Below are 95,753 nucleotides of genomic sequence, written 5' to 3'. Positions count from 1 at the left end.
TGAGAAAAATCCTCGGGCAGTTGACCCAAGATGAACACCTGGGTTAAAAATCCGGACGGGTGATGCGTTAGGACATTAGGTGTTCACGTTCGCCCGGAATAGGTGTTCATCTTCGCCGGAATACGCATTCCCCTCTGTATTGGCAGGAGATGTTCAATAATTTTGAATTGTGCTTTCGTGATTTCCATAGGCGCACATTCTATCAAAATTAGTGTGAACAGGCCCTAATTCAACAGTGATGCCGTGTTTTTCGGCCACCATAACAAGTGCCGCCGCTCCAATTTGTCCAAAGTCTTGATAGTTATTCGTCAGGGTATCAACCAACGAATAATGCAGCATGGTAGAAAACCATAACGGCAATAAATCCTCTCTGCCATCGATTGTCTCGCCTACCACCCTGCGCAAAGGTGCCAGATCGAGCAAGGTTTCATTTACATCAAAAATAATAACCTTTGGTTTGACCATGGAATCCTCCGCATAAGTCGTGATTGAAATCGTTAGCACAAGCCAAACGATTGGCCAGACGAAGCAAAACGCAAAACAGCGTTGTTTTTGTTTCATAGTTACTCCAAGATTGTCCGCAGAATTAGCTTATACCTCATCATGTCGGTAGCTGTATCGCATACGACTACAGGGCACTAAATACGATTGACTGAAACTATACAGGACTTATAATAAAAACCATCTCTTTTTTCTTACCCAAAGTCTTAAACTATGCATCTTGATCGATTATCCAGCTTACTGGCTCATTTTGAGGTAAGGGCTCAACGTATGCCGACATACAAAGACAGCAACCTGTTTATTTTTGGCAATGCAGAAAAGAACCAATTGCACAAGTTAATTCTCTATGTTGACGCCGCTCCGGTGAGCAGTGAGTCAACAGCAGCGCTGGTATATGCCAGAGTAGATATGGGCGGCACACAAAATCCACTGTTACAGATCATGCCAAAAACGGTTGAGATCGAACTCAATAAAGACGACCCGGTAAAAACTGTTGCGAACCTCATTGCATTAGAGGCGTCAATGAGCCGATGTGGCGGCCAATTTGCTTTGGATCGTCTATGCGATCTATTGGTCGTTAATATCCTGCGCAACCGCCTCGAAAGCAATCAAACCGAGCCGGGTATTTTCGCGGGCCTGGCGCACCCGAAGCTCAGGCATGTTGTCGTTGCCATACATGATGACCCCGGCAGACCCTGGAAAGTCGATGATTTTGTGGAACTTGCGGGTATGTCGCGCTCGCAATTTATGGCGACATTTCAAAGAACGCTAGGCAAATCACCGATGGCGTATTTAAAACTATGGCGTATGACAGCGGCAAGAAACTCATTGCTAAAAGGCGGCCGGGTCAAAGAGGTAGCCAGACGCTTTGGCTACGGCAGTGGCGATGCATTTTGTCGTGCCTTTGTTGCAACCTATGGTAGGCCGCCCACGCAGTTAGTTTGACAGCTTCGACGGCTCCATCGAAGCAGGTCGATGGGAGTGATCTCCCGGACCAGCAGGGACGCCTGCAACAGACCAGCAGGGACGCCTGCAACATAGCAACTTAAGTGATTAAAAATTAGCTGGCTCTATAAAAACCCAGAACTGAAATGCACACACTAAGTTGCTAAGTTGCAGGCGTCCCATTTGACCCGTGGGGGTGCCTGTCCCGCCAGGGGGTGCCCGGAACTACCGCCGGAAGACTGCCGGCTGGGTGCCTGCGGAAGGCAGTCCTCCCGGAAGGCACCGGCGCGGCCCGCGCCGGGTGGCACTCCCCCCCCACCTCATCTTCGAAACCAAAAAGCCACCCAATCTCCCTCTATGATTTCAGTCACCAGCACCCAAGCCTTCAACGTCCGGCACCGCCCCCAGGTTCTCATTCGACAGAAAATGACCTACTATCGCAGTTCGAGCACAATCGAGAGGCGACATTGCCGATGGCGACAGATTCCGTCAGCGAGGGTGCCGGCGATTCTCCCCACACCTTCCACAACGAATACAACGTGCTGTCCCAGGCCCGGGATGCCATGTGCGATTTTATGTATACCCACCACCTATCGGTGGCCAACCCCGAGGCGGTGCGGTTTCGCCACTCCGGCCTGCAACTGACCGAACTCAATGTCAGCCAGATACAGTACGGCACCTCTGTCACCGTCGACCTTGAGCCCATGGAGGAATACTACTCCATCAGTCTGCCCATCGCCGGCACCCAGTCCCTGACCCACGGCGATTGCACCACCCATTCCGACCGGTATCGCGGCATCGTTATCTGCCCCAACCAGGCGGTGCAGCTCACCATGAGCGGCAACTGCCGCAAGCGACTGGTGCGTATCTGTCGCTCAGCACTGGAACACCAGCTACACAAACTGCTCGGCACCGCCGTGACGGACCCGGTCATTTTCGAACCCGCGATGGATGCGCAACAAGGCCAAATGGCATCCTGGTGGCGAATGGTCAAAAACCTCGAGCGCGAACAGAAACACAGCGTCTCCCTGTTTGTCGACGGCCCCATCCTCGCTCACGTGGAGGAGATGCTGGTGGCCGGTCTGCTCTACGGCCAGCGCCACAACTACACCGAAGAGCTGGCCAAGGTGACCACCATCACCGTGCCCATCTACGTGCGCCGGGCCCAGAGCTATATCCGCGAGCACGCCCGGCACAACCTCACAATCGAGAGTATCGTCGCCGCGGCGGGCATTCCCAAACGCCGGCTCTATGAAGGGTTTAAACGCTGTTGCGGGATCGCGCCGATGCAATATCTGCGCGAGGTCAGAATGACCGGGGTGCGGGGCGAGCTACTCGGCAGCCGCTGTGATGACGATATCACCACCGTGGCACTGCGCTGGGGCTTCAGCCATCTGGGGCGTTTCACCCGCGAGTACAAAAAACGTTTCGGCGAGCTGCCCTCGGCAACCAGGGCGCGGTGCCGGTGAGCGGCGCCTGGGCGCGATGCTGTCAGGCGTCGTCGGTGCCGATCGAGGAGCGGTGGGAAGCGGCCACACAGGCCGCCTGATCGTAAATACCGGACAACAGACTCAGTACCCGCGCCACCTGATTCATATTCTCTTCGCTATTTGAAATCGACTGGGTAAGAGACACCAGCAGTTCCCGGCGGAATTCCGCATATCTGTCGGTGGCGGCGACCCCCTGGCGGGTGGCCTGGTAGGTGGCGCCCCGTTTGTGATCGTTGCTGCCGAGCTTTTCGATCAACTCCGCCTTGACCAGCTTCCTGACGCTGTATTGCAGATTGGACAAATCGTTTCGATTCATCAGACGGGCAATTTCAGAAATGCTCTTTGCCCGCTCGTGCATACGTACGACGTTGAGCACGGCATAGTCCATACCGTTGCAGGGGTGAACCGAGGTGTGGCAGCAGGCGGCGCAGTCGTCCATCCAGCGCGAGAAAGCGGCAAAATTTCGAAACAGTGCAAATTCGATTTCCGTCAAACAGATTTCGTGATCATTGGTGGACAGATGCCAGTGTTTGTCCAGGCCCAAATTTGATTGTCCGTCGATGTTTTTATCCTTGTCTTGCACCTGTGAGCGACCTCGCTGATTGGGGTTGCCGTATTCTAACCCGCCCACAGCCATCACAGTACCGCCATACCGGCAGAGTGCGAAAAAATACCGTAGCTATTTACAACCATTATTTTAACGGTTAAATTAACGGCAAAATATATAATATATCCTGAATATAGCCAAGCACCGGGATCCCCGGACGCGGTTAAGGAAGGGAGTATAAAAATGCCCAAAAATAGCCCCATATTTAACGATAACCCATTGAAACTAGGGATTTTTTCGGCCAACTGCTCAAGCGGTATGGCGGTCACCAAAGCGCCTGAACGCTGGCGCAACTCCTGGCAAAACAATTTGGAACTTGCACAGATGTGCGATCAGGCGGGCCTTGAATTCCTGCTGCCCATCGCCCGTTGGATCGGTTATGGCGGCGATACGGACTTCCACGGTGGCGTGCTCGAAACCGTAACCTGGGCCGGGGGATTGCTGGCCCAGACGGAAAATATCCAGGTATTTGCCACCGTCCACACGGCGTTCAATCACCCGGTCGTCACCGCCAAGCAGCTCGCCACTATCGATCATATCGGCAACGGCAGAGTCGGGTTGAACGTGGTTGCCGGCTGGAATAAACCGGAGTACGACGCCTTTGGTATTGAGCTGCCCGCCGCCCACCCGGAGCGCTATGCGCGCGCGCAGGAGTGGTACGACGTGGTTCAGAAGCTCTGGTGTGAAAAACCGGCGTTCGATTGGCAGGGCCGCTATTTTCAGCTCAAAGGTGTTTACAGCAATCCCCATCCAGTGCAGGCGCGGGTGCCTATCCTGAACGCCGCCGCCTCCAAAGAGGGGCGCGCGTTTGCCATGCGCAATGCGGATTTCCTGTTTACCCCGGTGTTTGATTTCGAGCAGGCGCGCGCGACTGTGACCGAAATCGAGCAGCTCGCAGCCGCCGTCCAACGCCAGGTCGGTGTCTTTACATTTTGCCAGGTGGTGTGCCGGCCCACACAGCGGGAGGCGCAGGAGTACCTGCACTACTATGCCGACGAGCACGCCGATTGGGAGGCGGTCGACTACCTGATGAAACTTCAGGGCATGCATGCACAGTCGTTTACACCCGAGGCGCTGGCGAATTTCCGCGATCGGTTTGCCGCCGGTCACGGCGCTTTTCCGCTGGTGGGCACGCCGGATCATGTGGCCGACCAGTTGGCGCAACTCAGTGCCACCGGCATCGCCGGAACGACTCTGTCATTTGTCGATTACGTCAAAGAATTTCCCTATTTCCGGGACGAAGTCATACCCAGGTTGGAGAAGAAAGGACTGAGAAAACCCAGTGCTTCAACCAGGAAACATTTTCACCTCGATGGCACTTAGGTCTCGATCAGGGGGGCGCCTAGCCTGCAGCCCTTCGGGACCTTCGCCAGCAGGGATGCTGGCGTAGAGCTTACATGGATGTATACACAGCGTGTCCCGAAGGGCTGCAGGCTAGGCGCCCCCCTGATCGAGACCGGGTCAGCTAAGGACGCCAAAACCCGCTTTAGGTGAAAATCTTTATTGGTCGAAGCGCTAGTTGAGAGCGAACCGCACGCAAGCATAACTGAAGTATCCGAGGGGCTACACCATGAATAAAAAAAACTTGATCCCTGTCTGCACACTAATCTCAATGGGCGTCGTTGCCCCGGTGTCCAGTGCTAGCAATCTGATCGAAGAAGTTGTCGTTACCGCACAAAAGCGCGAGCAAAACCTACAGGAGGTCGGTATTGCCATCACCGCGTTCAGCGGCGATCAACTCGAGGCCATGGGGGTGGAGCAAAGCATCGATATTGCGGCGTTCTCCCCCGGCGTGCATATTTCGGGAAACCTGGCGGGCCAGAACACGCAGTTCTCTATTCGCGGTGTTACGCAAAACGACTTTAACGATATTATCGAGGCGCCGAACGCGGCTTACCTGGATGAAGGTTACCTGGCCGTCGCCCAGGCCCAGACCTTTGCCGTGTTCGATATCGAACGGGTGGAGATACTCAAAGGGCCGCAGGGAACGCTATTCGGCCGTAACGCCACCGGCGGCCTGGTGCACTACATCTCCAAAAAACCCAGCTTTGAACGCAGCGAAGGTTATGTCGATATCACTTACGGTCAGTTTGACACCGATGCCGATGCCGGCCAGTACACCCTGGAAGCCGCTGCCGGTGGTCCGCTGACCGACACGCTGGCGGCGCGGGCGGCGCTGCGTTACAACCGCCAGGACGGTTATCTCAACAATCTGTATCCGCAATTCGATCCCGCTCCCGGCTCGCCCGGTGCGGGTTCTCCCGGTGCCGGTGCCGGCGCGGATATGGGCGATGACGATACCCTGGCCGGACGCGTCACGTTTTTGCTGCGGCCCAATGAGGATATGGATGTAACCTTCTCCGGCAACTATGCCAGCAGCGAGGTGGCCACCGGTCCTTACCAGTCAAAGTCGACCATTGCTGTTTTTGACGGCGATCCCAATGCCGGTGGTGAGCTGATCAATGTGATCGACACGCCCGCCAACGAAACCCGCTCCAGTATTATTCAGGGCACTGATCTCGACGGCGGTGTCGATATTATCGACGGCGACGGACCGGTGGGCGGCACCCCGTTTACACCGCTGACCCGACCGGTGCCGGGTGGCGACCTGTTCGGGTATATCGATCCGGACGGCGATGATTTCAATACCAGCAGCGATTTTGCTTTTGACGACCAGGGCTTTGTCGATACCTGGGGTGTCAACGCCCGTCTCGAATGGGCGTTGAGTAACGATGTGGTCTTCACCGCGATTACCGATTTCAAAGACTACGAGAAGTTACTGTTTATCGATGTCGATGCAGCGCCGGGCAACCAACTGGCCAACTATGCCGGTGTCGACGCCACCAGTTTTACCCAGGAGTTGCGCTGGAGCGGTGAGTCCGGCAACAGCCGTTGGGTGGGCGGTTTCTTTTACCTGAATATCGACAACGAATCGGATAATGGACTGAAGGCGCCGGACAACAGTATTGTTTTCAACGCCTTTGGGGCGCCGTTTGATATCGGTGTGGTCTCCAGTCTCGAAACCGACTCCTATTCGCTGTTCGGGCAGCTGGAATATGACCTGACCGAGTCGCTGTCGGCGACCTTCGGCTTGCGGGTGATCCGCGAGGAAAAAGACTTTCAGACCGAAATCGGTTTCCTGATTTCCAACGGTAACTTTACGGTTAACGAGGGCGACTTTTTGCCCGATGTGCCCTTGCCGGGCGCGCCGTTTACAGCCGACCTGGATTCCTCCGATACCTTGTGGACCGGTAAGGTTCAACTCGATTGGCAGGCCGGTGAGGATCTGCTGATCTACGCCGGCATCAACCGCGGCGTCAAAGCCGGCAGTTTCAACGCGCCCCTGCTGGGGGCTTTTCTCGGTGCCGGGGGCAACCCGGCGTTGCCCTATGACGAGGAGATACTGCTTTCTTATGAAGCGGGGTTTAAAGCCACGTTTCGCGACGGCAGAACCCGCCTGAACGGCACCGCTTTTTATTACGATTACTCCGACTACCAGGCCTTCCTGTTTGTCGGGGTAGGCGGTGTGGTGATCAATGCCGACGCCGATAACTATGGTATCGAACTGGATCTGCAAACGTCGCTGGGGCAGGGGCTCGATGCCATTTTCAGCCTCGCCTGGTTCGATGCCACCGTCAAAGATGTGCCCCTGCGCGCCGGCTCGCCGCTGCCGCCGCGCGATGTCGACCCCACCTATGCGCCGGAGTTGCAGGCCAATGCCATTTTGCGCTACGAGTGGCCGGCGCTCGGGGGCATGATGCACGTGCGCGGCGACGCCAGCTACTCCGATGAATTCTTCTATAACCTGCGCAATTTCGATGCCGATAAGTTCGACAGCTATGTCATGGTGAACGCGGGGGTCGGTTGGACCAGCAGTGATGAAAAATGGCAGTTGGATTTCAAACTCGAAAACCTTACCGATGAGCGCGCCGGGGTGCAGGGTTTTGACCTGGCGACGCTGTGCGGTTGCAATGAGGTGGCCTACCGCGCGCCGCGCTGGTACGGCTTCAGCGTGAAGCGCGAGTTTTAGGTGCGATTATAAATGCAACGTTTAAGCGCACTCTTTAGCGCAACTTTCACTGCAATTCTATATCGCAACTCTATATTGCACCCTGTCAAGCGGCGGGCCGGCTCCCGCCGCCATTCTCCGATGGTTGACATTCTGTTATGACGACAACACGCCGCTCCTTTATAAAATCCTCCGGCCTGGCGCTCTCCTACACGCTCGGTGCGCAGACGCTGCTGTTGAGCCCGGCGGCGGCCCGCGCGAAAAAACTGCCGCTGCGGCGCCTCGATGCCGCCCATGCGGCATCCCTGGAAACCCTGGCCGAGGCCCTGGTGCCCGGCGCCAGAGAGGCCGGCATCAGCCACTATATCGACAGCCAGCTCCAGCGCGAGCCGGAGGACAGTTTGTTGATGATTCGCTACCTGGGCGTTGCGGATCACCATACTTTTTATGTGGACGGTCTGAAGAGTATCGAGCGCCAGGCCAAGTCCCGCTACCGCAAAAGTCTTGCGGCATTGAAGTCGCAGCAAACCGACGAATTGATCGGCGCCCTGGCCGCGGGCGAGGTTGAGAACTGGTCGGGTCCGCCGGCCGGCCTGTTTTACTTTGTGGTGCGGGCCGATGCCGCCGATGTCGTTTACGGTACACCGGCGGGTTTCGAGCGTCTTGATATTCCTTACATGCCGCATATTGCGCCCTCGCGTCCCTGGTGAGCGATGGTGTGCAACAGCCAGAAGAAATCACTATGAATGCCAAGGTTACCAGTCGTGAAAAAGTCGACCTGTTGATTGTCGGGTCGGGAGCTGCTGCCAGCGTCTTTGCCGCCAAGGCGGCGCAGGCGGGAAAGCAGGTCTTGATGCTCGAAGCCGGTCCGGCGCGCGGGCTGCAGGACCTGGTCAGCTCGCAACTGTGGGCGCGGCGGCTGAAGTGGGGCGGCGCGCCGGTGGAGGAAGAGGGCAATTTAACCCTCGGCCATAACTTCAACAGCGGTTGGGGTACCGGCGGCAGCAGCATGCATCACTACGGCGTCTGGCCGCGGTTGCACCCGGGCGACTTTCGCCTTCGCACGGACCACGGCAAGGGACTCGACTGGCCGTTGCAGTACCGGGAGCTGCGGCCCTACTACGACCGCATTCAGGAAGAAGTCGGTCTCAGTGGCGATGCCGCGGCGGAGAAGTGGCGTCCGCCGGGCAGTGAGTACCCGCTGCCGGCGCTGCCGGTCTTTCCCCAGGGCCAGGCTATCGCCGCCGGTTTCAAAGCGCTCGGCAAGCATACCGCGCCCATCCCCCTGGCGATCAACAGTCGTCCCTATAAAAACCGTCGCGCCTGTATCTACGACGGCTGGTGCGATGCCGGCTGTCCGATCGGCGCGCTGGCCAATGCCCAGGCGCTGTATCTGCCCCAGGCCCGGGCCGCCGGCGGGCGGATTCTGCACCGGGCCACGGTCACTCGCGTGTTAGCCAATAAAAAAGGCAACAAGGTTATCGGTGTCGAGTACCGTGACGCTGAGGACCGCCAGCAGGTGCAACTGGCGGACGTGGTGGTACTGGCGGCCTTTGCCGTGCAAAACCCCAGACTGCTGCTGGCATCGGCAAACCCCGCCCATCCTCAGGGGCTGGCCAATAGCAGTGGCCTGGTGGGGCGTTATATGATGACTCACCCGGCCACCTCGATTTACGGGTTGTTCAAACAGGAGACGCAACCGCATCTGGGCCCCACCGGCGGCCAACTGATCAGCCAGGACGGCTACGATAACAAGGCGGCGATCAAGAATGCTTTCGGCAGTTACCAGTGGCTGATTGCCAATGCGTTGAAGCCCAACGACCTGCTCGGCATCGTCAATACCCGGCCGGATATCTTCGGGCGCGCACTGGAGGCGTTTATGCAGCGCGCCAGCCGGTCTATCGGCACCATGGTGTTTGTCGGTGAAGACCTGCCGCTGGCGCAAAACCGCATCACCCTGAGCCAGCACAAAGATCAATACGGCGTACCGCTGGCGCGCGCCGTGCACAATATCCAGGCGCCGACCGCGGCGCTATGCGAGCATGCGGTGGCCGAGGGCACTGCCGTTTTCAAAGCGGCAGGCGCCGAACAGGTGTGGCAGGGACCGCGCTTCGGTATGCATATCATGGGGGGGACGGTGATGGGTACCAGCGCCGATAATTCGGTGACCAATCGCTACGGGCAGTGCCACGATATCGACAATCTGTTTATCGCCGGTCCGGGTCTGTTTCCCTCCAGCGGTGCGGTAAATCCGACGTTTACCCTGCACGCACTGGGTTTGCTGGCGGTAGAGTTTATGCTGCGGGAATGGGGCAGCATTGCGTAGTCGAGAACCTTTGTCGGATACGTTTACCTGAGCGCCATTTGCTGAGCCACGTTGCGCAGGTGACTCAAAAACAATTGCGCCGCCGGGGAGGGCTGGGTGTGGGCGCGCATGGTGACGCCGATCGGGCGGTAGGTCTCCTCCAGGTCGATCGGCAATACGTCGAGCATCCCGTGTTTTTTCTCGTAATAGATCTGGTGCTCCGACAGCAGTGCCACCCGGTCGCTCTCCAGCAGCAGGCCGCGGATGGTGGACAGCGAGCTGCTCTCCACATAGTGTTCGGGCGACTTGACGCCGTTTTTGTTGAGCAGTTCCTCAAACAGGGCCCGCGAGGGTGTTTGCCGGGGCGGCAGCACCCAGGTCAGGTGCTCCAGTTCCGGCAGTGGGATATTGCGCCACTTGAACAGGGGGTGGTCCTTGCGCGCGATAATCGCCAACCGATCTTCGAACAGGTTTTCCATAATCAGTTCGGGCGTGCTCACTTTCTCGCGCAGAGCACCGACGATAAAGTCCAGATCGCCGCTGCGCAGCGATGCCTCCAACAGGTTGTAGGGGCCCTCGCGGGTGGAGATATCCAGCTCCCGGTTATCTTTCAGCATGTTGTTGATGGCCCGGGGGGTCAACAGCGTGCGGGTGTAGGGCAGGGTGCCGATCACCACGCTGCCGCGGGTTATCCCGTTGAGGTTGGCGATATCCTCAATGGCGTAGCGAATCTGGGCGAAGGCGAGTTTGACGTGGCGTGCCAGGATCGAGCAAAAGCGGGTACTGGTCATGCCGTTGGGCTGGCGCTCGAACAGCGGCAGCTCCAGCAGGTCTTCGAGTTGTTTGACGGTGTTGTAGATGGCGGTGCGGGTGATATTGAGCTGTTTGGCCGCCGCACTGGTGTCTTTGGTCTCGTAGAGCGCGATCAGGGCGGCCAGCCGTTTGTAGCTGATTTCCATGGAGAAGATGGAGATATTGTGCCCCTCCCGCCGCGACGGGCAAAAGCTGCGATGGGCGCGCCCGGCGGCGGCGAATTCAGCCTCGGCCAGTCGTACCCGCCGGGTCAGGGCCTCGCCGTAAACGGTGGGGATCATGCCCAGTGACGATCTGTCGAATAGTGACACGCCGAGTTTTTGTTCGAGATCGTTAATGGCCTTGGTGATGGCTGTCTGTGAGCGGTTGAGGTGGTTGGCGGCCCGGGTGGCGTTGTTGTACTGGCTGACATAAAGCGCTGCTTTGAGGTGGCGCAAACTGAGATCGACCACGCCGATATCCACAATACCCATGTTCTTCCCCTGCCCAATGTTGGTTTTGGTTATGAAATAAATAAATGCTTTAAACGCCGTTCAATATTTATTCATGATAAAGGGCCTTTTTAGCGATCTAAGACCTTGTTTTTGTGGATACTTTCTGGTGCGGCTAATATTAAAGGGTATTACTTTTAGAGTGCAACGTAATTTTGAATCATATATTTTCATACATAATTCAGAAAATCCCATGCAGGCGGGTATTGGCGGGGACGTTAGAATAAATGAAACAGCTTTTGACGACGGGCGGGCAGATAGATGAGCGGTAAAGACGAAGCGCCTGAATATGGCGACATTCCTGGCACCTATGTGTTCGACGGCCGGCATTCGCGCCGGGGCTACCACCTCAATATGTTCTGCATGTCCCTTAACCGGCAGGAAAACAGAGAGGTTTTTCGCGCCGACGAGGCCGCTTACCTGAAGCGCTATCCCCTGACTTCGGCCCAGCGCCAGGCGGTGCTCGAGCGTGACTGGCTCGGTATGCTGCGCCTTGGCGGCAATATTTATTACACCTTTAAGTTGGCTATCTTTGATGGTCTGTCCATGCAGAACGTGGGCGGCCAGATGTCGGGTATCACTGAAGCGGAGTTTAAAAATATGATGATTGCCGGCGGTCGCCCCTATAAAGAGGACCAACAGGTTAGTGCAGCCGGAGGTTGTGCCGATGGCTAAAATAACAGCCGGTGTCGGCACCTCCCATGTGCCGGCCATAGGCGCGGCGGTGGATCACGGCAAGACCGCCGAACCTTACTGGGAGCCTTTGTTCTCGGGTTATGAAAAAGCGCGCCAGTGGCTGGCTGAGGCCAAACCCGATGTCGCTATCATTGTCTTCAACGACCATGCATCGGCGTTCTCCCTGGAGGTGATTCCCACATTCGCCCTGGGTGTAGGGGCACAGTTCCAGCCCGCCGACGAGGGCTATGGCCCGCGCCGGGTGCCGCCGGTCGAAGGGCATCCGGAGCTGGCTTGGCACCTGGCGGAGTCGCTGATTCTCGACGAGTTCGATATGACCATCGTCAATGAGATGCCGGTCGACCACGGTTTGACGGTGCCGTTGTCCATTATGTGTGGCCAGCCCGAGCGCTGGCCTTTTAAAGTGATTCCGCTGTGTGTCAACGTTATCCAGTACCCGCCTCCCACCGGCAGCCGCTGTTATCAGTTGGGTAAGGCGATCGCCGCCGCTGTTGAGTCTTTTGCCGAGGATTTGAATGTGGTGGTGTTTGGCACCGGCGGTATGTCCCACCAGCTTCAGGGCGAGCGGGCGGGCCTTATCAACGAAGAATTCGACCGGGATTTTCTCGACGGCCTGACCGCCGATCCCGATGCGTTAGCGCAGATTCCCCATGTCGACTATATCCGGCGGGCGGGTTCCGAGGGCGTTGAATTGGTTATGTGGATGGTGATGCGCGGTGCGCTCAATGCCGATGCCAAAGAGGTTTATCGCCACTATCATGTCCCCGCGTCCAATACGGCGGCCGGGCTCATCGTCCTCGAGAACGGTTGAAAGCCTCGTTATGCCGGATGTCGCACTCTTTGGTCTGGGTGAAGCGGGGGCGCTGATTGGTGCCGACCTGGTGGCGGCCGGTGTTGGGGTGCGCGCCTATGATCCTGCCGCTGTACCTACACCACCCGGCGTCGAGCGGATGGCTGAAGCTCGCCAGGCGGTGGCGGGGGCCGGCGTGATATTGGCACTGACGGCGGGTGCCGATGCACCGGCGGCGTTGCAGCAAGCGCTCGCCGATATTGCGCCGGGAACTCTCTACGCAGATTTTTCCACGAATGCGGCTGCGACCAAAGCTGAAATGGGTCGCACCGCGGCCGCGCGGCAACTCGATTTTGTCGATGTGGCGTTGATGGCCGTGGTACCCGGCAAGGGCCTCAGAACACCGACGCTGGCCTCGGGACCCGGCGCGCGGCGCTGGGCGCATCTGTTTATGCCGTTGGGCATGCCGGTGCAAATTGTCAGTGCGGTACCGGGCGAAGCCGCGACCCGCAAGCTGTTGCGCAGTGTCATGATGAAAGGTTTGGCTGCCGTAGTTATCGAAGCCATGCGCGCCGGTGAGGCGGCCGGCTGTGCCGACTGGCTGTGGGAGAATTTAAGCGCTGAAGTCACCGCTGCCGACGAGCTGTTGTTGAGTCGACTGGTGGCGGGCACGGCGCCCCATGCCGCTCGCCGATTGCACGAGATGCAGTGCGTGAGTGCGCTGTTGGAGGAGCTGGGCGTAGCGCCGGTGATGACCGATGCCACTGTGGAAAGTCTGCGGCAGGTTCCCGGGCAGGGTTTGCCGGCAATACCTGGAGCCGGTTAGACCGTCGGTGCGCGGTTTTCCGAGCTGGCGAATTACCCGTTTAGAAAAGCCCGGTAAACAGTCGGTCGAATACCCTTTTAAAGGTTTCTGCTCAGAATGATGTTCGCTTCAGGCGCCTACTTTTGGTGGTGGGTACTTAAGGGGATTTGCACAATTTATCGACCCTCACGCTATCTTTACCGATCTTGATTACTATCTTTACCGATCTTGATTAAAAGTACCGAGGTTAGGTCTGCCTGTGGAAGGGGCTTTCAGAAACTCTCGACAGCAGGGATGCTGTCGGGAAGCCCCCATGGATGGGTCCACGGCGTGTTTCTGAAAGCCCCTTCCACAGGCAGACCGGTCAATTGGCACGTTTTCGCTTAAATGTCACCACCAAAAAGTAGGCGCCTGAAGCGAATGCCATTCCGGTCTGCTCAGAATGGCACATGCTTTGGTGCCTCCATTCGCTGCGGGCATCTACCCTTGTTATTCTGTGCAGACCCAACAGAGGCAGCTTAAATAACATCAACAGGTTATAGCAAAGGTGTAATGCAGATGTTGAAAATTTGCCTGGCCGGTGAAGGGGCTTTTGCCAACAAGCACCTCGATGCGATTGCGCGTATCCCGGATATCGAAGTGACCACCCTGGCCGGCGGCGCAGCGGCCGCTACCGAGACCCTGGCGCAGGCGCGCGGCATTCCCCACTGGACGCTGGACCTGGATGAGGCGCTGGCCCGTCCGGATGTGGCCGCTGTGATTCTGGCGACCCCGACACCACTGCATGCGCAGCAGGCGTTACAGGTGTTGCGTGCCGGCAAACACGTGTTGGTGGAAATCCCGATGGCGGATAATCTGGCCGATGCCCGGGCGCTGGTGGATATGCAGCGGCAGACGGGACTGGTGGCGATGGTCAACCATACCCGCCGATTTAATCCGGGTCATCAATGGCTGCACCGCCGTATTCAGGCGGGAGAACTGACGCTGCAGCAGTTGGATGTGCAAACGTTCTTTTTTCGCCGCACCAATACCAATGCGCTCGGCCAGCCCCGGGACTGGACCGACCACTTGCTCTGGCACCACGCCTGCCATACGGTGGACTTGTTCCAGTACCAGGTGGGCGCGCCGGCTGCGCAAGTCTACGCGTTGCAGGGACCGCTGCATCCGCAGTTGGGTATTGCCATGGATATGGCGGTGGGGTTGAAAGCGCCTTGCGGGGCCATCTGTAACCTGTCGCTGTCGTTCAACAACGACGGCCCGTTCGGCACCACCTTTCGCTATATCTGCGACGGCGGCACCTATGTCGCTCGTTACGATGACCTGCATGATGGCTATGGTGAACCCGTCGACTTATCCGCGCCGTCGGTATCGACCGACGGTATTGAACTCTGCGATCGCGAATTTGCCGCCGCGATTGCCGCCGGGCGCGAGCCTAATGCCAGCGTCGCCCAGGCACTGCCGGCCATGGAGACGCTGGACCGGTTGCAGCGGGCGCTGGCATAACCCCCCGTCAGAGATCTTTGATCCGAATCCGGGTTTTATTCGACGTGCGACAGGCGCCGTGCAGAAAGCAGGTCTGCTCCGCCATATCGACGATATGGCGGGCGGTGTCGGCGGACTCGGGTGTTTCCAGATAGGTGTGGGTATCCACCGGTAGGGTTTTGCCGGCTACCGGATCAAACAGCGTGTCCTGGATAACGCTATAGCTGTCCACCTGTTTTTTGGCGATATCGGCATAGCGGCCGATCTGTGTCATAAAGCAGAACGCCAGCCCGGCCGACAGGTACGTCAGTCCGGTGGGCGCCCGGCCGCTGCTGCCGGCTTGGGGTGGATCGTCTGCCAGGAATTGAAAGACGCTGCCGATGGGTTTGAAGATCTGTACGCGGATTTGCTTGAGTCCGTCACTGCGCAAGTGCAGGTCGCTGCGAATGTGCAGCTCCCGTTTCTGCTGGTCTTTGAGGGCGGCGCCGGCACCGTGGTTGGCTTCGAAAACCGAATCCGTGGAACTCAGTTTGGCAATCAGCGGCTCCGGAAACATATCCGCCTGCGGTTGGTCGGACTCGTCGAACAGGGCGGCGGGCGGTTCCGGCACCGGCGCCGGGCTGTCGACCACCTTGCCGGTGGGTATCTGCTCGCCGTTGAGGGTGATGCTGAAGGTGTCCACCAGTTTATCGCGCATCAGCGCATCCACCGGTGAGAGCACCAGGGCGTCGCGCACCAGGTCCGGCAGGCCGGCGCGGCCGTCGCTCACCTCGGCATCGATTGTCAGGCCGACAGGCAGTGCGCCGGCGATCATGGTGCCGCGCAGGGCCGAACCTTCCATGGTGTATTTATTGTCTTGAATGATGTGCAGGTCGGTCAGCTCGCACTCCTGCCGCGCCGCTTCGCGGCGCAGCGCCGATGCCGTGTACGCCGCCATACCGGCGGAAAAAAAAGCCAGCGGCGGCGGTGCCAGATCGGTGCCGTTGAGATAGGGTCCTTCATCGCAAACCATACGCCAGACGGTGCCGCTCGGGCCGTAGGCGCACAGGGCTTCTTTCTGCATGCCCGGCAGCGCCCTGGCCGCCACGCGAATACCGGCTCGACCGGCCGTTGCCGGCGCCACCAGCGGGTGCTGCGGATGCTCGACGGGGAATACCAGCGGTGTGTCTCGCTGCTCGATCGGCGTTGCTTTGTGCTCTGTGGTTGAAGTCATGTCCGGGCCATTGTCTCGTTGCGGGTTAATGGGTGGGCGGTTTGCTTGCCGCTTTATCGAATAAGCGTACTAAAAAATCCAGGGTTCGGTTATAAGCTGTTGCAGCGCTGGCGGCGTGAAAACTGTTGCGCGCTGCATTGGCAAACGCGTGCCCGGCTTCGTGATAGAGATAAAACGATTGGCAGGGATTGGCGTTGCGTATTTTTTGCAGCACAGTTGCCGGCACCAGCGCATCCTGTTCGCCGAAATGAAATTGTACCGGGTGTTTGGGTTTTTTGTGTAAATGTTCGTGTATGCGGGTGCCGTAGTAACTGACGGCACCACTAATATCGAGATCGCAGGCTGCCAGGTATGCGTAAGTTCCGCCCCAGCAGAAACCAATAACCGCCGCCGGACGATCGTGAACGCTGCGAGCGGCAGCTTCAATGTCCATCAAAATGTGATCCAGTCGACATTGCTCGGCAATTTCTCTGCCGCGCGCGGGTTGTTCGTAAGGGATAACGGTGTTGGGTGCGACGCGGTCGAATAACGCAGGTACAATAACGCGATAACCTTGGCTGGCATACTCGTGTGCAAGTTTTTTCATGGACTCGGTGATGCCGAAAATTTCATGCAGTAAGATCAGGCCGGCGGCGGCCGGACCTTCGGGTTGCGCTAGATAGCCTTGTAGTTGGTGTCCGTCTCGCGCTTCGATAGTAGCGGTGCAGGGGTTGCTCATGCGCTTTCTCATCGCCGCCTGCCCTGGCGTTTTCGGGTGGGTTAAATAACTGCTTCCTTTAATTCTTGGTCAGTTTATGTCTATACATTATATCGACAAGGGAAGTTTGAAGTCCCGCGTCGTCATTAAAATTCATGGGCATAGAAAAACATATCATTGTATAAAAGCATTCGCTCCACATAAGTTTAACACCCGCCGGCAACAATGTTTCGCCGCGGGTTTCTGCTTGTGTGGAAAAGTTGGTATGGAAAAGAAGTTTTTTTTCTTCTACTATCTCCTATTACCAACAGGTTTTTGGGAACGACGTTGCCAACACACGCAAGACCTGTTGCAGCCTGATAACAGTTTCAAGACAGTTTCTCTAATTTAGTAACAAAAGATCATAAGCACAACTCTTACAGTATGACGCCGAAGGCGATGGGGGAAAGTGTTAAAGTGAGCTATTCAATGAAGTCTGAAAAACAATGAAGTCCGACAGCCAGAGTAGCTCCTCCAGTGATATTGAGAAACTGATCGACAATGCAGATTTCTCGCCCATGCAACTGGTTGTACTCGTGTTATGTTGCGGTTTGAATATTCTCGATGGTATCGACGTGCTGGCCATGTCATACACAGCTTCCTCGGTCGCTGAAGAGTGGGGCCTGCAACCCCATCAATTGGGAGCGGTGTTCAGCTCCGCCTTGATCGGCATGATGCTCGGCGCCATGTTTATCGCCCCGCTGGCGGACAAATACGGCCGCCGCCCGATAGTGCTCGGCAGTGTGGCGCTGATCAGTGTCGGTATGCTGGTCACCGGGTTTGTTACCTCGGTATGGCAGTTGGTGATCCTGCGCGGTATTACCGGCCTGGGTATCGGGGCCATGCTTGCCAGTCTCACCGCGCTGGTGTCGGAGTTTATGCCGCACCGGCGACGCAATTTTTGTCTGGGAATTCTCCAGGCGTCCTATCCTCTCGGTGCTGTTATCGGCAGTTTCTTTGCCGTCGGTATGATCCCCGAGTACGGCTGGCGCTCGGTTTTTATCGCTGCGGGTTTGATGGGCTTTGTGGCCCTGGCGGTGTGTCTGGTGCTGTTGCCGGAGTCGATGCAGATACTGGCGAAAAACAGAAACGGTGACGGCCTGGTGCGTATCAATCGCCTGCTCGCCAAGATGAAAGTAGCGCCCATTGCAAAGCTGGCGGAGGCCGGCGGCGACAAGAGCGGCAAGTCCGACATTGGCGTCGGCAGTTTGCTGGCCTCTGAACAGCGCCGCATGACAATAAATCTCTGGATGGCGTTTATGCTGTCTTTCAGCACACTTTACTTCCTGATCAGCTGGATTCCGAAGCTCCTGTCCGACGCCGGCCTGCCGCTCGATAAGAGTATTTACACCGGTGCGGCGTTGAACCTGGGCGGTGCCCTGGGGATAGTGGCGCTCGGTTTTATCTCGACTTATTGGAAGATCACCAAATTGATTATGGTGTTTTTACTGGGCGGCGCCGGCTTTATGGTGCTGTTTGCCTCCCTCAATCTATCCATGCCCTTTTTGCTGACGCTGACCGCACTTATCGGTTTCTCGGTGTTTGGCGGTTTTGTCAGCCTCTATTCGGTAGCCGCACGTATCTACCCGCCGCAGGCCCGCACCACAGGTGTCGGCTGGGCCATCGGTATGGGTCGCATGGGTGCGATTATCGGCCCCTATGCGGCCGGTGTTATGATCGGTATGGGCTTTACCACCAGTACTAATTTTCTGGTGTTTGCCGTTCCCCTGGTTGCCGCCGCGTTTTTTACCATCAATATTAAAAGTCCCAAGTTGTTAAGCCAGCCGGTCCCCAACCGCTAGCTTGGCAGCTTTCATTAAACCGAAAATAGACAGTCAGTCAGTAAATTAACCTCTACTTAGGGATAAATGACATGAACCATTTAACAACCGAAAGTCCAAGGCTAAAGTTCAAGCTGTGTGCTCTGGCTTTGGTGATAGGCGCCTCTTCAGTCGCCGACGCTCAGTCAGTGCGGGCAGGCGGTGATACCCTGATCCTGGAAGAGATTGTGATCACCGCGCGCAAGCGTGCGGAGAATCTGCAGGATGTACCCGTTTCCGTACTGGCCTTCCAGGGCAGTGAGCTGAGGGAAGCCGGTATTATCGATATGCAGGCGCTGTCATTGTCGACGCCGAACTTTCACTATGCCCAGGCCACCGGTGCGTCGGATATCCTGACCGTGCGCGGTCTCGGCACCAGCGGCTCTGGCCCGCATTTCGAGCCGGCGGTGGGTCATGTCATCAACGGCCAGTTTATTTCGCGCAGCCGGCTGGGGCGTTCCGCCTTTTTGGATATTAACCAGGTAGAGGTGCTGAAAGGTCCCCAGGGCGCCATTATCGGTAAGAATACCTCGCTTGGTGCCATCAATATCGTGTCCAACAAACCCACGGATGATTTTACCGCGGGTATCACGGCCACCTATGAGTTTGAAGCGCGCGAAGGCTATTTGATGGAGGGCTTTGTGTCCGGGCCTCTGAGCGACACCGTGCGGGCGCGACTGGCGTTAAGCTACCGCGATCAGGAGAAGCTGGTTGAAAACGGCCCAGACGCTCCAGAGCCCTACGAAGAGGATCTGGCCGGCCGTTTTACTATCGACTGGGCGCCGAGCGATGAATTCGATGCCGAGTTTTTTACCCAGTTTGCGGAATTTGAGCGCAATGGTGTCGATCGCGAGTTGAGTTTTTGTAATAACCCTGAGGCCGTTCTGGCGGCGCTTGGGGATGATTGTAAGCTCAACGGTAAAACGACCTCGGAAGGTTTTCCGGCGGGTTTTAATCCCAACACCGGTCACGGTAACAACGATGCCGGTACACCGTTCGAGCTGTCGGCTAATGTATCCGGTCTGACGCTCGAGTACGATTTTGGCAACTTTACGTTGACCTCACTGACCGGCTACCAGAGTTCCGATATCTTCAACACTATCGATACCGATCTGAGTGCTCGTGAGACCCAGGTTATTTCGAACCAGGAGGAGTTTGAGCAAATATCCCAGGAAATTCGCTTGACCTCCAACGATGACGGCGCCCTGAACTGGATTGTCGGTGTCTTCTACCTCGATAACGAGATGGATTTCGAGCAGTTGTCTGATTTCTCTGCGTTTTTTGGTCAAAGTCTGCGCCGCCAGCAGCTCGGTGAGGTGGATACCACCAATCTGTCGTTTTTCGGGCAGTTTGATTACGATATAACCGACGCGTTTACGGTTACCCTCGGTGCGCGCTATACCGACGAAGAGCGGGACGGTTTTGCATTGCAGACCAACTATTCCGAGGCCTATACCTTTGACAACCGGGGTGACGCCTGTAACACCGGTGGTCCCGGAGCAGGTTTCAGGATTTGTAACGAGGCCGAAGATACCTTTAGCTCCGACGGTGTTTCTTACAACCTGTCAGGGCAGTATCGTTTGAGCGACAACAGTATGCTGTATGCGACTGTTGCGACTGGCTTTAAGTCCGGCGCCTTTAACCTGTTGTCCAACCAGCCCCAGAATGTGCTGGATGATACCTTCGTCTTCGACGACGAAGAGTCGCTTAACCTGGAAGTCGGCGGCAAGCACACCCTGGCCAACGGCGCCTTCCGGTTTAACTGGGCGCTGTTTGAAACCACGGTAGACGACTTGCAGATCTCCCAGAACGTACCGGAAATTATTGCCCAGGTAATCAACAATGCCGGTGAGGCTTCTGTTACCGGTATTGAGTTCGACGGCGGCTGGGCGGTTAGCGACGCCCTTACCCTCACTTATGCCGGCGCCTGGATCGAAGCCGAATATGAGGATTTCGAGGGTGCCGGTTGTTATACCGGACAGACAGTTGATGAGGGTTGTGAAGCAGAACCTACTCCGACTGGCGGTACTCAGAACCTACAGGATTTGTCCGGCGAAAGAACCACCCGCGCGCCTGAGCTACAATTCACTCTAGGTGCCGATTATGTTTTCTTTGATGTCTTCCCGGACTTCGATCTATCGCTGAACACCAAGGTCATTTACACGGACGATTACCAGGTCAATGTCGACAATGATCCGGAAGGCGCCCAGGAATCAACCACCAAGATAGATGCCGCCATTACCCTGGCGCGCTCTGATAACCGCTGGTGGGTATCCCTGGTCGGGCGCAACCTCACCGACGAAGAGACCATCTCTTTTGCCGCTGGCACCAGCGCGGTCAACGGGCCTCTGGGCGGCGGCGGTCGTTTCGCCGTGCTCGACGAAACCCGGGCTGTCTCTTTGAAGGCTCAATATAACTTCTGATGTAAAAAGCCGGGTATAACAGCTTGACCTGAAGCTGTTATACCCCGGCAAAGGTGTACGACTTGCAGACAGCCATACCCTATATGCAGATTCGTGGCGGCAGTTCGAAAGGTGTCTACTTTCACCGCGGGGATTTGCCACAGGATATGGGTTTGCGAGAACAGGTATTATTGGCGGCCATGGCGGGAGTCGATGCCCGTGACCCACGCCAGATCGACGGCCTCGGCGGTGCCCATCCACTGACCAGTAAAGTGGCGGTGGTCGGCCCCTCGCTGCGGGACGATGCGGATATTGATTATCTGTTTGTCCAGGTCGTGGTCGGCGAAGGGCGTGTGGATATCACGCCCAACTGCGGTAATATTCTGGCCGGGGTCGGTCCCTATGCGCTCGAGCGGGGCCTGGTAGCGGCTGCCGATACCGAGACCCTGGTGCGGGTGCATATGGAGAACACCGGCAAGCTCTGCGAGTTGACCATGCAGACGCCGCAGGGTCGCGTCACCTATGCCGGTGATGCCCGCATTGATGGTGTGCCGGGAACCGCGGCGCCGATTATCTGTAATTTTCTCGATGTAGCGGGGTCCGTATGCGGCGCCCTGCTGCCGACAGGCAATGTCCTCGACACTATCGATTCTATAGCCGTTACCTGTATCGACAATGGTATGCCGGTGGTGGTGGTGCGGGCCGAGTCGCTCGGCGTAACCGGTTATGAAACCGTAGAGACCCTCAACGGCGACGACCCTTTCAAGCAACGACTGGAATCTCTCCGCCTGCAGGCAGGCGCCATGATGGGCCTGGGCGATGTCAGCCGGCAGGTGATTCCGAAAGTAACCCTGATTGCCGCACCACAGTGCGGCGGCGATGTCTGCACCCGCAGTTTTATTCCCCACGTGTGTCATTCTGCCATTGGCGTGCTGGGCGCGGTATCGGTGGGTACCGCCTGTGTCTTGCCGGGCTCGGTTGCGCAGGATATGTTGCAGAACCGGGCCCGCAATGGTGGGCGTCTTTCGCTTGAACACCCATCGGGTGAATGCTCGGTGGAGCTGACACTGGACGGGCCGCCCGATGCGCCGCAGGTCGGCAAAGCCGGCGTTTTGCGCACCGCCCGTTTGATCAGCCGGGGAGAGGTTTTTATTCCCGAATAAAAGCGTGAGTGATTTGGCCGGCGGCGATGGCCGGTGCAGATCGTGATCCGCAGCATTAGCCGTTGGATAGCCAGATGACATTTTTGCCTTTTCATTCGGCACCGAAAAAGCCGGACTTCATACTGCCGCCAAACGCTTGCGACAGCCACTGTCATGTCTTCGGGCCTGCACGGTTTTTCCCCTATGCTCCCGAGCGCAAGTACACGCCGCACGATGCCCCCAAGGAAACGCTGTTTGCGTTGCATCGGCATCTTGGGTTTAGCCGCAGCGTACTGGTACAGGCAAGCTGCCACGGCACCGATAACAGCGCCATGATCGATATGCTCAAACACGGTGGCGGGCGCTACCGCGGGGTTGCGGTGGTGGGCGAACAAGTGCGCGCCGAGGCGCTGGCCGCCATGCACGGGATGGGGGTGCGGGGCATTCGGTTTAATTTTGTCAAACGTCTTGTGGATGTTAAGCCCCGCGAGAGTTATCTCCGTATCGCCCAGTTAGCGGCAGCGCTCGGTTGGCATATTGTGGTTTATTTCGAGGCGAGTGAACTGGCTGACCTGGAAGCGCTGCTGCGCGACCTGCCCACCCCGGTGATTATCGATCATATGGGGCGGCCCAATGTCAGTCGCGGTATTGACCAGCCCGACTTTCAACGCCTGTGCCGGTTGCTCGACAGCCGGCCCGACACCTGGGTAAAAGTGGGTTGCATGGAACGCCTGACCCTTGAGGGGCCTCCCTATACGGACGTCGTGCCTTTTGCCAGACACCTGGTGGAGCAGTTTCCGCAACAGGTCCTATGGGGCACCGACTGGCCTCACCCGAATATGAAGTCCCATATGCCCGACGACGGCGCCCTGGTGGACAATATACCGCTGATCGCACCGACCCCGGCATTGCAGCAGCGCCTGCTGGTGGACAATCCGGCGGCGCTCTATGACTTTGAAGACTGACTTAACACTCTGAAAACTAACCCAATAAAAGGACTTAGCGACCGAAGTGAGAGGTAACCATGAAGACGGTAGCGGTGCGCCATATCGAGCGTGCGGATAAACAAGTAGTCGAGGCTTTGGGGCGCCTTGGGGTTTCCACCACCCATGAGGCCCTGGGGCGAAGCGGTCTGTTGCAGCCCCAGATACGGCCTATTTATCCTCACGCCCGGGTTGCCGGCAGCGCCGTTACCGTGCTGACCCAGCCGGGTGACAACTGGATGCTGCATGTGGCCATCGAACTGTGCCAGCCGGGTGACCTGTTACTGGTGGGATGTACCACCGCCAATACCGACGGTATGTTCGGCGATCTGCTGGCGACTTCCGCCCAGGCGCGCGGGGTGGTGGGGCTGGTGACCGACGCCGGAGTGCGCGACGTCCACACACTGCAGGAGATGGAATTTCCCGTATGGTCGCGGGCCATTTCTGCGCGCGGTACCGTCAAAAATACGCTCGGTGCGGTCAATGTGCCGCTGATTTGCGCCGGCCAGTGGGTAACACCGGGCGATGTGGTGGTGGCGGATGACGACGGCGTGGTGATAGTGCCGCGCCGCCGTGCACCCGAGGTGTTGCAGGCGGGAACCGAACGGGAGGCGCGCGAGGCGGAAAAACGCGAGCAGTTTGCCAACGGTGTGCTGGGGCTCGATCTCTATGCCATGCGGCCCAAACTGGAACAGGCCGGTCTGGTTTACCTCGACAGTCTCGACGATTTGGACTAGGGGGTACAGCCATGATTATCGATTGTCACGGACACTACACGACCGCTCCCGATGCCCTGGGCGCCTATCGAGAGTGCCAGAAACATGCGTTGGAGAAAGACCCTGAGCATATCGGTGAAAAGGGTGTCTTGCAGATTTCCGACGATGAGATTCGCCACAGCCTGGAGCAGCAGCAACTGAAGCTGCAACGCGAGCGCGGTACCGACTTGACCCTGTTTTCGCCGCGGGCCAGTTGGATGGGGCATCATATCGGCAATGCCCACACCAGTCGCCACTGGACCGAGCACTGCAACGACCTGATTTACCGGGTGACCCGGCTTTATCCGGAAAACTTTATCGGCGTTTGCCAGTTGCCACAGTCACCGGGGGTGGCGTTGCAGTCCAGTGTTGCCGAACTCGATCGCTGTGTGAATCAACTGGGCTTTGTCGGTTGCAATCTCAATCTCGATCCTTCCGGTGGCCACTGGACCTCACCGCCGCTCGGGGATCGCTACTGGTATCCCATCTATGAAAAAATGGCGGAACTCGATGTGCCTGCCATGATTCATGTCAGCGGTAGCTGTAATCCCGCCTTCCACAGTACCGGCTCCTATTATCTCAGCGCCGATACGACGGCTTTTATGCAGTTGATGACCTCTACGGTGACCCGGGATTTTCCCACCATCAAGTTTATTATTCCCCACGGCGGCGGTGCTGTGCCGTTTCACTGGGGGCGCTTCCGCGGCCTGGCCGACATGTTGAAACTGCCGCCGCTCGATGAGTTGTTGATGAACAACGTGTATTTCGACACCTGCGTCTATCATCAGCCCGGCATTGATTTACTGCTGGATGTCATTCCCATAAAAAATATTTTGTTCGCTTCGGAAATGGTGGGGGCGGTGCGCGGTATCGACTCGCAAACCGGCCACTACTTTGATGATACGCGGCGCTATATCGACAACAGCGGTTTATCGGACAGCGACAAGGTTCGTATCTTCGAGGGCAATGCCCGCCAGGTGTTCAGCCGTCTGCCAAAATAGTGAGTTAAATTATGAAAACGAAGGTTGCCATTATAGGTTCGGGTCCGGCCGGTTTACTGCTGGGCCAGCTTTTGCACAATCAGGGAATTGATAACGTTATTGTTGAAAACCAGAGCCGGGAACATGTCTTGGGCCGCATTCGGGCCGGTGTATTGGAGCAGTCCACGGTCGACACTCTGCGTCAGGCCAAGCTGGGCCCGCGCATGGATCAGGAGGGTCTGGTCCACCACGGCTTTGAAATCTGCTTCGACAACCAGTCGCGGCGCATTCCCTTCAGCGAGTTGACCGGCGGCAAGATTATGATGGTATACGGTCAGACGGAGGTGACCAAAGACTTGATGGAGGCCAGGGACGCGGCCGGCGCCGCCACCTTTTACCAGGCCGAGCAGGTGCAGCCTCACGATTTTTATAGTGATAACCCCCGAGTGACCTTCATCCATGATGGTGAGCGGGTAGCGCTGGAATGTGATTACATCGCCGGCTGCGATGGCTTTCACGGCGTGTGCCGTCAGTCGGTACCCAAGGAGGCGGTTACCGTTTACGAACACGCCTATCCGTTTGGCTGGCTGGGGTTGTTGGCGGATACGCCGCCGCTGTCGAAAGAGGTGATCTACAATCACCATAAAGACGGTTTCGTGTTGTGCAGTATGCGCTCGCACACCCGCAGCCGTTACTATATCCAGGTGCCGATCGACGAGGATATCAAACAGTGGTCTGCCGACCGCTTTTGGGAGCGGCTTAAAGTCATGTTGCCCGATGACAAAGCCGAGCGGCTGGTTACAGGACCGCCACTGGAAATGAGTATCGCGCCGTTGCGCAGCTTTGTGGCCGAGCCTATGCGCTTTGGCCGTTTGTTCCTGGCCGGTGATGCGGCGCATATCGTGCCGCCCACCGGCGCCAAGGGCCTGAACCTGGCCGCCGGCGATGCCCGGGCGCTGTTTGAAGGGCTGGCGGCGTTCTATGACAAAGGCACGACCGAGCTATTGGACAATTATTCCCAATCCAGCCTGCAACGGGTTTGGCAGGCGGAACGGTTTTCCTGGTGGATGACGACGTTGTTCCACCGCCTGAGTGACAGCGCTTTTGAATTGAAGGCAAAGCTGGCGGAGATTGATTACCTGACCAGTTCCCGGGCGGGCATGACAACAGTTGCGGAAAACTTTGTGGGGTTGGATTAAGAACCGCTGCCGGTGATGCCCGGCGCACCCAGCCGGGCTGCGTATGTCGTCGCGGAAAAATGCCGCACTGCAATGCCGACCCGACTCGCTAGCTCGTGGTAGCCTGCTAGGGCTGATACCAGCGCCAGTGTTCCCATTGAGGTTGGATGACACTGATCGTACCGGCGGCGTCCCGTTGCTGGATATAAAAAACCCAAGCCGACCCCTGCGGCACACCGATAATCTGGATGCGGCCGCCGCCGGCCAGATTCCAGTGATTTGACTGCGCCAGAATATACCTCAACGGTTCAATGCCGCCGATCCGACTGTTGTGTATCGTTGCGGCCGCCTCATCTCTCAAGTAGGACGCCGCGCGGCTGACGCCGATATCAGTGTTATGCGGGAGCAAGTGCCGGGAAAAGTAATTGTATTCACTGGCCCCGTAGGGCTGTAAATGTGCCATCGAGTACTGATTATTGCCCCAATCCACAATCAGTACTGTGCAGCCGGATTCCTGTGTCGTGATCCAAAAGTCTGTGCCGCCGCTGGTGTCGAACCGCTGCAGGGCCTGTTGTGGGGTTGGCGTGCCCCTGGCGCGAGACGGTGTGGCAATAACTTTGACCCGGATCGGATCGAAGTTCATGGTGCCGTTGGTATTGCGGCAGAAAGCCTCACTACCTATCCGAATACCGTTGCACGCGTGGTATCCAAAACACGCCTGCTCGATGCGGCTCCGATGGCCGCCGGGGTCATCCACAGCGGTTGTAACCTCGGTGAGTACACGTAGAGGACTTGCATGCAGATCGGCCAGCTTTTGGCGCGAATTCACCTGATCCGTGACGCTCATCGTATTATTCTCCTTCTTTTACGCGTCTAGCAAAAGCAGATCCCCTGTCGTGCGAAATTCAATACTGCTAATCGTGAAACAGCTTACGGATCATCAATATTCTCTCATTGAAATTGAAATGACTAATAGGCGTTAAAGTGAAAATTTTTAATGTTAGCGACACAGATGAAAAATGCTGCTCGTCAGTAGTTAAATACTGTAAGGCAGTAAGCTGTACCACTTGATCAAATGTATATTAGGTACCGTATTGCGGGGTAGGGCTTTACGCGCATTATTGTCAAAAATTCCTTACCCTATCGCATAGCTTGGAGAATCGATGAAGAACTACCAGTGGTTGAACAAATGGAAAAGTCATAGAGCGGCGTAAGCTCACCCTTTGAACTATCTTGCCTGATTTCGATAAATATCAACGACTTATTCCTTGGTGTTGTATTCACTTCCTGACGGCATTTACCCCGGCGCCCAATCCAATACTCGTATGCGCAGAGATTTTTGAATATTTTTACAACACTTGTCAAACGCATCACGACGGAAAAGGCGCTCAAATTACAATTGATTACAAATGATCACAATTCCGGGATGCAATAAAGATTAGATTAATTGCTGCCGGTGATAAAGCTTAACAGGGCACTACATTCACCTTTAAAAACCAAGGGCTTGTATATGCCGAAGGCTGTATCGATTTAGTTTGACCGCCAGGTGACAACCTTGATATAAGAAAAAGGGTCCTCCGTGTGTAAAGCCGCAAAGAATATGGAATGGGTCAGGGTGGCGGATAGATCAAGGTGATTTAAATTCGGGCTGTAAATTTAGCGCTTCTCAATTGAATCAGGTTCTACAGACAGTGGTGACACGGCCGACCAGCCTCTTTCCTCATACAGTTTCCCAACTGCCGGATTGCTGCAGCACGATCTATCATTCGCGTTGTTAAGACCCGGCAGTTGGGAAGACTACACCGGGGAGAACTGACCCGTGATGATAGGCACTGGACACCACCGGCGCGGCGGCCTGGTGCCGGTGGCAGTCGATAGCCCGCGACTTGCTGCAAAAAGCCGTTTTGGTGACACAAACAGGATATAAGACCGATATATTATTTACCTGACCATCGCCAGTTGCGATGCCTGGAAAGATCAAGAGGGAGTGTGAAGTGTTACAACGACAAGTTTTTACCTTGTGGATTGCTCTTTTTGCCGGCATGGGTGTTATCAAAACGGAGGCTGAATCTGTGAATGAAAGACTGGAGCAGGGCTTATACCAGGAAGAAACGCTGGGTGATTTGAACAGTGCTATCAACATTTACTCCGGTATTGTCGACGACGCGGCAGCCGATCGCTTTGACATTGCGCGGGCGCTTTATCACCTGGGAGTATGTTATACCAAGCTCGGAAATCAACAGCAGGCATCTGCAACCTTCGACAAAATACTGGGTGAATTTGCCGACCAGCCGCAGTGGGTTGCCAAGACCCGTGAGCTGTTGGAAGCCCAGGAATATTTGAGTCTGCAACTGCTCCCCGCGCCATGGCGAGATGCGGAGGTGGCGCGTTTTATAATAAAAACCCCAGCGGGTGTCGATGCAGGTCTGCTGGACTATGTCACCAGCAGAACCCAGGTTAAGGGTAAGTCGCTGTGGCGGCTGGAGAGCTATATGTCAATTGCGATTGACAGCCTGCAGCAATTCAGCGCTGTGGAAACACTACAAGACAGTGGTCGTCCGTTGCACACGCGCCTGAATAATTCGGTGCTGGGCAAGTTCGAGGTGGAGTACGGAGACCGGGCATTGCGTCTGACTACGGATACCAAGGGTGTTCGATCATCGGTTGAAATCCCTTTCCAGGGACCGTTGTACGATAATGAGCAGGTGCCCGGTCTGCTGCGACGTCTACCCTTGGCGAAGTCTTATCAGGTGCAGTTTCCTGTGTTTGTGGCTTCGACGGGCCAGGTTGGCGAGTTGGTGCTGGCAGTTACCGGTGTCAAGTCGGTGCAAGTAGCCGCTGGTGATTTCAATTGTTACGAGATCGATATCACTATTTATGTCGACGGCCGTAGAGTCCAAATGCAACAGGCGTGGGTTAGCACGGATCAGTCCCGGCAATTAGTAAAGTATCAAGCCGGCCATATGTCTCTGGAGCTCTCTCAGGTAAGCGAAGCTGTTACAGGTAAACCGGTGACCTACCAAAATAACTCGGTAAACCTGTCACTCTCGATGCCGGACGGATGGCGTGCTTTTGACCTTACCTCGGCCTTAGCTTCGCAACACGATCTGTTTATACAGTTGTTGCCGCCCGAATTGAGTTCAACAGGGGTATTGATCGCGAAAGCCTATGGTGGAGAAAAGCCGTCCGAAATGTCAGTTGACCAGGTTGTCGACGGTGATCTGCAAAGTTTGAAAAACTTTTTTAAGAACTATCGCATGCGTCCCGACAGTCGAACCAATCTCAATCTCTCGGGGTTGCCGGCGCAGAGTTATGTGGCGGATTACCTTCATCAGGATCGGGAAATGGTGGAATACAGAACCTATATAGTCGATAAGCGGGCCGTATATTGGTTTGTGTTTCGAACCGAAAAAGATGTTTTTGAAGCGGACTACGAGCAGCTTCGTACCCTGGTGGCGAGCTTCAGCACTCTATAGTCGATGGTTTTGAAAAAGGGCGCCATCTCCCAGCGCGCCAGCTATCCCAGATCTGTCGCTTTTGCGCTGGTAGCCGGAGTGCTGATCCCAAGCGCCTGCGTTATTTGGTTTATGACCGAGGCGGTGCGTAATGAGCACTTGGCTGTGCAACAGAGGCTGATGCATGTTTATCGGGAACAGCTTGATAAAGTAAAAAAACAAATGTTGTTACGATGGCGAACGCGAGTTGCTCTGGTCACTGAGATTGCAGCTCAGCACTCTGCGGCGCAGGCCTTTGCCGAAGTGGTAAACCGGGACCTTGCCAGTAGTGTTGTCTTCTGCTGCGCTGCAGAGCGGCGAGGCTATCCCGCTGCGCAATTTTCCGTCACTGGTGCACCTCTCTTGTCCAAGGCCTGGCGGACCGCCCGGCGCCTTGAGCACCAGAAACTGAATTTCAGTGGCGCTGTCGTCGTCTATGGACAGATTGCTGAGCGCGCCGCCGATCTTAGTGAGGTGGCACAGGCCTTAAAGGCGCAGGCGCGGTGCCTGTTCAAAGCGGGCCGGACCGGCGCAGCTCTGGACATATTGACCGTCGCTTTGGCTGAAGAACGTTTTCGCAACACAAAAGACTGGCGCGGGCGCTTGATTCAACCCGGCGCACTGTTGTACGCCTTGCAGATTATGGCGCAGAGTCCATACCCCGGCAATGTGGCTGCCATGGAGGCTATAACACAGCAGTTGACCGAGCTGCTTAGCGACTACGTGGAATTGAGCTTTCCCGCCCAACAGCGTGCTTTTCTGATGCGTCAGCTGCAAACGCTGTTATCCGATACTGAGTTGTCTGCTGGCGACGAGCGTTTTCCAACTCTGACTGCTGAAGAGTTGGCTCTGGCCTACCTGGAATCCCACCCTTTGCCTCAGTCGTCTGGTGTCGAGGCTCAACTTCGTGAAACGGCAATACCTGATACCTGGGCGTTGACCTTTCACGATCAGAATTTGACGCTGCTTTTTACCCGGGCACATATCGCCGGCGATATCGAGCGCTGGGGGTTGGACCATATGCTGCCAGAAGGTACTGAAGTCAGACTGTTTCCCGCCCTGAGCGACCAAGATGCTACACCACTGCTCACTCTATCGACAGGTGAATATTTGGCAGGCTGGCAGTTGAGCCTGACGTTGAAAGATGCTTCCTGGCTCAGTGCAGCGGCTGAGAGCAGGATAGTAGCCTACCTGTGGGCCGGCATCTTAATTATTGCGGCCATCATATTACTGGCAGTGCTGACCGCTCGTTACGTGGGTCGTCAGTTGACGCTAAACCGGCTCGAGAATGACCTTGTCGCCAATGTCTCCCATGAATTGAAAACACCTTTGTCGTCAATACGTGTATTGGCGGAGACGCTGTTGAACAGTGCGAACCTGAGCGAGCGAAAGACTCGGGAGTACCTGCAAATCATTGCTAAAGAGAACCTGCGCCTCAGTCGCTTGATTGACAATTTCCTGGATTTGTCCCGTTTTGAGACACAACAACAGGCGGTCACCTTTGCCCGTGTCAGCATCGGCAGCGTGATTGACAGCGCACTGGAGGTTATGGGTGAGATGTTCAACACGGCAAAGTTTGCTCTGGAGGTAGAGGTCTACCCCGATCTGCCGACCATTCGCGGTGATGCGGACTTACTGGTAACGGTTTTGGTCAATCTGTTGGATAACGCATATAAATACTCCGGCGACAGCAAGAAAATTGCAATCCGAGCTTATCAACGACGACGGGTGATCTGTATCGAAGTACAGGATTTCGGTATTGGTATGACCTCGCGACAGTTGCCGAAGATATTTCACCGTTTCTATCGAGCCGACAGTCGACTGACACGCAGCGTGGACGGTTGCGGTCTGGGTTTGAATGTCGTTGAGCATATTGTCAAAGCACACAACGGCAGTATTACAGTCACCAGTCGCCCCGCTCGGGGCAGTATCTTTAAAGTCAGCCTTCCCATATAAAAAGGAGAGTAGTGTATGAGGGGTAGCACAGTACTGATAGTCGAGGACGATTCGGCGTTACTGCGCGGTTTAAAAGACAATTTTGCAGCAAAAGACTACGATGTTCACACCGCTATGGAGGGTGAGGCGGGTTTGCGGTTGGCATTTACCCTCAAGCCCGACCTGATCATACTGGATATTATGTTGCCGATGCGCAATGGCTTTGACATATGTCGCCGGGTCCGCGAAGCCGGTTTGGATATGCCTATCATCATGCTGACAGCCAAAGGGTGTGAAGGCGATGTGATTAGAGGGCTTAACCTCGGTGCCGATGACTATGTGACGAAACCGTTTAGTGTGAGAGAGCTGCTGGCGCGGGCCAATGCTTTCCTGCGCCGGCACCGCAAACCGGCAGCTGATATTGTACGGTTCGACGATTTCGAATTTAACTTGACATCCCGTAAGCTGACTCAGGGCGATCAGTACATTCCTTTGACGCCAAAGGAACACGGGTTGCTGGAGTTGTTTGTACGACGGCCTGGTCGCTCGCTCACGCGAGATACTATTTTGACGGTAGTTTGGCACAATAAGCTGTTAATCACACCACGCAGTGTCGATCGTTGTGTGAATACATTGCGGCAGAAGATAGAGCCTGACTCCCGTTTGCCCAGGTATATAAAATCCGTTCGGGATGTGGGGTATCGGTTTGATATGCCTGTGGAGGAGCGATCGGTGTAGCCTGGTTTGGATCAATGTATTTTCACCACCGCACTGCCTTATCTTTTAGCCGTTGCCGGCAATCGCAATGTGGTGCGCTACCGCTTCAAAGTTCTTGAGGGCCGTTAAAGGAGGTAGCTTTTTGATGGTGGCTCACCTGTCATCGCAATGTTACCTATGTTACCGCAATAGATGAGAACATTTCAAAATAGTCGGGAAATGTCTTCGCTGTGCAGCCAGGGTCCAATATAGTCACTGCTTGCGGGCCCAGCGCCACCAAAGAAAAACACATGGCCATACGGTGGTCATTGTAGGTTTCTATCCGGGCGTGGTGCCACTTCTCAGGGGGCGTAATCTCAATATAGTCTTCTCCCGCCAGCACGGTTGCCCCCACCTTGGTCAACTCTGTCGCCATGGCTGTTATCCGGTCTGATTCCTTGACCCTCCAGTTGTATATATTTCTAATGCGGGTTTTTCCCTCCGCAAACAGCGCCACCACAGCGAGGGTCATGGCGGCGTCGGGAATATGGTTGAGGTCCAGGTCGACACCGTGCAGCGACCCCCGCTCCACCTCCACAAACGATTCCCCGATCTTTACCTTGGCCCCCATATCTTCCAAGGCTATGGCAAACTGCACATCACCTTGCATCGAACTCCTGCCGATACCGTGAACTTTCACCGCACCGCCTTTTATCGCCGCGGCTGCCAGAAAGTAGGAAGCGGAAGAGGCGTCGCCCTCAATCCAATAGTGACCCGGTGCGGTGTACGTCTGTGGCGCATCGATATGAAACTGTTTATAGTCTCTGTGAGTGCATTCGATACCAAAGCGCTTCAGCATTGCGAGTGTAATATCGATATAGGGTTTCGAAACCAGTGTCGACTGTATAGTGATAGTGACATCGCGCTCGGCCAGAGGGGCGGCCATCAACAGTGCTGTCAGGTATTGACTGGACAACGAGCAGTCTATCCGCGTCTCGCCACCTTTGAGCCCCTGCGAGGTGATGCGGACAGGCAGATACCCTGCCGTCTCGGTATAAGCTATATCGGCCCCCAAAGGTCGCAAAGCGTCAACCAGATCGCCGATTGGCCGCTCCCGCATTCTCGCATCACCATCGAGCAGAAATTCTCCGTAGCCGGCCGCTAAAACGCTGCATAGTGGTCGCACTGCCGTGCCGGCATTGCCGAGATAGAGTGCTGTCGATGAGCCGGTCCTGAAAGGGCCGGCGAGCCCGGTGACGGTGCATTGGCTGCGGTCTGATGAAAAATTGATCGAAACGCCCAGTTGGGTCAGAGCGCTTAGCATATGTTCGACGTCTTCTGCAGCGAGCAGGTTGGAGAGGGTAGTTTCACCTGCCGACAGGGCGGCCATCAGCAATGCCCGATTGGAAATGCTTTTGGAGCCTGCGAGTTTGACTTCTCCGCGAACGCTCTTTATGGGTTCTATCGTTAATTCATTCATCTATGCAAACTGACTATATATAAAAATCGACTTTGAGAATGTAGCGGCAGAAATAACCGGGCCGCCTGGCGAGGGGGAATACTACCATCTTTGTGCCGCCGGGTGGATAAGGGCCGAGTCCCAACATCGGGTCCGGCGCTCCGGGGTTGTATCGGGCCAACAGTGTGAAAGTCGGCCCGGTCTCAACCTTGCACCGGTACATCTGTAACATTTATGGCGTTTCATTGACTTCCTGGTTGACGAAAAGCCTTAAGTCGGATGAAACCTTCAATCGCAAACCGTGCCGGTACAAGCTTGGTTGTCGCTGGCAACGATACCAAGGTTTTTTGTTTCTGTTATAGTGCAGGCGTTGCTCTTGAGCAAGATTCCGGTTACGGCCCATGCCTCCGGCGTCTTGCTCAAAAACAACGCCCTGGCTCTTCTGCCGCCCGCTTGTGGAGTTGCTCAGCCACTGTGAACCTGTCATATCCGGAAAGGACGATTTGTTGTAACAATGGGTAGCTTCCAGTTTCTCGTCAACTATGTGTTTCCGAGTATTGTTTTTGTGATTATGCTTGGCATGGGGCTCGCCCTGCGGCCGGCGGATTTTCGACTGCTAGCCGCAAAACCCAAAAGTATGTTGATAGGCCTGACCGGCCAGATGTTGTTGTTGCCGTTAACGGCTATTGTCGTTATCCATTTGCTGAATCCCTCGCCCGAAATAGCGGTGGGTTTAATGTTACTGGCGGCGAGCCCCGGCGGGGTCGCATCAAATGCAATATCCTTCGTTATCCGGGCAGATATCGCGTTGTCGGTATCTTTGACTGCGGTGTCCAGTATTTTCGTGGCTTTTACGTTACCGTTTTGGGGGGCCTATGCAATAGAGACCTTTATGGAAGGCGGTGGTCAGTTAGCGTTGTCCATAGAGAAAACCATGGTGCGTTTGATGTCGCTGACGATCCTGCCGGTGTCCATCGGTATGTCAATAAGGCGACTGGCTCCGGGAGCCGCTTATGCGATTGCGGAGAAATTTCGGATTATATCCATATTGTTGATTGTCTTTTTGGCGTCCAGCTCGGCCTATTACAACAGGGAGTATCTGTCCAACCCGGGTATGATCGCCCATCTGGCCTGGTATTGTTTTATCTTGTTGGCAGCAGCCATGTTTCTCGCCTATTTTTTGGTAAGAGCGACTCGACTTCCCGCCGCCCAGGCAACCACTATACTAGTCGAAGTCGGCATACAAAATGTCGCCATAACACTACTGTTCTCTATGACCATCCTGCAAGACCCGGCCATTGCCCGGTTGCCGGTGGTTTACAGTATGTTGATGATCTGTATGCCCTGGCTATTCATCTATTACCTTAATAGAAGTCGAGGCAAAGCCGCCCGGGTGTAGTTTGTCAGCTTTTTTTGATTTCCCAACCAAACGGGGCGATGGTGCTGTAAGTGTGCACAAACAAGGTGCCGCACTCTTTACACGCCCATTCCTCGTCGGGTTTCGGGCCGTAGTTCTGCTGTCCCGGTTTATCTTCCGGGGACCGCTTCTCCAGGTACAGGTGCGGCCTGGTTTTGGTGCTCTGGCGGTTTAACAACTGACATTCTCTGCAGGGGCGCATAAACTTGCCTTACTGGTTGCAGTTATAACGCCTCGTTTATATAACAAATAAACGAACCTTGCCAGTAGTGTTTATAGCGAAAATGAGATGCGGTAGTGCTATCCGGCGCAGACCTGCACTACCGGCACCCGCGCCGGCGCCCTGTCACTCCCAGTGGATATCGAGGCGAATCGGGGCACCGCCGCTGCTGAGACGGCGGATAGCGTCCAGTATCGGAGTCAGACCGGGCGGTGCCTTGCCCTCGTTGTTACAGCTGCCGCTGAGCAGCCAGGTGGTCTGATTGTCCCCGACCCGGCAGACGACGTTTTCCACCAGCGCGCCGCTACGGCTGCTGAGCGCTACGGTCCCATTGTCGACGGTGGCTGAGAGCTTCAGGGTCTGGTTGGATGTGGTGGCTGTAGAATCGGGGGCGGGCGGGGAGACCGCCAGGCTCGGGGTCGGCAACCCGTCTCCGCCCTGTGCTGTTTCGCTCTCCTGCACGGTCACCGGGTGGGTAAATCGGTAGCCAAAACCGTGGATGGTTTCAATCATCCGCTTGTGGCGCTCGGTATCCCCCAGAATTTGGCGCGCCTCTTTGATGCAACTGGTGACCGATTCTTCGGTGACGTATTGTCGCGACCACACTTGCTCCAGGAGTTCTTTACGGCTGACATTGCGATGGCGGTGAAGCAACAGATAGCTCAACACCTTGAAGACTTTGCGCCGGATTTTAATAGGTCTGCCGCAGTGGCAGAGTTCGTAGCGATGGGTATTCAGGACCCAGGTCGAAAACTCGAAGATCATGGAAGCGCCTCCTTTGCCCCCGGAAAATCGTCCATTATTTATCTGGCTGGTAGTGACTTGTTTACAAACGCTTTCAAAGCGCCAGTCTAATCGACCGGCCATTGGGTCTATGTAAGAAACTGCCGCCTGCGTTTGTGAAAAAGTACCGGTTGTGGCTGATGATACTGCTTTAGATTGAAGCCTGCTTAGTGTCGCTTAAGGCGCTTGTTTTTGGCGGTGTTTTAGCGAAAGGCGCTGTCAGGAAAATCTGTTGAGAAAGATAGACAGGCGGCATTATTCCACTTGCGGTGGCACGGTGCGGGGACGTAACTTCAGTTGCGTCCCCCTAGAATGGTGCCACTTCCCTCTTTGATGGCATCATTGAAACTCGCAGGCGCTAAATAAATTTTAGGGTATTGCAGTAAACAGGTACAGGTGCCCTCGTTGACGGGGAGTGGCCCTCCTCGAAGGGGACAGGTAGAACCTGTCCCCGCACCGTGCCACCGGAGGGTCGACTTTCAACGGCATCATGCCATCGGATTACCGATCCTGGACGACACTGCGCCACCATCCCCTGCCTATTTATTTACCTAACTGTTTTTGCAACCACTGCGACATATCTGTTATCTGCGCCGGGCAGACGGCGTGTTCCATGGGGTAGTTTTTATAGTCGGTCGTGTAGCCCATCCCCAGCAACAGGTCATGCGCCCGGCGACCCAGTGTCTCCGGCACCACAGGGTCGTAAACGCCGTGGTAAATATGAATCGGCAACCGGTGGTTGGCCTCGCTCGGATTGATAGACTGGTGGGTGGCGAAATAAGTCGATAGTGCCATCAGGCCGGCCAGTGGCCTGGAGCAGCTCAACGCGGCCTGATAGGCCACGGCCCCGCCCTGGGAAAAGCCCGCCACCACGATTCGATTGCTGGGGATACCGCGTTCGATTTCTCTTTCGATCAGCGCCGTCACCGCCGCCGCCGAGCGCAAAATCTGCGCTTCGTCAATTTTGCGGTCGATGGTCATTTCCAAAATGTCATACCAGGCCGGCATAACCGCACCGCCGTTGATGGTGACCGGTATTGAAGGTGCATGAGGGAACACGAAGCGCACCGGCAGCGTTGCCGGCAACTTCAACTCCGGCACTATGGGTTCGAAATCGTGGCCGTTGGCGCCGAGGCCGTGCAGCCAGATCACAGCGGCGGTTGCGGGAGTGGCGGGTTCTATTTCTACGCAAGGCAAGTAAGTCATGGGTATCGGGTTCTCGGGATTTGCCCGACAATATATCTCAACCTGCTATAGTCTCGCCACCGCCACCGCCACCGCCACCGCCACCGCCACCGCCACCGCCACCGCCACCGCCACCGCTTGCAGTTGCCCACTGCCGCTTCGATCAAACTGTTGTCGATTTGCGACAGCGGCGGCACAGAAGTCGGTGGTGGCACTGTTCAGGCACTGTTCACTTTCAGAAACCTACACTGCAAACCGTGCAAAGTTGGACCACACCATTACCTGATTTTTAAGGATTTTTTAATATGAAAGTTAAACATATAGCGCTCGCGGTTTTCGGTGTATCTCTGTGGCAATCGGCTGCTCTGGCGGATACGCCGGCGGGGCAGGTTTATCTGGGCGGCGGCTGGGGGCAATCGGAGCTGGCCGACGCCAACAATGTTGATGCCGATGTCGGCAAACTCTACGGGGGTATTCAACTGTCGGACTACCTCGCGTTGGAGACCGAGTGGATTCACCTGGATGATTTCGAGTTTGACGGCTTCGCCACCCGCGATAATGTGGAGAGCGACACCATCAATCTGTCCGCCGTATTTTCCCACTCGCTGAGCGAGCGGTTCTCGCTGCTGGCCAAAGGCGGGATGCACTACACGGAGATCGATGTGCTTAACGAGGACCTGGAAAACAGCGGTTTCAGTCTCGGTCTCGGTGCCCAGTATGATTTCAGTTCCGGTTTTGGTGTGCGTGCCGAATACCAGAAACTCTACAACGCCACCAATCTGAACGATGACTTCGAGTTGTATAGTCTCGGCGTGCGCTTCAATTTCTAACCGGCTGATTGACGGGGGAATGCCGTGCGGCACCATTGACGGAGGCCGACAGCGCCCGGGCGACGGATGCCTGTGGTGACGGCGTAAAACGGAGAAAAGAACGACGCTCGCTGTGTACTTCTGACGGCTGTGCGGGATACTATGGCAGCGGTATCGACTGCGGGCGGCTGCGGCGCGCCGTGTCGCTGGAATGGCCGTTAGCGTCGTTGCTGGAATGGCTGTTGCCATCGTCGTGACCCGGTTGATAAAGTGGGGCGGGTTCGCCGGAGCACGGCGGTAAGTCTACCGGCGACTGCGGCCAAATCCGCAACTGCAATCAACACGCCCGCAACAGCAATTACAGTGAGGCAGGACCCCCATGGCCAAAGGCACCCACGACTACGTGGACGATCCCCGCAACGCCGCTGTATTGATCAATATCAATGGCGAACTCCTGCCCCGGGAACGGGCTGTGGTGTCGGTATTCGACAGCGGCTTTGTGCTCGGCGATGGTGTCTGGGAAGGGTTGCGGGTGCACCGCGGCAAGATTGCATTTCTGGACAGGCACCTCAAACGCCTGCTGGAGGGCGCCAAGGCCATCGACCTGGACCTGGGTATCGATCGGGATACCCTGGTGGCGCGTCTTTACGATACCCTGGCCGCAAACGGCATGGACGACGGTGTGCATATGCGACTGATGGTGACCCGCGGGATCAAGTCCACCCCCTACCAGGACCCGCGGGTAACCGTGACGCCGGCGACCATCGTGATTATCGCCGAATACAAAACGCCGCAGCCCGATACTTTGCACAAAGGTATCCGCCTGTTTACCGTGCATGTGCGCCGCGGCTATCCCGATGTGCAGGACCCGAAGCTCAACAGCCATTCCAAACTCAATTGTATTACCGCCTGTATCCAGGCCACCAAGGCCGGTGCCGACGAGGCGCTGATGCTCGATCCTCACGGCTTTGTGGCCACCTGCAACTCGACCCATTTCTTTATCGTGCGCGACGGCGCGGTATGGACCAGCAGCGGCGACTACTGCCTCGGCGGTATAACCCGCGACAACGTGTTGGCGCTGTGCCGGGACCATGGCATTGCCTGCGCCGAGAAAAATTTCAGCCTTACGGAAGTCTACGGTGCCGATGAGGCTTTTGTGACCGGCACCTTTGCCGGTATCGCGCCGGTGACTGAAGTGGACGGGCGGGTAATCGGCACCGGTACCCGCGGGCCTCTGGTCGAACGCCTGCAGCAACTTTATCTGGCGCTGCTGGAGCGGGAGGCGCCGGCGTGACCGGTGTGTGTATCGCCATGTGGTCGGGGCCGCGCAATATCTCCACCGCCATGCTGCGGGCCTGGGAGAATCGCGCCGATACCCAGGTCTGGGACGAACCACTGTACGGCTATTTTCTGGCGCGCACGGGCTTGCGACATCCGCTGCGCGAGGCCATTATGGCGACCTGGGGTACCGACTGGCGCCCCCTGGTATCGCGTTGCGCGACGGCTGCTACCGGTTATGCGATCCACTATCAGAAACATATGACCCACCACCTGCTGCCGGAGGTGGACACCGCCTGGATGAAATCGGTGCGCCACGCATTTTTGATTCGCAACCCGGCCGAGGTGATCGCGTCTTATGTGCGCAAGCGCGACAATCCGACGCTGGAAGACCTGGGGTTTGCGCAACAGACACGTATCTTCGAACAGGTCTTTGAGCTTACCGGGCGGGAACCGGTGGTGCTGGAGGGCAGCGATGTGTTGAAAAACCCCGCGGTTATGCTGGAGAAACTGTGTGCCCGGTTGGACGTACCCTTCGATAAGGCTATGCTGGCCTGGCCGCCGGGACCGCGACCGAGTGATGGGCCCTGGGCGCCGCACTGGTACCAGGCGGTGTGGGCATCGACGGGTTTCGAACCCTACGCGCCGCGACAACCGGTGTTGGACGACCGGCAGCGGCGCCTGGCCGACAGTGCCGAACCCTACTACCGGGTCTTGGCTGCGCGGCGATTGACGCTTTGATGGCGGGTCCGGTCGCAGCCTGCCCGGGGCCTGTTTGTTTTATTTCTGTCTGTTTGATTGCTATTCCCCCGGGTCTATCTGCCCGGTTCTTTGGTCAGTGTTAAAACCCGGGAGGTTATCGTGAAGTCTATACGCCTTTTCGGCCTGGCGGCGGCCATAGCGGCGGCCATAGCGACGGGTCCGGCGCAGGCGGCGCTGTGCGGCGACGATCGCGCCGATCCGGCGCTGCATCTGGGTTACGGGATTTACCAGACCGCCGCTGTCGAACGCGGCGGCGTGGAGCGGGAAGACAGCCTGTTTACCGATATCGATCTGGCGACCGGGCGCTGGGGTTTCGCGCACCGCTACCGGGCCTATGAATTCGAGGAAACCCAGGCACCGGGAAGTGGTGCCGACCAGCTGCAGACCAACGGCGATGTGCACCAGTTGTCGGTGCGGCGCCAGTGGCGACAAGAGCGCGGGGATGCCGGATGGCTGGCGGGGGTGGCGCCGCTGCTCTCCGTGTCGTCGAATCTGTTGAAAAACCCCGATGCCATCGGCAGCGATGCCTGGCAGGTGCACGGTTATGCCGAATACCGCCGTCGCCTCGACCGCAACTGGCAGTGGCTGCTCGGTGCCTGTGCCGACGATCGCTTTGATCACTATCGCATCTATCCGCTTGCCGGCCTGATCTGGCAGCCCAATGCGGACTGGGAGTTGCGCTTGGCATTTCCCGACAGCCGCATTCAATTTACCCCGGCGCCGCGCTGGCAGCTCTATCTCTCCGCCGCGCCCAATGGCGCTGCCTGGCAGGTCTACAATGAAGAACTCGATCAGTTGTCGCGCCTGCGCTACCGGAGCTGGCGCCTGCGATTCGGGGCGCTGTGGCAGGTGGGTCGCCAGTGGCAGGTGGGTGCGGAGTGGGGCGCCGATACTGAGCGCAAGTTTGACTTCCGCCGCACCGCCGGCGACCGCCAGAGCACGGCGGCGGACACGGCGCGTTATGGCGCGCTCAGGGTTACCTGGCGCTGGTAGTATCGGTGTCCGATTCCAGGCCGTCGAACCAGGCAGCCAGTTCGCCGGTTACCGGCTTGTCGTGCTCGGCCAGAAAACTCAACAGACGCCGCGCGTTGGCGGACACCACCCGTGCCTCGGGAAAGCCGATGGCCTGCGCCTTGTCGATACAGGCGCCCACCTCACCCACCTGGTAGGCCACATGGGCGTCGCTGCCGAAGACCACTTTCCAGTCGAGGCGATCGACGATTTCCAGTAAATGGATGCAACGCGCCTCGCTGCCGCTGCGCGAGTGTAGAAAGGAGCTGTTATTGATTTCCAACAGCACGTTGTGATCCCTGGCGGCGCGCACGACTTCCTCGAAATTGATCGGATAGTTGGGGTTGCCGGGGTGGCCGATAATCTGACAGAGCCCGGTGCCCATTGCCTTGATCACGGCGCGGGTGTGGGTTTTTTCGTCGACAGGCGTGAACACCGGTTCGTGGAAGCTGGCGATGGCAAAGTCCAGAAACGGGTCGAGGTTGGGTGGGATATCCACCTCGCCGTCCGGCTCGAGAATATTGGCCTCGATACCGCGCAGCATCGCCACATTGTCCACCACCCGGGGAATCACTTTCATATTGCCGAAGTGCCAGTAGTGGGGCCCGTCGGGCATGCTCGGGGCGTGATCGGTGATACTGAAAAGCTGCAGCCCTTTTTGTTTGGCCACCGTAAAATAGTCGTGCACGGTGCTGTAGGCGTGGGTACTGGCAACAGTGTGGGAGTGGGTATCGGTGAGAATTTTCATAAAAGCTGTACACCTCTTTCGTACGCAGATGGCACTTTCCTAAGCGAGGGCGTGCCAATTTACCGGTCTGCCTCCGGAGCGGGCTTTCAGAAACACGTTGTAAACCCTTCCCTGGGAACTTCACGACAGCATCCCTGCTGTCGAGAGTTTCTGAAAGCCCGCTCCGGAGGCAGACCTACCCACAGCATCCTGAATAAAGAGCAATATGACTGGAGCAGCGGTCAGTAAATTGGTGCACATTCTCTTAAATACCATGAGAAGGATACAGGGATTTTCACGCCGCCCGTATCGCGTCACGCGATTGCCGGGAACCAGTGCCTTGCGCAGGCGTCAGAATACCACAAGCCGGCGCCCGTGCCCGCTCCGGGGCAAGGGCTGTGGGTTTTCGGAGGTGCTCTATGAACGACAGATGCCTGATTAGCCGGCGCCGCTTGCTGAGCTCGGTGTCGGTGCTGTGTGCCGGCGGCGTGATGGGTGCCGGTGCGGCGCCCGCCGTTCTCACCCCCGCTGTTCATACCAAAGTGATTCCCGCCAGCGGTGAAACCCTGCCGGTGATCGGTATGGGGACCTGGATTACGTTCAACGTCGGCAACGACCCGCAAGCCCGGGCTCAGCGGACGCAGGTATTACAGACGTTTTTTCAGGCCGGCGGCGGTATGGTGGATTCCTCGCCCATGTACGGTCATGCCGAAGAGGTGATGGGCCACTGCCTCGGGCGCCTCGGGCCCCAGCCGGGCTTGTTTACGGCAACCAAGGTCTGGAGCACGCTCGGGTCTCGCGGCAACGACCAGATTGCCGACTCACATCGACTCTGGGGCGTCGAGCGTTTCGATTTATTGCAGGTGCACAACCTGGTCGCCTGGCGCGAACACCTGAAAACCCTGTTCGCCATGAAAGAACGCGATGAGCTGCGGTATGTGGGTGTGACGACCTCCCATGGGCGCCGCCACGGGGATTTGGAGAAACTGCTCAAGTCCCAGCCGCTCGACTTCGTTCAACTGACCTACAATGTGCTCGATCGCGAGGTCGAGCAGCGCCTGTTACCGCTGGCGCGCGAGCGGGGGGTGGCGGTGATTGTCAATCGGCCGTTTCAGGGCGGCGCGCTGTTCGAACGCTTCGGCCATCGGCCGCTGCCGGCCTGGGCGGCGGATATAGGTTGTGACAACTGGGCGCAGTTTTTTCTAAAATTTACCGTTTCCCACCCCGCGGTCACCTGTGCAATCCCCGCCACCAGCCAGGTGCCCCATATGGTGGAAAACATGGGCGCGCTGCGGGGGCCGTTGCCCGATGCCGCCATGCGAGTGCGCATGGTCAACTACCTGCAGTCGCTGTAGCGCTGCGGACTATCCTGTCTTACTAATCGAGTGTTTAGCTATGAGTCAATCAGTATTAATTACCGGCGCCAACCGGGGTATAGGTCTGGCGCTGGCGCATGTGTATCAAGCGCGCGGCTGGACGGTGATCGCCACCTGTCGCAGCGCCAGTCCCGAACTGGACCAGCTCGGGGCGCAGGTGATAGCCGATATCGATGTGGCCGAGCCGGCTGCGGTGGCGCGCCTGCAGGAGGCCCTCGACGGCCGGCACCTGGATGTGCTGATTAACAATGCGGGTATTTTGAGCGGCGAAAGTCTCGACAGCATGGATTACGCCGCCATTGAGCGCCAGTTTCAAATCAATGCCCTGGCACCGCTGCGGGTGGTCGAAACGCTGCTGCCAAATCTACAGGCCGGATCGAAAGTGGCACTGGTGACCAGCCGCATGGGCTCCATCGCCGATAACGGCTCCGGCGGTTACTACGGCTACCGGATGTCGAAGGCGGCGCTGAATGCCGCCGGTGTCTCCCTGGCCCGCGATCTTCAACCCCGCGGTATCGCCGTGGCGCTGTTGCACCCCGGTATGGTCAAAACCGCAATGACCGGTGGGCACGGTGATGTGACGCCGCAACAGGCCGCCGAGGGATTGGTGCACCGCATCGACGAACTCAATGTCGACAACAGCGGCACCTTCTGGCACGCCAAAGGCGAGGTATTGCCCTGGTAAATGCCGTCGCGCCTCACTTGTTGATGATCTGTTGGGCCTCGGCGGCCCAGTCCAGCCAGGCCCGCTCCCCGAGAATGCCCCGGCGCAGGGTGATATAGGGGTATTTCATGGCCTCCTGCTCGGCTTTGTCAAAGCTGAGCAAGGTCTGCTCGATGGCTTCGAGTTCCTGTAGCCTGCGCCGGTGGGTGTCGATATGGCGCTCCAGCTCGGCGAGCAGGTTGTCGCGGTCGCTGAGGTGGCCGCCGTACAGTTTCACCAACAGTGGATCGTTTATTTTGTTCGGCGCTACCGGCGCGGCGATCCACTGGCGCAGCTCCTCGACCCCGGCCGGGGTGATCGAATACACCTTTTTGTCGGGCTTGTCGGCCTGGGCCTCCAGCGTGTACTCGATATAGCCGTCGATGGCGAGTTGTTTGAGCTGCTGGTAGACCTGCTGGTGTTTGGCGTTCCAGAAATAGCCCAGGCGTTGTCTGAAGTGGCGCATCAGGTCGTAACCGCTGCCGGGCTCCGTCTCCAGCATTACCAGAATCGCGTGCTTTAGTGACATCTTTGACCCCGTATTTCCCGGTTCGGCATTATACGGTCTATGCAAATTGTTGCATATAGGATCTGAATGCTATTTAATATGCAACAATTTGCATATTCATATTAGAGTGGGAATAAACCCGCTCAATTAAGAGAGGCCGGCACCGATGATTCGAATGGGAACCCGCTTCCGCCAGAAAAAGGCGGACAGTCACTACGATGCGATTGTTATCGGCTCCGGTATTGGCGGCCTGTGTAATGCCGCCCTGTTGTCGAAACTGGGCAAAAAAGTCTGTGTGCTCGAGCAGCACTACACCGCCGGGGGCTACACCCATGTCTATGAGCGCAACGGCTACGAGTGGGATGTAGGGGTTCACTATATCGGCGAGGTGCACAAACCCTGGTCGGTGATTCGCCGCATTTTCGATACCATTACCGACGCCCAGTTAAAGTGGGCGCCCATGGACCCCCTCTACGACGAAGTGGTCATCGGGAAGGAGACCTACCCCTATTACGCCGGGCGCGAAGAGTTCAAGCGGGAGATGAAACGGCGCTTCCCGGCCGAGGCCGCCGCCATAGACACCTATGTGGAGATGTTGGCAAAAGTCAGCTCTATGGTGCCGCGGTTTTTTGCCGGGCAGGCGATGCCGCGCTTTATCGGGCGCCTCTATAACCGGCTGCGGCGTTATTTTATGCCCGCCTATTTCTTCAAGACCACCTACGAAGTCCTGTCGGAACTGACGGACAACCGGGAGCTGATCGGTGTGCTCACGGCGCAGTGGGGTGACTACGGACTGCCGCCGAAAAAGTCTGCCTTTATGATGCACGGCATGGTGGCGAAACACTACATCACCGGTGGCAACTATCCCGTCGGTGGTGCCGGGCGTATTGCCGAGACCATTATTCCCGTTATCCAGCGCAGTGGCGGTGAGGTTTTTACCTACGCCTCGGTGGAGGAGATACTGGTACGCGATAACCGAGCCTATGGGGTGCGGTTAAAAAAAGGGGAAGTGATCACCGCCGATGCCGTGGTCAGTGGTGTCGGTTTGTTTCCCACCGTGGAGAGACTGTTGCCGCCGGGGCTGGCAAAAAAGCACGGTTACGACCGCCAACTCAGGCAGTTGCAGGTCTCCGCCGCGCATTTATGCCTGTATGCGGGTTTTAAAGGTTCCGCTGAAGCTCTGGGACTGCCGAAGAAGAATTTCTGGGTTTACCCCGGCTATGACCACGACCAGAATCTTGTCGAGTTTAACGATGATATCGATACGGATATGCCGCTGGTGTATATCTCATTCCCGTCCGCCAAAGACCCCACCTGGGACGAGCGCTATCCGGACAAGGCCACCGTCGAAGTGGTGGCGCTGGCGAAGCCAGAGTGGTTCGAAAAGTGGCTGGGCAGCACCTGGAACAAACGCGGCGACGACTACGAAGCGCTGAAACAAAAACTCATCGATCGTCTTCTTGCGGCCCTGTACCGGCAGATGCCGCAACTGGAGGATGCTCTGGATTACTGCGAGCTGTCGACGCCCCTGTCCACCCAGTGGTTTCAGTGGAACCAGGCGGGTGAGATTTACGGGATCGAACACACGGTAAAACGCTTTCGGCAGGACTGGCTGCACCCGGTGACACCGATTAAGAATCTTTACCTTACCGGTTCGGATGTGTTGACCGCCGGGGTTGGGGGGGCCTTGATGGGCGGGGTTATGACCACGGCCGCCATGATGGGCTGGAGGGGTTACAAGGTCATGAAATTATTACGGCAGGCGGGCGTCGAAACGCAGGCGCCGGCTGATTTGTCGGTGGCACCCAATTAGCCGAAGTCGCATCAGTGCCCGACAGGCCTGCTATTCAGTACGGACTGACGGTCTGAAGAGGCGACCGGTACATAGTAACTTCCGAATAGACTACAAGCTCGGCGCGACCAGGCGTTTGCACTTCGGTCGTTCCCAGCACCGGCGTAGGGCCAGCTAATTTACCGCACTGTCTGTGCCGGTCAGGTAAACCATTACCATTTGGTGTACCTCATCGACAAATCTTTCTTCCTCCAACAGATCCGGCTCGTAGAGCACGGCGTCGTGGATGACTCCTTCAATGACTTTGTAGGTCAGCCTGGTGGCCAAAGGTATATTGATATCATCGCGCAGTTCGCTTTTGCGCTCTGTCAGTAAGCTTTCCACCAGAGCATGCACGGCGTTTTGCGACTTGTCATTTTCTTTTATCTTGAATTCGGACAGATCGCCACTCAAGATTTTGTGCAGCGGCGGGTCCAGTCGATGGGCTTCGATGGAGGCGTTGATAAACGCTTTGACGATGACCTCCAGCGGGCGGTCTTTGACCGACTCGTAAGCCGCTTTCATTGATTGCCTCAAGTCCTTGAAGTGATCGCGCTTTATTTCCGCAATCAATGATTCCTTTGAGGGAAAGTATTGATAGAGGGAGCCGATACTGACACCGGCTTTCTCCGCCACCTTATTTGTCGTCAAACCCTCACAGCCCTGCTCTCTCAAAATGTGAGCAGCGGCCTCTTTCAACACCCCGACAGTAAACTTTGCACGATCCTGAAGTGGCTGTTTTTTAAGGTCGTAATGGATTTTTGGCACTTGAATATACCTCCCTCCAAATGCGAGTACCCGAAATTTCTGCGGGCCATACAATAACACAGGTCATTTGTTAAGAGGTATCGTAAAGGTGATTAAGCAAAGCAGAGGTGCATTGACGCACTGCCTGCCCTACCTGATTCCGCTGTTTGGGGTTATGGGGGTGGACGCAGTCAGGGCGGCGGGGGAAAAGCCGCCAAGTGACAGTTTTATTATCTTCGGTCCGGGCTCGACGCCGGAATATATGGGGAGTGACGACTACAACATTATCCCTATGCTGATTTCCAGTTTTAGTATCGCCGAGGTTGATGTCGAGATCGAGGGTTTAACGGCTCGCATGGCTTTTTTGGACCGCGGCGGCTGGCGTTTTGGCACTGCCCTCAATATCGATATGGGCAGGGAAGACGATGTTGACAACGCCGTGGTTGCCGCCATGGAGGAAATTGATACTGCACTAAATGTGGGCGCTTTTTTGGCTTATGGGCAGGAAGACCTTTTCCTTGCTGACGATAGCATTGAATTTAGCGTCGAAGCTTATGGCGATGGCAGCGATGTTCACGACGGGGCGTTTACCACCCTGGGCCTGAGTTATACCCTGCCGCTCTATATTCCCTGGCGATTTGAATTTGAACTCGAGACCACCTACGCCAGCACTCAGTATATGGACACTTATTTTGGCGTCGGCCAGGCGGATTCTTTCGCCAGCGGTCTGGTTCCGTATGCGGCGGAAAGCTCATTTCGGGATATTACCTTTTCGACCAATATCGGACTTTTTTTCAATCCGACATGGGGGGTTTTTACGCGCCTCAGTGCCAGTCGCCTGCTCGGCGATGCCGCCGACAGTCCGATTACCGATATTGGCGATGACGATCAGTATTTTATCGGCCTGGGTCTTTACTATCGATTTTGAGGGCAATATGTTGAAGTTTACCTTATCGCTTTTGTTGAGTTTGTTTTCATTGTCTTTGCACGCGAACGCTATCATCGATCTTAACGAAGGGCTGACCCTGGCCCAGATAGAAAATGGGGGACAGTTAAATACTCTGGCGGTTGTCGAAGACGAAGGGAGGGCAATCAAAGGTATTAATCTCAGTGAAGTGACAGATGTGGCGGGCGATATAGTGTCTACTTATCAACGTCTGGGTTACGAGAAAATAGCCGATATTGTTCTGGCCAACAGAGCCTCATTGACCAATCGCTATCCATACTCGCAACTTCTCAGTCCGGCAGGCACCGGACGCCACCATATTGCGCTCGGTTTAAATTATCCCGAACACGCCGATGAGGTGGAGGCGGATCGCCGGCCCTTTTTATTCTTGAAAACTACTCGAGCCACGCGGGAGCAGAGTATCACCACTGGCGACACTATTCTTTTAGACTATGAGATAGAAGTTTGTGCCCGGCCGTTGCAGGATATTGACGCGGATGACAGACCGGCGTCTTTGGTTTTTGGTTTCTTTATTTGCGGTGATTTTACTGACAGAGCGGCACTGATGCGCGGTATCGACTTGGATAATATGCAAAGCGGCAGAGGTTTCAGCGTTGCCAAAAGTCGTGAGGGCTTCTTCCCGACGGGTCCGTACCTGGTTATCCCAAAAGACAGGGAGGCGTTCTTGACCACAACTTCGTTTTCGCTCTATCGTGGCAATGCGTTGAAGCAGGCATCGTCCACCGCCAATATGATATGGTCACTGGACACTATTGTGGATGAGATATTTACCGCCCAGCGATCAAAACGGCCAACCCATTCGAGCAAATCGAAACAGTGGCTTAACGACGATAAAATTACAACGGATATGGTTGTATTAACCGGAACCCCCGATGGGGTAATTATGCGGCCGCCGTCGTTCGGATTTAAATTTGCAAGTGGTATCGGCTACCTGTTTAAAGGAGGGATTTTCGATATGTCGCTTCGTGATTATGTGGTTCGTAGTTATATCAAAGACCTGTTTAGTCAGGGAATTTTCTTGCAAGGTGGTGAGCGTGTTGTCGCCGCTGGGGATTTTATGGGGCGGATTGATATGCAGGTGGTAGTTGAATGATTAAGAATAAAAACAAGACCAGATGTAAGGTCTCATGACTGGTATTTAAACCCAGGGTTGACCGGTAAATACAGGGCGACCCCACCCCCGCAAGCCTATAATCCCCCCTTTTCTGGCACCCGGCCATTCGCGCCGATCCGGCCAAGCATTGCTTTCATCAGAAAAAATCGTTTAATCTAGCAAACCCAGATCGAAAAATACGAAGTTCCCATTTGAGGGCAGCCATGGCCAGCTCCATTAATTACAAGCACTTACATTACTTCTGGACGGTAGCCCACGAGGGCAGTATCGCCCGCGCCAGCGAAAAGTTGCATATCACACCCCAGACCATCAGCGGCCAGCTGTCGCTGTTGGAGCGGAGCCTGGACAGCGATTTGTTCCGCCGCAACGGCAGGCAGCTGGAGTTGACCGAAACCGGACGCCTGGTATTGCGCTATGCCGACGATATCTTTGCCCTCGGCACCGAATTGCGCGACGTGCTGCGCGGGGCGCCGGCGGAGGGCCCGATCGACTTTATCGTCGGTGCCACCAGCGTGCTGCCAAAAACCATTGTCTATAAAATACTCGAGCCCTCCCTGAAACTCTCCGAGGATATCGTTCTGACCAGCCGCGAGGGTCCGATCGAGACGATTCTGGCGGAACTGGCGATCCACAAGGTGGATTTGGTGCTCAGCGACGCCCCGCTGACCACCGCCTTTCGGGTCAAGGCCTACAATCACTTTCTGGGCGAATGCGGACTGTCCTTTTTTGCCATGCCGCGCCTGGCGCGACGCTTGAAGGGCCCGTTTCCCCAGTGTCTCGACGGTGCCCCCATGCTCCTGCCCACCGAGCAACACGGGGTGCGCCGCTCCTTCGATCAATGGCTGGCGGACAGGGAAATCTACCCCAAAATTCGCGCGCAATTTGACGACAGCGCCCTGGTCAAGTCCTTTGGTCACGCCGGGGAAGGAGCGTTTTTTATGCCGTCGATTATCGAGAAAGAGGTGTGTGAGAATTTCGGGGTCAGGGTGATCGGCAGTACCGAGGATATCAAACAGGGCTTTTACGCCATCTCTGCCGAGCGCCGGGTCAGGCATCCCGCTGTGGCTGCTATTTGCGACTACGCCAGGGGGGAGATGTTTTCTTAGTGCCCCCTGTAACTACTGTCTGGTAGCGCTCGCTTTAGGCGCATGAAGCGAGCGTCGTTGCCAGCAGCTTTGTCAACGGCCGTTTTAATATTTCGTTAAAACCTGATCGAAAACCAACTATATTCGACTTTTTTTGATAATGCGACTGCCGTATAACTAGATGCTCGTTATCTCCAGATAGTGGCGGAAGTAATTTTGACAAAAGTATTGCGGCAGAGGGTACAGCACGATGCAGCCGTTGGTGGCTGCGCTACTGGCACTGGTTCTGGCCAACTCTTCTTTGTCAGGTTTTTACTCCAGTTTTCTTGAAACGCCCGGGATTCTATGCCTGGGCGATTTTTCTACTGAGAAGCCGCTGTTGTTGTGGATAAATGATAGGCTGATGGCCAGCGGCGTAGCGATGGGCGCCGGTTTTAGCGGCCAGTAGAATCGATAGTTTGGCCGTCGCCTCTGTTTATCGTGTCCTCTCCTCCGGTTTTCCACTCGTCGCCGATAATCGGGTCCTCCCCTCCGGTTTTCCATTCATCGCCGATAATCGGATCTTCTGCTTCAGGACTATCCTGCTCCCACGAATACGCCTTGCGCTCCGGCAGGGGATCCCAGCGCCGAAACAGGATGGCGCTCAACACCCCGCCCACTGCACCGAAAAAGTGATATTCATAGGAGATGCCCGGTTCCTGTGGGAAGATGGTCAGCAACATGGTGCCGTACATGAAAAACGCGACCATCAGCAGTGCCGAGGAGCGCTTGTCGCGCCGCAAAATACCGATCGTAAAGAGAAAGAAGAACATCCCGTGAGTGAGGCCACTGGCACCGTAGTGGTAACTCTCACGGCCCCACAGCCAGACGCCCAGCCCCGACACCACCCAGACAATCGCCAGCGTCCACCAGCGGGACTTCGGATAACCGTAGTGCAGGATACTGCCCAGCAACAGCAGTGGCAGGGTATTGGAGGCGATATGCTGCCAGGAGCCGTGAATCAGCGGACCCGCCACAATACCCACCAGGCCGGTGGGGCTGAGGGGATAGACGCCGAGCCGGTGAAAGCTGGTGTCGAGCAGATATTCCAGGATTTCCAGCCACCACAGCAGCGCGGCGAAAACGCTGGCGACCAGGATACTGGTGCGAATACGCGATTCGGTTTGCATGATTAGGTGATATGGGGGCGGCGCGCCTTTTTATAAAGTACGCTGAGCGGTTTTATAAAATAAGTTGCGCCGTTTTATAAGAGCATGAGTTGTGCCGCTTTACAAAGGCGTGCTCAGTTCGCCAGCGCCTCCAGGTGGGCGGCGACGCTGCGGGTCAGGGCGTCGATATGATAACCCCCCTCCAGCAGGGACACGATGCGACCCCCGGCGTAGCGTTGGGCCTGGTCGCGGATAAACCGGGTCACCCAGCTAAAGTCGTCGTCTTCCAGGTGCAGGCCGCCGAACGGGTCCTGGCGATGGGCGTCGAAACCGGCGGAGATAAAAATCATCTCCGGTCGATGACGTTGCAACGCCGCCGACCAGTCGCGCTCCACGGCGGTCCGGAAGGCGCTGCTGTCGGTCCCCGCCGGCAGCGGTGTCAGACAGATATTGGGCCGCCGCACCCGGTCGTGGCGACCGGGATAGAAGGGGTATTGGAAACTGGAGCACACCAGCACCTCCGGGCGGTGTTGGAAGATTTCCACAGTGCCGTTGCCGTGGTGGACGTCGAAGTCGAGGATAGCGACGCGACCGAAACCCTGGGCGATAGCGTAGTCGGCGGCCAGGGCGATACTGTTGAACAGACAAAAGCCCATGGCGGCAATGGACTCGGCGTGGTGCCCGGGCGGGCGCACGGCGCAGAAAGCATTGTCGACGGTGCCATCGACGACCCTGTCGGTAGCTTCCAGGGCTGCACCGGCAGCGTGCAGAGAGGCGGCCACGCTGAATGGGTTGATCAGTGTGTCGCCATCCACTGCTACCAGTCCCTCGGTGGGGGTGAGCGCGAGCAGCGCCTCTACATGATGCTTCGGGTGTACGGTGGCCAGGTGGGCGCTGTTGAGTTTGGGGGCGGCGGCGGTGCGCAGTTGCGAATCCCAGTCCCGTTCCCGCACCATGGCGTTAATGGCCGCCAGGCGTCGGGGCGACTCCGGGTGGTGGGAGCCCATGGCGTGCAGTTCGCAGGTGGGGTGGGTGAGAAAAAGTGTAGTCACCGCCGTTTCTCCCGTTAACGTCGCTGGTGCTGACCCGCGTGTCGTCAACGTTAACTTATTTGTTATTAGCCTGGCTGCCGTTCCTTGCGCGGGGCACTATTCAGGGTGCGGCACCATCCGCAGGTAAGGTTTGATCGTCTTCCAGCCGCCGGGAAATTTCGCTTTGGCGTCCTCGTCAGACACCGCCGGCACGATAATACAGTCGTCACCCCGCTGCCAGTTCACCGGCGTGGCCACCTGGTGTTGTGCCGTCAGTTGGATGGAGTCCAGCACCCGCAACACTTCGTCGAAGTTGCGACCGGTGCTCATGGGATAGGTCAGCATCAGCTTGATCTTCTTGTCCGGGCCGATAATAAACACCGTGCGCACAGTGGCATTGGTGGCCGCGGTGCGCCCCTCCGAAGAGCCACTTTCGTCGGCGGGTAACATATTATATAGCTTGGAAACGGTCAGTTCGGTATCGCCGATCATCGGATAGTTGACGGCATGGCCTTGGGTTTCCTCAATGTCCCTGGCCCAATTGTGGTGATTGTCGACCGGGTCGACGCTGAGACCGATGATCTTGGTGTTACGCTTGGAAAATTCATCCGCTAGGCCCGCCATATAGCCCAGTTCGGTGGTGCAGACCGGTGTGAAGTCTTTGGGGTGGGAGAAGAGTATGGCGTAGCTATCGCCGATCCAGTCGTGAAAATTAATGGGGCCGGCGGTGGTTTCTGCGGTGAAGTCCGGTGCGGTGTCGTTGATTCTGAGCGAGGTGGTCATAGGGGGCTCCTTGGGCTTTGGTATTGTGGTGTCGATGCTGGGGTTTCTGTGCTGGGGCTGCAATTCCCGAGTTTCGGTCCCCGGGTTTTAGTCTTGTAATTTCGGGCCTGTAACTCCAATTCAGTCTTTCTAATCCAGTTGCTTTAACTCAGTGACTGCAATCCTGGAGGCCGCGCGGACAATGCCTTGCCTGGCGACCATTATAGGCCGATATGGCAACTGTTTAGAATGCGCCGCCGGATAAAAATTCCCGCCGTTAGACTCTATTCAGCCGGGGTTCAGTTTGACCACTTAACAATAGGGGCTATGACTGCCGGTAGCACGGTGAGTCAACAGCTTATCCCGATAGGAGATATGGTTATGCAACTCAATACCCTGGTGGCTATAGCGCTCGCTGTTTTCAGCTTGTCTGCGTTTGCCGGAAGTGCCGACAGCCTCGATCCGAAGTATCAGTTTGACGGGTTGGAGAGAGTGGAGCGTTTTCAAAACTGGTCCATAGACGGGTGGTACCCGGTCGACAAACAATCGCTGATTGTGCGCACCTCACCGTCGACTGCCTATCTCTTGATACTAGACAGGAAACTTCACGATTTGCGCTTCTCCAACGGTATCGCCATCTCCTCCACCGGCAACACGGTACACGAGCGGTTCGATACCGTGCGCACCCGCGGGCGGCATACTATTTCAATCCCCGTCCATATCGCCAAGATCTATAAACTGAAAGGTAAAGCAGAGCGAAAACTGGTCCGGGCCCAGATTCGCGGCGCCGGTTAGCCAGGGCGGCACCTGACAACCCTGCTGACACGAGCTGGCAGTAGGGTTGTGTACACTTGGCGGACATCCACTGCCAAGAGGAATTCAATGTGTCAGACGACATACCCACCATCATGTCCCATGTCTCTGTGGGCACCAATCAGTTTGAAAAGGCTATTGAGTTTTACGATAAAGTGCTGGCCACCCTCGGGGCCAAGCGGGTTCTCGAGGAGCTAAAGTTTAAGGCGGTGGCCTACGGCAAGCAGTTTCCCGAGTTCTGGGTGCAGGCTCCCTATGATGGCGGAGCTGCCACGGTTGGCAACGGCACCCATTTTGCCTTTCTCGCCATGTCTAAAGATCAGGTGCATGCCTTTTACGATGCCGCGACTGCCGCCGGTGCCACCGATGACGGTGCGCCGGGTCCGAGGCCTCACTATGGCGAGGCTTATTACGGATGCTTTGTGCGCGATCCCGACGGCAATAAGATTGAAGCCATGTATTGGGATATGGCGCTGGCCTGAAGTGTGGGACCAAGGCGCGGGACAAAAGTATAAGACTGAGGTTCGAAATAGAGGTTCGGAATAAAGGTTCGGGACGCCGCCGCGGGATAAAACTGCGGCAAAAGTTACGGGAATAAAAAAGGCGCTGCCGGGCGGCAGCGCAACGCGTAAGGGAAGGTGGTGTGATGACCTTCCCATGGAGAGGGTTGATCAGAGGGTGGCTATCCTTCGATCTCCCCGGATTCCGAACGCTGCTTTTTATGACCGCCGCGGCGGTGGCCGAATTGGCGCATATAGGCTTTGAGGTCTTGCAACTGGTCTTCATCCAGTATCGTTTCGAGGTTGGCCCGGTGTGTATCCCGCAGGGCCCGCATGGCGTCGCGGCGTTCCTGGCGCGATGCAAAATCCTGCTCGCGCAGTGACTCGCGGGCTTCGCGCATTTGCTGGAAGTAGGCCTCAAGCTCCGCGATTGTTGACTCGTCCAACTGCCACTGCTCATAGAGCGGGCTGAGGTCGGGTTTCGGGGGCGGCACATCGGCCCAGGCCATGGCGGTGCTCAATACAGCCAGGAGTGGAATAACTGCCAGTTGTTTCAAGCGTAGTGAGATGGGCATGGTTGAAATCTCCGTCGGTGATTGGTTGACGAGTGTTATTGTGCTGATCCAATGGGCAACAAATAGGCAATAAATGTGCAAGAAATAAGAAACAGCCGGCGACATCTTTTCCAGTGTCACCATCTCCGGCGGCACTGTGTGGGGACGTAACTTCAGTTGCGTCCCCCTAGAATGGTGCCACTCCCCTCCCCCAGTGCACCTGTTTAGCAAACTGCGCTCTCCCTCAATCCTCAACCAGCGCCTCATACTTATAACCAACCCCATAAACAGAATGGATCAACTCCCGCTCCGGCACTCGCTCGGCGATTTTTTTGCGCAGTTTCTTGATATGACTGTCTACGGTGCGGTCGGAGACGATACGGTGGTCGGTGTACATGGTGTCCATCAACTGGCTGCGGGAAAAGATGCGTCCGGGTTGATCGGCGAGCATTTTCAGCAGTTTGAATTCCACCGCGGTCAGGTCCAGTTGCCGGCCTTTGATGGTGGCCCGATAGCCGGCTTCATCGAGGCTCAGGTCATCGGCCGGCGCTGTGCCCGGCTGCAGGCGCCGCAGCACTGTTTTCACACGGGCGACGACTTCCCGCGGTGAGAAGGGCTTGCAGATATAGTCGTCTGCGCCCAGTTCCAGCCCCAGCAGGCGATCGATCTCCTCCACCCGGGCGGTGACCATAATGATGGGGGTATCGCGCCGGCGGCGGATGCTTTTGCACAACTCCAGCCCGTCTTTGCCCGGCAGCATGATATCCAGCAGTATCAGTGCGGGGGTGTGTTGCGCCAGCCAGTCCTCCACCTGGTCGCCGCGGTCCAGGTGGGTGGTCTCGAAGCCTGCGTTGTGCAGATAGTCGCCTAGCAGCGCCGCGATTTTTGGCTCGTCTTCGACAATCAGGATAGGGTGGTGCATGAGTTTGTTTCTCCTGCGTTGTGCTTTTAGGTGGCCCTTTGTAAAACCGGGTCTGCGCTCTGTGGCACCTCCCTAAGCGTATTTGCGCCAGTTCATTGATCGCCGTTCCAGTTGCATCGACCTTGGTTAAGCGTACTGAAGGTAGGTCCGGCTCTGGCTGAAGCCTTCAGAAACTCTCGACAGCAGGGATGCTGTCGTGACCAACAGTAGGCGCTTTAGGCGAGCCCTCAGGGACGAGTTTACGGCGTGTTTCTGAAGGCTTCAGCCAGAGCCGGACCGGTCAATTCGCACCTTTTCGCTTCAGGGGGTGTCTTGGTTTCCAGTTAACAGCCCGGCAGTAAGCCGCCATCGACCCGATCCGCATCAGCGCGGCAATACAATCTCCCAGCCGAGGCCGCCGAGTTCGGCGCTGAATGCCTGCAGCGTGCCGCCGTGGCCCTCGACGACGGCGGCGGCAATGGCCAGCCCCAATCCCGAGCCGCCGGCGGCGCGGCTGCGGGCGCTGTCGACACGGAACAGACGCTCGGTAAGGCGTTCGAGGTCCGCTTCGTCAACACCGGGAGCGGAGTCCTGCCAAATGACGGTAACCGCTTTATCCGTCGCTTTTATCTCCACCCGCAGTTTGCCCGGCGCATCGGTGTAGCGCAGACTGTTCTGCAGCAGATTGTGCCAGAGCTGCGCCAGGCGCTGGGGGTCGGCGCTCACCACGGCCTCGGTCGCCGGGTTAAAATCCAGTGCCAGGCCGGCCTGCTCCAGTGCCTGGGCATGGGCGGTAAAAATATCGTCCAGACTGGCGCTGAGATCGAGCGGCTGCTTGCGATATTCCAGGGCGCCCAAATCGGACAATGACAGTTCATACAAGTCGTCTACCAGGCGGGTCAACTGGCGAATTTCACTGGCCAGGGAGTGGATACTGTCGAGCGACAGCGGCCGCACACGATCGAGCAGGGCCTCGATTTCGCCCCGCAATACCGTCAACGGCGTGCGCAACTCGTGGGCGATATCGGCGATCCACTGGCGCCTGGATTTTTGATTGGCGGCCAGGCTGAGCGCCAGGCTGTTGAAATCCTTCGCCAATTGCGCCAGTTCATGTCGCCCTGTCACCTGGATGCGATGGTCGAAGTGTCCCCGGGTGAGCTGGCGGGTACCGGCGGCCAGGTGCTTGATGGGCCGGGTCAACCAGGCGGCGATACCGATAGCGAGCAGCCCCGACATCAGCACCATACCGGCGGCGATAATGGCAAAATTGCGATTTTGCTGGGCGGCAAACACCTGTTCCACCGATTGCGCCAGCTCGCGCCTGGGCACTATGGCCAGGTAGCCGATAACCTGGCCGTCCTGGCTGATGGGCTTGAAGTTAGGTTCCCCGCGGCCCCGGCGGCCGGCAATCAACCTCTTGTCGGCATCGAGCAGGGCCAGGCGCGGATCGAAACTCAGTGGCGGCAACGCGCGCCGGTCGGCGGATTTATCCTCACGCTCGGTTCGGCCCCGGCGGTTGAACAGAAAACGGTGCATCAGCTGGCGCCACTGGCGCGGGTTTTCGGCCAGCCACTGCCAGTCCCCGTGTTCCCGGTGACCGTCTTCCAGCGCCTGGATCAACGGCGTCAGCCGCTCGCGCTCGGCGCGGTTGAGATAGTCGAGAAAGCCGCGATCAAAACTCCAACTGACCACCGCGTAGGTCAGCAGCGCCAGCAGCGCGTTGGCCGACAGCAGAATCAGGAAAAGGCGGGTTTTGATACTGTGCAATCTGCGGGCTCGCTGTTGGGAGTCTAGGCCGGGCGTGGGTGCCAGGCGTAACTTTTGGCCACAGTTGCCGGCCGTAGTCGCCACACTCGATTGCCACTACCTTAAGCAAATATGTGCTAATTGACCGGTCTGGCTGTGGCTGAAGCCTTCAGAAACACGGACTAGGCGTCCCCTCGATAAACCCGTCCCTGGGGACTCGCCTAAAGCGCCTACTGTTGGTCCCGACAGCATCCCTGCTGTCGAGAGTTTCTGAAGGCTTCAGCCACAGCCAGACCTACTCTCAGTACGCTTTATCGAGGTCCATGCAACCGGGTGGCGATGGTGTAAATATAACGCAACTCGGTCACCGGATACCGCAATCGAGGTTATTTCCTCAGTATTTGCACACTTGGCCTAACGCAAAAGCCCTCCCCAGAAACCTGGAGAGGGCTGTGACCTGTTGTGTCAGGCGTTAGAAGCGTCTAGAAATTCAACGTCGCGCGCACATAGTACTCCCGCCCGGCCAGTGAGAACGGAAACGTGGTCCAGCCGTACCGGAAACCCAGTTGCGGGAAAACTCCGCCTTCCTCGCCCCACTCATCGGGGAACTCGTCAAACAGGTTGAGTATGCCGCCGGAGAGCCGAAAGCGGTCGGTGATATCCCACACGCCGGTCAGGTCCACCAGCGACTTGGCACCCCAGGTATGCGGTTCGCTGCCGAAGGCGGAGGTGCTGACCTCCCCGTAGTAGCTGAGGCGGCTGGTTACCGCCCAGTCTCCCCCATCGTAATTGGCCGCCAGGGTGGCGCGCTGTTGCGGCTGGCCATCGGTCAACAGCAGTTCGAGACTGTCGTTGAAGACGACCTCGTCGGGGACCACGCTGGATGAGGTATTGATATCAGTTACCTTGGTATTGTTCAGGTGGAGAGTGGCTTCCAGCACCAGGTTGTTGCCGCTGGGCAGTGCGAAATCCCACTGATTGACCCAGTCCATGCCCGTGGTTTCGGTGTTGATGGCATTGGTGAAGACGGTAACGCCGGCTACCCCGTCCAGTTGCGCGTCACCGGTGACGGCATCGTGGGCGGCAAAAAAGGCGGCGATATCGGCATTGACCCCAGCGGTGATATTGCCCGAGTAGACAATGCGGTCGTCGATATCGATTTGGTAGATATCCAGGGTGCTGGTCCAGCGGTCGCCGTTATAGACCAGGCCGATGCTCAGGCTTTCCGAGGTCTCTTCTTTGAGCGCGCCGAAGCCGAGTTCGGCGGCCAGTTCACTGTCGGGTCGCAGTGCCACCAGGTCCGAGAGCACGCCGTTTTCCAGCGAAATGGAGCGCTGGGTGAAAAATTGCTGTTGCACCCCGGGAGCGCGAAAACCGGTGGAAAAAGCACCGCGCACCGCCAACTGCGGCGTCAGCTCGTAACGGGCGGAAATCTTGCCGTTGGTGGAGTCCCCGAAGTCGGAATAATCCTCATAGCGCAGCGCCAGTCCGAGATCGAGCTTTTCCGTCATCGCCAATTCGGTATCGGCGTACAGTGACACATTGTCGCGGTTGGTGTCGATTTCCATCTCCGGCCGGTAGCCCTGGAATCCCTGCATGCCGGGTGCGGTGATGGCACAGCCCGGATCGGTGGGATCGTTGGTGTCGGTGGTGGAGTTTTCCCCGCACCAGGTGTCGCCGCGATCGTAGGAGACGGGATCGCCGGCCTCCATTTGATAGCCGTCTTCGCGGTACTCAAAGCCCAGGGCCAGGGTGGCGCTTTCGGCAAAGGCGACGTCGAGCGTGCGCACAACATCGGCATTAAAGGTGAGCTGGTCGAAAACGAGGGCGCCGTCGTAGGCGGAGGTTGGGCTGTCCGGCCCGTAACTGGCATTGAGCGATTCCAGATTGCGGAACTCGAAGCGGTTTTCGCCCCAGGCGAGACTGAAATCCATATCCCAGTCGCCGACCGTGGTGCGGTAGCCGGCGGTCACCGAGGTATCTTCAGACTCGGTGCCCAGGGCGGGTGTCACGCCGTTGGGAAACAGTGCCGACCAGACGCGGTTGTCATTGGGGCCGCGGAAAAAGCCCAGCGACTCGCCCTCTTTTTGGGTATAGCCCGCAAAGGCGTAGATTTCTCCCGCCTCACCGACCTTGAAATTGCCGTTGACCCACAGTGAGTCGCTCTCCACCTCGGCTTCACCGACCAGCAACAGCTGATCGACCACTGGGCTGGCGCCGAGCCAATCGGTGGCGGCCGCGCGGTTGAGCGAGTCCTGGTCGACAAACTCGTAGGTGATATTCAAAGACCCGGCATCGCCCAGGTCAAAACCGTAGTGAACGCCCGCTTTCAAGGTGTCCCCGTCGCCCTCAGAGGTGGTCCGGTACTGGGACCAGGCATTGCCGCCGGGACTCTCCTTCAACACCAGGTTGATAACCCCGGCAATGGCGTCCGAACCGTACTGGGCGGCGGCCCCGTCACGCAGGATTTCCACCCGCTCGATGGCGCTCAGGGGAATGGAGCTGAGATCGGTGCCGGCCGAGCCGCGGCCGACATTCTCCTGCACGGCCACCAGTGCCTGCTGGTGGCGGCGCTTGCCGTTGACCAGCACCAGCACCTGGTCCGGGCCCAGGCTCCTCAGGGTCGCCGGGCGCATCAGGTCCTGGCCGTCGGAGGTGGTGGTGTTGTTCATGTTGAACGACGGTGCCAGCTTGCGCAGCATATCGGCGGTGTCGACGGCGCCCGAGTTGAGAATGGCCTCCTGCGGCAACACATCAACCGGGACCGGGCTTTCGGTCGCCGTGCGGCCCGGGGTGCGGGTGCCGACGGTGATAATCTCCTCGATCAGCGCATCATCGTCCTGAGCGAACACGCCCTGTGGCGCGAGGGTGCTCAGGGCCAGGGCCAACGGGGTTAATGGAAAGCGGATTAATGAAAAGGGGGTTAGCGAAAACAGCGTCTTTTTCATGGTGTTCCCTTCTATCTCTCGTCGTGTCGTAACTTGGTCTTGTGTACGACTGGGTCTTGTAGTGGCTTTAACAGACTGCGCGGCCGCCGGGCAGGGCGCGGCCGCTTTGCTCAGTCGCGCGTTGTACGGTCGCGCTTGGTTCAGACGTAGTAACGGGGCGGGAGACGAAATCCGCTATAGCGGGGGTATTGAAAGTGGGTTATTCCCAGTCGAGTTGCTGCAGCAGCCACCGGTCGTCCTCTTTCAACCAGCGGCCGGTGGCAGTGATAAAGCGGCCCTCATCGGGTATCAGGCCGTCGCTACTGGTGAGCAGGGCGCTGGCGCGGGTGGTGGCGCGGTCGGTGTAGACCGGGTCCAGGATCACTTCAAGGCTCGGCACCTTGACGCTGACCGCCTGCTGGCGCAGGCGGTAAAACAGCAGCAGGCGTTTGGCTTCCTGCCGTGTCATCTTGCGGTTGGCGGCGAAGTCCGGGTGCAGTTGCCGTTCCAGATCACCGGCGTCAAACGCTTCGATGCTCGCTGTAAGTTCGGCCACCGCGGCCCGGATTTGCTGCTCGTCACTGCCGCGCTCGCAGGCGCTGAGCAGCAGCATTGCCAGCAGTGCCAGGAGCCGACACTTCACCAGGCGCCGCCTCATGCCAGGGCCTTACACTGGCGATAACGGTGGCAACTGGTGGTATGGTCGTTGACCATACCGGTGGCCTGCATAAAGGCGTAGCAGATAGTGCTGCCGACAAAATTAAAGCCCAGTTTTTTCAGCTGCTTGCTCATAGCATCGGAAACCTCGGTGCTGGAGGGGATATCCGCCAGGGTTTTCCAGCGGTTTTGTACCGGCTTGCCGTCGACGAATTCCCAGAGGAAATCGCTGAAACTGCCCCGAGTTGCCAGTATATCGAGATAGGCGCGGGCATTCTGCACCGCGCTCATCACTTTTAGCCGGTTGCGGACGATATCGGGGTTTTGGAGCAGTCGTTCAATTTTTTTGTCACTGTAGCGGGCCATACGTTCGGCGTTGAAGTTGTCATAGGCCCGGCGATAGCCCTCGCGTTTGCGCAAAATAGTGATCCAGGAGAGGCCGGCCTGGGCCCCCTCGAGCAGTAAGAATTCAAACAGCGTCTGGTCGTCGCGGGTGGGCACGCCCCACTCGTCATCGTGATAGGCCTGGTAGAGCGGGTCGTCGGCGCACCACTCGCAGCGCGTTACAGGTTTATTCGTCATTGCAGTCCTTCATCAGGTTCAGATAGTGGTTGAGACTCTTGTGGTCGTTGAGCGTGAAATGCTGCCCGGTGTCGATCAAGGATAAAATGCGGTCCAGGCGAAAGGTGCGGTATCCCTGCCGCAACTGGCACCAGGCCAGCACTGTCCAGGTCAGCCCCCAGAAAAACAGGCCCAGCGGTTCTATCGCGCGCTGGGACTGCTCGCCGTCGATACGCTGGTAGCCGATGGACAAGACCTGTCGCTGGCGAATCGCCGCGCGAATCTCCTCGCTGAACGCGAGGTGTTCCGGGTCGATATGAAAGTCCGGCACCACCAGCGGCAGCTCATCGTCGCTGTGGCGCAGGTGGTCGGGCACCACCGCCAGGATTTTGTGCATGGCGGAAGTCGCCGCGGCGGCCAGTTGCCGGTCGCTCCAGGCCTGCACCATGCGGGCGCCGAGCAGTAGCGACTCCACCTCGTGGCCCTCGAACATCAGCGGCGGCAGGTCGAAGTGCCGCTGTAAGCGGTAACCCACCCCCGCCTCGCCCTCGACCGGCACGCCGGACAGACTAAGCGCCTGAATATCGCGGTAGATGGTCCGCTCCGAGACTTCCAGGCAGCCGGCTAATTGCTGAGCGGTAATCACGGTACGGCGATTGCGCAACAGGTTAAGGATTTGAAAGAGGCGGTCGGCTCTGCGCATGATTAGACGAATTAGAAGGGGCTTGAGGTTAGACGCCGCAGCCTGTCAACTCTAGGCATAAAGAGCGGGGCTGTCCAGCATAGCCCCGTCTCCGGTGTGGCCGGTGGCAGCTGCGGCGGATGTCACCTATGCCGCCGAGGCGGCCCCGGCGGGGATGCCGGCACTGCAGGAGGCCAGTTCGACTTCGCACTTGCGATTTATTACGGTGCTCTCATCCAGCAGGTTCATATAAGTCTGGCAGGCCGGGTTTTCCATAAAGGCACTGTCGGCTATCTGCGTCGCCGCGCCGTCGCGCCAGTACACCACGTCGACCCAGACACTCGGGTTGTCCAACTGGCGGCCCAGCGAGCGGTACTGGAAGCCCTCCTGTTGTTCCAGAAATTTCTGCACGGCTGCGCTCGCGGCGATAAAATCCTCAACGCGAGAGCCTGGCCGTAAATGAAAGGTATAGATACTGACAATGGCTTTGCTCATGGTTTTTTTATTCCTTTTTGGGGATGGTACGCCGTTATGGCGCAGATGGGGGTGGCGTTTTTCAACGGCTATTGAGATCATAAGCGATGCCTGCTGACAGCGTGGTGTCAGTAGCCTTATGGTCGCGTCGAGTCTCAGTACCGCGAGAGTTGGGTTAGGGTCAGGCCACAGTCGAATCAATAACCGCAACCAGATTACTACAACCAGGGCACCAGGGAGCCGCAGTATGTTGATCCTCTATCCGGATATCAAACCCTACAAAACGCAACGAGTTAAGGTAGATGACATCCACGAAATCTATGTGGAAGAGTCGGGCAATCCGGAGGGGATTCCGGTGCTGTTCGTCCACGGCGGACCGGGTGCCGGCTGCAGTCGCCAGGACCGGTGTTTTTTTGATCCGCAGCGCTACCACATTATCCTGTTCGACCAGCGCGGCTCCGGCAAGTCCACTCCCCATGCCGAACTCAAGGGCAATACCACAGCCAATCTGGTCAGCGATATTGAGCAGATCCGCGAACACCTGGCCATCGACAAATGGATTTTGTTTGGCGGCTCCTGGGGTTCCACGCTCAGCCTGGTCTACGCCGAGACCTATCCCGAGCGGGTGCTGGGGCTGATTCTGCGCGGCGTGTTTTTGTGCCGCGAGCGGGATATCACCTGGTTTTACCAGGACGGTGCCAGCCGCATCTTTCCCGATTACTGGGAGGATTTTGTGTATCCGATTCCGGCGGTCGAGCGCGAGGACCTGTTGGGGGCTTATTACAAGCGCTTGACCGGTACCAATGAGCTGGCGAAGATGGCAGCCGCCAAGGCCTGGTCCCTGTGGGAGGGGCACTGCGCTACCCTGCGGCCCAGCCACGATGTCGTGGAGTCGTTCTCCGATCCGCATATGGCCATGGCGCTGGCGCGCATTGAAGCCCATTACTTTGTCAACAGCGGCTTTCTGCAGCCCGATCAGATTATGGGCAACGTGGCGAGTCTTGAGGGTATACCCGGCATTATCGTTCACGGGCGCTACGATATGGTTTGTTCGCTGGACAATGCGTTCGAGCTGCACCGCCGCTGGCACGACTCCGAATTGCATATTATCCGCGATGCCGGCCATGCCTCGCGGGAGCCGGGTATTGTGGATGCCCTGATTCGGGCCACCCGCGATATGGCCAAGCGTTTCGAGGGTGACTATCCCACCGGCGCCGGGGCCTAGGTCGGCGCGGCAGGCGTGAAAGGATTGATCCAGCGGGTTTCCAGCGCCCGGGTCGAGGTGGCGGGCGATTGTGTCGGTGCCATTGAGCGCGGTTTGCTGTTGTTCCTGGGGGTGGAGCAAGGTGACGGCGAAGCGGTTGCCGACAAGTTGGCCGACAAGGTGCTGGCCTACCGGGTGTTTAGCGATGCGGCCGGCAAGATGAACCTGAGTGTCAGCGATATCGGCGGCGGCGTGCTGGTGGTGTCGCAGTTTACCCTGGTGGCCGATACCCGCAAGGGACTGCGCCCGAGTTTTACCGCCGCCGGTGCGCCCGCCGATGCCGAACGCCTGTACGGGTATTTTGTCGAGCGGCTGCGCGCGCGCCATGCAACCGTGGCCACGGGGGTGTTTGCCGCGGATATGCAGGTCTCGCTGACCAACGACGGGCCGGTGACGTTTATGCTGTCGGCTTAGCGGTGGGCTGGCGGGCGCCGGCAGTGGGTACGGATAACCAGGCGGGGGCTGGTATCGACCCGGAAACTGTGTATGATTCAGTCGTCCGGGATGGCACTGCCTCAAGCAAAAGTGTGCTAATTGACCGGTTTACCGCTGGGTGAGGCTTTCAGAAACACGGACTAGGCGTCCCCTCGATAAACCCGTCCCTGGGGACTTCCCGGCAGCATCCCTGCTGCCGAGAGTTTCTGAAAGCCTCACCCAGCGGCAAACCTACCTCCGATATTCTTAATCAAGATCGATAGGGATGGTGTGGGGGCCGATAAACTGCGCATATACGCTTAAGGTAGTGCCATCTCAGTTGCCCGGGGTTGCCGGTACCCCGGTTACAATAATGTTCATATCGATTAAAACGGGGGAATTCAATGGAGCCGCTCTCTGCCACATTCTGGGTGTTTGGTGTGATCCTGCTGGCTGCAAGCTGGGTCTTATTGTTGATTGAATCTTTCAAGGAAGATTATGCCTGGGGGCTGAGTACGCTGTTTCTGCCGCCCCTGTCTTATCTCTACGCACTTTTCGTCTGGGAAAAAACCAGGGAGGCCATACTGCTGGCGGTGGTCGGTTGGGTGCTGGTGTTTTTGTCTTTGGGTTGAGTCTGGTAGGCAAGGCGTTGCCTGCCTGTGGCATTGGGTTTGCCGGCACTGTCATCGTGTTGATAGTAGGTATCAAAGTCCGGGCAGGTTTTTGAAAAAGTCTTTTTAGGCTCTGAGCCCTTTTGAATGGTATGTGTTCAGCTATTTTAGTTCCACTCGATCTATTCTGCAGCCCTCGCTCCCATCTGCAGTGAGTACCGATACGGTGTTTTGAGTTACCTTGGCAGATAAGAGTACGCTTAACAAAGCGTTAAAAGTATCGGGGTTGTCAGATTTGTTAATATACCCGGAATCGGCGCTGCCACCGCAAAGGGTTAGTGTTCCACTTGAATCCTTGATTTCGACGATAATGTTTCGACTGGATGGAAAGGGGCTGTTAACCACGATACTTTTTACTGTCCCTGAAGCCGGCTGGTTATAATAGTTAGCCCCATGAGCTACAGATGAAAATACCACAGATAAAAGCAATATTGGCAATATACTGATCGTCATCACTACACCCTACTGTTAAGTTTGTTCCAACATGCTCCCTCTGGTTGAATCAAATTGAGCGTCGATTTGATGTAATCATCCAGCAGAGTGTACACCGGAGGTCGTTCTATAATGTAAGAGATTTAGTTCGTAAAGTTAATTGCTTTCTAGCGCGTAATAACACCGATGCGAAACTATTTTTAGGGGCCGCTACAGCCGAGTCAATTATTCCTCAACCAGAACATCTGTGCAACTTTATCCCCGGGACGCTAAGTTTCCACCCGTTGCCAGGCTACCATTCAACGGTTAGGGTGGGTCGTTAAATCGCAGACAATGGCTCTTTGCCAGAGGTAAAAGAATTTGAACATAAATCCGAGAGATGTAGTGGCCGCATGGGTGGAGGCGTTTAACCGCGCTGATGCCGACAGCCTCGCCAACTATTACAGCGAAGATGCTGCTAATCACCAGGTAGCAGAAGGCAAGGTAAAAGGTCGTGATGCAATCCGCCGGAAGTTTCGACAGGAGTTTGCAGCGGCGGAAATGACCTGTATTGTAGAAAACATTTTCGAAGACGGTGAATGGGCGATACTTGAATGGAAAGACCCTCTGGGTTTACGCGGCTGCGGTTTTTTTCATATCAAAGAGGGGAAAATATGCTTTCAAAGAGGTTATTGGGACAAATTAACTTTCCTTAGGCAGCATGGTCTGCCAATTCCTGAGTAGTAGTTACAATCTCAGCCGGCAGCAACCTCGCTGGATTCAAAGCGGAGAAGGGGTCGTAGTGCTTGGAAATTGATCAGCCAGTAGAATCGTAGACCAGGTCTCCCGGCAGTTTGCTTCTCGAGTAGAACTGGCCAAAATGTAAGCACTACGACCCCTACAGAACGACCCCTACAGAATCCTTACAGATGAGAAAACTATGAGAAAAATACTATTATTTACCCTGCTAACAGCTTTTTCCTGCTTAGCAATGGCCCAGCCTGAAATAAAAGGAAACCCCGAGGACTTGCGTCAGTTTTTGCACCCTGGCGATAAAATAGTGAGTCTCTATGCCGAGGCTGAAGAAAAAGCCTACTCTGATAAAGCGGTTATCAGCCTGGTTGTGACTACGGAAGATAAACTGCTCTCCGATTCGCTGGCGCAAAACAGCAGGCTTCGACAACGTATCACCGAGCAGTTGGTTGCCGCTGGAATCGATAGGGAAAATATAAAAAGCTCCAAATTTTCCACATCGCCACAATATGGCTGGTTTGGCAGAAAACCCAACAGCTATAAAGTTGTCAATCGCATGGCGGTGAGTATTTTCGAAGAGACCCAGTTGCAGGAAATAGCCGCAGTTGCAGACAGCAACAAGGAAGTGGAACTTTCCGATACTACATTTGAGCACACTAAAAAAGAGGAACTTGAACATCTTGTAGAGGAGCAGGCTCTTGCCAAAGTGAATAAACAGAGGGCGTTTTACGAGAAAAACCTGGGGATCCGGTTGACGCCCATCGGGCTCAGAAAGGCCAATATCGGTCATGGTGGTACGCATGGTGCCGTAATGCTGGAGGAAGTCGTGGTCACTGCCAGCAGAAAATCCGGCGCTTACCAAGGTGGGTCAAGGGGTGCCGATGCTTATGAGCCGCCGTTGCGGCAGGAACCCTCTTTTGACGAGGTTCAATATAAAGCAGGTATCTATGTAGATTTTAAAATTGACGGCAATGGCAAGTAGTCGCCACGCGACTCTGCGCACCCTATCAATCCACACCGCGAGGCTTATGATGGTTGCCCGGTTTTAAAAAAGAAATTATAAGTTCGCCGATCCGGAAAATACCGCTGGTATGGATTGCCGCTATATTATTGAGGGGGAAGCGCCTATATTGTATGTTCTGCGCATGAGCATGCGTGGAATGTGGCAATTTTCTTGCGGCGCATAAAACAACGAATTCCAGCATGCCAAAGTCATCACTTTAGGTGAAGCCGCAGGTCTTAGTGCTTGTATCTATGCGTTGCATGCAATATTGGTGGGCAGGGTAGCGTCAAGAAATGATTAGTGGCAGCCATTTACGTTTTAGTGGGTTTTAATCAGGCCAAGCGGAGTCGCTGCGGAAAGTTGTGGGTCAGGTTTTTGCTCTCACTGAACCTTTGTTGCGCCGGCACCGTGAAAATTTGGAGGAGATATGAATCATTCAAAAGCAGTTTCGATAAAACCTGTTTTTTTGTCTCGCTTAGAAACATTAGAACATTTGGTCACTGCGGGAGAGAGACACTTTGGCAGTGAACCCGAGAAGATGCTCGAGCTTCGGCTGGCGCCCGATATGCTTCCCTTTGGCACCCAGGTGGCCTATACCTGCGATCAACCGCACAACTTTGCACGCTGGTGCGAAGGTAAGGAAGTTGAACATATTGGTCCCGATGTGCAGAGCCTCTCTCAGGCCAGGGAGATTATTGCCGGCGTCAAAGCCAGTTTAAATGGTGCAGACGTGGCGGACTCCAAGTTTGAGGAAATGATGACACTGGAGCTTGGCGATACGATGTATTTAGAACTTTCTGGCACTGAATATTTAGAGGAGTTTCTCATCCCCAATTTCTACTTCCACTTGGTAACTGCCTATAGCATCTTGCGAATGAGTGGCGTGCCGGTCGGGAAACATGATTACATGATGCATCTGGTGCCTCGGGTAAAGCAGCGTGAGAAATAAATTCCCATAAAGCTTTGCAGACAGTGTCGTACCGATAGCAGACAGTGTACTTTTAGCACCTCTTCCGGTGGCACGGTGCGGGGACGTAACTTCAGTTGCGTCCCCTTAGAATGGTGCCACTCCCCTTCCTTTAACACACCTGTTCGGTGTGCTGCGGTGGCAGTTTGGAGCCAGAGTAAAAACACTACCCCAACCCCTACCACCGGAGGATAAGCGAGCAGCCATCACTCCGCCGAGTTCGACTCCGATATCTGATCCTCCTGCCGCGTAACCATCCGACCGAGTATCACACCTATCTCAAACAACAGCCACATGGGCAGCGCCAGCAGCGATTGTGAAATCACATCAGGCGGTGTGAGCAGCATACCCAGGACAAAACAACTGACCACGATATAGGGCCGTTTCCGGGCCAGCCGGTCGGCAGTGGTAACACCCGCCGAAATCAACAGCACCGTGGCCACCGGTATTTCAAACGCCAGCCCAAAGGCAAAAAACAGCTTCAGCACAAAATCCAGGTAGCGGCCGATATCGGTCATCACGGTGACACCGTCCGGGCTCATGCTGGTAAAGAACTCAAATATCAACGGGAAGACGACAAAATAGGCGAATGCCATGCCGGTATAAAACAACACCACACTGGATATCAGCAACGGCATCGCCAGGCGCTTTTCCTTGCGGTAGAGCGCCGGTGCCACGAACGCCCATAGCTGGTACAGCAAAAACGGAATCGAAATAAAAATCGAGGCGAACAGGGTCAGTTTAAACGGCGTTAAAAACGGCGAGGCGACCTCGGTGGCAATCATGCTGGCGCCTTCGGGCAAAAACTTCTGCAGCGGCGCCGATACAAAAGTGTAGATATCGTTGGAAAAGCTGAACAATGCCGCAAACACCACCAGCACACACAGCAGGCTGCGCAACAGGCGGTTGCGCAACTCGATCAGGTGTTGCACCAGGGGTTGTTCGGTGTCGTTGCTGTCCGCGTCCGGATCGAGAGTGGCCATGGGGGTCAGGTCTTCTCCGCCGTCGGGCCGGGCTCTGTGGGTGCCGCCGCATTCCGGTCTGTAACTGCCGCCTGAGTGCCGGTGTTGTGGTCTGTGGTGTTGCCGGTGGTCTTGTTGGTGTTGGGATCGGTGGCGCTGCCGGTGTTGTGGCCAGCGCTGTGATCGATGCCGCCGGTCCCGTGATCATCCCTATGGTCGGTACCATGGTCGGCATCGCGATCGGCGGTGGCTGGCCCGTTGTCGCTGGCGGCAGGGTTTGGGTCGGGATTCGGCTTGCGGTTTGCCGTCTGCGCAGGCGTGTCACTGGTGTCCGGCAAAACGTCCTCGTTCAAGGTGCGGTCAATCTCGGTGCGCGCTGCCTCCAGGCTGCGCATTACCTCTTCATTGTGAAGCTGGCGGCGAATCTCATCGGCGCCCAGGTGCTCCTCCAGTTCCGCACGGGTTTCCCGCAGGCTGCGCCGCAGGCGCCCCACCCAGAGGCTGATGGTGCGAATAGTTTCCGGGAGCCGCTCGGGGCCGATCACCAGCAACCCGATAATGGCGACGACCATCAGTTCAAAAAAGCCAATGTCAAACACGCCGGTATCCGCGTCCCGTTACTTCTTGGAGTCTACTTTTTCGGCTTCGCCTTCGATGATTTTCTCGTCCTGGGCGGCCTGGTTCTGGTCTTCAACCTTTTTGTCGGGGTCGTCACTCACCGCCTTTTTGAAACCTTTTATGGCATTACCCAGGTCGCCGCCGAGGTTGCGCAGTCGCTTGGTGCCGAACAGCAACAGCACAATCACCAAAATAATCAACAGTTGCCAGATACTGATTCCACCAATACCCATTAGCCATTCTCCTCACATTACACTTAACTTTTGCGGGCCGCTTTTTCTTCCAACCCCGACATCTCGAAGCGCCGGGCGAGTTCCCGCAAGACTGAATCGGCACTTTCGCCTAAATGGGAAAGCATTACCAGTGAATGAAACCACAAATCTGCAGTCTCGTAGATTAAATCCTCGGTGTTGCCGGATTGTTGCGCATCCTTGGCCGCCAGCACCGTCTCGATACACTCCTCGCCGACTTTCTCGAGGATTTTGTTGAGGCCCTTTTGATGCAGACCCGCCACATAGGAGCTGCCGGCGTCGGCGGCGGCCTTGCGGTCCTCCAGAATACGGGTCAATTGCGACAGTACATCGATGGTGGTGGCGGTCATAGCGGGCTCACTTAGCGATAGAGGGTGTCCGGGTCTTGCAGGACCGGGTCCACAGTGTGCCAGGCGCCGTCTTTCAGCACCCGAAAGAAACAGGACTGCCGCCCGGTATGGCAGGCGATACCGCCGGCCTGCTCGACCTGCAGTACGATGACATCGGCATCGCAGTCGAGGCGAATCTCCTGCACCTGCTGGACATTGCCCGAGGTCTCGCCCTTGCGCCACAGGCGCGCGCGGGAGCGGGACCAGTATATGGCGCGGCCCTCGCGGACAGTGAGATCGAGCGCCTCCCGGTTCATCCAGGCCATCATCAGGATGCGGCCGCTGGCGGCGTCCTGGGCGATGGCTGGCACCAGGCCGTCGGCGGTCCACTTGACCTGGTCTAAAAATGTTTGCACGGTTTACCGGTCCTCACGCTATCTTTACCAATACCAATACCAATACCAATACCAATACCAATACCAATACCATTACCGAACTCGATTAAAATTTCGGTGGTAGGTCTACCGCTGGGTGGGGCTTTCAGAAACTCTCGACAGCAGGGATGCTGTCGGGAAGCTCCCATGGATGGGTTCATCAGGGGGACGCCCAGTCCGTGTTTCTGAAAACCCCACCCAGCGGTAGATCGATCAATTGCCACATTTTCCTATTAAGGAGGTGCTCCCCTGAAACAGGCCCTAGTTTACCGCATTAGCCAGGCGCATGCGCCCACTCCCGCCAGCACCCAGGTGCCCAGCGGCAACGCTGCCAGGTGCGGGCCCCACTGCGGCCAGGCCAGCAGGGCGGCGCCGGTGAATGCCGCCACCGCCAGCAGGCGCCGGCCGCGGCTGTCGGGCGCCGGGGGCGCTGTGCGAGGCAGGTGGTGATTCACCGCCGCGCCCGGTGGCGGAATTTGCGCCTGCTCCAGCGCCTGGAACACCAGGTGCGGTACTTCGGGGAATTTTTCCAGCCACTCCGGGCCGTGGCGCTTCAGTTGCTGCCACAGGGCGGCCGGGCGAAAGCGGTCTTCGAGCCATTGTTCCATATAGGGGTGGGCGGTGGTCCACAGGTCCAGGTCCGGGTATAACTGGCGTCCGAGCCCTTCGATATTGAGCAGTGTTTTCTGTAACAGTACCAGTTGCGGCTGCACTTCCATATTGAAGCGCCGCGCCGTCTGGAACAGGTTGATCAGCACCTGGCCAAAGGAAATCTCTTTCAGCGGCTTTTCGAAAATCGGCTCGCAGACACTGCGAATGGCCGCCTCGAAATCGTTGACGGGTGTTTCCGGCGGCACCCAGCCGCTCTGTACATGCAGTTCAGCCACCTGGCGGTAATCGCGGCGGAACATGGCCAGCAGGTTGCGCGCCAGGTAGTACTGATCGGCGTTGGTCAGCGAGCCGACTATGGCCATATCGACGGCGATATACTGGGGCCGTTCGGGGTGCCGGGTAGAGACAAAAATATTGCCCGGGTGCATATCGGCGTGGAAAAAATTGTGCTTGAACACCTGGGTAAAAAAGATCTCCACACCCCGTTCCGCCAGCAGTTTCATATCGGTGTGCTGGCGCTCGAGCGCGTCGATATGGGTGATGGGGATGCCGTAGATGCGCTCCATCACCAGTACCCCGCGGCGGGTGTAATCCCAATAGATTTCCGGCACGTAGAGCAGCGGTGACTTGGCGAAGTTGCGCCGCAGTTGCGAGGCGTTGGCGGCCTCGCGGTGCAGATCGAGTTCATCGAAAATCGTGCGCCGGTAGTCCTCCACCACTTCCACCGGGCGCAGGCGCCGGCCCTCGCTGCTGTAGCGGGCCACCAGGCGTGCCAGCAGCAGTAGCAGCTTTACGTCCTGGTCGATCACATGCTCGATTTCCGGGCGGATCACCTTGACCACTACCGCGCGGCCGTCGTGCAGCGTGGCGGCGTGGACCTGGGCCACCGAAGCCGACGCCAGCGGCGCGTGCTCGAAGTCGGCGAACAGGTTGTCGACGCGGTCGCCGAGTGCGGTTTCCACCAGTTCGCGAAACCTGTCGCTGGAAAACGGCGGCACGTTATCCTGCAGGTGATCGAGTTCGGCAATGATATCCGGCGCGATCAGGTCGGGGCGGGTCGACAGCAGTTGACCGAATTTCACGAAGATCGGGCCGAGGTCCTCGCAGGCTTTGCGCAGGCGTTGGCCGCGACTCAGGTCGGGCTGCGGAAAACAGCGGAAGACGAGCAGTTTCATGCGCACCCACCAGGGCAACTGGTGGCGCGGCAGCAACTGGTCGAGCCGGTAACGAATGGCGACGCGAAGAATCCGGATAAGACGAAACAGGGTTGCCACGCCGTCAGGTGTCCCTGTGCTCGAGAGCAGGGGGGGGCGGCGCCGGCGGCTGCAACCGTTCGACCCGTTGCTTGAGTTCGGCGACTTTCGCGCCCAGGCGATCGGCGCTGAGCCGGATAGCGTCGACGTCGTTGCAAAAGCCGTCGACCTCCACCTGTCCCGGCAGGCTGCGCAGTTCCTCGGTCAGGTATTCGACCAGCAGTCGTTGTGCCGTCGAGCGCCTGCCGCCGAGCCAGCGCAGCGAGGTGCGAATCAGGTTACCGGCCTGGTGCCCTGCCACATCGCCGAGCAGGCGGCTGAGGGGCTCCTCCCAGTCGATATCCAATTGCTTGAGAATCCGTTGCAGATCGGCCGGCAGCGCAGTGCTGCCCTCTATCTCCACGCCACTGCCGGCGAGGCTGCCGGCGTCGCCGGCGGCCAGGGACAGCAGCGCCGGCAGCGAGCCGTGCAGGCGGGTGGTAACGGTTTCTTCGCAATGGCCCAGCAGGCGCAACCCCTCGGGCCCGGGTGCAATAAAGCACCTGAGCCTGGGGGCGCTGGACTCGATCTCGAGTATTTGCCCCTGCAGTCGGCCGAGGGCGCCGCGGGTGCCGGGGTCGTAACGCAGGGCGGTATTGATGGCGGCCTCCAGGGTGGCCAGGGCCGCAGTGTGCAGAGTCGGGTCGGGCATCAGGGTTTGATTCCCCGGTGCAGGGCCACCACGCCGCCGGTCATGTTGTAGTACTCGCAGCGATCGAAGCCGGCGTCGATCATCATGGTTTTCAGGGTTTCCTGGTCCGGGTGCATGCGGATCGATTCCGCCAGGTAGCGATAGCTGTCGGCGTCGTCGGCCACCAGCTTGCCCATCAGCGGCAATACCCGGAACGAGTAGGCGTCGTAGGCCTTTTCGAGCAGGCGGTTACCAGGCTTGGAAAACTCCAGTACCAGCAGGCGTCCGCCGGGTTTCAGGACCCGCAACATGGAGGCCAGCGCCTGATCCTTGTCGGTGACATTGCGCAGGCCGAAGGCGATAGAGATGCAGTCGAATGTATTGTCGGGGAAGGGCAGCTGCTGGGCGTCGGCCTGGGCCACCTGCAGGTTGCCGGCAACGCCGCGATCCAGCAGGCGATCGCGGCCGACCCTGAGCATGGATTCGTTGATATCGGCCAGTACCACCTGTCCCTGCGGGCCTACCAACCGGGAGAACCGGTAGCTCAGATCACCGGTGCCGCCGGCGATATCGAGTACGGTATGGCCGCTGCGCACGGCCGACAATTCCAGGGCAAAACGTTTCCAGAGCCGATGGATGCCCGCCGACATCAGGTCGTTCATCAAATCGTATTTGGCGGCTACCGAATGAAACACGTCGGCGACCCTTTCTGCTTTGTCCGCAACCTTGACCTGCTGGTAACCAAAGTGAGTGGTGTGGGAGTCGTCTTGAGCCATGGGGGTTACCGCTGTCGGGAGTCGGGCTGAAATCGGGCCGGAGCAAGCGCCGGCCGGCGTCGTGCTATTGTACCTGTCTCGGCGGCGAAGAGAAAAGTCGCACCTGTATTGGCGCTGTGCCAGGCTGGGGAGCGCTAGCTGAAAAAGTGTAAACAGACCCGAATGGCACTTAGTTAAGGAAAACTGTGCTAATTGACCCGGTCTACCTCTGGAGGGTGCTTTCAGAAACACGTCGTGAACCCATCCCTGGGGACTTCCCGACAGCATCCCTGCTGTCGAGAGTTTCTGAAAGCACCCTCCAGAGGTAGACCTACCCTCAGTATTCTTAAGTGAGACCGATACGACTGGGGCAGAGATCGGTCAATTAGCACATATCTGCTTAAGGAAGTGCCATCCTAAACAGCCCCTAGCTTTTGCCCGGCTCGATCAGATTGACCACCTGGGTGTGGGGGTCCCTGGCGGCGCCCGCTTGCTCCAGCGCCTGCAGGTAATCGGCCCAGAGTGACGCCTGGTTCCGGCACAGGTGGTGGAGGTACTCCCAACTGTAGATACCGGAATCGTGGCCGTCGTCAAAGATGATACGCACCGCATAGTTACCCGAGGTTTCCAGGCCCTCGATGCCGACGTCTTTCTTCCCCACTTGCAGCACTTCCTGGCCGGGGCCGTGTCCCTTCACCTCTGCCGACGGCGAGTGTACCCGCAAGAACTCGCAGGATAGTTGGTATACCGCCGCGCCAAACTGCAGTTCCAGTTGCTTCGATCGTTTATGTAACTGGATTCTATCGGGTATCGTTGTCATGGCCGGGACCTGCTGTTTAGTCGCTCAATCCTGCCGTCAGAGAATAAAACGGCTCAAGTCTTCGTTTTGAGCCAGTTCGCCCAGATGCTGGTCGACATACTCGGCGGTTACCGTCAGCTCCCGCTGGTTGTCGCCGGCCTCGAAGGAGACCTCTTCCAGCAGCCGTTCCAACACGGTGTGCAGGCGCCTGGCGCCGATATTCTCGGTGCTTTCATTGACCTGCCAGGCGGTTTCGGCAATCCGGCGGATGCCGTCGGGGGTGAAACTGATCGTCACGCCCTCGGTGGCCAGCAGTGCCTGCTGCTGTTCGGTCAGCGAGGCATCCGGTTCGGTCAGGATGCGCTCGAAGTCCTCCGGCGTCAGCGCCTCGAGTTCCACCCGAATCGGCAGGCGACCCTGCAGCTCCGGAATCAGGTCGCTGGGTTTGGCCAGGTGGAAAGCGCCGGAGGCGACAAACAGGATATGGTCGGTTTTGATCATGCCGTGTTTGGTACTGATGGTGCAGCCCTCGATCAGCGGCAGCAGGTCGCGCTGTACCCCTTCGCGGGAGACATCGGCGCCGCCGGTCTCGCTGCGTTTGGCCACCTTGTCGATCTCATCGAGAAAGACGATGCCGTTCTGCTCCGCCGCTTCGATGGCCTTGGACTTGATCTCCTCTTCATTGATCAGCTTTGCCGCCTCTTCATCGCAGGCTTGTTTGTAGGCCTGGCGCACGGTCAATTTGCTTTTCTTGGTGCGCCCGCTCGACAGCGACGAGAACATGTTCTGCAACTGACTGGTCATGTCCTCCATGCCCGGGGGTGCCATGATTTCCACGCCCACCGGCGTGGCGGCGACTTCGATCTCGATTTCCTTGTCGTCCAACTCGCCTTCGCGCAGCTTTTTGCGGAACACCTGGCGGGTGGCGGACTCGCCCGGCTGGTCTTCGCCGCGGGCCGGGGGCAGCAGTGCATCCAGAATACGTTCTTCGGCAGCGTCTTCGGCCCGGGGTTCGACTTTTTGCAGTTCCTGTTCGCGCAGCAGTTTAATGGAGCGATCCACCAGGTCGCGCACGATCGACTCCACATCGCGGCCGACGTAGCCCACCTCGGTAAACTTGGTGGCCTCCACTTTGATAAACGGGGCGTTGGCAAGTCGCGCCAGGCGGCGGGCGATTTCGGTTTTGCCCACCCCGGTGGGGCCGATCATCAGGATGTTTTTCGGGGTGATTTCATTGCGCAGTTCTTCGCCGAGCTGTAAGCGGCGCCAGCGGTTGCGCAGGGCGATGGCGACGGCGCGCTTGGCGTCCTGTTGGCCGATGATGTGCTTATCCAGTTCGTGAACGATTTCACGGGGTGTCATGTTGGACATACGCTGCAAGTCCTGAATGTTGCTGTGTTCGTTATTCATTTCACCGGACTAAACCTAGCGGCAGGCAGCGGCGCGGGGGCCGCCGCCTGCTAGGTGTAATCCAGTGTCTCGATGGTGAAGTTGTGGTTGGTGTAGACGCAGATATCGCCGGCGATGGTGAGCCCTTTTTCAACGATATCCCCGGCGTCCAACTCGGTGTTTTCCAGCAGTGCGCGGGCGGCTGACTGGGCAAACGGGCCGCCGGAGCCGATCGCGATCAGGTCGTCCTCCGGCTGAATCACATCGCCGTTGCCGGTTACCACCAGCGAGGCCTCGCGGTTGGCCACCGCCAGCAACGCCTCCAGGCGCCTGAGGGCGCGGTCGGTGCGCCAGTCTTTTGCCAGCTCCACCGCAGCGCGGGTGAGCTGGCCGCCGTGGGCCTCGAGCTTGGCCTCGAAGCGCTCGAACAGGGTGAAGGCGTCGGCGGTGCCGCCGGCGAAGCCGGCAATCACCTGATCTTTATAGAGGCGGCGCACTTTGCGGGCATTGCCCTTCATAATGGTGTTGCCCATGGACACCTGGCCATCGCCGCCGATAACGACCCTGCCGTTACGGCGCACGGAGAGAATGGTGGTACCGCGATACTGTTGCACTGGTGATCCTTATATCGGGACATTAGGGCCCGGCCTGAGGGCCGGGTTGGCGGGCGCTGAGCGCCGGGGCGGACGTCGGCCACTGGATATTCTAGGTGGGGTTGGCGGGTGAGAATTTCAAGTTAACTGGTGGTAAAGGCCCCCGGGCCCGGCTGTCGGCCGGCGTCCAATTCGCGTCGTTAGCCGTCTGTCTTTCGCGTCCGGGTCAGAGGCTTATAGTCGTTGGAAATCAAGATACCGCGGGCCTGGTCGAGGGTGGCTTTGGACAGAAACGGTCCGACCATGACCCGATAGGCCGGTTTGCCCCGCACCTGCGTGGCCTCGATGCTGGCTTCGAGGTTCAACAGTATCAACTCGGCGCGCGTGCGATCGGCGCGGGAGTGGGAATCGAACGAGGCCACCTGGATGATAAATTCCGACTTGAAATCAGGCCGCTCCGAGACCGGCGGCAGGGGCTTGGCGTCGACCTTGACTTCACTTTCCTTAAGCAACTGGTAAAAATCGAAGCGCGGTTTTGGCGTTGTCGCCGCATCCCCGGGCGCGCCGGCTACGGAGGGCTGGGTCGGGTCGGCGGTCGGCGCCAGTCCTGACAGATAGGTCAGAAACATAATGAACGCCCCCAGCACGGCGCCGGTAAACAACCAGACCCAGGCCGGTACCGTGGATCGGGCTGCCCGGGACCGGCGCTTGGTTTTCGGGCGTGGCTTTTTGGCGAAGTCTCGGGTCATTATCGGGTCGTGTTAAGGCCGTTTTCAAAGTGTCGGGGGCCGCTGTAGTCGCGGCGGCCGCCGGCGCAGTTGCAGCGCATTGTAATCAATCGACGCCACTAGGTCATGTCCTGGGGATCGACATCGACCGCCCAGCGTACCCGCCGGCTCAGGGGGTTGGCTTCCAGTTGCCGGCACAGCCGCTGCAGCAGTCGGTGCAGGTCCCGGCGCGCCGCGGCGTTGACGTGCAATTGGTAGCGAAAGCGGCCGTTGCGCTTTTCCATCAGCGCCGGCAGCGGGCCCAGGTAGTGCAGTTGTGGGCTCGCCGGTTGCAACTGCTGCGCCAGGCGGCGCGCCTCGGTGAGAAAGTCGATGGCGTTTTCCGGCCGCTTGGATTCCGCCCGCAGCAATGCCAGGTAGCGGTAAGGGGGCATACCGCTCAACTGGCGCTGTGCCAGCAGTTGCCGGGCAAACGCCTGGTAACCGCGAGTGACCAACAGTTGCATCAAAGGGTGATCGCAGTGGTGGCTCTGGATCACGACCCGCCCCGGCCGCTCGGCGCGCCCGGCGCGCCCGGCCACCTGGATCAGCAACTGCCCCATGCGCTCGGGGCCGCGCAGATCGGTGCTCAGCAGGCCGCTGTCGGCGTCGACAATGGCTACCAGCGTGACCCTGGGCAGGTGGTGGCCCTTGGCCAGCATCTGGGTGCCCACCAGAATACAGGGGTCGCCGCGCTGCACATCCTCCAGCACCTTGGCCAGGGCGTTTTTACGGCGCGTGGAGTCGCGATCGATGCGGTGGATCGGGGTAGTGGCGAAACACTGTTGCAAAAACAGCTCGCTGCGTTCGGTGCCCAGGCCCACCTGCTGCAGTTGGCGGCTGAAACACTGGGGGCACTGCTGGATCAGCGGGCGCTGGTGATCGCAGTGGTGACAGTGCAGGTGGGGCGGGTATTGATGCACTGTCAGGCGCGCGTCGCAATGGTTGCAGCCGGCGACCCAGCCGCAGTCGTGACAGATCAGCGTCGGCGCAAAACCGCGCCGGTTGATAAATACCAGCACCTGCTCCCGGCGCGCCAGGGTGGCCTCGATTTCCGCCAGCATTGCCGGGCTGAAACCCTCCTGCAGCGGCAGGCGCCGGATATCCAACAGCGCGATCTGCGGGGCGCGAGCGCTGCCGGCGCGGCGGGTCAGGCGCAGGTGCTGGAAACGCTGGTGCATGGCGTTGTGGAGCGTCTCCAGGGCCGGGGTGGCGGAGCCGAGAATCAGCGGGATGTCCTGCCGGCTGGCCCGCACGCTGGCCAGGTCGCGGGCGGAGTAGCGCACGCCGTCCTGTTGTTTGAACGACGGATCGTGTTCCTCGTCGACGATAATAATGCCGGCTTCGGGCAGTGGCGTAAAAATGGCGGAGCGGGTGCCGATGACGATCCGCGCCCGCCCGCTGGCGGTGTCGCACCAGGCCTGCAGCCGTTCTCGATCCGTCAGGCCCGAATGCAACACGGCAATAGCGACGGCAAAGCGCCGCTCGAAGCGCCCGATGGTCTGCGGGGTAAGGCCGATTTCGGGCACCAGCACCAGTGCCTGCCGGCCCAGCGACAACACCGCCTGGATCGCCTGCAGGTAGATTTCGGTTTTGCCGCTGCCGGTGGCGCCCTCCAACAAATAGGTATTGAAAGCTTGATAGCGGAGCTGGTCCAGGGCCGCCTGCTGTTCGGGATTGAGCGCCAGCGGCGCTTCGCGCAGCGGATCGTCTGCCCGGGCGGGCGGGGTCGGCGGACGGGTCTGTTCGCTGACCAGGCCCTTGTCGGCCAGTGCCTTAACCGCGTTGCGGGACAATTCCAGTGCCTCCAACTCGGCGCGGCCGAGCTGGCCGCGGGCCAGTAATGCCCGAAACAGCGCCGCCTGCTTTGGCGCGCGCTTAAACGCCGTCTCCGGCAGACCCCGGGCCTCGGCAGTCAGCCCCCAGACGGTCTCACCGCCGGGGTCCGCGGCTTCGCCCTTGCGCAACAGGGCGGGCAGGGCAGTACTCACCACTTCGCCGAGCGGGTGCTGGTAGTAGTCCGACACCCACCGGCACAGTTGCAGCAAATCCGGCGGCAGCACCGGGGTATCGTCCACCAACGCCAGGGCCTGGCGCAGTTGGCCGGGTTCCAGGTCGGTATGGGTGCCGGTTTCCAACAGCACGCCCACCACCTCTTGCCGGCCAAACGGCACCCGGACCCGAATGCCGGGCTGCAACGCCGCTGCTGCCGGCGGCGACTGCGGCGGCAGATAGTCGAAAGTCCGTCGCAGTGGGCTGGGGATGGCGACGCGAAGGTAAACCGGTACTGACACTAGGCGAAATTTTCCTGTTCCGGGTCATCACCAGCGCGCATAATGTCATGCCGATAAAGCCTTGCGTTAGCGGGCTTTTCTGGTAGTATGCCCCGTCTATTTTTTAGCCGTTTACATTAACTGTTGTGCGGTGCCCGGCACGAGATCGGGTGGCGGCACATAATACATGAGTAAGGCAGAGATCATGAAGTCAGATATCCACCCCAAGTACGGCGATATGACCGCCACCTGCAGTTGCGGGAACGTCATTAAGACCCGCTCCACGCTGATCAAGGACATCCATATCGATGTATGCTCGGCCTGCCATCCGTTTTATACCGGCAAGCAAAAAGTGCTCGATACCGGTGGCCGTATTGACCGCTTCAAGAAGCGTTTTGGCAACAGGGTCAAAAAGTAACGCCGGCGAACCCGCTCGAATCATGCAAAAAGCGCCTGAAGGTCACACTTACGGCGCTTTTTTTGGTTATGGCGACAGCAGCGCCCGAAAATACAATAAACGATAACTAGAATTAGTGAATTAAGTAGCAGGAATACCCCAAAAGATATCCAACAACTCAATTGATGGTCAGTTCCATGTCGGACAGTTTGAAGAAAGCAGCACTGGATTATCACGCCCTTCCCACGCCGGGGAAGATGAGTACAGAATTGACAACGCCCGCCGAAACCCAGGAGGACCTGTCCCTGGCCTACAGCCCGGGGGTGGCCGAGCCGGTGCGGGAGATTGCCAGGGATGCCGAGAATGCCTACCGCTATACCGGCAAGGGTAATCTGGTCGCTGTCATTACCGACGGCAGCGCCGTGTTGGGGTTGGGCAACCTGGGGCCCCTGGCTTCGAAGCCGGTGATGGAGGGCAAAAGCCTGCTGTTCAAGCGTTTTGCCGGTATCGACTCGGTCGACGTGGAAGTCAACACCGACAGTGCACAGGCGTTTATCGACACCGTTGCCAGCATTGCCGACACCTATGGCGGTATCAATTTGGAGGATATCAAGGCGCCGGAGTGTTTCGAAATCGAGGCGGCGTTGATCGAGAAGTGCCGGATACCGGTGTTCCATGATGATCAGCACGGCACCGCCATTGTCACGGTGGCGGGGATGCTCAATGCACTGGAGGTGCAGGGTAAAACCATCGCCACCGCGAAGATTGTCTGCCTCGGCGCCGGTGCTGCCGCCCACGCCTGCTGCACCCTGCTGATCAAAGCCGGTGCCGCCCGCGAAAATATCGTCATGCTCGACAGCAAAGGGGTCATTCACAGTGGTCGCACGGGCCTGAGTCCGCAAAAACAGGCGTTTGCCATCGATACCGATGTCCGCACCCTGGACGATGCCATTGCCGGTGCGGATGCCTTTTTAGGCGTGTCCGGGCCCAATCTGCTGGCGGCCCGGCAGTTGTCGCGCATGGCGGCCAGGCCGGTGGTGTTTGCCTGCTCCAACCCCGATCCGGAAATCGACCCGGCGCTGGCACACGAAACCCGCGACGATGTGATCGTTGCGACCGGTCGCTCCGACTATCCCAATCAGGTCAACAATGTGCTGTGTTTTCCGTTTTTGTTTCGCGGTGCACTGGATGTGCGGGCGGTGCAAATCAACGATGCCATGAAGCTGGCGGCAGTGGCGGCGCTGAAGGACCTGGCAAAACAGCCGGTACCGGCCGAGGTGCGGGCGGCCTATGGCGGTGTGGAAATAGGTTTCGGGCCCGGTTACATCATCCCCAAACCGACCGATCCGCGCCTGTTGGCGGCGGTGGCCGGCGCCGTGGCAAAAGCCGCTGTCGACTCCGGCGTGGCGCATCTGCCCTACCCAAAACACTACCCGCTGCAAAGTGTTTAGGCGGGTAGTGCCGGCTGGCGACTTAAAATAACTCCTCGGGCGGCGCCTGGGCGGCGTCGGGGTCGCTGATAGCGTTGGGATCGAAGTCGGCCAGCACCGGCAGGTTGTCGGTGCGGAAGAACTCAAAGATGGTATCGGTACTGCCGGGTTGGGCCCGGTTGCCGGTTTTCGGGTCGATACTGATGGCGACCAGCCCGTAGGGTTGGCGCCTGACGGTTTCCGGTACGCCCTCCAGCGCCGTGCGCATAAAGTCGATCCAGATCGGCAGGGCGGCGGAGCCGCCGTATTCCCTTTGGCCCAGTGGCAGATTTTGATCGAAGCCGAGCCAGGTGGTGGTAACCAGGTGACCGTTGTAGCCGGAAAACCAGGCGTCCTTGGGGCCATTGGTGGTCCCGGTCTTGCCGGCCAGGTCGTTGCGGCCCAGCGCCATGGCCTTTATGCCGGTGCCTTTGCGCACCACGTCTTTCAACATGGAGTCGATCAGGAACGCCACCTGGTCGTCGAGCATTTTCGGTGCGCGGGGCAGCTCCATCGGTGGTGGTAGCAGCTCCTCTATTTCTTCGCCGATGTCCGGTTCGCCGGTGTCCGACGCCAGGGCGGCCGTCTCCGGGGCGGGTAGCTCGTCGGTTACCGGCAGTTGTGCGCCGCTTGCTGGGTCGGTCTCCAGTGCTGTCGGATCGGTCTCGGCCGCGGTCAGTTCGGTTTCCGGGTCCGCCTCCGCTTCGCTGTCACAGTCCCGGCAGACGGTGGGCGGGACGGCCTGGTAGACCACCTGCTCTTCGGCATTGGTGATATGGTCGATCAGATAAGGGTCTACCAGGTAGCCGCCATTGGCGAATACTGCATAGCCTCTGGCGATTTCCAGCGGCGTCATTGCGTAGCTGCCCAGAGCCAGCGACAAGTCGCGCGGAAACTTTGATTTTTCGAAGCCGTAGCGATCCATTCCATCGATGGCCCGGGAGATACCTATGCCGCGCAGCACGCGAATGGAAACCAGGTTGCGGGATCGGTACAGCGCCTGGCGCAGGCGGGTCGGTCCGAAGAACTTGCCGCTGTCGTCTCTCGGGCGCCAGGCCCCCTCCAGGCTGGCGTCGTCCAGAACGATAGGCGCATCATTAATAATGGACGCTGTGCTAAAACCGTTTTCCAGGGCGGCGGTGTAAATAAACGGTTTGAAACTGGAGCCCGGTTGCCGGGCCGCCTGGGTGATGCGATTGAAATGGCTCTGGTTGAAGTCGAAACCGCCCACCAGGGATTTGATTGCGCCGTTTTCCGGATTGAGGGCCACCAGCGCCGCCTGTGCTTCCGGCACCTGGGTCAGGTGCCACAACTCATCGCGCTGCACCACTCTGACGACGTCGCCGAGGTTCACCACATCCTGCGCCTGTTTGGGCTTGGGGCCGCGCCGGTCTTCCGACAGGTAGCGGCGCGCGCTGGCCAGTCCCTGTTCCCAACCGACACTGATCAGTTGGCCGTCGGCAAGCACCGCAGTAAAGGACTGTTCATCGACGCGGGTGACCGCGGCCGGTGCGAGATTGGCGTAGCGGGGAATGGTGCTGAGCGTCTGCTGCCAGTTCTCCAGGTCCAGTGACGGTTGCGGCGACTGGTCCGGCGTCGCTGCGGCGTCAGCGGTTGTGGCGGGGTCCGCCTCGCCGGTGCCAGCGGCCGCGTCCGGCGCCGGTGCGGCGTCGCTGTAGACCGGCTCCAGAGTCATCTCCGGTCCGCGGTAGCCGTGGCGCTGGTCGTAGGTCATCAGGCCTTTGACGACGGCTTGCTGGGCGCTGCCCTGCATGCGACTGTCGATGGTGGTGTAGACCTGGTAGCCATCGGTATAGGCTGCTTCGCCGAAAAGTTCGACCGCTTTTTTGCGGGCCATTTCCGCCACATAAGGCGCGCTCAATTCGAGACTCAAACCGTGGTAGCTGGCTGTGACGGGTTCGGCGCTGTAAATTTGATAAGTGGCCTCGTCGATATAATCCAACTCCAGCATGCGCTCGAGAATATAGTTGCGTCTGACCAGGGCGCGGGTCGGATTGACGATCGGGTTGTATTTGGACGGCGCTTTTTGCAGCCCCGCGGTCATTGCCAACTGCGCCAGGTTGAGTTCATCGATGTCCTTGCCGTAATAAACTCTCGCCGCCGCTCTGATACCGTAGGCGCGATTGCCCAAAAAAATCTGGTTGACGTAAAGCTCTAAAATTTCCGCTTTGCTCAACTCGCGTTCGATTTGCAGAGCCAATAATATTTCATTGAATTTGCGGGCGAAGGTGCGCTCGAAAGTGAGGAAAAAGTTCCTTGCCACCTGCATGGTTATCGTACTTCCACCCGATTGTTTGCGACCTGTTAGCAATAATTGTGACACTGCTCGCAAAAGTCCCTTAATAGATACGCCATGATGCGAGTAGAATTGATCGTCCTCGATGGCCAACAGTGCCTGGATGTATTGTGGTGGGATTTCTTCGTAACTGATCGGCGTGCGACGCTTCTCACCAAATTCACCAATCAGTTTCTGGTCACTCGAGTAGACGCGTAGTGGTGTTAAGTATTTAAAGTCCCGCAACGCTTCAACCGCTGGTAGTTTAGGGCTGAGGTACAGGTACATACCCCCCAAGACCACCAGAGAGCCGCTAAAACCGGCCAGTAGCAGCCACAAGGTGGCGATTATATAGGGCTTTTTGACAGTCATTTTTTCTATGTGAATTAATGGCTTAGCGGGCCTGAAGAGGGTGAAGCGACATTATAAAGCCTTTTTGAGGGTTTACATACGCACGCGGTTGTTGCAGGCTTAACTTAAAGTGCTATAACATAAAAACGACCTAAGTTACGGATATTGATAGAAAAATGGGCATTTTTGGCTTTCTAGAACAAAAGGCAAAACCGGTATTGGGGCTAGATATTAGCTCAACTTCGGTTAAATTGCTGGAACTGAGTCGCCAAGGCGACAACTATAAGGTGGAAAGCTACTCAGTCAGGGCCCTGCCCCCGAATGTGGTTGTCGAAAAAAACATTAACGATCTCGAGGCGGTAGCGGACGTTGTGCGGGTGGTCGCGCAGCAGGCGAAAAGCAAGGTCAAGCAGGCGGCGGTGGCGGTGGCCGGCTCCGCGGTGATCACCAAACAGATCGAAATGCCCGCCGGGCTCAGCGACGATGCCATGGAGACCCAAATCTCGCTGGAAGCCGACCAGTATATTCCCTATCCCCTGGAAGAAGTCGCTATCGATTTTGAAGTGCAGGGCGAATCCGATCGCAACCCCGATCAAGTCGATGTCCTGTTGGCGGCCTGTCGTCGGGAAAATGTCGATCTGCGTGTCAATGTGCTCGAACTTGCCGGCCTGCAGCCGAAAGTCGTGGATGTTGAGGCCTATACTATGGAGCGGGCCTTCTCGCTGGTGGCAGAGCAACTCGAGGATCAGGAAGATCAGGTGGTGGCGGTAGTCGATATCGGCGCCACCATGACGACCCTCAGCGTGCTGGTCGATGGCAAGACCGTATATACCCGCGAGCAGTTGTTTGGCGGCAAGCAATTGACCGAAGAAATACAGCGCCGCTACGGATTATCGACCGAGGAGGCCGGGCTGGCGAAAAAGCAAGGTGGCCTGCCTGACGACTATGACCTGGAGGTACTGGAGCCTTTCAAAGACGCCGTCGTCCAACAGGTGACCCGTTCGCTGCAGTTTTTCTTCTCCTCCAGCCAGTACAACGATGTCGACCATATCGTGTTGGCCGGCGGTGTTGCCGCCATGGAGGGACTGGTTGAGTTGATCGAGGAAAAACTCGGTACTCAAACCAGCGTCGCCAACCCCTTTGCCAATATGGCGGTATCGCCGAAAGTGAATGCCGTTGCCCTGGCCAATGATGCGCCGGCTTTGATGATAGCAACGGGGTTAGCGATGAGGAGCTTTGACTGATGGCAAAGATCAACTTATTGCCCTGGCGCGACGAATTTCGCCAGGAAAAAAAGAAAGAGTTCACGACCGTATTTTTGGGTGTCTGTGTTTTCTCCGCCCTGGTCGCCTATCTGTGGATCAACACGGTGGAGAATTCGATCGAGAGCCAAAACAATCGCAACACTATGCTGGAGCAGGAAATCGCCGCGCTGGAAGAGCAGGTCAAGGAAATTCAGGAACTGAAGCGGCGCAAAGCGGAGCTGATCGATCGCATGCGCGTGATTCAGGACCTGCAGGGTACCCGACCGGTAATCGTGCGCTACTTCGACGAACTGGTGCGCTCGGTGCCCGACGGTGTGTTTATCACCCTGTTGAGTCGCAAAGGCAACGTGATCAGCATTGAAGGGGTCAGTGAATCCAACAACCGAGTATCGACACTGATGCGCAATCTCAACTCCTCTGACTGGTTCTCGGCGCCGAACCTGAATTCCGTTACTCTGGCGCCCGAGTTTGGTGAGCAATCCATGCAATTTAAATTGACGGTCAACACGGCGGTGCCGGGCGGCGAGACTGAGGCCGAGTCTGTGGCGGGAGGTAACTGATGGCCGCTGCGGACATTATTCAACAACTGCAGGACTTTGATCTCAGCGAGATAGACTGGGATCGCGTCGGTATCTGGCCGACGCCGATAAAGGTGATCGCCTGCCTGCTTGCGTCAACCGCTATCATAGTGGCGGGCTACTTTTTCTTTGTCAAAGACTTGAACTTACAACTGGAAAGCGCCAGGGCCAAGGAGCAGAACCTGCGCAGCTCCTTTGAAACCAAGGCGTTTGAAGCCTCCAACCTCGAGTCTTACCGCGCGCAGATGGTGGAAATGGAAGCCTCTTTCGGCGCCCTGGTGGCGCAGTTGCCGAGTGATACCGAGGTGCCCGGGCTGTTGGAGGATATCGATGAGAAGGGCAATGAGAGCGGGCTCAATATCCTGACTATTGATCTGCAGGCTGAAAATGTGCGCGAGTTTTACGTCGAGCTGCCAATCAAAATCGAGGTGGAGGGCGGCTATCACGACTTGGGTGCGTTCGTCAGCGGCATTGCCGGTATGCCGCGTATCGTCACCCTGCACGACTACGATATTTCCCAGGCCAGTGAGGGCAATATACTGGCTATGAACATACTAGCTAAAACATACCGCTATAAGGGACAGGAAGAATAAGCATGTGGTACAGAGTTGTGAGTCAGTTTTTGCTGGTACTGGGGGTGGTGTCCCTGAGTGCCTGCAGCGGCATGGGCGAACACGGTGATCTCAAAGACTATATTGCCGAGACCAAGCGGCGCCCGCAGGGCCAGATTGATCCGCTGCCGACGTTTCGCCCTTATCAGTCGTTTTCCTACAGCGCGGCGGCCATGCGCAGCCCGTTTGAGCAGCCCGTGGAAGACGGCGCGCCGACCTTCGTCGGCAATCCCAGTAACGTCAAGCCGGATTTTTCCCGGGAAAAAGAGTTTCTGGAGAACTTCAATTTTGCCTCTCTCTCCATGGTCGGCACGCTGGAGCAGGCGGGCACGCTCTGGGCGTTGATCAACGACGGCGAGGGGGCGATCCACCGTGTTACGCAGGGCAACTTCATGGGTAAGAATCACGGCAAGATAATAGAGGCGACCAGAACCCGCCTCGAGATTGTGGAAATCGTTCCCGACGGACTGGATGGGTGGGTTGAAAGGCCTCGCGTTTTAAAATTAGTAGAAAAGGAATAGCGAACTATGTCAGCTTTGTTTAGATCAGCAAGAGCTGTGTTAGGCCTGATAGGGTGGGGCTGTGTGTGCGCATTGGTGCCGTCATCCCTGTGGGCGGCTAACCTCGAAGATATCAGTTTTGCCGAACTGCCGGGAGAGCGCTTCGAAGTGCGCATGGAGTTCTCGGAAGCGCCGGCAACACCGGCCGGTTACACCATCGAACAGCCCGCGCGTATCGTGTTGGATTTTCCCAACGTCGAAAACCTGCTGAAAGAGAAAAAGTACCCGTTGTCATTTGGCAATGCAAAAAGTGCGGTGGTATTGAGCGGCGGTGGACGCACGCGTCTGATTCTGAATCTCGGAGAACTGACCCAGTACCAGACCCGATCGGAGGGCAATGCGTTTTTTGTCGAGGTCGGCACCACCCAGATTGCCGATTATGTGCAGGGTTCCCAAAGCGTCGCGCCCTCGGTTACCAGCACCACAACCGGCACCAGCACCGTGCGCGATCGCGGCGCCCTGTCGATTTCCAATATTGATTTCAGGCGCGGTGAGGACGGTGAGGGTAAGGTTATCGTTACTCTCAGCGATCCCAGTGTCAATGTGGATGTCGAGGACCTGGCGAGCGGCATCGAGCTTTCGTTTATCAACACGCTGTTGCCGGAGGAGCTGCGCCGGCGCCTGGATGTCACCGATTTTGCCACACCCGTGACGTTTGTCAGCTCGGACTATGACGGCAGCAGCACCGTGATCAAAATCACGCCGACCGGTGATTATGACTACCTCGCCTACCAGGCGGATAACCAGTATGTGATCAGCGTGAAGCCGCTGTCCGACGAAGAGCTGGAAGAGAAGCGCTCGAAATTCGCCTTCGTCGGCGAAAAGCTGTCACTGAACTTTCAGGATATTGAAGTCAGGTCGGTGTTGCAGCTGATCGCCGACTTTACCGAGTTGAACCTGGTGGCCAGCGATACCGTTTCCGGTCGTATCACTCTGCGTCTCGACAACGTGCCCTGGGATCAGGCGCTGGATTTGGTATTGAAGACCAAGGGACTCGACAAGCGCCAGGTGGGTAACGTGTTGATGGTGGCACCGGCCGTTGAAATTGCCGAGCGCGAGCGCCAGGAGTTGGAAACCAAAAAACAACTGGAGGAACTTGCCCCGCTGCGTACAGAGTACATTCGTATCCGCTACGCCAATGCCCGCGAGCTGTTTAAACTGTTCACCCAACAGGAGGGTGGTTTTGGCGGCGGTGCTGATTCCGGTACCTCCACGGGCAGTATTCTGTCTGAGCGCGGCCAGGCGATTGTCGACGAGCGCACGAACTCCATTATCCTCACCGATACGGAAGAGAAGATTCTGGAGTTTGTCGAGCTGGTTGAAAAAATCGATGTGCCGATTCGCCAGGTAGAGATAGAGGCGCGGATCGTTATCGCCACCACGAACTTTCGCGAGGAACTGGGGATAAGGTTATTCGGTGACGGTATCTCCGTGCAAAACGGCAACCTGTTTGAGTTTACCGGTAGCCTGGCCGGGTTGTCGGAGCTGGGCCCGGCGGGACTGTTTACCGATAACGATGGTGACGGTATTGCCGATCAGGAACGGAACTTGGACAACTCCACTATTATCGATTTGGGTACCCTGCAAAATCCGGCCGGTGCGTTTACCTGGAATCTGCGAACCGACGACACCCTGATCGGTATGGAGCTTTCCGCGCTGGAGGATACCGGCAATGCGGAGATCGTGTCGCAGCCCAAGGTTATAACCGGCGATAAGCAACAGGCGACGATTGAATCCGGTACCGAGATCCCGTTCCAGGAGGCATCCGCCAGTGGTGCCACCTCCACCTCGTTCAAAGAGGCGGTGTTGAAGCTGGATGTCACGCCGCAGATTACCCCGGACAACCGCATTATCATGGATTTGCAGATCAATCAGGATGCCGTGGGTGAAATCGACCTGGCCAGTGGTATCCCCACTATCAACGTCACCGAAATAGCGACTCAGGTGCTGGTGGGTAACGGCCAGACTGTAGTACTTGGCGGTATCTACCGGACTGAGGAGTTCCTCGGCGAAACCAAAGTGCCGGTGCTGGGCGATATTCCCTATATCGGCCGCATTTTTCGCCGCGATATCAATACGCACGAAAAGCGCGAGCTGTTGATTTTTATTACCCCGCGCATACTCGTGGAGTCGAGGGCCAACTAGGCCGCAGCGCGGGCCAACCGGTTTTTAATTGGCAGTGCCCGCAGTCGTGATTCCATGAAGACCGGTAACAATATCATTCTCGTCGGCCCCATGGGGGCCGGCAAGTCCACCATCGGCCGGGTGCTGGCCGCCCAGCTCAACCTGCCTTTCGAGGATAGTGACCGCGTTATCGAGACGCGCACCGGCGCCGATATCCCCTGGATTTTTGATGTCGAGGGGGAGCAGGGCTTTCGCCAGCGGGAGTCAGCCGTGCTGCGGGAACTGGTGCAGGCCCAGGGGCTGGTGCTGGCCACCGGCGGCGGCATTGTCATGCGGGAGGAAAACCGCCGCTGTCTCAACAGCGGCGGCCAGGTGGTTTACCTGACCGCCTCCATTGAGCAACTGCTCGAGCGCACCTATAAAGACCGCAAGCGGCCGCTGCTTCAGGTCGACGACCCGAAACAGAAAATCATCGAACTGATCGAACTGCGCGACCCCCTGTACCGCGAGGTGGCCGACTATATTGTCAACACCGACAAGCGCAGCCCCAAGTCCGTTGCCCACGAAATTGCCGGTTTGGTGGGCTGATGGCCGGCGCTGATGTGGTACAGTCTCACTCCCTTTTTCCATAAATGTGAAATGGTCAGTGGGGCTTTCCAGTACTTCGACTAATAAAGATTTTCACCCAAAACGGGTTTTGGTGTCCTAGCCGGCTCGAGACCTCAGTGCAGCCGACGTGAAAAAATTTTCTGGTCAAAGCACTGGTAGGGCTTTCCAGCAGGACTTTCCAGCAGGACTTTTCAGTAGGGCTTTGAAGCATGCAAACCTTATCCGTTGAACTCGGCGATCGCAGCTACCCCATCTATATCGGCACCGGCCTGTTGGACAACCGGGAGCTATTCCTGCCCCATATTCACGGCCGCCAGGTGTGTGTGGTGACCAACGCGACCCTGGCGCCGCTCTACCTGGCGCCGCTGCTGGAGACACTGGCACCCCTGCAGGCCGACAGCGTGGTACTGCCCGATGGCGAGCAGTTTAAAAACTGGGAGACGCTCAACACCATTTTTGATGGTTTGCTGCAGGCGCGCCACAACCGCACCACAACCCTGATTGCGCTGGGCGGTGGCGTGGTCGGCGATATGACGGGTTTTGCCGCGGCCTGTTACCAGCGCGGTGTCAACTTCATCCAGGTGCCCACCACGCTCCTGTCCCAGGTGGATTCGTCGGTGGGCGGCAAGACCGGTATCAACCACCCGCTCGGTAAAAACATGGTGGGCGCGTTTTACCAGCCCCGCAGCGTGATTATCGATATCGCCACCCTCACCAGCCTGCCGGATCGGGAATTGAGTGCCGGCCTGGCGGAGGTCATCAAGTACGGTCTGATTGCCGACCCGGCGTTTCTCGGCTGGCTCGAAACGAATATGGCGCTCCTGCTGGCACGGGATGTGGCGGCGCTGGCGTGGGCTATCGAGCGCTCCTGCCAGATCAAGGCCGAGGTGGTCGCGCGCGATGAGAAAGAGGGTGGTCTGCGCGCCATTCTCAACCTCGGCCACACGTTCGGTCACGCTATCGAGACGGCGTTGGGTTACGGTGTCTGGCTGCACGGCGAGGCCGTGGCGGCGGGGATGTGTATGGCCGCCGAACTCTCGAGGCGCCGGGGCTGGTTGAGCGGGGCGGATGTCGAGCGGGTGCGGGTATTGCTCGAGCGCGCCGGTTTGCCGACCCGGTCGCCGCCGGGCCTGTCGGTGCAGCGCTACCTGGCTTTGATGGCCGTGGACAAGAAAGTCCTGGACGGCCGGCTGCGGTTGGTGTTGCTCGAAGCGCTGGGCCGGGCCTGCGTGACTGACGATATCTGCGGGGAAACCCTGCGGGCGACCCTGGCCGACTGCGGTGCCGAGGCTTGATTCAGTCCGGTAAACGGAATAGCCTGGACGGGATGTAGCGCTGGACAGGATGGTAAGCTATGGCGGTTGAGACAGAGCTGAAGCCGGCCAGGGGATCGGGGTCTGGATTGACACCGACTCCGCCCCAGACACCAACAGGCCCCGGCGGCATGGTCGACTGGCTGGCCGCGCTCGGCCTGACGCAGGACCCCTTCGCTGCGGATAATCCGCCTTTTTTCGACGCTGCCGGGCGCGGGCAGTTGCTGGAGCAATTGCTGCATCACTGCCAGTTCAGCGCCAGCGCGCTGGTGGTACTGGGGGAGGCCGGCGCGGGTAAATCCACGTTGTTGCGCGAACTCTTGAACCACCTCGGTTCCAACGATGCCGTCTGTTGTGTCGATGTACCGGCGATTTATGACGCGGAGCAGGTGCTGGCCGATGTCGTGGGCGACTTTGGCCTGGTGGTGCCGGAGGACGCCGGTCGCGGACAGTTATTGTCCGAGATTCGCCACTTCGGCCAGACCGGTGAAGAGGGGGCGCTGGCCCTGTTGGTGGTCGACAATGCCCACCACCTGGACGATCAGCTGCTGGCGGCCCTGCTCAGTTTGCTGCAGGGGCAGGACGACGCGGTGCGGCCTCTGCACCTGGTGTTGTTCGGCGACCCGTCGCTGGCGTTGCGACTCGATGCCTTCGGCATCGTGGATGTCTTGATTCACGATATGGTGGTGGCGCCATTCGAGCGCGACGAGGTGGCGCAATACCTGGATTTTTGCCTGGCGCAGGCGGGCTATGACGGTGAACCCCTGTTCACCGATGTCGATATCGACCATTTGTGGCAGGCCTCCAAGGGGCTGCCCGGGCAGCTCAATCCGCTGGCGCGCCGGCACCTGATTGAAGCGGTTACCCCGGCGCCGGCAGCGCGGCGCCGGCCGCTGTTGCCGCTCGGCCACGCGCTGGTGGTAACGGCACTGGGGGCGGTGTTGTTGATGGCGCTGTTTTACGGTGAGGGTGAACCCCCGGCGCCGGTTGCCGGGGCACCGCAGGCGCCGGCCGCTGAAGTTGCCGAAGCCGCCGACATCGCGGCGGTCAAGCCGCCTGCCGCGCAACCACCCGCCACTGCCGAACCGCCGCAGATGCGCCCGGCGACGCCACCGTCCCCCGCCGGGACGACCGCGTCCAGGTCGCGGGACAGGGTGGCTGACCTGGAACCGGTGGTGCCGGACCGGGAGTTGAGACGCCTGCCGGCCCCGGCCGCCGGTACTCCCGGCAATGCCGCCGCCGACACCCCGCCGCCGCGACAGCCCCCGGCGGCGGCCGGCCCCGACTGGTCGGCGGACGAGACACAGTTGCTGGCGCAGGCGGCCAGTGCTTACACCCTGCAGGTACTGGCCGCCGGGTCGGCCGACAGCGTGCGTGAGTTCGTAGCGCGTCAGGCCGATGCCGCCGCCCTGCAGGTGTTTACCACTCGCCGTGCCGGCAGAGACTGGTATGTGGTGGTGCACGGCAGCTTTCCCGATGCCGCCAGTGCACGCCGGGCCATTGCGGCACTGCCACAGGCGTTACGGGAGGCCGGCCCCTGGCCCAGGTCTATGGCCAGCGTCCAGACTGAAATAAAGGAGTATCGCAGGAATTGATGCCAGTTCGCCGACGTTCGTATAATTACAGCTGAAACTAACGGCGTTTAGCGTCGGTTTGACCTTGCCAAACTGGGTATGAGCAGTTAATATCCTGCGCCCATTTGCCAAGAAGCCCCTGTCCAGGGGCTTTTTTGTCTAGGGCGTGATTTTTCACGGGCAGTAATGAATTTACCTTAGTGAGAGGCAGCAGCCTATGTCCACTGGCCTGTATCGATTAGACGAGTTTAAAGACAATTGCGGGTTTGGCCTGATTGCCCATTTGCGGGGCGAAGCCAGCCACCGGCTGTTGAAAACCGCGATCGAGTCCCTCACTTGCATGACCCACCGCGGCGGTATCGCCGCCGACGGCAAAACCGGCGACGGTTGCGGGCTGCTGCTGCAAAAACCCGATGCCTTTATGCGCGCTGTGGCGCGAGAAGCCTGTGGTGTCGAGTTGGGTGATGTCTACGGTGTCGGCTCAGTGATGTTCGACCGCGACAGCAGCGCCGCCGACAATGCCGAGGCCCTGCTCAACCGGCAGCTTGCCGCCCAGGGGCTGACGGTGGCGGGCTGGCGCGAAGTGCCGATCGACCCCGATTGTCTCGGGCCCATTGCCCGCGAAACCCTGCCCCTGTTCAAACATGTCTTTATCACCGGCGCCGGGCTGACGGAGCAACAGCTCAGCATCAAGCTGTTCGTCGCCCGGCGCAAAACCGAAATTCAACTGGCGGGTGATACCAGTTTTTATATTTCCAGTCTCAGCACCCGGGTATTGTCCTATAAAGGACTGATGATGCCGGTCGATCTGCCCAAATTTTTCACCGATTTGGCCGATCCGCGCCTGCAGACGGCCATCTGCGTGTTTCACCAGCGCTTCTCCACCAACACCATGCCGCGCTGGCCGCTGGCGCAGCCGTTTCGAATGCTGGCCCACAACGGCGAGATCAATACGGTGATGGGCAACCGCAACTGGTCGGTGGCGCGCACTCCCAAGTTTCAATCCGAGTTGCTGCCGCAGGTGGAGGAAATTACGCCGCTGGTCAATCGCACCGGCTCCGATTCCTCCAGCCTCGACAATATGCTCGAGCTGCTGTTGACCGGCGGCATGGAGTTACACCGGGCGGTGCGTATGCTGGTGCCGCCGGCCTGGCAGAATGTCGAACATATGGACCCCGACCTGCGCGCGTTTTACGAGTACAACTCCATGCATATCGAGCCCTGGGACGGCCCCGCCGGGCTGGTGATCACCGACGGCCGCTACGCGGTGTGCACCCTCGACCGCAACGGCCTGCGCCCCTCGCGCTGGGTGATCACCAAAGACGATGTCATCACCGTTGCCTCTGAAATCGGCGTCTACGCCTACCGGCCCGAGGACGTGGTGGCCAAGGGCCGGCTCGGGCCGGGGCAGATTCTGTCGGTGGATACCGAGACCGGCCAGCTCTACCACACCAAAGACGTGGACCAGATGCTCAAGCAGGGACAGCCCTACAAGCGCTGGCTGCGCAACAAGGCGATCCGCATTGAGGCCACCCTCAGTCGCGGCGCGGCGGAAAACAGCCTCAGCCACGAAGAGATACAGGTCTACATGAAAATGTTCCAGGTCTCGCTCGAAGAGCGCGACCAGGTGCTGCGTCCCCTCGCAGAGGGCGGGCAGGAGGCCACCGGCTCCATGGGCGACGACACGCCGATGGCGGTGCTGTCGCAGCAGCAACGCTCGGTATTTGACTATTTTCGACAACAGTTTGCCCAGGTCACCAACCCGCCGATCGATCCGTTGCGCGAGGCTATCGTGATGTCGCTGGAGACCTGTATCGGGCGCGAGCTGTCCGTTTACACCGAAACCGAGGCCCACGCCGATCGGGTAATACTGTCGTCGCCGGTGTTGTCGCCGGCCAAATTCCGGGCCCTGACGACACTGGACAAACCCGGTTACGACGTGGCGCCGTTTGACCTGCACTACCACCCCGGACAGCGGGATTTGCAGGCCGCTATCATCGACCTGTGTGACCGGGTGGTGGCCGCGGTCAGGGCCGGTAAAGTCATAGTGGTGTTGAGCGATGTGGTGCTGGAGCCAGACCAGCTGCCGATTCAGGCGCTGCTGGCCACCGGCGCCGTGCACCACCGCCTGACCCGCGAGGGGCTGCGCTGCGATGCCAATATCGTGGTGGAGACAGCCACCGCCCGCGATCCGCACCAGATCGCCGCCCTGATCGGCTACGGCTGCACCGCGGTCTACCCCTATCTCAGCTATCAGGTGATCAACGATCTTATCGGTACCGGCGAACTGCTCAGCGAGGTGGACGAGGCCTATCGCAACTACCGCCGGGGCATCAACAAAGGCCTGATGAAAATTCTCTCGAAGATGGGGATTTCCACCATCGCCTCCTATCGCGGGGCGCAGTTGTTCGA

The 95,753-nt window shown here is 57.7% G+C and carries 92 protein-coding genes (1 of these 92 cut by a window edge); 53 read left to right on the top strand and 39 right to left on the bottom strand.

Translation table 11 applies throughout. The features are described 5' to 3' along the window. Positions 1-153 precede the first annotated feature (153 nt). Positions 154-561, bottom strand: a complete 408-nt coding sequence (locus FKG94_RS29015; RefSeq protein WP_218943580.1) for an HAD family hydrolase — start codon at positions 559-561, stop codon at positions 154-156. 210 nt (positions 562-771) lie between these two features. Between FKG94_RS29015 and FKG94_RS18780 the strand changes: the two genes are divergently transcribed. Continuing rightward, positions 772-1,446 carry an AraC family transcriptional regulator gene (locus FKG94_RS18780; RefSeq protein ID WP_179957712.1) on the top strand — a complete coding sequence of 225 codons (675 nt, stop codon included), beginning with the start codon at positions 772-774 and terminating at the stop codon, positions 1,444-1,446. Between the two features lie 473 nt (positions 1,447-1,919). Continuing rightward, the gene (locus FKG94_RS18775) at positions 1,920-2,915 is read left to right on the top strand and encodes an AraC family transcriptional regulator (protein WP_142928460.1); all 996 of its coding nucleotides are present in this window, start codon (positions 1,920-1,922) and stop codon (positions 2,913-2,915) included. A gap of 22 nt (positions 2,916-2,937) precedes the next feature. On the opposite strand, the gene FKG94_RS18770 is transcribed toward FKG94_RS18775, so the two are convergent. Continuing rightward, positions 2,938-3,567, bottom strand: a complete 630-nt coding sequence (locus FKG94_RS18770; RefSeq protein WP_179957711.1) for a winged helix DNA-binding protein — start codon at positions 3,565-3,567, stop codon at positions 2,938-2,940. Between the two features lie 159 nt (positions 3,568-3,726). On the opposite strand from FKG94_RS18770, the gene FKG94_RS18765 reads away from it, so the two are divergent. From FKG94_RS18765 to FKG94_RS18750, 4 genes are all read left to right on the top strand, one after another. Further along, complete coding sequence (locus FKG94_RS18765) at positions 3,727-4,866, top strand: LLM class flavin-dependent oxidoreductase (RefSeq protein ID WP_179957710.1); 1,140 nt, start codon at positions 3,727-3,729, stop codon at positions 4,864-4,866. Positions 4,867-5,113: 247 nt separating this feature from the next. Then, positions 5,114-7,573, top strand: coding sequence for a TonB-dependent receptor (locus FKG94_RS18760; protein WP_142928457.1), 2,460 nt, complete (start codon positions 5,114-5,116; stop codon positions 7,571-7,573). Between the two features lie 137 nt (positions 7,574-7,710). After that, on the top strand, positions 7,711-8,262 hold the full coding sequence (locus FKG94_RS18755; protein ID WP_142928456.1) for a gluconate 2-dehydrogenase subunit 3 family protein: 552 nt from the start codon (positions 7,711-7,713) through the stop codon (positions 8,260-8,262). Between the two features lie 32 nt (positions 8,263-8,294). Next, a complete protein-coding gene (locus tag FKG94_RS18750; protein WP_142928455.1) occupies positions 8,295-9,878 on the top strand; it encodes a GMC family oxidoreductase N-terminal domain-containing protein in 1,584 nt (527 codons plus the stop codon). A 23-nt stretch (positions 9,879-9,901) separates the two neighbouring features. Here FKG94_RS18750 and FKG94_RS18745 read toward each other — a convergent pair whose 3' ends face one another. Then, a complete protein-coding gene (locus FKG94_RS18745; protein WP_142928454.1) occupies positions 9,902-11,143 on the bottom strand; it encodes a LysR family transcriptional regulator in 1,242 nt (413 codons plus the stop codon). A 279-nt stretch (positions 11,144-11,422) separates the two neighbouring features. Here FKG94_RS18745 and ligA point away from each other — a divergent pair, with 279 nt between their 5' ends. From ligA to FKG94_RS18725, 4 genes are all read left to right on the top strand, one after another. Further along, entirely contained in the window at positions 11,423-11,836 is a 414-nt protein-coding gene (gene ligA / locus FKG94_RS18740; RefSeq protein ID WP_142928453.1) for a protocatechuate 4,5-dioxygenase subunit alpha, read from the top strand. Then, positions 11,829-12,668 (top strand): class III extradiol dioxygenase subunit beta, encoded by an 840-nt coding sequence (locus FKG94_RS18735; protein WP_142928452.1) that lies wholly within the window; start codon positions 11,829-11,831, stop codon positions 12,666-12,668. The genes ligA and FKG94_RS18735 overlap by 8 nt, the downstream gene beginning before the upstream one ends. 10 nt (positions 12,669-12,678) lie before the next feature. Next, positions 12,679-13,473: an NAD(P)-dependent oxidoreductase gene (locus tag FKG94_RS18730; protein ID WP_142928451.1), complete on the top strand. Its 795-nt coding sequence runs from the start codon at positions 12,679-12,681 to the stop codon at positions 13,471-13,473. 537 nt (positions 13,474-14,010) lie between these two features. Then, positions 14,011-14,955: a Gfo/Idh/MocA family oxidoreductase gene (locus FKG94_RS18725; protein WP_246125250.1), complete on the top strand. Its 945-nt coding sequence runs from the start codon at positions 14,011-14,013 to the stop codon at positions 14,953-14,955. 7 nt (positions 14,956-14,962) lie between these two features. Here the strand turns inward: FKG94_RS18725 and FKG94_RS18720 are convergent, their stop codons facing one another. Next, entirely contained in the window at positions 14,963-16,147 is a 1,185-nt protein-coding gene (locus FKG94_RS18720; RefSeq protein ID WP_142928450.1) for an OsmC family protein, read from the bottom strand. 25 nt (positions 16,148-16,172) lie between these two features. Beyond that, positions 16,173-16,865, bottom strand: coding sequence for a dienelactone hydrolase family protein (locus FKG94_RS18715; RefSeq protein WP_179957709.1), 693 nt, complete (start codon positions 16,863-16,865; stop codon positions 16,173-16,175). A gap of 464 nt (positions 16,866-17,329) precedes the next feature. Here FKG94_RS18715 and FKG94_RS18710 point away from each other — a divergent pair, with 464 nt between their 5' ends. The 7 genes from FKG94_RS18710 (at position 17,330) to pobA (ending at position 26,164) form a co-directional block, all read left to right on the top strand. Continuing rightward, a complete protein-coding gene (locus tag FKG94_RS18710) occupies positions 17,330-18,685 on the top strand; it encodes an MFS transporter (RefSeq protein WP_142928448.1) in 1,356 nt (451 codons plus the stop codon). Between the two features lie 71 nt (positions 18,686-18,756). Continuing rightward, the gene (locus FKG94_RS18705; protein WP_142928447.1) at positions 18,757-21,126 is read left to right on the top strand and encodes a TonB-dependent receptor; all 2,370 of its coding nucleotides are present in this window, start codon (positions 18,757-18,759) and stop codon (positions 21,124-21,126) included. Between the two features lie 62 nt (positions 21,127-21,188). Next, entirely contained in the window at positions 21,189-22,268 is a 1,080-nt protein-coding gene (locus FKG94_RS18700; RefSeq protein ID WP_246125247.1) for a 4-oxalomesaconate tautomerase, read from the top strand. Positions 22,269-22,342: 74 nt separating this feature from the next. Further along, the gene (locus tag FKG94_RS18695) at positions 22,343-23,212 is read left to right on the top strand and encodes an amidohydrolase family protein (protein ID WP_142928446.1); all 870 of its coding nucleotides are present in this window, start codon (positions 22,343-22,345) and stop codon (positions 23,210-23,212) included. Between the two features lie 59 nt (positions 23,213-23,271). Continuing rightward, positions 23,272-23,967: a 4-carboxy-4-hydroxy-2-oxoadipate aldolase/oxaloacetate decarboxylase gene (locus FKG94_RS18690; protein WP_142928445.1), complete on the top strand. Its 696-nt coding sequence runs from the start codon at positions 23,272-23,274 to the stop codon at positions 23,965-23,967. Between the two features lie 11 nt (positions 23,968-23,978). Next, a complete protein-coding gene (locus FKG94_RS18685; RefSeq protein ID WP_142928444.1) occupies positions 23,979-24,986 on the top strand; it encodes an amidohydrolase family protein in 1,008 nt (335 codons plus the stop codon). An 11-nt stretch (positions 24,987-24,997) separates the two neighbouring features. Next, a complete protein-coding gene (gene pobA / locus FKG94_RS18680) occupies positions 24,998-26,164 on the top strand; it encodes a 4-hydroxybenzoate 3-monooxygenase (protein WP_142928443.1) in 1,167 nt (388 codons plus the stop codon). A 106-nt stretch (positions 26,165-26,270) separates the two neighbouring features. Here pobA and FKG94_RS18675 read toward each other — a convergent pair whose 3' ends face one another. Then, entirely contained in the window at positions 26,271-26,990 is a 720-nt protein-coding gene (locus FKG94_RS18675; protein ID WP_142928442.1) for a hypothetical protein, read from the bottom strand. Positions 26,991-28,215: 1,225 nt separating this feature from the next. On the opposite strand from FKG94_RS18675, the gene FKG94_RS18670 reads away from it, so the two are divergent. The 3 genes from FKG94_RS18670 to FKG94_RS18660 are packed head-to-tail and all read left to right on the top strand — an operon-like array spanning position 28,216 to position 32,310. Then, the gene (locus FKG94_RS18670) at positions 28,216-29,619 is read left to right on the top strand and encodes a tetratricopeptide repeat protein (RefSeq protein ID WP_142928441.1); all 1,404 of its coding nucleotides are present in this window, start codon (positions 28,216-28,218) and stop codon (positions 29,617-29,619) included. Between the two features lie 3 nt (positions 29,620-29,622). Next, a complete protein-coding gene (locus tag FKG94_RS18665; RefSeq protein WP_142928440.1) occupies positions 29,623-31,593 on the top strand; it encodes a sensor histidine kinase in 1,971 nt (656 codons plus the stop codon). A gap of 15 nt (positions 31,594-31,608) precedes the next feature. After that, on the top strand, positions 31,609-32,310 hold the full coding sequence (locus FKG94_RS18660; protein ID WP_142928439.1) for a response regulator transcription factor: 702 nt from the start codon (positions 31,609-31,611) through the stop codon (positions 32,308-32,310). A 154-nt stretch (positions 32,311-32,464) separates the two neighbouring features. On the opposite strand, the gene aroA is transcribed toward FKG94_RS18660, so the two are convergent. Then, positions 32,465-33,748 (bottom strand): 3-phosphoshikimate 1-carboxyvinyltransferase, encoded by a 1,284-nt coding sequence (gene aroA, locus FKG94_RS18655; protein ID WP_142928438.1) that lies wholly within the window; start codon positions 33,746-33,748, stop codon positions 32,465-32,467. Positions 33,749-34,241: 493 nt separating this feature from the next. Here aroA and FKG94_RS18650 point away from each other — a divergent pair, with 493 nt between their 5' ends. After that, on the top strand, positions 34,242-35,126 hold the full coding sequence (locus FKG94_RS18650; RefSeq protein WP_142928437.1) for a bile acid:sodium symporter family protein: 885 nt from the start codon (positions 34,242-34,244) through the stop codon (positions 35,124-35,126). Between the two features lie 4 nt (positions 35,127-35,130). Here the strand turns inward: FKG94_RS18650 and FKG94_RS18645 are convergent, their stop codons facing one another. From FKG94_RS18645 to FKG94_RS18635, 3 genes are all read right to left on the bottom strand, one after another. Continuing rightward, positions 35,131-35,346 (bottom strand): hypothetical protein, encoded by a 216-nt coding sequence (locus FKG94_RS18645; RefSeq protein ID WP_142928436.1) that lies wholly within the window; start codon positions 35,344-35,346, stop codon positions 35,131-35,133. 144 nt (positions 35,347-35,490) lie between these two features. Continuing rightward, a complete protein-coding gene (locus FKG94_RS18640; RefSeq protein WP_179957708.1) occupies positions 35,491-36,129 on the bottom strand; it encodes a winged helix-turn-helix domain-containing protein in 639 nt (212 codons plus the stop codon). Positions 36,130-36,690: 561 nt separating this feature from the next. Continuing rightward, positions 36,691-37,353: an alpha/beta hydrolase gene (locus FKG94_RS18635; RefSeq protein WP_142928434.1), complete on the bottom strand. Its 663-nt coding sequence runs from the start codon at positions 37,351-37,353 to the stop codon at positions 36,691-36,693. Here FKG94_RS18635 and FKG94_RS18630 point away from each other — a divergent pair. From FKG94_RS18630 to FKG94_RS18605, 6 genes are all read left to right on the top strand, one after another. Next, positions 37,352-37,618: a hypothetical protein gene (locus FKG94_RS18630; RefSeq protein WP_142928433.1), complete on the top strand. Its 267-nt coding sequence runs from the start codon at positions 37,352-37,354 to the stop codon at positions 37,616-37,618. The genes FKG94_RS18635 and FKG94_RS18630 overlap by 2 nt on opposite strands. Before the next feature lie 19 nt (positions 37,619-37,637). Further along, positions 37,638-38,162: a porin family protein gene (locus FKG94_RS18625; RefSeq protein WP_142928432.1), complete on the top strand. Its 525-nt coding sequence runs from the start codon at positions 37,638-37,640 to the stop codon at positions 38,160-38,162. A 35-nt stretch (positions 38,163-38,197) separates the two neighbouring features. Then, positions 38,198-38,398, top strand: coding sequence for a hypothetical protein (locus FKG94_RS18620; RefSeq protein ID WP_142928431.1), 201 nt, complete (start codon positions 38,198-38,200; stop codon positions 38,396-38,398). A 122-nt stretch (positions 38,399-38,520) separates the two neighbouring features. Continuing rightward, entirely contained in the window at positions 38,521-39,435 is a 915-nt protein-coding gene (locus tag FKG94_RS18615) for an aminotransferase class IV (RefSeq protein WP_142928430.1), read from the top strand. Further along, on the top strand, positions 39,432-40,160 hold the full coding sequence (locus FKG94_RS18610; RefSeq protein WP_218943579.1) for a sulfotransferase-like domain-containing protein: 729 nt from the start codon (positions 39,432-39,434) through the stop codon (positions 40,158-40,160). Before FKG94_RS18615 ends, FKG94_RS18610 begins: the two co-directional genes overlap by 4 nt. A gap of 120 nt (positions 40,161-40,280) precedes the next feature. After that, positions 40,281-41,174 (top strand): TonB-dependent receptor, encoded by an 894-nt coding sequence (locus FKG94_RS18605; RefSeq protein WP_142928429.1) that lies wholly within the window; start codon positions 40,281-40,283, stop codon positions 41,172-41,174. Here FKG94_RS18605 and FKG94_RS18600 read toward each other — a convergent pair. Further along, positions 41,158-41,940: a phosphatase gene (locus FKG94_RS18600; protein ID WP_142928428.1), complete on the bottom strand. Its 783-nt coding sequence runs from the start codon at positions 41,938-41,940 to the stop codon at positions 41,158-41,160. The two genes, FKG94_RS18605 and FKG94_RS18600, sit on opposite strands and share 17 nt — an antisense overlap. A 398-nt stretch (positions 41,941-42,338) precedes the next feature. Here FKG94_RS18600 and FKG94_RS18595 point away from each other — a divergent pair, with 398 nt between their 5' ends. After that, complete coding sequence (locus FKG94_RS18595) at positions 42,339-43,274, top strand: aldo/keto reductase (protein WP_142928427.1); 936 nt, start codon at positions 42,339-42,341, stop codon at positions 43,272-43,274. A gap of 40 nt (positions 43,275-43,314) precedes the next feature. Next, positions 43,315-43,980 (top strand): SDR family oxidoreductase, encoded by a 666-nt coding sequence (locus FKG94_RS18590; protein WP_142928426.1) that lies wholly within the window; start codon positions 43,315-43,317, stop codon positions 43,978-43,980. 13 nt (positions 43,981-43,993) lie between these two features. Here the strand turns inward: FKG94_RS18590 and FKG94_RS18585 are convergent, their stop codons facing one another. Continuing rightward, complete coding sequence (locus FKG94_RS18585) at positions 43,994-44,527, bottom strand: PadR family transcriptional regulator (RefSeq protein WP_142928425.1); 534 nt, start codon at positions 44,525-44,527, stop codon at positions 43,994-43,996. A gap of 145 nt (positions 44,528-44,672) precedes the next feature. Between FKG94_RS18585 and FKG94_RS18580 the strand changes: the two genes are divergently transcribed. Continuing rightward, positions 44,673-46,319: a phytoene desaturase family protein gene (locus FKG94_RS18580; RefSeq protein ID WP_142928424.1), complete on the top strand. Its 1,647-nt coding sequence runs from the start codon at positions 44,673-44,675 to the stop codon at positions 46,317-46,319. A gap of 153 nt (positions 46,320-46,472) precedes the next feature. On the opposite strand, the gene FKG94_RS18575 is transcribed toward FKG94_RS18580, so the two are convergent. Next, on the bottom strand, positions 46,473-47,039 hold the full coding sequence (locus FKG94_RS18575) for a TetR/AcrR family transcriptional regulator (protein WP_281284263.1): 567 nt from the start codon (positions 47,037-47,039) through the stop codon (positions 46,473-46,475). Positions 47,040-47,193: 154 nt separating this feature from the next. Between FKG94_RS18575 and FKG94_RS18570 the strand changes: the two genes are divergently transcribed. The 4 genes from FKG94_RS18570 (at position 47,194) to FKG94_RS18555 (ending at position 50,698) form a co-directional block, all read left to right on the top strand. Further along, positions 47,194-48,012 (top strand): MipA/OmpV family protein, encoded by an 819-nt coding sequence (locus FKG94_RS18570; RefSeq protein WP_142928422.1) that lies wholly within the window; start codon positions 47,194-47,196, stop codon positions 48,010-48,012. After that, a complete protein-coding gene (locus FKG94_RS18565; protein ID WP_179957706.1) occupies positions 47,966-49,144 on the top strand; it encodes a fumarylacetoacetate hydrolase family protein in 1,179 nt (392 codons plus the stop codon). The genes FKG94_RS18570 and FKG94_RS18565 overlap by 47 nt, the downstream gene beginning before the upstream one ends. Before the next feature lie 224 nt (positions 49,145-49,368). After that, positions 49,369-50,271, top strand: a complete 903-nt coding sequence (gene nhaR, locus FKG94_RS18560) for a transcriptional activator NhaR (RefSeq protein ID WP_142928420.1) — start codon at positions 49,369-49,371, stop codon at positions 50,269-50,271. Between the two features lie 229 nt (positions 50,272-50,500). Continuing rightward, positions 50,501-50,698: a Na+/H+ antiporter NhaA gene (locus FKG94_RS18555; protein ID WP_142928419.1), complete on the top strand. Its 198-nt coding sequence runs from the start codon at positions 50,501-50,503 to the stop codon at positions 50,696-50,698. Here the strand turns inward: FKG94_RS18555 and FKG94_RS18550 are convergent. The 3 genes from FKG94_RS18550 to FKG94_RS18540 all read right to left on the bottom strand — a co-directional run bounded on the left by FKG94_RS18550 (position 50,685) and on the right by FKG94_RS18540 (position 53,212). Further along, complete coding sequence (locus FKG94_RS18550; RefSeq protein WP_142928418.1) at positions 50,685-51,419, bottom strand: rhomboid family intramembrane serine protease; 735 nt, start codon at positions 51,417-51,419, stop codon at positions 50,685-50,687. The two genes, FKG94_RS18555 and FKG94_RS18550, sit on opposite strands and share 14 nt — an antisense overlap. A 113-nt stretch (positions 51,420-51,532) precedes the next feature. Continuing rightward, on the bottom strand, positions 51,533-52,450 hold the full coding sequence (locus FKG94_RS18545) for a histone deacetylase family protein (protein ID WP_246125243.1): 918 nt from the start codon (positions 52,448-52,450) through the stop codon (positions 51,533-51,535). A gap of 96 nt (positions 52,451-52,546) precedes the next feature. Continuing rightward, positions 52,547-53,212, bottom strand: a complete 666-nt coding sequence (locus tag FKG94_RS18540; protein WP_142928417.1) for a peroxiredoxin — start codon at positions 53,210-53,212, stop codon at positions 52,547-52,549. A gap of 360 nt (positions 53,213-53,572) precedes the next feature. Between FKG94_RS18540 and FKG94_RS18535 the strand changes: the two genes are divergently transcribed. Together FKG94_RS18535 and FKG94_RS18530 are read left to right on the top strand one after the other, a co-directional pair. After that, the gene (locus FKG94_RS18535) at positions 53,573-53,986 is read left to right on the top strand and encodes a DUF6491 family protein (RefSeq protein ID WP_142928416.1); all 414 of its coding nucleotides are present in this window, start codon (positions 53,573-53,575) and stop codon (positions 53,984-53,986) included. Positions 53,987-54,075: 89 nt separating this feature from the next. Then, the gene (locus FKG94_RS18530) at positions 54,076-54,486 is read left to right on the top strand and encodes a VOC family protein (protein ID WP_142928415.1); all 411 of its coding nucleotides are present in this window, start codon (positions 54,076-54,078) and stop codon (positions 54,484-54,486) included. Between the two features lie 200 nt (positions 54,487-54,686). Here the strand turns inward: FKG94_RS18530 and FKG94_RS18525 are convergent, their stop codons facing one another. From FKG94_RS18525 to FKG94_RS18490, 8 genes are all read right to left on the bottom strand, one after another. Continuing rightward, on the bottom strand, positions 54,687-55,079 hold the full coding sequence (locus FKG94_RS18525) for a hypothetical protein (protein ID WP_142928414.1): 393 nt from the start codon (positions 55,077-55,079) through the stop codon (positions 54,687-54,689). A 223-nt stretch (positions 55,080-55,302) separates the two neighbouring features. Continuing rightward, positions 55,303-55,980, bottom strand: coding sequence for a response regulator (locus tag FKG94_RS18520; protein ID WP_142928413.1), 678 nt, complete (start codon positions 55,978-55,980; stop codon positions 55,303-55,305). A 363-nt stretch (positions 55,981-56,343) separates the two neighbouring features. Beyond that, positions 56,344-57,726: an ATP-binding protein gene (locus tag FKG94_RS18515; protein WP_142928412.1), complete on the bottom strand. Its 1,383-nt coding sequence runs from the start codon at positions 57,724-57,726 to the stop codon at positions 56,344-56,346. Positions 57,727-58,187: 461 nt separating this feature from the next. Continuing rightward, positions 58,188-60,653, bottom strand: coding sequence for a TonB-dependent receptor plug domain-containing protein (locus FKG94_RS18510; RefSeq protein WP_142928411.1), 2,466 nt, complete (start codon positions 60,651-60,653; stop codon positions 58,188-58,190). A gap of 199 nt (positions 60,654-60,852) precedes the next feature. Continuing rightward, complete coding sequence (locus FKG94_RS18505; RefSeq protein ID WP_142928410.1) at positions 60,853-61,275, bottom strand: hypothetical protein; 423 nt, start codon at positions 61,273-61,275, stop codon at positions 60,853-60,855. Positions 61,276-61,286: 11 nt separating this feature from the next. Then, entirely contained in the window at positions 61,287-61,871 is a 585-nt protein-coding gene (locus FKG94_RS18500) for a DNA-3-methyladenine glycosylase I (RefSeq protein WP_142928409.1), read from the bottom strand. Beyond that, entirely contained in the window at positions 61,861-62,553 is a 693-nt protein-coding gene (locus FKG94_RS18495) for a helix-turn-helix transcriptional regulator (RefSeq protein ID WP_142928408.1), read from the bottom strand. The genes FKG94_RS18500 and FKG94_RS18495 overlap by 11 nt, the downstream gene beginning before the upstream one ends. Positions 62,554-62,679: 126 nt before the next feature. After that, on the bottom strand, positions 62,680-63,027 hold the full coding sequence (locus FKG94_RS18490; protein WP_142928407.1) for an antibiotic biosynthesis monooxygenase family protein: 348 nt from the start codon (positions 63,025-63,027) through the stop codon (positions 62,680-62,682). Between the two features lie 226 nt (positions 63,028-63,253). Here FKG94_RS18490 and pip point away from each other — a divergent pair, with 226 nt between their 5' ends. The 3 genes from pip to FKG94_RS18475 all read left to right on the top strand — a co-directional run bounded on the left by pip (position 63,254) and on the right by FKG94_RS18475 (position 65,316). Further along, positions 63,254-64,231: a prolyl aminopeptidase gene (gene pip / locus FKG94_RS18485; RefSeq protein ID WP_142928406.1), complete on the top strand. Its 978-nt coding sequence runs from the start codon at positions 63,254-63,256 to the stop codon at positions 64,229-64,231. 15 nt (positions 64,232-64,246) lie between these two features. Continuing rightward, positions 64,247-64,684, top strand: a complete 438-nt coding sequence (dtd, locus tag FKG94_RS18480) for a D-aminoacyl-tRNA deacylase (RefSeq protein WP_142928405.1) — start codon at positions 64,247-64,249, stop codon at positions 64,682-64,684. Between the two features lie 404 nt (positions 64,685-65,088). Beyond that, a complete protein-coding gene (locus FKG94_RS18475; RefSeq protein WP_142928404.1) occupies positions 65,089-65,316 on the top strand; it encodes a hypothetical protein in 228 nt (75 codons plus the stop codon). Between the two features lie 141 nt (positions 65,317-65,457). On the opposite strand, the gene FKG94_RS18470 is transcribed toward FKG94_RS18475, so the two are convergent. After that, positions 65,458-65,808, bottom strand: a complete 351-nt coding sequence (locus tag FKG94_RS18470) for a hypothetical protein (protein WP_142928403.1) — start codon at positions 65,806-65,808, stop codon at positions 65,458-65,460. 339 nt (positions 65,809-66,147) lie between these two features. On the opposite strand from FKG94_RS18470, the gene FKG94_RS18465 reads away from it, so the two are divergent. The 3 genes from FKG94_RS18465 (at position 66,148) to FKG94_RS18455 (ending at position 68,471) form a co-directional block, all read left to right on the top strand. Beyond that, positions 66,148-66,510 (top strand): nuclear transport factor 2 family protein, encoded by a 363-nt coding sequence (locus FKG94_RS18465; RefSeq protein WP_246125241.1) that lies wholly within the window; start codon positions 66,148-66,150, stop codon positions 66,508-66,510. 196 nt (positions 66,511-66,706) lie between these two features. Then, a complete protein-coding gene (locus tag FKG94_RS18460; protein ID WP_142928402.1) occupies positions 66,707-67,501 on the top strand; it encodes an SIMPL domain-containing protein in 795 nt (264 codons plus the stop codon). A 448-nt stretch (positions 67,502-67,949) separates the two neighbouring features. Beyond that, positions 67,950-68,471 carry a DUF1993 domain-containing protein gene (locus tag FKG94_RS18455; protein ID WP_142928401.1) on the top strand — a complete coding sequence of 174 codons (522 nt, stop codon included), beginning with the start codon at positions 67,950-67,952 and terminating at the stop codon, positions 68,469-68,471. A gap of 224 nt (positions 68,472-68,695) precedes the next feature. Here FKG94_RS18455 and tatC read toward each other — a convergent pair whose 3' ends face one another. The 13 genes from tatC to FKG94_RS18390 form a co-directional block, all read right to left on the bottom strand. Further along, positions 68,696-69,472, bottom strand: a complete 777-nt coding sequence (tatC, locus tag FKG94_RS18450; RefSeq protein WP_142928400.1) for a twin-arginine translocase subunit TatC — start codon at positions 69,470-69,472, stop codon at positions 68,696-68,698. Between the two features lie 5 nt (positions 69,473-69,477). Then, the gene (tatB, locus tag FKG94_RS29010) at positions 69,478-70,050 is read right to left on the bottom strand and encodes a Sec-independent protein translocase protein TatB (RefSeq protein ID WP_218943578.1); all 573 of its coding nucleotides are present in this window, start codon (positions 70,048-70,050) and stop codon (positions 69,478-69,480) included. 18 nt (positions 70,051-70,068) lie between these two features. Then, positions 70,069-70,302 carry a Sec-independent protein translocase subunit TatA gene (gene tatA, locus FKG94_RS18440; protein ID WP_142928399.1) on the bottom strand — a complete coding sequence of 78 codons (234 nt, stop codon included), beginning with the start codon at positions 70,300-70,302 and terminating at the stop codon, positions 70,069-70,071. A 23-nt stretch (positions 70,303-70,325) separates the two neighbouring features. Then, positions 70,326-70,670, bottom strand: a complete 345-nt coding sequence (locus FKG94_RS18435; RefSeq protein WP_142928398.1) for a phosphoribosyl-ATP diphosphatase — start codon at positions 70,668-70,670, stop codon at positions 70,326-70,328. An 11-nt stretch (positions 70,671-70,681) separates the two neighbouring features. Then, positions 70,682-71,065 (bottom strand): phosphoribosyl-AMP cyclohydrolase, encoded by a 384-nt coding sequence (hisI, locus tag FKG94_RS18430; RefSeq protein WP_142928397.1) that lies wholly within the window; start codon positions 71,063-71,065, stop codon positions 70,682-70,684. A 284-nt stretch (positions 71,066-71,349) separates the two neighbouring features. Continuing rightward, entirely contained in the window at positions 71,350-72,969 is a 1,620-nt protein-coding gene (gene ubiB, locus FKG94_RS18425; RefSeq protein WP_142928396.1) for a ubiquinone biosynthesis regulatory protein kinase UbiB, read from the bottom strand. Positions 72,970-72,973: 4 nt separating this feature from the next. Beyond that, positions 72,974-73,639: a ubiquinone biosynthesis accessory factor UbiJ gene (locus FKG94_RS18420; protein WP_142928395.1), complete on the bottom strand. Its 666-nt coding sequence runs from the start codon at positions 73,637-73,639 to the stop codon at positions 72,974-72,976. Beyond that, positions 73,639-74,394, bottom strand: coding sequence for a bifunctional demethylmenaquinone methyltransferase/2-methoxy-6-polyprenyl-1,4-benzoquinol methylase UbiE (ubiE, locus tag FKG94_RS18415; protein ID WP_142928394.1), 756 nt, complete (start codon positions 74,392-74,394; stop codon positions 73,639-73,641). The genes FKG94_RS18420 and ubiE overlap by 1 nt, the downstream gene beginning before the upstream one ends. A 406-nt stretch (positions 74,395-74,800) precedes the next feature. Then, complete coding sequence (locus tag FKG94_RS18410) at positions 74,801-75,193, bottom strand: gamma-butyrobetaine hydroxylase family protein (RefSeq protein ID WP_142928393.1); 393 nt, start codon at positions 75,191-75,193, stop codon at positions 74,801-74,803. Between the two features lie 36 nt (positions 75,194-75,229). After that, complete coding sequence (gene hslU, locus FKG94_RS18405; RefSeq protein ID WP_179957705.1) at positions 75,230-76,582, bottom strand: ATP-dependent protease ATPase subunit HslU; 1,353 nt, start codon at positions 76,580-76,582, stop codon at positions 75,230-75,232. A 50-nt stretch (positions 76,583-76,632) separates the two neighbouring features. After that, positions 76,633-77,175, bottom strand: a complete 543-nt coding sequence (hslV, locus tag FKG94_RS18400) for an ATP-dependent protease subunit HslV (protein WP_142928392.1) — start codon at positions 77,173-77,175, stop codon at positions 76,633-76,635. 179 nt (positions 77,176-77,354) lie between these two features. Then, the gene (locus FKG94_RS18395) at positions 77,355-77,903 is read right to left on the bottom strand and encodes an SPOR domain-containing protein (RefSeq protein ID WP_142928391.1); all 549 of its coding nucleotides are present in this window, start codon (positions 77,901-77,903) and stop codon (positions 77,355-77,357) included. 98 nt (positions 77,904-78,001) lie between these two features. Next, on the bottom strand, positions 78,002-80,215 hold the full coding sequence (locus FKG94_RS18390) for a primosomal protein N' (RefSeq protein ID WP_142928390.1): 2,214 nt from the start codon (positions 80,213-80,215) through the stop codon (positions 78,002-78,004). A 184-nt stretch (positions 80,216-80,399) separates the two neighbouring features. Here FKG94_RS18390 and rpmE point away from each other — a divergent pair, with 184 nt between their 5' ends. After that, positions 80,400-80,612 (top strand): 50S ribosomal protein L31, encoded by a 213-nt coding sequence (gene rpmE, locus FKG94_RS18385; protein WP_142928389.1) that lies wholly within the window; start codon positions 80,400-80,402, stop codon positions 80,610-80,612. A gap of 176 nt (positions 80,613-80,788) precedes the next feature. Continuing rightward, the gene (locus tag FKG94_RS18380; protein WP_142928388.1) at positions 80,789-82,042 is read left to right on the top strand and encodes a malic enzyme-like NAD(P)-binding protein; all 1,254 of its coding nucleotides are present in this window, start codon (positions 80,789-80,791) and stop codon (positions 82,040-82,042) included. Positions 82,043-82,064: 22 nt separating this feature from the next. Here FKG94_RS18380 and FKG94_RS18375 read toward each other — a convergent pair whose 3' ends face one another. Next, complete coding sequence (locus FKG94_RS18375; RefSeq protein ID WP_142928387.1) at positions 82,065-84,728, bottom strand: penicillin-binding protein 1A; 2,664 nt, start codon at positions 84,726-84,728, stop codon at positions 82,065-82,067. 155 nt (positions 84,729-84,883) lie between these two features. Between FKG94_RS18375 and FKG94_RS18370 the strand changes: the two genes are divergently transcribed. The 9 genes from FKG94_RS18370 to gltB all read left to right on the top strand — a co-directional run. Further along, positions 84,884-85,951: a pilus assembly protein PilM gene (locus FKG94_RS18370; RefSeq protein WP_142928386.1), complete on the top strand. Its 1,068-nt coding sequence runs from the start codon at positions 84,884-84,886 to the stop codon at positions 85,949-85,951. Then, positions 85,951-86,532, top strand: a complete 582-nt coding sequence (locus FKG94_RS18365; protein ID WP_142928385.1) for a PilN domain-containing protein — start codon at positions 85,951-85,953, stop codon at positions 86,530-86,532. The genes FKG94_RS18370 and FKG94_RS18365 overlap by 1 nt, the downstream gene beginning before the upstream one ends. After that, entirely contained in the window at positions 86,532-87,143 is a 612-nt protein-coding gene (locus tag FKG94_RS18360) for a type IV pilus inner membrane component PilO (protein WP_142928384.1), read from the top strand. Before FKG94_RS18365 ends, FKG94_RS18360 begins: the two co-directional genes overlap by 1 nt. A 2-nt stretch (positions 87,144-87,145) precedes the next feature. Further along, on the top strand, positions 87,146-87,682 hold the full coding sequence (locus FKG94_RS18355; RefSeq protein ID WP_179957704.1) for a pilus assembly protein PilP: 537 nt from the start codon (positions 87,146-87,148) through the stop codon (positions 87,680-87,682). 6 nt (positions 87,683-87,688) lie between these two features. Further along, positions 87,689-89,866, top strand: a complete 2,178-nt coding sequence (locus tag FKG94_RS18350; protein ID WP_142928383.1) for a type IV pilus secretin PilQ — start codon at positions 87,689-87,691, stop codon at positions 89,864-89,866. A gap of 54 nt (positions 89,867-89,920) precedes the next feature. Beyond that, a complete protein-coding gene (aroK, locus tag FKG94_RS18345; RefSeq protein ID WP_142928382.1) occupies positions 89,921-90,433 on the top strand; it encodes a shikimate kinase AroK in 513 nt (170 codons plus the stop codon). Positions 90,434-90,663: 230 nt separating this feature from the next. Further along, positions 90,664-91,749 carry a 3-dehydroquinate synthase gene (aroB, locus tag FKG94_RS18340; protein WP_142928381.1) on the top strand — a complete coding sequence of 362 codons (1,086 nt, stop codon included), beginning with the start codon at positions 90,664-90,666 and terminating at the stop codon, positions 91,747-91,749. Positions 91,750-91,808: 59 nt separating this feature from the next. Further along, on the top strand, positions 91,809-93,362 hold the full coding sequence (locus tag FKG94_RS18335) for an AAA family ATPase (protein ID WP_142928380.1): 1,554 nt from the start codon (positions 91,809-91,811) through the stop codon (positions 93,360-93,362). A 196-nt stretch (positions 93,363-93,558) separates the two neighbouring features. Next, positions 93,559-95,753, top strand: partial view of a glutamate synthase large subunit gene (gene gltB, locus FKG94_RS18330; RefSeq protein WP_142928379.1) — the 5' portion only. The gene runs 2,254 nt beyond the window's last position; 2,195 of the gene's 4,449 nt are visible here — the first part of the coding sequence; the start codon lies at positions 93,559-93,561; the stop codon falls past the right edge of the window.

It is taken from the genome of Exilibacterium tricleocarpae (genome assembly GCF_007004655.1).
Lineage (GTDB): Bacteria > Pseudomonadota > Gammaproteobacteria > Pseudomonadales > Cellvibrionaceae > Exilibacterium > Exilibacterium tricleocarpae.
The sequence above is the reverse complement of the archived record's forward strand: the minus strand, read 5'-3'. Positions and strand labels throughout refer to the sequence as shown.

Bases quoted from the DNA above. Each gene is read 5' to 3' on its own strand.
- aroA (WP_142928438.1), bottom strand. From the start codon at position 33,748: ATGAATGAATTAACGATAGAACCCATAAAGAGCGTTCGCGGAGAAGTC.
- FKG94_RS18595 (WP_142928427.1), top strand. From the start codon at position 42,339: ATGAACGACAGATGCCTGATTAGCCGGCGCCGCTTGCTGAGCTCGGTG.
- FKG94_RS18470 (WP_142928403.1), bottom strand. From the start codon at position 65,808: ATGACGATCAGTATATTGCCAATATTGCTTTTATCTGTGGTATTTTCA.
- FKG94_RS18455 (WP_142928401.1), top strand. From the start codon at position 67,950: ATGAATCATTCAAAAGCAGTTTCGATAAAACCTGTTTTTTTGTCTCGC.
- FKG94_RS18580 (WP_142928424.1), top strand. From the start codon at position 44,673: ATGATTCGAATGGGAACCCGCTTCCGCCAGAAAAAGGCGGACAGTCAC.
- FKG94_RS18645 (WP_142928436.1), bottom strand. From the start codon at position 35,346: ATGCGCCCCTGCAGAGAATGTCAGTTGTTAAACCGCCAGAGCACCAAA.
- FKG94_RS18475 (WP_142928404.1), top strand. From the start codon at position 65,089: ATGGAGCCGCTCTCTGCCACATTCTGGGTGTTTGGTGTGATCCTGCTG.
- FKG94_RS18410 (WP_142928393.1), bottom strand. From the start codon at position 75,193: ATGACAACGATACCCGATAGAATCCAGTTACATAAACGATCGAAGCAA.
- FKG94_RS18720 (WP_142928450.1), bottom strand. From the start codon at position 16,147: ATGACTTCAACCACAGAGCACAAAGCAACGCCGATCGAGCAGCGAGAC.
- FKG94_RS18525 (WP_142928414.1), bottom strand. From the start codon at position 55,079: ATGCCCATCTCACTACGCTTGAAACAACTGGCAGTTATTCCACTCCTG.
- FKG94_RS18500 (WP_142928409.1), bottom strand. From the start codon at position 61,871: ATGACGAATAAACCTGTAACGCGCTGCGAGTGGTGCGCCGACGACCCG.
- FKG94_RS18735 (WP_142928452.1), top strand. From the start codon at position 11,829: ATGGCTAAAATAACAGCCGGTGTCGGCACCTCCCATGTGCCGGCCATA.
- FKG94_RS18600 (WP_142928428.1), bottom strand. From the start codon at position 41,940: ATGAAAATTCTCACCGATACCCACTCCCACACTGTTGCCAGTACCCAC.
- FKG94_RS18695 (WP_142928446.1), top strand. From the start codon at position 22,343: ATGACATTTTTGCCTTTTCATTCGGCACCGAAAAAGCCGGACTTCATA.
- FKG94_RS18585 (WP_142928425.1), bottom strand. From the start codon at position 44,527: ATGTCACTAAAGCACGCGATTCTGGTAATGCTGGAGACGGAGCCCGGC.
- FKG94_RS18665 (WP_142928440.1), top strand. From the start codon at position 29,623: ATGGTTTTGAAAAAGGGCGCCATCTCCCAGCGCGCCAGCTATCCCAGA.
- FKG94_RS18750 (WP_142928455.1), top strand. From the start codon at position 8,295: ATGAATGCCAAGGTTACCAGTCGTGAAAAAGTCGACCTGTTGATTGTC.
- FKG94_RS18510 (WP_142928411.1), bottom strand. From the start codon at position 60,653: ATGAAAAAGACGCTGTTTTCGCTAACCCCCTTTTCATTAATCCGCTTT.
- FKG94_RS18590 (WP_142928426.1), top strand. From the start codon at position 43,315: ATGAGTCAATCAGTATTAATTACCGGCGCCAACCGGGGTATAGGTCTG.
- FKG94_RS18355 (WP_179957704.1), top strand. From the start codon at position 87,146: ATGTGGTACAGAGTTGTGAGTCAGTTTTTGCTGGTACTGGGGGTGGTG.
- FKG94_RS18615 (WP_142928430.1), top strand. From the start codon at position 38,521: ATGGCCAAAGGCACCCACGACTACGTGGACGATCCCCGCAACGCCGCT.
- FKG94_RS18755 (WP_142928456.1), top strand. From the start codon at position 7,711: ATGACGACAACACGCCGCTCCTTTATAAAATCCTCCGGCCTGGCGCTC.
- FKG94_RS18780 (WP_179957712.1), top strand. From the start codon at position 772: ATGCCGACATACAAAGACAGCAACCTGTTTATTTTTGGCAATGCAGAA.
- FKG94_RS18555 (WP_142928419.1), top strand. From the start codon at position 50,501: ATGCAGCCGTTGGTGGCTGCGCTACTGGCACTGGTTCTGGCCAACTCT.
- ubiE (WP_142928394.1), bottom strand. From the start codon at position 74,394: ATGGCTCAAGACGACTCCCACACCACTCACTTTGGTTACCAGCAGGTC.
- tatA (WP_142928399.1), bottom strand. From the start codon at position 70,302: ATGGGTATTGGTGGAATCAGTATCTGGCAACTGTTGATTATTTTGGTG.
- FKG94_RS18495 (WP_142928408.1), bottom strand. From the start codon at position 62,553: ATGCGCAGAGCCGACCGCCTCTTTCAAATCCTTAACCTGTTGCGCAAT.
- tatC (WP_142928400.1), bottom strand. From the start codon at position 69,472: ATGGCCACTCTCGATCCGGACGCGGACAGCAACGACACCGAACAACCC.
- FKG94_RS18760 (WP_142928457.1), top strand. From the start codon at position 5,114: ATGAATAAAAAAAACTTGATCCCTGTCTGCACACTAATCTCAATGGGC.
- FKG94_RS18775 (WP_142928460.1), top strand. From the start codon at position 1,920: ATGGCGACAGATTCCGTCAGCGAGGGTGCCGGCGATTCTCCCCACACC.
- FKG94_RS18490 (WP_142928407.1), bottom strand. From the start codon at position 63,027: ATGAGCAAAGCCATTGTCAGTATCTATACCTTTCATTTACGGCCAGGC.
- FKG94_RS18675 (WP_142928442.1), bottom strand. From the start codon at position 26,990: ATGAGCGTCACGGATCAGGTGAATTCGCGCCAAAAGCTGGCCGATCTG.
- FKG94_RS29015 (WP_218943580.1), bottom strand. From the start codon at position 561: ATGAAACAAAAACAACGCTGTTTTGCGTTTTGCTTCGTCTGGCCAATC.
- FKG94_RS18565 (WP_179957706.1), top strand. From the start codon at position 47,966: ATGACGATCAGTATTTTATCGGCCTGGGTCTTTACTATCGATTTTGAG.
- FKG94_RS18765 (WP_179957710.1), top strand. From the start codon at position 3,727: ATGCCCAAAAATAGCCCCATATTTAACGATAACCCATTGAAACTAGGG.
- FKG94_RS18435 (WP_142928398.1), bottom strand. From the start codon at position 70,670: ATGACCGCCACCACCATCGATGTACTGTCGCAATTGACCCGTATTCTG.
- FKG94_RS18705 (WP_142928447.1), top strand. From the start codon at position 18,757: ATGAACCATTTAACAACCGAAAGTCCAAGGCTAAAGTTCAAGCTGTGT.
- FKG94_RS18460 (WP_142928402.1), top strand. From the start codon at position 66,707: ATGAGAAAAATACTATTATTTACCCTGCTAACAGCTTTTTCCTGCTTA.
- hslU (WP_179957705.1), bottom strand. From the start codon at position 76,582: ATGAATAACGAACACAGCAACATTCAGGACTTGCAGCGTATGTCCAAC.
- FKG94_RS18745 (WP_142928454.1), bottom strand. From the start codon at position 11,143: ATGGGTATTGTGGATATCGGCGTGGTCGATCTCAGTTTGCGCCACCTC.
- FKG94_RS18535 (WP_142928416.1), top strand. From the start codon at position 53,573: ATGCAACTCAATACCCTGGTGGCTATAGCGCTCGCTGTTTTCAGCTTG.
- rpmE (WP_142928389.1), top strand. From the start codon at position 80,400: ATGAAGTCAGATATCCACCCCAAGTACGGCGATATGACCGCCACCTGC.
- FKG94_RS18520 (WP_142928413.1), bottom strand. From the start codon at position 55,980: ATGCACCACCCTATCCTGATTGTCGAAGACGAGCCAAAAATCGCGGCG.
- pip (WP_142928406.1), top strand. From the start codon at position 63,254: ATGTTGATCCTCTATCCGGATATCAAACCCTACAAAACGCAACGAGTT.
- FKG94_RS18635 (WP_142928434.1), bottom strand. From the start codon at position 37,353: ATGACTTACTTGCCTTGCGTAGAAATAGAACCCGCCACTCCCGCAACC.
- nhaR (WP_142928420.1), top strand. From the start codon at position 49,369: ATGGCCAGCTCCATTAATTACAAGCACTTACATTACTTCTGGACGGTA.
- FKG94_RS18710 (WP_142928448.1), top strand. From the start codon at position 17,330: ATGAAGTCCGACAGCCAGAGTAGCTCCTCCAGTGATATTGAGAAACTG.
- FKG94_RS18650 (WP_142928437.1), top strand. From the start codon at position 34,242: ATGGGTAGCTTCCAGTTTCTCGTCAACTATGTGTTTCCGAGTATTGTT.
- FKG94_RS18640 (WP_179957708.1), bottom strand. From the start codon at position 36,129: ATGATCTTCGAGTTTTCGACCTGGGTCCTGAATACCCATCGCTACGAA.
- FKG94_RS18360 (WP_142928384.1), top strand. From the start codon at position 86,532: ATGGCCGCTGCGGACATTATTCAACAACTGCAGGACTTTGATCTCAGC.
- FKG94_RS18420 (WP_142928395.1), bottom strand. From the start codon at position 73,639: ATGCCCGACCCGACTCTGCACACTGCGGCCCTGGCCACCCTGGAGGCC.
- FKG94_RS18335 (WP_142928380.1), top strand. From the start codon at position 91,809: ATGGCGGTTGAGACAGAGCTGAAGCCGGCCAGGGGATCGGGGTCTGGA.
- FKG94_RS18690 (WP_142928445.1), top strand. From the start codon at position 23,272: ATGAAGACGGTAGCGGTGCGCCATATCGAGCGTGCGGATAAACAAGTA.
- FKG94_RS18540 (WP_142928417.1), bottom strand. From the start codon at position 53,212: ATGACCACCTCGCTCAGAATCAACGACACCGCACCGGACTTCACCGCA.
- FKG94_RS18350 (WP_142928383.1), top strand. From the start codon at position 87,689: ATGTCAGCTTTGTTTAGATCAGCAAGAGCTGTGTTAGGCCTGATAGGG.
- FKG94_RS18715 (WP_179957709.1), bottom strand. From the start codon at position 16,865: ATGAGCAACCCCTGCACCGCTACTATCGAAGCGCGAGACGGACACCAA.
- FKG94_RS18395 (WP_142928391.1), bottom strand. From the start codon at position 77,903: ATGACCCGAGACTTCGCCAAAAAGCCACGCCCGAAAACCAAGCGCCGG.
- FKG94_RS18625 (WP_142928432.1), top strand. From the start codon at position 37,638: ATGAAAGTTAAACATATAGCGCTCGCGGTTTTCGGTGTATCTCTGTGG.
- ligA (WP_142928453.1), top strand. From the start codon at position 11,423: ATGAGCGGTAAAGACGAAGCGCCTGAATATGGCGACATTCCTGGCACC.
- FKG94_RS18730 (WP_142928451.1), top strand. From the start codon at position 12,679: ATGCCGGATGTCGCACTCTTTGGTCTGGGTGAAGCGGGGGCGCTGATT.
- FKG94_RS18660 (WP_142928439.1), top strand. From the start codon at position 31,609: ATGAGGGGTAGCACAGTACTGATAGTCGAGGACGATTCGGCGTTACTG.
- FKG94_RS18370 (WP_142928386.1), top strand. From the start codon at position 84,884: ATGGGCATTTTTGGCTTTCTAGAACAAAAGGCAAAACCGGTATTGGGG.
- FKG94_RS18375 (WP_142928387.1), bottom strand. From the start codon at position 84,728: ATGACTGTCAAAAAGCCCTATATAATCGCCACCTTGTGGCTGCTACTG.
- pobA (WP_142928443.1), top strand. From the start codon at position 24,998: ATGAAAACGAAGGTTGCCATTATAGGTTCGGGTCCGGCCGGTTTACTG.
- FKG94_RS18550 (WP_142928418.1), bottom strand. From the start codon at position 51,419: ATGCAAACCGAATCGCGTATTCGCACCAGTATCCTGGTCGCCAGCGTT.
- FKG94_RS18380 (WP_142928388.1), top strand. From the start codon at position 80,789: ATGTCGGACAGTTTGAAGAAAGCAGCACTGGATTATCACGCCCTTCCC.
- FKG94_RS18685 (WP_142928444.1), top strand. From the start codon at position 23,979: ATGATTATCGATTGTCACGGACACTACACGACCGCTCCCGATGCCCTG.
- FKG94_RS18365 (WP_142928385.1), top strand. From the start codon at position 85,951: ATGGCAAAGATCAACTTATTGCCCTGGCGCGACGAATTTCGCCAGGAA.
- FKG94_RS18725 (WP_246125250.1), top strand. From the start codon at position 14,011: ATGTTGAAAATTTGCCTGGCCGGTGAAGGGGCTTTTGCCAACAAGCAC.
- aroK (WP_142928382.1), top strand. From the start codon at position 89,921: ATGAAGACCGGTAACAATATCATTCTCGTCGGCCCCATGGGGGCCGGC.
- FKG94_RS18630 (WP_142928433.1), top strand. From the start codon at position 37,352: ATGGGTATCGGGTTCTCGGGATTTGCCCGACAATATATCTCAACCTGC.
- aroB (WP_142928381.1), top strand. From the start codon at position 90,664: ATGCAAACCTTATCCGTTGAACTCGGCGATCGCAGCTACCCCATCTAT.